Source organism: Brevibacterium antiquum CNRZ 918 (assembly GCF_900169145.1).
GTDB classification, from domain to species: domain Bacteria; phylum Actinomycetota; class Actinomycetes; order Actinomycetales; family Brevibacteriaceae; genus Brevibacterium; species Brevibacterium koreense.
The window spans coordinates 230686-345060 of record NZ_FXZD01000002.1; the positions used below are offsets into that span (position 1 = coordinate 230686).

Consider the following 114375-nt stretch of genomic DNA (forward strand, 5'->3'; position numbering starts at 1 on the left):
CGACTCAAGGCGTCGGTAACCCCCGTGAGAAGTCCACCCGGCTGGGCCCGGTCGTGTCGAACAGACAGCGTGACGACGTCCTCGATGCCATCGACACGATCACCTCGGCGGGGGCCCACGTCCTCACCGGTGGTCGCGAAGCCTCTGATGAGCTGGCGAAGGACCTCGGCGGGGCCTATGTCGCTGCAACGGTGCTCCAGGCTGACGATCCCTGGGTCGACGCCGTCCACGACATCGAGGCCTTCGGGCCTGTGGCCTCGCTGATCACCTATTCCTCCACCGCCGAGGCGGTCGCCCTGGCCGCTCGCGGGCGCGGTTCCCTGGTCGGCTCGGTCGTCACCCACGACCGCGAATTCGCCACCGAATTCGTGTGCCAGGTCGCGCCCTGGCACGGACGCATCCTCGTCCTCGACCGCGACGACGCCGAGGAATCGACCGGGCACGGTTCACCGCTGCCCACCCTCATTCACGGCGGCCCGGGACGTGCCGGCGGCGGCGAGGAGCTGGGCGGACTGCGCGGCGTCGAGCACTTCATGCAGCGCACCGCGATCCAGGCCTCCCCGGACATGCTCACCGCCATCGGCGGGGAGTGGGTCGCTGGAGCCGAGCGCCACGTGGGACAGCATCCGTTCACGAAGTCGCTGGCAGATCTGCGCCTCGGCGATGCCCTCGAATCCGAGTGGCGCACCGTCAGCCTCGAGGACATCTCGCACTTCGCGGAATTCACGGGAGATACCTTCTATGCCCACACCGACGAGGAGGCGGCGGCCGCGAACCCGTTCTTCCCGGGACGCGTGGCACATGGCTACCTCATCGTGTCCTTCGCCGCAGGGCTCTTCGTCCAGCCGGACCCCGGCCCGGTGCTCGCGAACTACGGGCTCGAGGGACTGACCTTCATCACACCTGTCTCACCAGGGGATTCGCTCAAGGTGACCCTGACCGCGAAGCGCATCACACCGCGTGAGACCGACGAGTACGGCGAGGTTCGCTGGGACGCGGCAGTCGTTAACCAGAACGACGAGCCCGTCGCGAACTACGACGTGCTCACACTTGTCGCCAAGGAGTAGGCGCACCTCCGCAGTCCTTCGCACAGGCGTGGACGCTCAGGCCTCCGCGACTGCGGTCAGAATCACCAACGGTTGGTAAGTTCTCTTCGGCCCAAGAGCGGATTTCGATGAGAACTTACCAACCGTTTGAGCTATGTCGGGATGCGGGTTGGCGCAGGTGCGCCCGGCGGGACGAGCGGTGCGGGGCTTCAGACCTCGAGGCCGGTGAAGGCCATGGAGGTCACTGCGTCGGCGATGGTTTCGGGATCGACGGGGTAGCTCGGGCGATACCACTCGGTGATGGAGTTGACCATGCCGAAGAGAAGGCGTGTGATCAGGCCCGGTGTGAAGTCCGAGCGCAGACCACCCTCGTCGATCGCCTCGGCGACCAGGGTTCTGATCTTGTCGTCGATCTTCCGGCGCTGGTCAAGAGCTTCGCGTTCGACGTCTGAGTTTCCCCGCACTCGCAGCAGCAGCGTCACGGAGTGGTGGTATTCGATGAGGATGACAACACTGGCATGCACGGCTGCCCGCAGGCGCTCGAGCGCGGTGAGGCCGGTGCGCTGGCGTTCGTCCTCGACCGCTGAGTCCAGAGCGCTGATGCCGCGGTTGATCGCTAAGTGCAGCAGCTCTTCCTTCGACTTCACGTGATGGTAGATCGCGGACTTCGTGATTCCGAGCTCGCGCGCCACAGTGTCCATGGACGTGCCGTCATAGCCGCGCGAGACGAAGACCTCGGTGGCCTTGTTGATCAGTGTCTCGCGGTCGTAGCCGGGCCGTCCGCGACGGGTGCGCTTGGGCTGTGCCGGTGCGCCCGCCTCGGCGCCCGCGTCCGGTTCGGACCCAACGCCCGCCTCGGCGCCCACGGCAGCATCGACACCTGACTCGAGGTCAGGTGTGGGCTCAAGTGAAGACGTTTTCGGCATGCGCACCAGTCTAACCAGCCCGCGGTACGCGCGCCGCGATCCCCGTCACAGCAGCGATCCGCTTCGCAGGTTCGCTCACCTGAGGCCCTCGCGGCGGTCGATGATGCGCTTGAGCTTGCCGACCGAGCGGGGCAGCTCACCGGGCTGGAGTACCGACACGGTCGACGAGACGCCCAGGCGCTGCTTGATCCGAGCCGTGACCAAGCCCTCCAAACCGTCGAGTTCGACAGCGCCCACGCCTTCGCGGCACTCGACCTCGACGGTGACCTCGTCCATGCGGCCCGGGCGAGTGAGCACGAGCTGGAAGTGGGGGCTTAAGTGTTCGAACTCGAAGAGCACGGACTCGACGTTGGCCGGGTAGACGTTGACGCCGCGGATGATCATGAGGTCGTCGGACCGGCCGGTGATGCGCGAGATGCGGCGGAAGTTTGGGCTCGCAGTGCCGGGCAGAAGGCTCGCCAGATCATGTGTGCGGTAGCGGATGATCGGCAGCGCCTCCTTCGTCAGCGAAGTGAAGACGAGTTCGCCCTCCTCGCCGTCGGGCAGGGCCTCGCCGGTGTAGGGGTCGACGATCTCCGGGTAGAAGTGATCCTCCCAGATGGTCGGGCCGTCCTTGGTCTCTGCGGATTCGCAGGCCACACCAGGGCCCATGACTTCGGACAGGCCGTAGATGTCGACGGCATTGATGCTGAAGGACTTCTCGATCTCCTTGCGCATCTCGTCCGTCCACGGCTCGGCGCCGCAGATCGCGGTCTTCAGACTCGTCGTCGTGGGGTCGACGCCCTGCCTGCGGAACTCGTCGAGGATGGTCAGCAGATAGGTCGGCGTGGCCGTGATGATGTCGGGCTTGAAGTCCTGGATCAGCTGCACCTGCCGCTGAGTCTGCCCACCGGAGACCGGGATGACTGTGAACCCGTGCCGCTCCGCACCGTGGACGCCCAGACCGCCGGTGAACAGCCCGTAGCCGTAGGCGTTGTGCATCATCTGACCACGTTTTCCGCCTGCGCCGAGGATTGAGCGTGCGATGAGGCTGCCCCACTTGTCGAGGTCGCCCAGCGTATAGCCCACGACGGTCGGCAGTCCGGTCGTGCCCGAGGACGCGTGGACACGAGCGACCTCTTCACGCGGAACGGCGAACATCCCGAACGGATAGTTGTCGCGCAGGTCCTGTTTGTTCGTAAATGGCAGCTTCGCGATGTCGTCAAGGCTGGTGATGTCGGCAGGGGTCACGCCGAGCTCGTCGAACGCCTGCCGATAGAACGGCACCTTCTCATAGACCTTCGTGACCGTGGACTGGAGGTTGGCGAGCTGGTCGGCACGCAGCTCATCGAGGCTCATGCGCTGGCCGGCGTCGAGATCATTGGCAGTCATCGTTGTCTCCTTGGTCAATCCTGGTGTGCTTCGCAGTTCGTGAGGCGCCGAGGCGGGGCGTCGTGTCAGGGGCCACCGGGTGGGGTATCCCTGAGTTCAGGTCAGGGTGAGGTCGTCGTCGGCTTCGGCGGTGGCAGGGTGCGGGAGCGGCCGCGATAGACCGCGATGATCTCGTCACCGCGTCTGACTTCGACGTCGTAGACGCCGGAACGGCCCTGCTTGACGACTTCGCGACCGTGAGCGATAAGGTGATCGCCCATGAAGGTGGGCTTGAGGAAGTCGATGTCTCCGCCGGAGGCGACTGTGATCGAACCCGGATAGTTGCAGGCCATCGCGAAGGTAGTGTCGGCGAAGAGGAAGACATAGCCGCCGTGGGTGATGTCGTGGCCGTTGGTCATTATCTCGGTGATCGTCATCGAACACTGCGCCCAGCCGGGGCCGTGATCGTCGACGGTGATGCCCAGATGCTGGGAGGCGCGATCGTTGGCGAACATCGCCGCGGCGCCGGCCGGTTCCTCGCCTTCGTCGCCGTGGACTGTCGCTGTCGCCTCGTGGCTGGGTTCTCCCATGTCAGGCTCCTCCTCGAGTCGCTGGTTGATGGCACTCTCAGCCGCTGAGACTGCACGTGAATGATGGAGATCGATTCCTCGCGGAACCCAGCAGGAGTGCCCTGGAGCGACGTCGGAGAATAAACGACCATCTGGTCAATAAATATCGTTGTGATCGGCGTCTCTGTCAAGTCGGACGAGCTAAAAGGCTGAAACATGCAAGCTTGAACCTCGCGGCAACGGTCCCACGCCGAGGCTTCTGTGCGTGCACCGCCGGCTCGGAGCTCCACCGTTGTGTCGAGGGAAGCGCCGACGCGGCGCCCTTGTTTCGAGGGAATTGCGCGCGCGCCGCCACTGCGGCCGCGGCGTTGCACCGCGGCGTGCGGTGTGCCACACTGATAGTGATCAATACAGAACAAATGGTCAGTAAATGGTTGTCCCGGGCTGGCGGTCATACGGTGCTCGAACAGGCGGTCCTACGATGGTCGAACAGGCGGTCCTACGATGGTCGAACCGAACGATCAGTGCAGAACGCACGGTCCGCAGAAGGGCACATCCAAGGGTGGAGTGGTCATGACGACGCAAGTCAACGAAACAGAACTCGAGGCGCAGTTCGCCGACACGATCAGCCGTAAGGACCGGATCGAGCCGCGTGACTGGATGCCGGAGAAATACCGCAAGACTCTCGTGAGGCAGGTGGCCCAGCACGCCCACTCGGAGATCATCGGCATGCAGCCCGAGGGCAACTGGATCTCCCGTGCACCCTCGCTGCGTCGCAAAGCGATCCTGCTGGCCAAGGTCCAGGACGAGGCCGGTCATGGTCTCTACCTCTACTCGGCGGCCGAGACCCTGGGAGCCACGCGCGATGAGCTGACTGAGAAGCTCATCGCCGGTAAACAGAAGTACTCCTCGATCTTCAACTATCCGACGCTGTCCTACACCGATGTCGGCACGATCGGCTGGCTCGTCGACGGCGCCGCGATCTGCAATCAGGTGCCCCTGTGCCGGACCTCCTTCGGCCCCTACGGTCGCGCGATGATCCGCATCTGCAAGGAAGAGTCCTTCCACCAGCGTCAGGGCTACGAACTGCTGATGACGATGATGCGCGGGACCGAGGAGCAGCGGGCCTCGGTGCAGGAGTCGGTCAACCGCTTCTGGTGGCCATCGCTGATGATGTTCGGCCCGCCGGATGACGACTCGCCGAACACCGAGCAGTCGATGGAGTGGGGCATCAAGACCCACACGAATGACGAGCTACGTCAGAAGTTCGTCGACATGTCCGTCCCGCAGGCCGAGGCCCTGGGCGTGACCTTCCCCGACGAGGGGCTGAAATGGAACGAGGAGCGCGGTCACTACGACTTCTCAACCCCGGATTGGGATGAATTCTGGGCCGTGGTCAAGGGCAACGGGCCCTGCAACGAACAGCGTGTTGCCCACCGCAAACGCGCATGGGACGAAGGAGCCTGGGTGCGCGAAGCAGCGCTCGCCTTCGCCGAGAACTCCGCCGCCGACACCGAGAACACCGCCGCCGAGGAGGCCGCGAAATGAGTGCAGAGACACAGACACCAGCGACTCGTGGCGAATGGCCCCTCTACGAAGTATTCGTACGCGGCAAGCGCGGACTCAACCACGTTCACGTCGGATCCCTGCACGCCGCCGATGACCAGATGGCGATCCACCATGCCCGCGACGTCTACACCCGCCGCAATGAGGGCGTGAGCCTGTGGGTCGTCCGCTCCTCGTCGATCACGGCCTCGAGTCCCGACGAGAAGGACCCCATGTTCGCCCCGGCAGGCGACAAGGTCTACCGCCATCCCACCTTCTATGACATCCCCGACGATGTCCCCCACATGTGAGGAGACGGCGACGATGACCAACGAACCTTCCATCAACGTCGATCACGACGAGGCCGGAGCCAACATCGAGCACGGTGACCACGACAACGCCTACTCGGGTCTGCTCGTCAACGACGCACACTGGGCCTTCGGCACCGACTTCGAAGACCCCCTCGCCGGCGTCGACACCACCGTCCCCTCGGGCGTCGACTCACATGAGCTCGCGGTCTACTGCCAGATGCTCGGTGACGACGCGCTGATCTTCTCCCAGCGCATCTCCGAATGGTGCTCCAAAGCGCCCGACCTCGAAGATGACATCGCGCTGGCCAACATCGCTCTGGACCTGCTGGGCCAGTCCCGGCTCCTGCTCGCCCGGACGGCGGCCGCCGACCCGAGCCTCGTGCCGCAGCTGCCCGAGGGCTCGCCGGTGCCCGACGAAGATCGTCTCGCGTTCTTCCGTGAGGACCTGGCGTTCCGCAATGTCCGCCTCGCCGAGGTGCCCAACGGTGACTTCGCCGAGGCGGTCGCGAAGATCCTCATCTACTCCACCTGGCGTCTGGCGATCTTCGAGCGCCTGCAGTCGAGCAGGGACACCGTCCTTTCGGCCATCGCAGTCAAGGGCGTCAAGGAGATGTCCTACCACCGCGACTTCGCCGGCCGCTGGGTCCTCACCCTGGCTCGCGGCACCGAGGAATCCAAGACTCGCCTGCTCACAGCGCTCGACGGACTCTGGCCCCTGTGGGACGAACTCTTCGAGACCCACCCAGTCGAAGCCTCGGTGGCGGCCGCTGGGATCGGTGTCGATCCCGCCGAGGTGGCCGATGAGGCCGGGGTCATCCTCGACCAGGTCTTCGCCGCAGCCGGCATCGATCGCCCCGAACGGGGCGCGCTGGCCGGAGTGCGAGGACAGAAAGGTCGCGACGGACTGCACACCGAAGCACTGTCGAAGATGCTCGCCGACATGCAGGTCGTCGCCCGCCAGTACCCGGAAGGACAATGGTGACCGCAGTACTTCAGACCCGCATGTCCGGCACCCCCGCCGAGGCGCTCGATCGTGCCCGCGTCGCCGCAGCTCGCGTGAGAGACCCGGAGATGCCGATGCTCACGCTCGTCGATCTCGGCGTGCTTCGTGATGTCGCGATCGAAGACGGACGCGTCGTCACGACCATCACCCCCACCTACTCGGGATGCCCGGCGATGGCGACGATGCGTGATGACCTGCAGCGCGAACTCCAGGACGCGGGATTCGAAGGCGCCGAGGTGCGGGTGTCCCTGACACCGGCCTGGACGAGTGACTGGATCACCGAGGAAGGGCGGGCGGCGCTGAAAGGTGCTGGAATCTCCCCACCCGGGCAGGCACCGAAGCATCAGGGGCCCGTGGCTCTGACCCTGATGCCCACGAAACGGGCGCTGACCTGCACCCTGTGCGGTTCTGCCGATGTGAAGCTGTCCTCGGAATTCGGGCCGACGGCATGCAAGGCGATGTACCAATGCCTCGACTGCCTCGAACCGTTCCAACATGTGAAGGAGATCTGAGATGACCGAAACGATCAATCAGAGCACCGAGGCGACTGCCGCGACCGAGCCCGACGATGCGATCGAGCCGACCGGCAGCTCCACCCGGTCGAGCTTCTACCCGCTGACCGTGAAGTCGGTCGACCACCTGACCGAGGACTCGGCAGCGGTGACCTTCGACGTCCCGGACGAATACGCCGAGATCTTCGACTTCGCTGCGGGGCAGTCCCTGACCCTGCGCCGGATGATCGACGGCGGAGAACACCGCCGCTCCTACTCCATCTGCGCCCCGGCCGGCACCAATCCGCGCATCGGTGTCCGCGAGATTCCCGACGGGCTCTTCTCCCAGTGGCTCGTCAACGATGTCCGCCCCGGTGAGACGATCGAGGTCCAGCCGCCCAGCGGCAGCTTCCAGGCCGATCCTGACCTGGGCGGACGGCACCTGTGCATCGCAGCGGGCTCCGGCATCACCCCGATGCTCTCGATCGCCAGCACCGTGCTGTCCAACCCCGACGCCTCTCTCACTTTGCTCTACGGCAACCGCACCACGAACACCGTGATGTTCGCCGAGGAGCTCGCCGACCTCAAGGACTCCCGCAACCAGCAGCTCGACCTCATCCATGTCCTCTCCCGCGAACCCCGGGAGGTCGATCTCTTCTCCGGTCGCCTCGACGAGGAGAAGCTGCGCGCGCTGCTGACCAACCTCGTGCCCATCGGCGACATGGATCACGTGTGGCTCTGCGGTCCCTTCGGCATGCTCAGCGACGCCCGCGCGGTGCTCGCCGAATTCGGTGTGCCCAAGGACAAGATCCACTTCGAGCTCTTCTACGTGGACGAACCGCCACCAGAAGTCATCCACGCGGACAAGGTCGTCGAGGGCGCCACCAGCGACGTCACGATCGTCCTCGACGGACGACGGACCACCTCGGCGATGTCACAGGGCAAGACGATCCTCGATTCGGCGCAGGAGTCACGCTCGGACCTGCCGTTCGCCTGCAAGGGCGGAGTCTGCGGCACCTGCCGTGCCAAGGTCTGCGGCGGCGAGGTCGACATGGTGCGCAACTACGCCCTCGAAGACGCCGAGGTTCAGGAGAACTTCGTCCTCACCTGTCAGACATTCCCCGCCAGCGACGAGGTCACGGTCGACTACGACTCGTGATCGCGTCGATTCAGACTCGTGAGATCCTGGAGACACCACTACTGAGGAGACCTATGCCTGAGGCTTTCGTCCTGGATGGACTGCGCACACCCATCGGCCGCTACGGCGGAGTCCTTGCTGATCAGCGACCCGATGATCTGGTCGCGACCACGCTCAAGGCCGTCGTGGACCGGTCGGGAATCGATCCGGCGGACATCGACGAGGTGATCCTCGGCTCGGCGAACCAGGCCGGTGAGGACAACCGCAACGTCGCCCGCATGGCCGTACTGCTGGCCGGTCTGCCCGAGTCCGTTCCCGGCTTCACCGTCAACCGCCTGTGTGCCTCAGGGCTGACCGCGATCACGACTGCACGGCAGATGATCGCCGCCGGTGACGCCGATGTGGTTGTGGCCGGTGGCGTCGAATCGATGACGCGCGCACCATGGGTGACTGAGAAGCCCTCACGCGCCTGGGCGAAGCCGGGCAAGTCCTGGGACACCTCCATCGGCTGGCGCTTCACCAACCCCGCCTTCGGCGAGGACACGACCCTGTCGATGCCCCAGACCGCCGAACGTGTGGCCGAGAAATGGAAGCTCAGCCGTGAGCAGCTCGACGAATTCGCGTACAACTCGCATCGGTTGGCACTGGCCGCACAGGACGCGGGAAGATTCGATCCCGAGATCCTGTCCATCGGCGAAGCCAGCGCCGACGAAGGACCGCGTGCGGACACCACTGTGGAGAAGCTCGCCAAGCTGCGCGCCATCCACGGCCCAGGAGGGGTCATCACCGCGGGAAACTCCTCCTCCCTCAACGACGGTGCCGCCGTCGTCATCCTCGTCAGCGAGTCCTACGCGCAGAAGCATGACCTGAGCCCCAGGGCGCGCGTCGTCACCGGTGCCAGCGCCGGTGTATCCCCGGAGATCATGGGCATCGGACCTGTGCCCGCCACCCGCAAGGTCCTCGACCGTGTCGGCTGGAGCGTCGACGATCTCGAAGCCGTGGAGCTCAACGAGGCCTTCGCCTCGCAGTCCCTGGCTTGCATCGGCGATCTGGGTCTGGACCCGGAGACCGTGAATGCCTTCGGTGGTGCGATCGCGCTGGGACACCCGCTGGGCTGTTCGGGAGCACGCATCACCCTGACCCTGCTCAACCGCCTCGAACAGGCGGATGCCAAGCGTGGTCTGGCGACGATGTGCGTCGGCGTCGGCCAGGGTTCGGCACTGCTGTTGGAGCGGGTATGAGCGCCGACGGCGGGAACTCTCCGCTCATCATCGAACGCCGCGAGGATCGCGTCATCATTCGGCTCAACCGTCCCGAGGTGCGCAACGCCATCGACCAGTCCATGGTCGATGCCCTCCACGAGGTGTGTGCCGAACTCGAGGCCGATCCAAAGGTCGCCATCCTCACCGGCTCGAAGGGCGTCTTCGCCGCGGGCGCCGATATCGGGCAGCTGCTGGGTCGCGGCCGCGAGGACGCCCTGGCCGGCATCAATTCGAAGGTCTTCACCCGGATTCAGGAACTGCCGATGCCCGTCATCGCTCTCGTCGAGGGCTTTGCCCTGGGCGGCGGAGCCGAACTCGCCTTCGCCTGCGACTTCCGGATCGGGACACCTGCGACGAAGATCGGCAACCCGGAGACCGGCCTCGGCATCCTCGCGGCGGCCGGTGCTGCCTGGCGTCTGCGTGAACTTGTGGGCGAGCCCCGTGCGAAGGAGATCCTGCTGGCCGGTCGCACACTGCAGGCCGAGGAAGCGAAATCGATCGGACTGCTCAACGACGTCGTCGACCCCGAGGACCTCGAAGTCGCGGGTCAGGCTCTTGCCGACCGGATTGCGAGCTTCGCACCTCTGGCCGTGAGGCTGAGCAAATCCGCCTTCCACGCCCCGCGCGAGGCCCACCCGCTCATCGACAATCTGGCCCAGGCCGTGCTGTTCGAAACCGAAGAGAAGCACACTCGCATGGAAGCTTTCCTCGCCAAACGCGAAGCGAAGAAGCGGAAGAAGGCTGAACAGAAGGGCGCCCCCGAATGAGCGAGCAGACCGCACACGAACCTGACGCCGTGCACACGGCGAACTCAAGCAGAGGTGCCCAGGTCCCGGAGACCGTCGGAGTATACGGCGGCGGACGGATGGGCGCCGGCATCGCGCACGCCTTCGCCAGCGCCGGAGCCCGCGTCATCATCATCGAGAGCACCGAAGAGACCGTGGCCGCGGCCACGGAGCGCGTCAACTCCTCGATCGAGAAATCGAAGTCCAAGGGCCTCACGGTCACCGGGACGGTGGAGGTCACACGGGATCCGACCCTGCTCGACCAGGCACTCCTCGTCGTCGAGGCCGTCCCGGAGATCGTCGAACTCAAACAGCAGATCCTCGCCGCCATCGCGAAGCACGCCCCGGCCGCCAGCATCGCCACGAACACGAGCGCACTGTCCATCGATGAGCTCGCCGCAGCACTGCCCCGACCGCAGGCGCTGATCGGACTCCACTTCTTCAATCCCGTGCCCGTCAGCGACCTCGTCGAGGTCGTCGTCGGCACCCATACCCAGCCCGAACTCGTCGACGTGGCGAAGTCCTGGGTGGCGGGGCTGGGCAAGACCGCGATCACGGTCAGGGACTCACCGGGATTCGCCTCCAGCCGCCTCGGCGTGGCCCTGGCTCTGGAAGCGATGCGGATGGTCGAGGACGAGGTCGCCAGCGTCGAGGACATCGACACCGCGATGACCCTCGGCTACCGGCATCCGGCCGGGCCGCTGCAGACCACGGACATCGTCGGACTCGACGTCCGACTCGGCATCGCCGAACATCTGGAAGCGGAGCTGGGTCCCAGGTTCGCGCCTCCGCAGCTGCTCAAGGACAAGGTCGCCGCAGGTCAGCTGGGCCGCAAGTCCGGGCAAGGATTCTATACTTGGTGACCAGGCAGGCAGTGAACCCACTTGCCGCACCGTCATCTGCAAAGGAGCACATATGACCGAGATCCGACTGTCCAACCAGGGGAACATCGCAGAGATCGTCCTCGACGGCCCGGAGTCCCGCAATGCCCTGGACGCCGACAACCTCCGTGACCTCGCCGCAGCGGTGGCCAAGGTCGCCGAGGCGATCCCGAGCGTGCGCGCGGTCCTGATCAGAGGAGAGGGCAAGGTCTTCAGCTCCGGTCGCGACATCTCAGCCGTCGGCGTCGAGACCGATGATGCGCACGCGTTCCTCGCCGAGGTCTTCACCCCGGTGTTCCAGGCCATCCGCGCCCTGCCGATCCCCGTGATCTCGCAGGTCCAAGGTGCCGCCCTGGGGTTGGGCTTCGGGGTCGCGGCGGCCGCTGACATCATCATTGCCGCCGACACCGCGAAGTTCGGCTCGCCCTTCGCAGCGATCGGCGCGATGCTCGACTCGGGTGCCCACCATGTGTTCCTCGACCGGGTCGGCTACCACCGGACCATGGACCTCATCATCACCGGTGACTTCATGACCGGCGCCGAGGCGGCAGCCGCCGGCGTCGTCTCCCGCGCGGTCCCCGTCGAGGAGCTGTCCGACTTCGTCGCGTCGAAGCTCGCGACGATCGTGACCGGGCCGGCCGAGGCCTTCGCGATGGAGAAGGGCTTCGTGCAGAAGCTCGCCGACGACCGTCCGACCCTGGCACAGGTGCTGGCCGAGGAGGCCAACCTGCAGGAGACCGCTCGCCAGACTCCGGACTATGCCGAGGGGTTCAGGGCCTTCCAAGAGCGCCGGGCACCGAACTTCGGCTGAGGGCTCGTTGACGCCGCATCACGGGTGGAGGGTGGGGCGGTATGTCAGCTCTTGGATGTTGCCATCGAGGGTATGGCACTCGAGGAGATCGAGATCGAAGTCGGCTGCCTCGGCGAATATCGGGTCGGCACCGCTGTGACCGCTGATCACGGGGAAGATCGTCACCTGGATGCGGTCGACGAGGCCTGCGGCCAAGAGGCTCCGGTTGAGGGTCGGGCTTCCGTGTGAGCGCAGTGGAATGTCGGATTCGGCTTTGAGACGGTTGACGATGTCGACGCCATCACCGCGGGCGATGCTCGCATCGGGCCAGTCGAGCGGGTCGTCCAGCGAGTTGGAGATGACGGTGGTCGGCAGAAATTTCATCCTGGTGTTGATCGGATCGTCTGCTTCCGACTCCAAGGTGAGCCCGGCGTGGAAATTCTGGAGCAGGCGGAACGTGGTGGCCCCGAGAACCAGCCTTTGGCGCTCGCCGTACTGACAGGCTCGCCGATCGAGGAACTCGGGTCCCTGTTTGCCCCAGAACCCGCCCCAATCACCGTGTTCGTTGTAGGATCCGAAGCCGTCGAGGGTGGAGAAGACATCCCAGGTGTAGGCAGCGGTCATGGTGGTGCTCCTTTCTTGATCAGTCCTCGTCCTCCGGCTGCGTCGAACCGTTCTGCTCTTCGGACCCGGCCTGTTCCAGCGATTCATCCGGTGGAATGGGTGCTTTCTGGGTCGACTTCCAGCGGCGGAAGGTGAGGATGGTCAGGACGATGACCAAGGCCCAGGAGATGGCGACCGCGATGCCGTTGACGATGCCGGGCTGTCCGATGAAGGCTCCGACGGCCACGAGGGAGAGCTGTCCGGGCAGAGCGGAGACGACGGTGGCGATGAGGAAGGTGCGGCTCCTGATCCCCAGCGCCCCGCTGCCGTAGTTCACCGGCCAGTAGGGGAAGCCGGGCATGAGACGCAGTGTGCACACCGCGTAGAATCCGCCGTTGGTCAGCCGAGATTCGATCGCCTCAGCGTGGCTGCCCAGCAGTCTCATCACGGTCTCGCGACCCAGGGCCCGCGAGATCCAGTAGCCGCCGAAGCAGCCGGCCAGCACGCCGACCATCGACAGGATCGTGCCGAACACCAGGCCGAACGCCAGCCCACCGGCAACGGCCATGATGGTGACGGGGATCGGAGTGGCCGCGACAAAAGCGTAGAGGAGGATGAAGATGCCGAAGCCCCAGAAGCCCGCATCCGCGATCTCTTCCTGGAGACCGTCGAGTGAGGGCAGGCGAACGTTGAGGATCAGCCACAGCCCGGCGAGCACCGCCAGGGCCAATGTCACGTTGCGCAGGATCGAACCCCAGGGCACCTTGTTTGAACTGTGAGAGCCGGAGTCCAGCGCGGGGTTCTCATCTTTCGGCATGACTTGATCCTACGTGCCAGGGCGGCAGGGCATCACATCGGTGCTGAGAGCGAAACGGCCGGCGACCTCGGCGCAGGTACAGGAGCCGAATGATGCTCCGCCCTGTCCTGTCATCGCGCCCGTTCAGTTGGTGAAGATCGCGACGGCCTTGATCACGGTCAGGGTCAGACCCCAGACGAGGCCGCCGACTACGACGACCGTCAAGGTCGATCCGACAGCCTTATAGGTGCCGCCGACGGGTGACTGCGGGGAGCCCTCGGCCGGGACAGGTGCTGCGGGAATGGAATCGCTCATGGTGTCCGTCCCTTCCTTTCAGTTGTTGTCTTCGATCACGGTGGACTGTTTGACCCTGACTGTCTCTTCGCGTTCGAAGTGCCTTTGGCTGACCGGCCGGATGAGGGCGTTGGCGATGAAGCCGATAGCCAGTGCCCCGACCATGATGTACATGCCCGGGGTGTAGAGCTCCGGGCCGGTCTTGCCGGCCTTCTCGCCGGCCTCGACAACGGAGTTGACGATGAGTGGTCCAGCAACACCGGCCGCCGACCATGCGGTGAGCAGTGCGCCGTGGATCGCGCCGACCTGGTAGACGCCGAAGAGATCCTTGAGGTAGGCCGGAACGGTGGAGAAGCCACCGCCATAGAACGAGATGATGACGAGGGTGGCGAGAATGAAGAGCACGATGGAGCTGCCGCCGAAGAGCGCGACGACCAGGTAGAGCAGGAGCCCACCGCCGAGGTAGAGCATGTAGTTGTTTTTGCGACCGAGGTAATCCGAGGTCGTCGACCAGATGAAACGACCGCCCATGTTGCCGATTGACAGAAGACCGACGAAGCCGGCTGCTGCTGCGGCAGTGATGCCGAAATAGGCCTGGACCATCGGAGCGGCATTTTCGAGGATGCCGATGCCAGCGGTGACGTTGAGGAAGAGGGCGACCCACAGCAACCAGAACTGAGGGGTGCGAATCGCACTGCGGACAGAGACGTTGCCCGTGGTCTGCATGGGCTTGGTCGTCGCCTTGGCAGGATCGAAGCCCTTCGGCGACCACTCGGGGTGAGGGACTCGAATGACGAAGGCACCGGCGGTGATGACGACGGCATAGACGATGCCGAGGGTGATGAAGGTCGGAGTCAGGCCCGCGACGAGGTTCTCCGGTTCTGACCCGCCGCCGTACATGCTCATCAGCTGGTTCGACATCGGGCTGGCGATGAGGGCGCCGCCGCCGAAGCCCATGATGGCCAGGCCTGTGGCCAGTCCTGGACGGTCCGGGAACCACTTCATCAGCGTCGAGACCGGGGAGATGTAGCCGATGCCCAGGCCGATGCCGCCGATGACACCGTAGCCCAGGTAGACGAGCCACAGCTGTCCGGTCGTGATTCCCAATGACGCGATGAAGAAGCCGACCACCCAGCAGGTACCTGCTGCGACCATGGACGCTCGCGGTCCGTTCTTCTCCACCCAGGGACCGAAGACGGCCGAGGAGATGCCGAGCATGAGGATCGCGATCGAGAAGATCCAGCCGATCGAGACTTCACCGGCGTCGAAGTGTGACATGAAGGGGATCTTGAACACGCTGAACGCGTAGACCTGCCCGATGCACAGATGGATTGCCAGGGCCGCCGGCGGGATCAGCCACCGGTTGAAGTTCTTCGGGGCGACGATCGCTGATCGCGTGAGGACGGAAGCCATGGAAGGATCCTTAGATTGGTGTGCTCTGCGTGCGGCATTCATTGGTCGCACGTGCTGTGAGGCCGAGCGTGTCATTGCGACACGTTTCTGGACCCACTACACATTAGAGCGCACTCAAGGATTTGGCGAAAAACACTCAGAAATTCCCCAAGAATGAGACTCGGGCTAGGGGCTGTCCGGTCAGAGGTTGATCGTGACGTCGCCCTTGTCGCGCAGCTTCTTGGCGTACTTCTGGGTCGCCTCGGTCGACTTCTGGCTCTTCACCTGCTTCTCGAGCTGCGGACGCATTTCCTCAAGTGGCGGGACTTCCTGGGCCTGCTGGCCGCTCTGCTGCGCCATCTGCTCCTGCTGGGTCTTCGCCTGCTGGTAGGCCTGGCCGATCTCTTCGCCGCTGACCTTGAACTCGCCGTATTCGTCCTTGATGAGATCTTCGATCGCCAACTGGGTCTTCAGCTCGGAATGGACCTTCTTCTCGTCCATGCCCTGCTTCTTCATGGCGGCAAGAAAGTCCTTCTTGCTCATCTGACTCGCTTTGGCAGACTCCTCGAGAGCCTTGTCGATGTCCTTACCGGAGATCTTGATGTCACGCTTCTGGGCTTCCTGGCTGAGCAGCTTGGTGCTGACCAGGTTTTCGGCCGTCTGCGTCTTGAGCTGCTTCTCATCGACCTGCTGGCCCGACTGCTGTGACTGCATCTGCATCTGCTGGTACTGGGTCTCGTAAAGGGGGACGAAGTCATCCTTCGTGATCTTCTCACCGTTGACCTCGGCAACGACATCAGGAATGCCATCAGTGTTCGGCTTGCCGTCTTGGCCCTGGGCTTGGTCTTGCCCCTGGCCCTGGCCCTGACTCTGCCCAGCAGCGGCGGAGGTCTGCTCGTCCGCTGGTTTGTCCTCGGCTGAACCGCAAGCGGCGAAGGACACCACGGATACGGACAAGACGAGGCCCAGCAGCCACTTGCTCTTCTGCACATTCACTCCTGATATTGGGGTCAGCCTGTCAGGCTAACAGTCGCGATTCATTGAAGTATGTGTGGAGGATGAAAGTCGCTTGGCAGGACGAGTTCAGGCCCTTCGGCCACGAGGCGGCCATAGAGGGTGCTCAATGCTTCGGGCCTTCTTCGCGAGACCCCTATGTCGAGTCAGCGACTGCGGATAGACTCGTGATGAATCGGGTGTGTGGTCGGTCCCCACCGGAGACCGGTTTGCGGGCGGAGGTGTCCACAGATGCAATCGAAATTTCGCGGCGTGTTCCTGACCTGCGATGACGCCGGGGCGACGGCTGACTTCTACCGGGACGTCGCAGGCCTCGGGTTGGAAGCCGTCAGCAGCGACGAGTACACCTACTGGATGCTGGACATCGACGGTGTCCAGATCGCTCTCCATGACGCAAAATCCTTCGCAGACTACAGTTATCCGCCCGACCCGGCGTCCAATCTCACTCATCTCTACTTTCGGGTTCCTGATCTCGTGGAGTTCCTCGACCACGTGCAGAGTGTGGGTGCACCACTTGTCGAGGTCGATGATGTGGTCGTCACGCTCGAAGATCCCGACGGCCGGAAGGTGATGTTCGGGACGGCGTGATTCCTCGCAGGCTCTCTGCACACTCGCCGACCACCTGCCAGGCGCGCAGATGCTTTCAAGACTCAGTGAATCACTTGATGCCTGTGGGCTCGTAGGCCGCGTACACGACGCCGCTGGCGAAGGACTTCGAATCGAGCAGTCGCAGTCGAGGCGGCCCGGCGTCGTCGGGAAAGAACCCACGTCCGCGTCCCTGCCACGCCGGATAGGTGAACATGCGGTACTCATCGACGAGATCGGCTGCGATAAGCGCATGTGCCAGGGTGATGCTGCCGGTGAGGATCACGTCTCGGCCCCGTTCATCGCGTAGGGCAACGACAGCCCGCAGCGGATCTTCGCGGATGACGGTTGTGTTCTGCCAGTCCGGTTCGGTCAGCGTCGTTGACACCACCCGCTTGTCGATCTGGTTGAGGTGGGCTGCGACCCCGGTTGTGTCATCGGTTTGCAGCGGCCAGTAGCCACGGAAGTCCTCGAAGGTCTGCCGACCAAGCAGCAGCACTTCCTCATTGGCCGCCTGCCGCATGAGTTCAGCGGACAGCTCCTCGTCCTGGGCCTGCGGATCGAACCAGTCGTCGAGCATTTCGACCCGGCCGTCGAGGGTCATGTTCTGGGTGATGATGATTCGCATGGCTGGCTCCTCCGTCAGTGGCGGCGTGAGTGACAACGCTACGCACACCGAAGCCCGAGGTCCATGGTCTCGGACGGCTCATGGAACTCGGGCGCTGAAGATCGTGTCAGTCAGGCGATGGACTCGGCGTGCTCCGAGGTCTCGACGACATGCGTCTCCGGCTTGCCGCGTTTGATCAGGAGCACGACGAGGGCTCCGGCCAGTGCCGCTGCGGCTCCGATGATGAAGCAGGTGCGGAAGGCGGCCTCGTCGGGGATCGAGATCCCATTGTTAGACACGGTCTGACTTGTCAGGACGATCGCCATCACGGCACCTGCCGTGGTTGTTCCCATCGAGCGCATGAGCGCATTGACGCCGACACCGGAACCCGCCTCGGCGGCGGGGGAGTTCTCGAGGATGAGTGTCGGCATGGCGGCGTAGCCGATTCCCACTCCGGCGCAGGCGATGCAGGTCGCGATCATGAGCATCCATGGCGCTCCGGCAAGGAACACCGCGAAGACGTACCCGGCGGCGATGACCAGGGCGCCGAGTACGAGAGTCGAACGTCCGCCCAGAGTTGAGAGCAGACGACTCGAGATCGGGGTGAAGGCGAGCATCATGAGGCCGCCCGGGGCCATCCACAGTCCGGCCTGGAGCATCGTCTGTCCGAGCCCGTATCCGGTGGACTCGGGCATCTGCAGAAGCTGGGGGACGACGATGGACTGCGCCATCATGCCGAAGCCGATGAGCAGGGCCGCAATGTTCGTCAGCAGGATCGGTCGTCTGATCGTGGTGCGCAGATCGACGAGAGGATGAGTGTGATGGGCCTCGAAGAATCCCCAGCCGATGAGGACGACGAGTCCGCCGATGATCGATATGAGCGTCGAGGGCGCCGTCCACCCCCAGTCGTTGCCCTTGGAGACTCCCGTGAGCACACCGACGATTCCCACGGCGAGACCGACCGCGCCGAGGAAGTCGAAGCGTCCCCGGTCGATCGGGGAGATCTGGGGGAGGAAGAGGAACGAGAGCACAGTCATCGCAGCCGCGAGAACCGCCGAGAGCCAGAACAGCATGTGCCAGTCGAAGGCCTGAGCGATCCAGGCGGCGATCGGAAGTCCCAGTGCCCCGCCGACTCCGAGGGTGGCGCTGATGCCGGCCACGGCGGAATTGCGCATCGCCGGCGGTGTCACCTCACGCACGAAGCTGATCGCCACCGGAATGTAGCCCATGGCGAAGCCCTGGAGGATTCGACCGATGAGCACCGGGCCGATGGTCGAGTACAGGGCACAGATGATGGATCCGGCCAGCATGATGACCGCGGAGGCGACAAGGATCGGTTTGCGCCCGTAGATATCAGCAAGTCGCCCGGCTACGGGCATGGCGACACCGCCGGCGAGGAGTGTGGCCGTCACGACCCACGCCGCATTGCTTGCTGGGGTGTCCAGCAGTTGGGGGAGCTCGGGCTGGAGGGGGATCACCAGTGACTGCATGAGCGCTGCGCACAGGCTGGAGAAGCCGAGCACCATAGCGATGAGGACCGGTCGAGGAGCCGCAGGTCCGCCCTCCTGTTCGGGAGTATCAGCGGTCGTACGTGGGGAGTTCAAAGATCTGGCCTCTTCCTGTCGGAGCCGGGGAGTCGGTGAGTCCGGCGGTCATATATGTAATTTACATATTTACGACTTATGTAGAATACATTTCTATGGACGAGCAATCAAATGCGGGACGCCGAACAGAGCGGAATCCGGGCCGATGTCGAGGAGATCACAACGGTGCGTCGGTTTCCGGGGACCGCCGGGTGGCCGATCTGATCACGCGACTCGACGCCGCCAGACGGGCCCATGGGCACCAGATGGACCTCGGCACGGCTGACCTGCGGATTCTGTGGATGTTCTCCGACGATCGGGCTCGCACACTCAAAGAGATCGCAGAGGAGCTGCGGCTCGAGCAGTCCACGGTCAATCGCCAGATCAATGCCGCGCTCAACGCGGGTCTTCTGCGCCGTGATCGTCGCGCGGGCAGCGCGGCGCACGAATTCTCTGCCTCGGCCGAGGGGGAGCGGGCCTTCGAGGCCGATGTCGAGAAGTCCATGGCTGCCTACCACTTGGGCCTCGAGGCGCTGGGTACGGACATCGATGAATTTCTCGCTGGATTCAGTCGATTCGTCGAGGCGTATGGGCAAGCGGTTCGTCCGGTTCCCAGCGGCGAGACCGAAGAGCCGGACGCGGACCGGACTCAGTAGAGTCGAGTCCACCACCCACATCGCCTCGGACCGCCCACATCGCCTCGATGGGCAGGCGAGGCACCAAGCCAGCCATCACTCGAAGAGGAGAATCATGTCCATTCCCGATTTTCGCACTGAAGCTCAGGGCCTGTTGAGCAACCTCAGGGACTTGCGCCGGACTCTGCACGCCAATCCGGAGCTCGGTTTCGATCTGCCATTCACGCAAAAGACCGTCCTGGACGAACTCGCAGGGCTGGGGCTCGAGATCACGACGGGGGAGTCGCTGACGTCGATCGTGGCCGTGCTCAAGGGCGGACGCCCCGGGCCCGCAGTTCTCCTGCGCGGGGACATGGATGCCCTGCCCCTGGTCGAGGACACGGGCCTGGACTTCGCGTCGGCGAATGGCAATATGCACGCCTGCGGCCACGATATGCACACCGCGGGCCTCGTCGGTGCGGCCCGCCTGCTCGCTGCGCACAGGGATGAGCTGCCAGGTTCGATCGTGTTCATGTTCCAACCCGCCGAAGAGGTCGAGGGCGGTGCCGAGCCGATGATCGCCGAGGGCGTTCTCGAGGCCGCGGGTACTCCTCTCGTCGCCGCCTACGGAATTCACGTCGAGGCGGCCGAACGCGGGCTATTCACGACCAGAGGCGGTCCGCTCATGGCCGGATTCGCCGATCTCAATCTCACGATCCACGGTGCCGGTGGCCATAGCTCGCAGCCGCAGTCCACCCGTGATCCGGTGCCCGCGGTCGCTGAGATCGCGCTCGCCTTGAACACGATGACGACCCGGTCTTTCGACATCTTCGACCCCGTCGTCGTCTCCGTGACTCAGCTCGAGGGCTCACAGGCCAGCAACATCATCCCGGACACCGCGAAGCTGACTGCTTCGGTGCGCTTCCTCTCTGCCGACTCCATCGCCCTGCTCCAGGAGCGTGTGCCCGAAATCGCGGAGAACATCGCCCGCGCACACCGATGCACCGCCGAGGTGGACTTCCAGGTCGGATTTCCTGTGACCGTGAACAACCCCGCCGAGACCCGCGTGGCCATCGACCGCCTCGGCGAGGTCTTCGGGGCCGACCGCGTTACGGAGATGGGTTCCCCGCGGATGGGGTCCGAGGACTTCTCCTACGTGCTGGAGAAGGTGCCCGGCACGTTCGTGTTCCTCGGAGCCACCCCCGAAGGGGTCGACCCGAATGCGGAGACCAACCATTCGCCCAGGGTGGTCTTCGACGACGGGCTCCTCGGCGACCAGGCAGCGGCTCTGGCCCACCTGGCCTTTGCGCGTCTGGCGGACGAGCAGGACTGAGGGTTCGCTGGGCCATCCGGTCAATGCCTTGAAGCCTGAAACCCGGGCGCGGCAGCGAAACATAGGCGTGCTCGCTGCCGCGCGGCGAGGGCGCGCCGCGAGCCTCAGGCCTTGATCATGCCATGGGGGTCGAGGACGAACTTCTTGGCGACACCCGAGTCGAAGTCGGCGTAGCCCTGCGGGGCGTCGTCGAGGGCGATCGGAGTAGCGTTGACGTTCTTCGCGATCGAGACCTTGTCGTTCAGGATCGCGTGCATGAGACCGCGGTTGTACTTCATGACCGGACACTGGCCGGTGACGAAGACGTGGGACTTCGCGAAGCCGAGTCCGAAGCGCATCGACAGTGAGCCCTGCTGGGCTGCTTCGTCGGCCGCCCCCGGATCGCCGGTGACGTAGAGCCCCGGAATGCCCAGGGCGCCGCCGGCGCGGGTGATGTCCATGAGTGAGTTGAGCACGGTGGCCGGAGCCTCCGTGGCTGCATCTTTGCCATGGCCCCGAGCTTCGAAGCCGACGGCATCGATGCCGCAGTCGACCTCGGGAGTGCTGAGGATCTGCTCGATCTGATCCTTCGGGTCGCCCTTGGACACGTCGACGGTCTCACAGCCGAAGGCGCGTGCCTGCGCCAGGCGGTCCTCGTTGAGGTCGCCGACGATGACGACCGATGCACCGAGGAGCTGCGCCGAGGTGGCCGCAGCGATCCCGACCGGACCTGCACCCGCGACGTAGACCGTCGACCCTATCGTGACGCCTGCGCCGACCGCACCGTGGAAGCCGGTGGGGAAGATGTCGGAGAGCATGGCCAGGTCGAGGATCTTCTCCATCGCCTGCTCCTTGTCCGGGAACTTCAGGACGTTCCAGTCGGCGTAGGGGACGAGGACGTATTCGGCCTGCCCGCCGACCCATCCGCCCATGTCGACATAGCCGTAGGCAGAGCCCGGGCGGTCGGGGTTGACGTTGAGGCAGATGCCGGTCTGGCGTTCGATGCAGTTCCGGCAGCGACCGCAGGAGATGTTGAACGGCACGGAGACGAGGTCGCCGACCTTGACGAATTCGACGTCACGGCCGACTTCGACCACCTCGCCGGTGATCTCGTGGCCGAGGACGAGCCCTTCGGGTGCAGTGGTGCGACCGCGAACCATGTGCTGGTCGGAGCCGCAGATGTTCGTGGCCACGGTCTTGAGGATCACGCCGTGATCGACCTTGCGGCCGACATTGGCGGGATGGACACCGGGCCCGTCCTTGAGGACGAAGTCGGGATAGGCGGTGTCGACGACTTCGACCTTGCCGGGACCTGCGTAGCTGATTGCCTTGTTGCTCATCGTTGAGTCTCCAATCAAATGAATGTGGAAGTGGCGAACCTCAGGAGAACCGATCAATCACCTGAAATATCAGTCTTGCATCAGACGTGACTGCAGTCTCGCCGTTGGCTCAGGCGTCTGTCAATAGCCGTCTGGGACGCCGACGGCTGCCGTCTCGAAACTTGGGGGAGCTGGTCGGTACGGGTGCCTGGAGGCCCAAGTGCACAGCTTGGAATCCCGCCGCGAACTGCCTATTCGCCGAGGCGGGTCGCCAGAATGTGCTGCGAGGTGGACTTCAGATGCCGCAGAGATTCTCTGATCAGTGGGGAGCTGCGGCTGCCCGCCCGTACCGCAGCGATGATCTTGCGGCTGAGTCGACCGGTCCCGCTCAGGCGCACTCGGGTGACGTTGTCCTCTCCGGCGAGACTGACCAGCCGCGGCAGGAGACTCACGCCGACTCCGACGCCGACCAGGGCGGCCGAGGTCTCCCATTCCACGGATTCGTGGGAGATCGTCGGGGTCACGCCGGCGGCGGTGAAGGCGGCGATGAACATTGCGTGGTAGGGCGATCCGGGCACGGCGGCGATCCAATCCTCGCCGGCCAGATCCGCCAGCGACACGGATTCGAGTTCCGCCACCGGATGATCGGAGGGCACCATGACGTCGAGTGGATCGTCGAGGAGATCGATCTTCTCAAACCGGGGATCGTCTTCGACCTGGACATCGCCTTGCATCGATACGACGACAGCGAGATCGATTCGTTCGGCGACGAGGAGTTCGAAGCATCGTGTCGGACTGGCTTCGATCACGTGGACCGCGGTTTCCGGGTGTGCGCTGCCCAGGTGGGCGGCAAGCGGTGCGAGCAGATTCGATGACGCCGTTGAGAAGCCGCCGATGCCGAAGTGCGACGGAGACTGGTCACCGGCGCTCAGGGACGAGGCGCGAATCTCCTCCCATTCGGCGATGAGCCTGTCGGAGCGGCGGACGAGATGCCGGCCCGTCGCGGTCAAGCGCAGTCCTCGCCCATCCTTGACCAGCAGCGTCATCCCCAACGAATGTTGGAGCTCGCGCAGCTGACCAGAGACTGCTGAAGGCGAGTACCCGGTGAGCTCGGCAGTGGCGGCGACGGTGCCGCAGGCGGCGAACGTGCGAAGCGTGATGAGACGCGGATCGATCATGCCACCATTGTGCCTTGGATCATACGAAGAATCCGCACATAATCCGCCAGAATATCGCGCTTTTCCTGCAGTGTTCGGATCGCTAATGTCGACTGTGACAGCAGCAGACATCAAGGGAGATGGAATTGACCGCAGTGAATCTGGCGCCGACGAAGAAGGGTTTCCCTGCCGGTTTCAGCGAAGAGAGACTCGATGAGATCCGTCGACTGCTCGAGACGCGACGCACCGGATTCTCTCTCGAGGCTCCGTTCTACACTGATGACCATCTCTTCACCCTCGATATGCAGGCCGTGTTCGCACGGAACTGGGTCTTCGCCTGCAGCGTCGCGGAGATTCCAGAGCCCGGGGACTACGTCACCCTCGACTATGGGCCCTACTCCCTGCTCGTCCTCCGCACCGACGACGGCGGCGTCAACGTCCTCCACAATGTCTGCCGCCACCGCGGCGCCCGCGTCCTCACCGAGGCCAGCGGCACCACGGGCAACCTGGTCTGCGGATACCACTCGTGGACGTATTCACCCGATGGACAGCTCATCCACGCCTCGGCGCCGGGGGAGATGGAATTCGACAAGGCCTGCTACTCGCTCAAGCGTGCGCACGGGAAGATCGTCGCGGGCCTCGTCTTCCTGTGCCTGGCCGATGAGTCCCCTGCCGACTTCGACGACACCGCGGCGATCTTCGCCCCCTACGTCGCACCGCACGAGCTCGCGAAGACGAAGGTGGCCTATCAGCAGAACATCATCGAAGACGCCAACTGGAAACTCGTGATGGAGAACAACCGCGAGTGCTACCACTGCGATGGCCACCCGGAGCTCGCCTGCGCCCTGTTCCCGACCTGGGGCCTGAGTGATGAGACGATCCCACCGCACCTTGAGGAGGTCTGGGACCGCAATCAGCAGGCACAGGCCTCGCTGGAATACCGGTGCCGACGCTACGGACTGCCCTACGAAGTCATCGAGGAACTCGACACGCGCCTGGCCGGGATCCGCATCTCACGTGAATCCCTTGACGGACAGGGGGAGTCATTCTCAGCAGATGGCAGACGCCTGTCGAAGAAGCTCCTCGGCGATCTCCCCGATTTTCGCCTTGGACGCTGCTCGATGCACCTGCAGCCCAACAGCTGGTTCCACCTCCTCGGCGATCATGTCGTGACGTTCACGGTGCTCCCGATCAATGCTCACCAGACGCAGGTGCGCACTACCTGGCTCGTCGCCGACGATGCCGTCGAAGGTGTCGACTACGACCTTGAGTCGCTGACGCACACGTGGAAGCAGACGAACCTGCAGGATAAGAACTTCGTCGAACTGTGCCAGCAGGGTGCAAGGAGTCCGTTCTACGAGCAGGGCCCCTACATGAAGAGCGAATATCAGGTCGAGGCCTTCATCAACTGGTACGTGCAGCGGATGCGGGAGCACGTGGGATGAAGCGCGTCGATGACCCGATGATTCCGCTGGCACAGCGGATCCGGGGCCTCGAAATGCCATGGAATCGGGTGCTCTCAAGCACGATGGGACCGGCCGGAGCCGCCACGGCGCTGGGGCCCTGGCACCCACAGGAATTCTGGGCGGAATGCGTGGAGACCATCCCCGAGGCGGGCGACATGATGGTCTTCGTGTTCCGCCGGATGGATGGCGCCCCGCTGGCATTCCGGTCCGGTCAGTACATCAACATCGACTTCCCCGTGCGCGGGGAGGGTGCCGAACCCGTGTCGAGGAGCTACTCGATCTCGAGCGCGCCGACAGAACCGTGGACGTTCTCCATCACGATCAAACGCGACCCGAAGGGGCTCGTCTCACCCTGGGCACACGAATCCATCAGACCTGGCACGGTGCTCGAGATGCTCGGTCCGGTGGGAGCGTTCCACCTCGCCGACTACGACCGGCGAGCCCGTTATCTTCTGCTCGGCGCGGGCGCGGGCATCACCCCGCTCATGTCGATGGTGCGCACGATCCATTCCCTGCCCGGTCAGGCCGATGTCGTTCTCCTCTATCACGGCTCCGCACCGGATCGCTTCGCATTCTCCGAAGAGCTCGACTTCCTGGCCCGCGCCGACTTCCGCATCAAGGTCATCTACGCCCTGGGTGACCAGGCGTTGGGGGATCGGGCACATGGGGACCTGGCGCAGGGGGATCGGAAGCAGGGGGACGAGTCGGTAGGCGCTGCCAGCGCTTGGGCGGGAAAGACCGGTCGTCTCTCGACCGCTCTTCTCGAGGAGGTCGTGCCCGATGCCAACGGGCGGCAGGTGTTCGCATGTGGCCCCGAGGGCTACCTCAACACCGCGACGGACTGTCTGCGCGAGGTCGGCGTGGACGACACCTCGGTGTTCATGGAGTTCTTCTCCGGTGACCGTGCGACCAGACTCGAATACGCCGAGGAGGTCGCCCTGGCCGGGGAGATCGCCGAGGAGATCGCGTCCTCGACCGAGGAATACTACGAACAGCAGCCGGCGGCCCTGGAGATGTACGAACCGGAGTACACCGCCGACGGACCCGTCGAAGTCACCGGCGCTCCGGTGGAGGCCGTCGACGCCCTGGCAGAGGTTCCCGTCGAACCGGAGATCGACCTGATCGTGCCGGACGCCGAGGTGGATGCTGCGGTCGAGACTGAACCGACAACGGACCCGACAACAGCCTCGGCGGGTGACGTCACGGTGGCCGATGTCGGCCCAGGTGACGAAACCACGGCCGTTGACCCGTCGACCTTCGCTACGGTGGGCGAGGGCGAGCACACGATGTCCTTCGTGCGTTCCAAGCTCAACGTCCGAGTCGCCTCGGACGAATTCGTCCTCGATGCGGCCCGGCGAGCGGGAGTGAAGATCGGGGCGAACTGCCAGGAGGGCATGTGCGGTTCCTGCAAGGTCGTCAAGCTCGACGGGGAGGTTGATATGAACCACCAGGGCGGCATCCGCGCACGTGAGATCGACGCCGGGAAGTTCCTGCCCTGCTGTTCGACCGCGTTGAGCGACCTGGTCATCGACGCCTGAGACGACGGGCCGGGCGGACTGCCCACTCCGATTGCACCATCGCCACCAGCGCCACTTTCGCACCCACATAGCTTTCGCACCCACCCGACTTTCGCACCCACCCCAGATTTCAGCTGCACCACAAAGGAGTACACAGTGCCGAATTCCTCACCCCGAGTCGTCATCATCGGAGCCGGCATCGTCGGAGCCAACCTCGCAGACGAACTCGCCCGGCTGGGCTGGACCAACACGCTTGTGCTCGAACAGGGTCCGCTGACCATCCCCGGGGGATCGACCTCGCATGCACCCGGTCTCGTCTTCTCCTCGAACGGGTCGAAGTCGATGACCGAGTTTGCCCAGTACACGATCGAGAAGCTGACCTCGTTGACCGGACCTGACGGTCGGGGATCATTTCTGCCCGTCGGTGGCCTGGAGATCGCCACCCAGCCCGATCGGCTCCAGGACCTGCATCGTCGTGCCGGCTGGAACCGTTCCTGGGGTGTCGACGCCGAGATGGTCGACGCGCAGGAGTGCCTGCGGCTGTTCCCGATGCTGAATCCCGACAAGGTGCTCGGCGGTCTGCTCACCCCCGGCGACGGACTTGCCCTGGCCGCACGTGGCACCCAGCTGGTCATGGACCGGGCCCGGGCCGCGGGGGTCGAATTCCGCGACCGCACCACCGTCACCGGCATCGAGCAGTCCGCCGGCAAGGTCACCGCTGTGCTTGCCGGAGACGACCGGTTCCCGGCAGACATCGTGGTCTCCTGCGCCGGCTTCTGGGGACCGAACATCGGTGAGATGGTCGGCACGAGGATCCCGCTGCTGCCGCTGGGCCACCAGTTCGCGTGGACGACCGAGGTGCCCAGCCTGGCCGGCAAGAACGAGCAGCCCGCAGGTGCCTCGGCGCCCATCCTGCGCTACCAGGACAAGGACCTCTACTACCGTGAACGGGGCGATCGAATCGGCATCGGCTCCTACGCTCACCGGCCGATGCCCGTCGACCTCGATACTCTGCGCAGCTACTCGCCCGATGAGATCACCGAGGAGGTCATGCCCTCCAGCCTGGACTTCACCCCCGAAGACTTCGCTCGCGAGTGGGAGGCCACCCAGGAACTGCTGCCCGAGCTGCGCCAGACGCAGGTCCAGAGTGGCTTCAACGGCATCTTCTCCTTCACCCCGGACGGCGGGTCACTCGTGGGCCAGTCTCGAGAGGTCGACGGGTTCTTCGTCGCCGAGGCGGTCTGGGTCACCCACGGTGCCGGCATCGCGAAGGCGGTCGCCGAACTCATCTCCCTCGGGCGCTCGAACACCGACCTGTCCGGCATCGACCTCAACCGGTTCGAGGACGCACTCACGACCCCCGAATACGTCAGCGAGACCTCGCAGCAGAATTTTGTCGAGATCTACGATGTCATCCACCCTCTGCAGCCACGTGTGTCACCTCGGGATCTGAGGCTGAGCCCATTCAACGACCGGCAGAAGGCCCTCGGCGCATTCTTCCTCGAGACCAACGGGTGGGAGCGCCCCCACTGGTACGAAGCCAATGCTGCTCTACTGGGTGAGGTGCCCGAAGAGTGGAAGGCGCCTGCACGTGAAGGGTGGGCTGACATGTTCCATTCGCCGATCGCGGCGGTCGAAGCATGGAAGACCCGGACGAATGTCGCCATGTACGACATGACTGCGCTCAAACGCTTCGAGGTCAAGGGCCCAGGAGCCGGCGAGCTGCTGCACGGGCTGACCACCTCGTCGATGCGGCGGTTGCCCGGCGCGGTCAGCTACACCCTGATGCTTGACGAGGAAGGCGGCATCACCAGTGACATCACCGTCGCGATCCTTGACGAGGAGACCTACCAGGTCGGGGCGAACTCCAACATCGACTTCGCCACCATCACCCGTGCGGCCAAACATCAGAGTGAAGCGGACCCGAGCAAGTGGGCCACCGTGCGGGAGACGACCTCGGGGACCTGCTGCATCGGACTCTGGGGGCCGCTCGCACGTGAGGTGATGTCGCAGGTCAGCGACGATGACCTCAGCAATGACGGGCTCAAGTACTTCCGCACCAAGCCGATCACCATCGGCGGCATCCCCGTCACAGCGATGCGCCTGTCCTACGTCGGTGAACTGGGTTGGGAGCTCTACACCTCGGCGGACCTGGGGCACCGACTCTGGGATGTGCTGTGGGAGGCCGGACAGGAATTCGGGCTCATCGCAGCCGGGCGGGAGGCCTTCAACTCGCTGCGCCTGGAGAAGGGGTTCCGTTCCTTCGGTTCCGATATGACCAGCGAGCACGAACCAGTGCAGGCGGGACTCGGCTTCGCGGTCAAGGCCTCGAAGACCGATGACTTCCGCGGAAAAGCTGCGCTTGAGGCTCGGGCCGCTGCGGCGACAACGAAGTTGACGTGTCTGACGCTCGACTGTCGGGAAGACGTGGTGTTGGGCAGTGAGCCGGTGTACCTGACCGGTGGGGCTGTGAACGGGTCCGGGAAGGCCGACGGCTATGTCACCTCGGCGGCCTATGGCTACTCGATCGGGCAGACCATCGCCTACGCCTGGTTGCCGAACTCACTGTCTGTCGGTGACGGCGTCGAGATCGAATACCTGGGGCGCAGACTCCCGGCGACGGTAACCGCCGAACCGATCTTCGACCCGGAGATGACGCGGCTGAAAGGGTGAGCGACGCAGCGACAAGGCACCAGGCCCAGCGCCAGTTTCTGGATTGGGTGCGTGCACCGTGACCCGCTGTTGAGACAATCAAGACATGAAGCCGGATCCCACCGACCTGACACTGCCAGAGCGTGACCGACAGGAATTGATCACATGGTCGGTGGCATGTGCTGAGCGGCTGCTGCCTGTGTTCTCTGCTGATCGTCCGGACGATCGGCGACCGAGGGAGGCTCTCGACGGAGCACTGCAGTTCGCGGAGGGACAAATGACTGTGGGGCAAATTCGAAAGCTCGCCTTCGGCTGCCATCCGGCCGCACGAGAGGCCTCGGAATATGCGAGTACAGCAGTTGCGCGTGCCTGCGGTCAGGCGGTGGCGGTGGCACATATGGCAGGTCATAGCCGGGAGTTGGTGCGCTATACGAAGAAGGCGCTCGCAGGTAGCGAACTGGCACGCGAACTCGAATGGCAGAAGGCCCATGTACCTGGTCGATTCCGCGAATACGTGTACCCCGACGCTGACGGCTGACGGCTGACGGCTGACGGCTGACGGCTGACGGCTGAGGGTATCGTCCACTCCTCGTTCCATATGGTGGATTCGTGTTGACCAGTTACTGGGACTGACGAAAGTATGACAGCAAGAGTTACTGTCGACTTCCCCACCTCGGTGGCGGACCCGAAGGAGTGTCCATGCCCAAGCCCGCGATCATCGGTTGGTCCCATGGAAAGTTCGGGCGCTCCGAGTCGCCGCTTCCTGAGATGATGGCCGACGTTGCCAGGGCCGCCATCGCCGATGCAGGTCTCGAACCTGCCGACATCGACGTCATCCATGTCGGCGTCTACAACAACGGCCTGTCCAGGCAGGGATTCGAGGCAGCACTGCCCGGCGTTGTGTTCCCCGAGCTGGCTCTCACCCCGGCGCATCGGCATGAGAACGCCTGTGCCACAGGCTCTACCGCGGTTTTTGCCGCCCACGATTCCATCGCCGCTGTCTTCGGCGAGATCGCCCGTCAGTACTTCGACCGCTACGGCGACCGCTCACAGACCCTCGCGAAGCTGGCCGCGAAGAATCACGCCAACGGTTCCCACAACCCGTTGGCCCACATGCAGAAGGACCTCGGATTCGACTTCTGTAACACGGTCTCGGAAGAGAACCCCTATGTCGCCGAACCGCTGCGCCGCACCGACTGCTCGATGGTCTCCAACGGAGCCGTCGCTCTTGTCATGGCCGCCGAAGATGTCGCCGCATCGGCTCCCCGGGCAGTGACCTGGCGCGGCATGGGCAACGCCAACGACTTTATGCCTTTGTCGAAGCGCGATCCGCTGTCGTTCGGTGGCCCCGGGGCCCGTCGAATCCGCGTTGACCGCAGGTCAGGACTACGACACCTCGAACCAGGCCATCGATCGTTTGGGTGTTCCGGCTGAGATCGCCGAGGCGGTCGCCTACCTCGCCAGCGATGGTGCCGCCTTCACAACGGGCCAGATCCTGCGCATCGACGGTGGAGCCGTGATGTCGTGAGGCGCCGACTCGGAACCGGAAGGCCACAGGAGAATGGGTAGTCTGGGCGCATGGAGGATCGAGATTCTGCGCGCGCCGCCAAGCATTCATCGTCGCTGACCGAAGCACTCGACGTCCGCTCCGTCGGCTTCACACCTATCAAGGGGGCACGGCATCTGTCGCAGTCGGATGCCGACTTCGACGAGCGCGGACCAGTGGGGGACCGCCGGTACTGCCTCGTCGACGTGGAGAAGCGACAGGTGCTGCGAACCGTGCAGAATCCCTCACTTGTCGCAGTCTTCGCCCGGCTCCACGATGACCATTTGGAGACGAGGCTGCCAGATGGCCGATCGGTCAGTGCAGTGCCGGAGGTCTCCGGCGAGACGCTGACCTGCGACTACTGGGGTCGACCTGTCGAGGCTGAGCTCACAGACGGGCCACACGACGGGCTGCTGTCAGCCTGGCTCGGCAAATCCGTGCGCCTGGCGAGAGTCCCGCGAGGAGACGTCGTCTACGGTGATCCGGTGTCCATCGTCGCCACAGCCTCCATCCGCGATCTGGGCCGCAAGGTCGACCACCCCGACCTGCTCGCCGAGGCGGCACGGTTCCGGGCGACCTTCCTTATCGACACCGAGGAACCGTTCGTCGAGGAGACCTGGGCCGGGCGCGAGGTGTCGTTGGGTGGTGTCCGTGTCCGGATCGGGGAGACGATTCCTCGATGTGCGGTCATGGATCTGGACCCGGTGACCGGTGCGCGCGGGCCACGCCTGTTGAAGTCCCTTGCCGCGTACCGTGGTAGTAACGCCAACGGCGAGCCGTTCTTCGGGACCTACGCCCAGGTCGTGGGCGAGTCGTAGCGAACCGGTAGGTCTGCGAACGATATTTCGCGACAAGTGATCCTCAGAATCGATGATGAGTTTATACGTCCACCCATATGTACAAATACTCATTTGTGCTAGATTGTGTGTGTTCGAGCAGAGGGGCAAGACGATGAGCAATGAGGCCGCAGTCAGTCTTGATCTGGCGCTGCGTGCGCTTGCAGATGAAAACCGAAGGGTGATCCTGTCCTCGATCCGGTCGGCACCGCAACCCGTGGGTTCCATCGCAGAGACGACCGGCCTGTCACAACAGACGACTTCCCACCATCTCGGTGTGCTGCAGAAGGCACGACTCGCGATCGGCACTCGGGACGGCACGCGACACCTGTTCACCGTGGACACCGACGGAATCGCGGCGGTGCGTTCGTACCTGGATGACTTCTGGCCGATCAAGCTGTCGGCACTGAAATCCGTCATCGAAGCCTCGGAGCGTAAAGCACATGGCTGAGTCCCGGGACTCCATCGACATCGCCGCACCTCCCGAAGTGGTGTTCGACTACCTGACGACGAATGCCGGAATGGTGGCGTGGATGGGGCAGTACGCCGACCTGGAGCCGAAAACCGGAGGCCGGTTCGCCGTTGATATCGCCGGGCACCCGGTGCGCGGCGAATACCTGTGCGTCGAGTACCTGAGCCGCGTCGTGGTCTCATGGGGATTCCTCGGCAGCGATGACCTCCCCTCCGGTGCGTCGACGGTCGAATTCCGACTGACGCCGGTCACTGCCGGCACTCATCTCGAACTCCGTCATTCTGACCTGCCCGAGACAGAAGTCCGTGGCCACGCCCACGGGTGGTCGAACTTCCTGCCGCGTCTGTCCACTGCGGGCGCGGGCGAGAACCCCGGTACTGACCATTGGGTCCCGTTGCCTGACTGAAAGCCACTGCGTCATCATCGTAGGAAGGAAGAGGAAAGCCCCATGACCCGCAACTTCGCCTACGACCTCGTCAAGAAGTACCACCACGCCTGGACCAGTGGCGATATCGAGACCGCAATGCAATACGTCGCCGATGATGTGACCTGCCGCGCCCCTGGCGTGGACCTCGACGGTAGAGACGCCTACCGGGACTTCATCGGTGGGTTTGCCCCGATGCTCACCGGAATCGGCGACATTGCCGAATTCGCCGATGGCGATCGCGTCGCCCTGTTCTACTATCCGCAGACCTCCACAACCTCGACAGCACCTGCGGCCGAGTTCTTCACGGTCGATGACGACAAGATCAGCCAAAGCGTGCTGATCTTCGACCGTCTCTCATACGGCCCGCCCGACGAAGGGTAAGGACAATGCCGATGACGCCAGAGCAGAGCTCTCTCGTCGTACGTCTACGAGCACTGGTGGCAGAAGAGCCAGTCGTGCGGGAGGTGTCGATGTTCGGTGGACGCTCCCTGATGGTCAACGAGAAGATGCTGGTCAGCGCACAGAAAGACGGTGGCCTCCTGGTGCGGGTCGAAGCCGACAGGCACGAGGAGCTGCTGGACCTGCCCGGCGCATCTCAGGCAGAAATGGGGCCCGGACGTGACATGGGACCAGGCTGGATCGAAGTGTCTGCAGAAGCCATCAGGAACGACGAGCGCCTGACTTCGTGGGTCACAGCGGCGATGGAGCACAACCGGGCAGTGGCCGGAGCAAATCAGCTACGGCGGATGAAGAGCTCGAAGGTCACGGCCACGAGGTTCGCACCCGCGGCCAGTACACCGGAGTGAACATCACCAGCGACGTCGACGACCTCGCCCTCGAGGTGCACGCGGGGGTTCTCGCCCGATGCTGACGACACGGACCCTCTCAGGTGGGTGAACTCAACGGCGGGCCAAGGCGCGGTCCCCCGGGTGAACACGGCTCCGGTGGTGCTGCCGAGACTGGCGGACACCTCGGCGGAGTCGAACCCGGCCTCTCGGCAGACGCGCACGATGGCTCCAGCCACGGACCGTTCGAGCAGTGTCGCTCCGGTCAGTGCGCTGAGGCTGCGGCCAGCCCTCCCCATCGAAAAACCGGGTGCCCCGTCGAACTTCGGCGGGGCACAGCCGTATCTCGGCGCGCGGGCCGTGCGCCGGCGGTGGGCGGCGTAGCTGTCCGGTGTTTTCACTCGCCGAGGTGGGTGTGGGCTGCGCTTGTAGGCGGCATTTCCGTGGGCGAATCGCGCGCGGGGGAGACCTCCGCCTCGGCGAGGGACCGCTTCCGGGCGCCTCGGTGGCCGATGATGGCCACGACGGCAATGGCCACGGCGACGACGGCGATGCCGATCCACTGATTGATCATCAGCGTCGCGGCACCGGCGATGGCACCGATCAGGATGAGAAGGACGGCCAGCGCACGCCGGACCCAGCGGGCGCTGTCGCCCCCGGCCAGCCGTGAGTCGGAGGCGAGACCGACGATCGTCGAGGTCACGACCACTGTGGTGACATCGGCGATCTTCATCCGCCGGGCCGCAGCCGCCTGCGCTCCCATGAGGGCCGACAGTGCCGAGGTGAAGATCGTGCCGGCCAGTCCCACCTCGGGGTCGGGCACGAGTGCGACATAGACGGCCAGGCCGGCACACCCGAGAGCCACGCCGGAGAAGATCGCCGTAGTGCGATGGTGCCAGTCCTCGCCGATCCGCCCCAAGATGCGCCCGCCCAGGGCCGCGCCCAGCATGAAGAACACGAGCGCCAGTGCCGGGCGAAGTACCGGGGTGTCCTCGGCCCCGGCTAGGCCCATGCCGAGGATGACGACGTTGCCCGTCATGTTTCCGGTGAAGACCTTGTCGAAGCCCAGGTAGCCGATGGCATCGACCATTCCGGTCGAGAATGTCAGCACGAGCAGCATGGCCAGATCGAGTCGACGTGTCATCGCGGTCCTTTCGTGGGGCTCTCCAATGAGCTCGGGGGATCCCGAATTTCACAAAATGAGGATCGTTCGTATGCAAAACGATAAAGAGAGATTAGATTGTATGCAAACGAGTTTGTGTGGCAGAGAAGAATCGCGCCATCTGATCCGTACACTCGACCTCAGTTCGACGAAGGAATACCGATATGCCGTTCACCCCACCCGCTGCCTTCACCACTCGGCCGACATTGGAGGGGCATTTCGGGATGGCCGCCTCCACCCACTGGTTGGCCACCGCAGCTTCGCAGGCCGTGCTCGAACGCGGTGGCAACGCCTTTGATGCTGCCGTGGCAGGAGCCTTCCTTCTCCACGTTGTCGAACCCCACCTCAACGGTCCCGGCGGTGACATGACAGGAGTCTTCGCTACCGCCGAGGACCCGGCGAACCCGCAGGTCATGATGGGGCAGGGCCCGGCACCAGCAGCTGCAACCATTGAGCACTATCGCAGCGAGGGGCTCGACATGGTCCCCGGTGCCGGAGCGCTCGCCTCCGCGGTGCCCGGCGCCGTCGACTCCTGGCTCAACCTGCTTGAACACCACGGCACCTGGGAGCTTGCCGACGTTCTCGATTTCGCCGTCGACTACGCCGAGCACGGGCACCCGGTCCTCGCCCGAGTCGTGGGCACCATCGAGCGTGTCCAGGAGCTCTTCACCGAACACTGGCCCACCTCCGCAGCGCAGTGGATACCAGAGGGTCAGGTCCCGAAGTCCGGTGATCTCATCTATAACCGTCCCTATGCTGAGGTCCTGCGGAAGCTCATTGCCGCAGGTGAGGGTGCTGAAGGGCGTGCTGCCAGAGTCGCCGCGGCACGTCAGGAATGGAAGTCCGGCTTCGTCGCCGAGGCGGTCGCGAAGTTCATCTCCACCCCGCACCGGCACTCGACCGGGGGTGATCACACCGGTGTGATGACGACCGCTGATTTCGCCGGATTCGACGCGCACTTCGAGGCGCCGGTGACGATCGACTTCCGTGGTTACTCGATTGCGAAGATCGGCGCGTGGGGGCAGGGCCCGGTCCTGTTGCAGACACTGAAGATCCTCGACGGCTTCGACGACGACCGGCTCGATCCCTCGACCGAGATCGGTGCGCACACGATTCTCGAGGCACTCAAACTCGCGATGGCCGACCGCGACACCTATTACGGGGACGGTGATGTCGATCTCGACTGGCTGCTCAGCGACGACTACGCAGCCAGCAGGCGTGATCTCATCACCGATGATGCCTCACTCGAATTTCGTCCCGGTGCGAACCGTGCAGGAACTGTCTCGACCTTCGCCCCACCACTCGTGCTCGAAGGCGCGGACGAGGAGGCCATGGCGAAGGCGGGCGTCGGCGAGCCCACCGTGGCGAAGAACGGCGTCAACAACGGCGACACCTGCCACATCGACGTCGTCGACCGCTGGGGCAATATCATCTCCGCCACACCCTCCGGCGGTTGGCTGCAGTCCTCACCGATCATTCCGGAGCTCGGTTTCTGCCTGGGCACCCGCCTGCAGATGATGTGGCTCGACGAAACAGCGCCCTCGGCTCTGACTCCCGGAAAACGCCCACGCACCACGCTGACTCCGACCCTGATCTCGAAGGACGACCAGCCGGTCATCGCCCTCGGCTCTCCCGGCGGTGACCAGCAGGAGCAGTGGCAGCTGCTGATGATCCTGCGCATGCTCGTCGGTGGGTACGAACCACAGCAGGCGATCGACGCACCGGCCCTGCACACCACGGCCCTGGCCGGGTCCTTCTGGCCCCGCACCTGGGTCCCGGGCGGGGCGATCGTCGAGGATCGCCTCGGCGATGACGTCATCAACGGACTCATCAGCCGCGGTCACGTCGTGACCAGGGCCGGCGACTGGGAACTCGGTCGGCTCTCCTGCGTGACTCGTGATCCGGCCACGGGACGAGTCACCGCTGGGGCGAACCCGCGCGGTGCCCAGGGTTACGCGGCGGGCAGATGATGACTGCAAAAGTTGAGTCCAGCAGCGTGAGCGTCGGCGCACAGATTCGCCAGGACATCATCCATGGTGTGCACCCGCCGGGCGGCAAACTGCGGGAAGCGGCCCTGGCGAAACAATACGAGGTCTCGCGGATCCCGATCCGGGAAGCGCTGCGGGCGCTTGAGGCCGAGGGGCTCGTCGAGTCCCGGGCCTACAGCGGCAGCATGGTCGCGCCCTCACCGACCGAGGATGCCGAGGATCTGTTCGAGATCCGCATCGTCTTAGAATCCGCGACCGCCAAACGGGCGGCGAAGCGCGCTGCGCAGCAGAGCAGCGGTGAGGCACCGGACGATCGGTGGCGGGCGATCCGCAAGGAGATCAACGAGATCCTCGACGCCGGCGACATCGTCATCGACCAGGAGCACTACGAGGACCTGGCAGTGCTCAATATGCGTTTCCACTTCGCCATCGCAGAACTCAGCGGCAGCCTGTCCTTCGTCAGTCTCCTGCGTCAGATCTCAGGCAAGATCGAGTGGCTGTACTCGCTGAACGTGACCCGCCGCGGACCGCAGGCCTGGCCCGAGCACCGCGACATCATCGCAGCCATCGACGCCGGACAGCAGTCGAAGGCCGCCGAGGTGATGGCCCGCCACGTTCGCCGCAGTCGCGACTCCTACTTCGCCATGATGGCGGCCCAGCCCGAACAGTCCAGCTGATTTCGCTTCGCCGGAGATAACCAGTCTCGGTCAGTCCAGGTGGCCGGTGGCCATGAATTCGTCGAGGCGGGCACGGTAGCCGGTGGTGTCGAGTCCGGCTTCTGCCAGCCAGTCCTGCGAATAGTACTTGTCGAGGTAGCGCTCGCCAGGATCACAGATCAGGGACACCAGACTGCCTGACTGTCCGGCAGCCTTCATCTGCGACACGATGCGGAAGGCGGCCCACAGGCCGGTGCCCGTCGAGGCTCCGGCACGGCGCCCGATGAGTTTTTCGAGCAGTTGAATCGACGCGATCGAGGCCGCATCGGGGACATGCATCATCCGGTCGATGCTCGAGGGGATGAAGCTCGCCTCGACCCGCTGGCGTCCGATGCCCTCGATCCGGGAGCCGGTGTCGGTCGCCGCGGCCGGATTGTGGTCGCGCCATCCGGCGAAGAATGCTGAATTGTCCGGATCGGCCACGCAGATGCCTGTGGCGCGACCGGTGTAGCGAACATACCTGGCCAGGGTCGCCGAGGTGCCGCCCGTTCCGGCGGTGGCGACGATCCAGGCCGGTTCGGGGTGCTGTTCGTTCGACATCTGGTCAAAGATCGACTCGGCGATGTTGTTGTTGCCGCGCCAATCCGTGGCCCGTTCGGCATACGTGAACTGGTCCATGTAGTGACCGCCGGACTCCGCAGCTAGCTGTGCAGCGACCTCGTAGACCTCATTGGCGTTGTCAACGAAATGGCAGGTGCCTCCATAGAACTCGATGAGGGAGATCTTCTGGGCACTCGTGGAGCGAGCCATGACTGCGATGAACGGGACGCCGATGAGCTGAGCGAAATACGCCTCGGAGACCGCGGTCGATCCGCTGGAGGCCTCCACGACCGGGCGACCGGGACGAATCCACCCATTGCACAGCGCATGGAGGAACAGTGACCGAGCCAGCCGGTGTTTGAGTGACCCGGTGGGATGGCTGGATTCGTCCTTGAGGTAGAGGTCGATCCCCCACTCGGCCGGCAGCGGAACATGGAGCAGATGCGTATCCGACGATCTCTTGGCATCCGACTGCACGGCTCTGATCGCGCCCGACAGCCAGCGGCGAGCCTCCGGGTCGTAGCGGTCGATGTCCTCTTCGGCAGCAGCGGGTGAGCGATCCTGTGTGTCCGTCATGCCCACGAGCTTATGGGACAAGCCCGCTGCTGGCGATCACCGTCCTTCCGCAAGCAGCCTGTCGAGCTTGTCATAGCCTTCGACGATGCCCTGCTCCATACCCGAGGCGACCATGCCGTCGCGGGACTGAAGCGAGTCGAAGATCGATGTCGAGCTCAGTCGGGTCCGCCCATCGCCGAGGTCGCTCAGCGTGAGGATTTCCAGGCTCACCGCATCCGGGAAGCCCTCGAAGGTGAACGTCTGGACGATGCGTTCGTTCGTCCGAATTTCGTGGAATGAACCGAAGAAGCCGTATTCGCCGGAGTCATCGGTTGATACGTAGCTCCAGCGTCCACCTGTCTGTGCGTCCCATTCGCGGATCGTGCTCGTGATCGTGTCCGGTCCGCACCATTTGACGAAGAGCTCCGGATCCGTGTGGGCACGGAACACCTTGTCCGGAGTGGCGGCGAAGTCGCGGGTGATCGAGACGGTCTGAGCCCCTTCCGGGACGTCGAGGTGCAGGGTCGAATAGTCGGTGTCGTCTGTGGTGGTCATGTCATGCTCCTGTGCGTGAGTTTTCTGGGGAATCTGTTGCAGGGGCGGCTGAAGAGTCGGTGTCCATGGTGTCCAGGACTGCGTCGAGGCGTTGATAGCGCTCTTCGGCCTGCTGCCTGTATCTCTCGATCCATTTGGTCATCAGATCGAACACGTTGTCTTCGAGGTGGACCGGTCTGCGCTGAGCCTCCCGGGTGCGAGTGACCAGTCCCGAATCTTCGAGCACCTTGAGGTGCTTCGACACGGCCTGAACGCTGACCTCATAGGGTGCGGCGAGTTCATTGACCGTGGCGTCGGCGACGGACAGTCGGGCCACCATGTCTCTGCGTGTGGGGTCGGCCAGGGCGGCGAACACCTTTGTCAGCTGGTCTGTCACTGGACCTCCGATCCGTATTCAACTCATTGGTTGGATACCACTGTAGAATGATGTGAGTATGTAATCAACCATTTCATTGAATAAGTTTTTCGCAGGCCTCAAGCACGCCACCTGGCCAGTGCTGATGTCTCCCGTTTGGGATGTGGACAGTGTGGGACAACCGATTTCGCAGTCGCGAATTCCGCCGAGCACCGCCTCGGCGAGGTGAGACTGTCGTATGGTCGCTGTAGCGACAGTGTGGGGTCAGGGCTCACTGCCATGGTCGATGATTGACGGTGTCGGCACCCATACGCAGGAAAGACGACGATGTCTGGGGAATGATGATGGCAACTTTGCGACAGCAGCTGTTCCGAGTGAAACCAGTCCCGCAGCAGGGCGAGGAAACGGGCAGCGATCTCAAACGCACTATCGGCCTGTTCTCACTGACCATGATCGGCGTCGGCTCGACCATCGGCACCGGCATCTTCTTCATCCTCTCCGAATCCGTGCCCGTCGCAGGGCCTGCGGTCATCTGGTCCTTCGTCATCGCCGGTCTCGTCGCGGGCCTCGCGGTCATCTGCTATGCGGAACTGGCCGGCAGCGTGCCCGTCTCCGGCTCCTCCTACTCCTATGCCTATGCGACGCTCGGGGAGCTGCCGGCGATGGGGGTCGCGGCCTGCCTTCTCCTCGAATACGGCGTTGCAGGAGCCGCGGTCGCCGTGGGCTGGTCGCAGTATGTCAACCAGCTGCTGTTCAACCTCTTCGGGTTCGAGATCCCGCACGCCTTGGCCTATGCCCCGGAGGAGGGCGGGATCGTCAACCTGCCAGCGATCGTGCTGCTGGCCATGTGCTGCTTCCTGCTGGTCCGCGGCACGGGCGAATCGGTCGTCATCAACACCGTCATGGTGTGCACGAAGATCGGCGTTCTCCTCTTCTTCGTACTTGTCGGAGTCACCGGCTGGAACGTCGACAACTTCGCCGACTTCGCGCCCTTCGGCTTCTCCGGGGTGGTGGCAGGCTCGGGCCTGATCTTCTTCAGCTACGTCGGCATGGACGCTGTGGCCACCGCCGGTGATGAGACGAAGAACCCGAAGAAGACCATGCCCCGGGCACTCATCTCAGCTCTCATCATCGTCACCACTGTCTACGTTCTCGTGGCGATCGCGGCGCTGTCGGCTCAGCCGTGGCAGGAGTTCGACGGGCAGACGGCCGGCCTGTCGGCGATCCTCGAGAACATCGTCGGCGCCCAATGGCCGGGCACCATCGTCGCCGCCGGCGCCGTGATCTCGATCTTCTCCGTCACTCTCGTCTCGATCTACGGTCAGACCCGGATCCTGTTCACCATGTCACGCGACGGAATGATGCCCAAGCTCTTCGGCGAGGTCAATCCGCGCACGCTGACCCCGGTCAAGGGCACGATCATCGTGACCGTGGTCATCGCCATTCTGGCAGGGTTCATCCCGTTGAATTTTCTCGCCGAGATGACGAGCATCGGCACCCTCGTCGCCTTCATCGTCGTGTCCCTGGCCGTCATCATCCTGCGTGTGCGCGAACCCGACCTCGAACGCGGCTTCAAGGTGCCCTTCTATCCGGTCCTGCCGGTGCTCGCGATCATCGGCTGCCTCTGGATCATCAGCAACCTGCAGATCATCACCATCGTCGTCTTCCTCATCTGGACGGCGGTCGTCCTCGGCCTGTACCTCATCTTCGGCCGCAGATCCTCGGTGCTGGGCAAGCAGCGGGCAGCACATGACAACATCGACGGATCCGATTCAACGGGAGGCAGACAATGAGCATCGTCGTCGGCATCGCACCAGGTCAGGACAATCGGCCAGCAGTTGAGTTGGGGATCGTGCTCGCACGGTCCTACGGGCACCGGCTCGTCGCGGCGGCCATCGATTCCGCCGCCTGGCCGATGAGTCCCGCGCTCTTCGACAGTGAGTACCAGAAGAAGCTTCGCAGTGTCGCCGAGGCTGCCCTGGACGAGGTCCGGGCGCTCCTTCCCGATGACATCGAGTCCCAATGCCTCGTCCACAGTGCCCGCTCATCGCGACGTGGACTGCTCGAGGTGTGCCGAGAGGAAAGTGCCTTCCGCCTCGTCGTGGGCCCCGCGGCTGATGGAAAGCCGGGCCGGATCGCACTGGGCTCCGTCTCCACCGGACTGCTGCACAGCGCCAGCCTGCCGGTGGCGCTGGCGCCGGTCGGATACCGGGCTGCACCGGGGGCTCGGCTGCGGCGGATCACTGCCGCGTACAGCGGTTCGTCCACCTCGGCGGACCTCATCCTCGGGGCAGCGGTGGTCTCTGCAGAGTCCGGCGTGGACTTCCGCATCGCCTCGTTCGCACCCCGGTCGCGGGTGATTTCGGCGGCAGGCGTGGGACTCGATGTCGAATCCAGCGTCATCGACGAATGGGTCAAAGTGATCCGGCGAGAAACTGACGAGATCCTATGCTCGATCGATCAGCTGCAGATCAAGCCGGGCGAGACCGATGTGGCCATCGGCACGGGGCCCAGCTGGGCCGGTGCGCTGACCGATGTGGACTGGGAAGATCCCGAAGTCATGATGCTCGGCTCATCCGGTCTCGGGGCGTTCAAGCGGGTGTCCCTGGGCAGTCACGCCATGCGGATTCTGCAGCACTCGCCGGTTCCGATCGTCGTCGTCCCCAGGCGGGCGAGATCCGATTACACGGCCTCTGCCGTCGACGGTGCGGGGGAGTAGGAGGCCAGGCCGGCGTGTTCGCGCGCCCGCACTGTGTGGGTCACACAAAACAAGTGTCCAATACTTGAACTATTCAAACTTAGAATGTGAGACGCCGCTACCGTGGTTCCACAGGCTAGCATAGCGCGTCCGGCCAACGACGGCCGGATGCCAGAGCCTGGTGAACACGAGAGGAACCGTATGGAATTGCTGCGCTTGGGCCCCATCGGCCACGAGATCCCGGTAGTGCATGACGACGACGTCCACTACGATCTGCGCCCCCTGACCACCGACATCGACGGCGAGTTCTTCGCCGACGACGGCATCACACGAGTCCGCGCCGCACTGGACGAAGGTGGCCTCGAGCCACTCGACTCAGCGCAGACGCTGCGCATCGGCGCCCCGATCGCACGGCCCTCGGCCGTGGTGTGCGTGGGCATGAACTACGCGGCGCATGCCAAGGAGGCCGGAGGCGAGCCACCCGAGCGCCCCGTCGTCTTCTTCAAGATGCCCTCGACGATTGCTGGCCCCTATGACCGACTCGAGTTGCCGCCCTATGCCACGAAGGCCGACTGGGAGGTCGAGCTGGGACTGGTCATCGGCACACGAGCCTTCCGAGTCGCCTCGGCGAAGGAGGCGTATTCGCATGTGGCCGGCTATGTGCTGGCCAACGACCTGTCCGAACGCAGGTTCCAGATCGAGGAATCCGGCGGTCAGTGGTCGAAGGGGAAGAACCTTCCCGGTTTCACTCCACTGGGTCCGTGGATCAGGCCCGCAGCTGAGGTGGACCCCGGGTCCCTGCGGCTGCGCAGCTGGGTCAATGGCCAGGTGCGCCAGGATTCGTCGACGAGCGACCTGATCTTCGACGTCGGGCAGATCATCCATCAGCTCAGCCAGACGATGCCCTTCGAACCCGGCGACGTGATCCTGACCGGCACGCCCCAGGGTGTGGCGTTGTCCGGGAAGTTCCCGTTCTTGGCCGATGACGACCTCGTGGAGGTGGAGATCGACGGCCTCGGGCGGCACCGGCAGGTCGTGACCGTCACTCAGTGACGTGGGTGTGGAGACATGGCAGAGGGGCGCTGCTCCGGACTCCCCGCGTAATGAAATGTCGCCGTTGATCGTGCTGGCCTGGCACTATTGCAGACAGGCATGACTCGGTGCAGGCCGCACGGCACAGAGCGCCCGGGGCCCATCGGGGCGCGGGCAGGCGAGCAGATCCGAGACCGATCGACGAACAGGAGCATCGACATGAGCGCACGTCGTCTTCCACTGACCGGTGTGCGAGTCCTCGAACTCGGCAACTACATCGCGGCACCCACAGCCGGGCGCATGCTTGCCGACTTCGGCGCGGAGGTCATCAAGATCGAGCGCCCCGACACGGGTGACGAGCTTCGCAACTGGCGTCTCAAACAGGGCACCACCTCGATGCTCTATCGGACCATCAACCGCAACAAGAAGTCCGTCGTGCTCGATCTGCGCTCGGAGGAGGGCCGGGCCTCAGCCCTCGAACTCGTGCGCCGGTCCGACATCGTGCTCGAGAACTTCCGTCCCGGGACCATCGAGAAGTGGGGGCTGGGACCCGAGGTGCTCGAAGAGACCAATCCCGACATCATCCTCGTCCGGATCTCCGCCTTCGGCCAGACCGGGCCCATGTCCGAACGTCCGGGTTTCGCCGCCGTTGCCGAAGGCTACTCCGGGTTCCGCGAACTCGTCGGTGACCCCGATCGGCCGCCGGTGCGAGTGGGTGTCTCGATCGGCGACTCCATCGCCGGGATGCAGGCCGCGTTCGGTGCGGTGATGATGCTCTTCGATCGTCAGCGGCAGAAGATCACCGGTGCTGCTGAGGCGGTTGTCGGCTCTGATCACAGCTTCGAAGGCGGAGGCCCGCTGGCCGATCGCACGGTCGACGTGGCACTCAACGAAGCCATGTTCTCCGTCATGGAGTCACTCGTCCCCGACTACTCCGCGTTCGGTGAGATGCGCACACGAACCGGCGGCCGGATGGAGGGCATCGCGCCGTCGAACGGCTACCTCTGCGCCGGGGGCAAGTCCGTGGTCATCGCCGGCAACGGAGACGGAATCTACAGACGCCTCATGGACGCCGTCGACCGTCCGGACCTGGGCGAAGACCCCGACCTGCAGACCAATGCCGGACGGTGGGAGCGACGAGAGGAACTCGACGAGGTCATCGGTGCCTGGTGTGCGAAGCGCGATGTCGCCGAGGTGGTCGAGACTTTGGAGGCCGCGGGCGTTCCAGCCGGGCCGATCTACACCGCCGAAGACCTCGTGGCCGATGAGCAGCTCGCAGCGCGCGGCATGATCCAGCACCTCGATGTCTCGACCGGCGAAGAGATGCTCAGCGATGTCGCCTTCCCGGGAATCACCCCGGTCATCGGCGGCTCATCGATCCCGATCGACCACCTCGGCCCGGATCTGGGCGAACACACCGACGAAGTGCTCGAGCAGCTCGGCGGGAAGCTGCCCGAACACGACTGAATAATCACGACAGTCTTGGGCGATCACGACAGTCTTAGACGACGCCTCTAGCCAGGGCCGAACACGAGCCTCCGAGCTGTCGAGACCAGGAGTCCCATTAAACGGGAGTGACCGTCTTCACTTCACGTCCGCTTCTCACATAGCGAGCAATTCGTGTCCGCGCTCACCACGGGGGACCCGCGAACGGCTATGTTGATGGCAGACGGCAACACGCAAGGGAGCGTGAGGCCGATCTCTTCCCGCTGTCCGGGAAAGAAGCAGGTCAACGAAGGAGCTCCCACCATGGTTCGGCCCACATCGGTCACGATTCTCGACACAACGCTGCGCGACGGTCTCCAGATCGAAGACGCCATCGTTCCCACCGACGCCAAGGTCGCACTCGGCGAGCAGCTCATCGCCGCAGGTCTCAAGGAGATCGAGGTCGGATCGTTCGTCAATCCGAAGAAGGTCCCACAGATGGCCGATACAGGAGAGGTCCTGCAGCGCCTCCAGTCCCACGAGGCCGAAGGCGTCGACTTCTTCACCCTCGTCTTCAACCTCAAGGGTGCTCAGCGTGCCGTCGACGCAGGGGCGAAGAACATCAAGCTCGTCCTCTCCGCCTCCGAAGGTCACTCGCAGGCGAACTCCGACGCCCCTATCGCCCAGGCCACGCACCGACTCCTCGAAGCCGCGACCTTCGCCAAAGACAACGGGGTGCGCTTCGACATCGCCACCGCAGTCAGCTTCATCTGCCCCTTCGACGGAATCACCGATGCCGACCACCTCGTCGAGGTCCTGCGTCCCTTCGTCGATGCCGGGGCACACGGGGTCGGGGTCGCCGACACCATCGGAAACGCCAACCCATCGCTGGTGGCCAGGAACACCTCGGCGGTCATCGAAGCCTTCCCGGGCAATCCGGTCAACCTGCACCTGCACGACACCTACAACTTCGGAATGGCCAACGTCATCGCCGCACTCGACCTCGGAATCTCGAACTTCGACGCGGCCATGGGCGGCCTCGGCGGCTGCCCCTTCGCCCCGGGCGCGGCAGGCAACATCGGCACCGATGACCTCGTCCACCTCCTGCACCGCGAAGGCGTGAACACCGGCGTCGACGTCGAGGCACTCTCGACAATCCGGGAACCGCTGACGGCAGCCGTCGGCCACGAGCTGACGTCGAGCCTGTCCGCGATCCCCGCCGTCCCGGCGGCCTACCATGCTTGAGCAGGGCGAATCCTCGACCGTCGGCGCGGAGGAACTGCCGCTGGCGGGCATCCGCGTCATCGAGTTCTCCCACATGGTCATGGGGCCCAGCTGCGGGATGATCCTCGCCGACTTGGGCGCCGAGGTGATCAAGGTCGAACCGCGCGGAGCCGGTGACAAGACCCGCTATCTGCCCGGCTCAGGATCCGGGCTCTTCCCCGCCTTCAACCGCAACAAACAGTCCGTGCAGCTCGACATCGCCGAGGCGGCCGACCGTGACGTCGCCCTGTCCCTCATCGATTCCGCCGATGTTCTCCTCGAGAACTTCCGCGTCGGGAAGATGGAGTCCATGGGTTACGGCTACGAGGAGCTCGCGCAGCGCAATCCGCGCCTCATCTACTGCTCCCTCAAGGGATTCCTGTCCGGACCCTACGGCCAGCGCACCGCCCTCGACGAGGTCGTGCAGATGCTCGGCGGCCTCGCCTATATGACCGGCCCACCCGGACAGCCGCTGCGTGCCGGAGCCAGCGTCAACGACATCATGGGCGGCATGTTCGGCGTCATCGGCGTGCTCTCTGCACTGCGAGTGCGTGAACGCACCGGTGAGGGGCAGGTCATCAACTCCGCCCTGTTCGAGAACAACGCCTTCCTCGTCGGCACGCACATGGCGCAGGCTCAGATCAGCGGGGAACCGCTGCGTCCGATGCCCACTCGCCGGGCCACCTGGGCCGTCTACGACATCTTCCGCGACAAGCACGGCGCCAGCTGGGGGCTCGAAGAGAGGTGAGTCGGGTGCGGTCTGAGGTTTCGTGTCAGCTTGGCGTGAGAAACTGAGGCAATGGATCGAGCGATGACAGTTGTGCCGACCGACGAGATCATCGACCTCGGTGGACCAGGTGCTTTCTCACGCGGGACTGCCTACGCCAACCAGGGGCGGGTGCTGCGGGCGGTCTGGTACGGGAACGAACAGCAGCTGGTCGGCGACGTCGTCGGCTCGAGCGGTCTCTACCGGACCATGATTGAATTCGAGGACTTCGAAGACGGGGAACCAGGTGAGATCGTCTCCACTGATTGCTCATGCCCGGTCGGCGGCGACTGCAAACACTGTGTGGCACTGCTGCTGTTCAACAACACGCGCACTCCCGAACAGGACGATTCGGGCGGGCACCGGCTTCCGGGCAGGCAGGCTCCGGACCCTGTATGGAAACAGCAGTTGGACCGTGTCGTCGAGGCGTCGAACCGGACATCGAGCGTGCCCGATACTCCTCTGGCCCTCGGGTTCGAACTGCATCGGCCGCCGAACCGACGCTACTTCCAGCCCCAGACACCCGCCCGACTCAAGGTCGCCGAGATCCCCGACGAGCCGGAACCGCAGGTGCACATCAGACCGCTCGTCCCCGGGTCGAAGTCCAACTGGATCAAGGGACAGGCGGGCTGGCACTGGTTCACCACTCGCATGAACTCTGCCCGGTTCGACTCCGAACAGTTCGAATGGTTCTTCCGCCTCGCCACTCTTGACGACTCGCTCGGGTATCGAGGGTATTCGAGTTCTTCGACGACGATCACCCTCGACGACTTCGCCTCGACCTTCCTGTGGGACCTCCTCGCCCAAACCGCCGACCTCGACATTCCCCTGGTGAGCACGGACAGACAGATCACGATCCGCCTCGGCGAGAGAGCCCAGTTCCACATCGACATCACGAGCAGGTCCGAGGACCTCGTGGTCTCTCCCGAGGTCTCGATCGACGACCGACCGGTTCCACTCGAAACCGTGCGCCCCATCGGCAACGCCGGCGTCCACTCCCTGGCCCTGACCGGAAAGTCACGAGCCATTCTCACGCTCGCACCCCTGAGCACGCGCCTGAGCCCGGGGCAGCAGGCGATGCTGTCCAACACCTCGGCGACGGAGATACCAGCCTCGGCACATGAAGATTTCTTTGACCGGGTCCTCCCGCTGCTGCGCCCGCCCAGGGGTCAAGGCCAAGACTCGATCATCAGCAGCGACGATTCGGTCGAGGTGCCCGTCGAACGGCAACCACATCTGAATCTGCAGGTCAGCTACGACACGACCACTGGCCGGGGGAGCGCGGCGACCGGCAGAGGAGGCAGTGCGAAGGAGACGCCGAAGACGAGCGCACGGCTCGAGTGGTCGTGGACCTACTACTCGCCGAAGCGGATGTATCCTCTCGTGGCCGTTCAGTCGGAGTTCGCCGACCCGCAGCACAGTCGCGATTCGAAGTTCGAACAAGCGGTGCTGCAGAAGGTGCGAGGAATTCAACCTGATGCGGCGCGGACCGAATCGGCGACGCTGACCGGGATCGAAGTCGCGAAATTCACCACCCGCATCCTGCCGCAGCTCTATGACCTCGACGACGTCGAAGTCACGATCACCGGCCAGGACGGCCCACCGGAGTTCCGCGAACTCGAGGCCGCGCCCTCGATCACAGTCCGGACCTCGGCGAACGATGACTCCGACTGGTTCGACCTCGGCATCGACGTGACGATCGAGGGCCACGAGATCCCGTTCGTCACTCTGTTCAAGGCGCTCGCCACCGACGAAACTCACCTGATGCTCGACGACGGCTCATACTTCTCCCTCGACAATTCTGCCTTCGACAAACTGCGTGAACTCCTCGCCGAGGCGGCATCCCTCGACGGTTTCAAGCCCGAGAATCCGCAGCTGAGCCGGTATCAGGCCGGACTGTACGAGGATCTCGAGGAACTGGCCGATGATGTCGCCGAGGATCCTCGGTGGTCCGGGCTCATGGACGGTCTGCGGCAGATCGATTCCATCGCCGAGGTGGCCGTGCCGGACACGGTGAACGCGCAGCTACGCCAGTACCAGGTCGAGGGATTCCGGTGGTTGGCGTTCCTGCACGAGCACAACCTCGGCGGGATCCTCGCTGATGATATGGGCTTGGGCAAGACTCTGCAGACCCTGGCGCTCGTCGACCACGATCGGGGCCAGCGGGAGGAGCCCGGGCCCGCGTTCCTCGTCGTCGCGCCCACCTCGGTGGTGGCGAACTGGGTGCTCGAGGCGCGGAAGTTCACCCCGCATCTGAACGTCACCGCGGTTGCGGAAACGGCGAAGAAGCGGAAGAGTCCGGTCGCCGAGGTGGCCGCGGGTGCCGATATCGTCGTCACCTCGTACGCGGTGATGCGTCTGGATATCGACGAATTCGCGGGCCACGAATGGGCGGGGGTCATCTTCGACGAGGCGCAGTTCATGAAGAACAACCAGGCCAAGACGCACCGCGCGGCGCGGAGGATCGCGGCACCCTTCCGGTTGGCGATCACGGGTACGCCGATGGAGAACTCGCTCACGGATGTGTGGTCGCTGGCGGCCATCACGGCACCGGGATTGTTCCCGGCAGCGAAGCAATTCAAGGAGGACTACGTCAAGCCGATCGAATCGGGAGATGACCCGGATCGGATGACTCGGCTGAGGTCGCGGCTGCGGCCGTTCATGCTGCGACGGACGAAGGACCTCGTCGCCGCGGACCTGCCGGCCAAGCAGGAGCAGGTGCTCACTGTCGAACTCGAACCACAGCACCGCAGGCTCTACGACACAGTCCTCCAACACGAGCGCAAGCAGGTGCTCGGCCTCCTCGGCGATTTCGAGAAGAACCGGTTCGCAATCTTCCGGTCGCTGACGCTGCTGCGGATGCTCGCGCTCGACCCGGGCATCGTTGCCGACCACGCCGATTCCGGAATCGGATCGAGCAAGCTGACCGTGCTCATGGAATATCTCAACGAGATCACCGCTGAGGGCCATCGGGCGCTCGTCTTCAGCCAGTTCACGAGCTATCTGCGCAGGGTCGCAGCCGAACTCGAAGCAGGTGGGATCGACTTCGTCTACCTCGATGGGTCGACCACGGACCGGACGAAGGTCATCGAAGCCTTTCGTCAGGGAAGCGCCCCGGTGTTCCTCATCAGCCTCAAGGCCGGTGGGATCGGGCTCACGCTGACCGAGGCTGACTATGTGTTCCTGCTCGACCCGTGGTGGAACCCCGCCGCCGAGTCCCAGGCGATCGACCGCACGCATCGCATCGGTCAGACTCGCAATGTCATGGTCTATCGATTGGTTGCAGAGCACACGATCGAAGAGAAGGTGCTCGCGCTGCAGGCGAAGAAAGCCGAGCTGTTCACGGCCCTCATGGACAATGGAAGTGCGTTCAACGAGGTGATCTCGGCCGCAGACATCAAGGGACTGCTGGAAGCATAGGTCCCGGTTCCATAGTGCGCGGGCCGGGGTACGTCTGCGAGAGCTGCTGAACCAGCTGGCGGGTTTCGAAGAGACCGTGCTGCTTGACCACGACGGGAACAAGGCCGACCCCGAGCCCGGCGAATGCTCACCGATGCCTCCACCAGTGCACAACGCCTCGGCGAACTCGTCGGCATCGGCTGCTACGCGCCCCGCCGATAACTCCCACTGTCAGCCCCGTTCGGGTCATACACTGAAAAGCAGACTGAATCCGTTCTGACCAGGACAAACACTCACCCCACACGACACAGATCGGAAACTCCGCTAGCGGTCGCACCCGAAGAGCTGGGACTGGGTCGGGTACTGATGACGGTCTCCGCCGGGATCATCACCGACAGCAGGAACGAGTGGGAGCAGGCTCGGTGGACCTGTTCCCACTCGTCGACAGCGATGCAGGTCAGTCGACCTGGAGTTCTCCCATCGCGTCCCAGCCGTCGCCGTCGATCTGGCGAGAGATGATCTTCGGCGTCGATGCGAGGGCGCATGGTTACGCCGCGGGTGAGGCAGTGCCGAGGGTGAGGCGGTAGACAAAGCGGTCGGAGCGCAGACCTCGCATCGTACTCCGCCCTACCCGTCGACCCACAACCTCGGCACCGCGAGGATGAGCGAGAGGCCCGAGGACGGTGTCGTCGACAGGTGGGGTCGTTCCCACGATGTGAAGAACCTCTTCATCTCCGATGGTTCGGTCTTCACCACAAGTGCAGCGGCGAACCCGACTCTGACCATCGTCGCACTCGCTATTCGGCAGGCGGAATACATTGCGGAGGCGCTGCGCACCCAGGAACTCTAGGAAAAGCCGCTGAGGCTCATCCGGATAACGAACAAGCCTGGCACCGGCAGGGCGCATGTGATTCGATGCACATATGACTGAAGCATTGGAAAAGCATCGCGCGAGCCTTGCCGCGGGAGAGATCTACAACGGACTGTGGATGATGTCGACGAGCCAGGAGCTCGCGAAGATCGGATCAGCCGCAGGCTACGACTACGTGTGCCTCGATATGCAGCACGGCTTCGCCCGACCCTCGGACATCCTGCGCCTCACCGACGCCGTCCGAGCCAGCGGTCCAGCGCTGGTCACCGCCCGGGTCGCGGCAAACCGATTCGCCGAGATCGGGATGCTCGCCGATGCAGGTGTCGAGGCCGTCATCGTCCCTCTCGTCTCCTCTGTTGCCGATGCTGAGGCGGCGGCTTCCGCACTCGACTACCCGAGCCGCGGCGGCGACCGTTCATGGGGCCCGACCGCGGACCTCATGCACAATGCGGTGCAGGACACCCGCGACGAGCGCCCCCTGCTCTTCGTCATGATCGAGAACGAGGAGGGCCTGGCGAACGTCGAGAAGATCTGCGCAGTTCCCGGTATCGACGGCGTCTACATCGGCCCCGCAGATCTCGCCTTCGCTGTCGACGCTCTCCCCGGTCAGCCCAATGACGCCCACGCCGAGGCGGTGGCGCGGATCCGCACGGCCGCCGACGTTGCCGGGATCATCCCCGGCATTCACTGCGGCAACGGTGCGGAAGCCAAGGTGCGCAAGGCACAGGGCTTCCGCTTCATCACCTCGGCGGGGGACATCGGGGCCGCCGGCCGTGCATTCCGGGAGGACCTGGCGACAGCACGGGGATGAGGCAACACGTGGTTGGTCACCGGTCGATATCCACCACGGTCCGCAGCCCCGGACTCGGCTCGGCGAACTCAGCCGCCAAGTCTGATAGACCGATGGGGCCGCCGAGGATGTGCTCCCACGGCATGCCCCCGCCGTCCGCAGCAAGGAAGTCGACTGCCTGCTGCAGGTGGTGGGGTTCGAAATTGTGCACACCGGTGATCGTGCGCCAGCCCCGGACGAGCTGCTCGGGACTGATCTCGACGCTCGGTCCCGGGCTGACACTGCCGGCGAGCACCGCGGTGCCGCCGACGCCGAGGCCGGCCAAGCAGGTCTGCACGCCAGAGGTGGTGCCGGAGAGCTCGAGTGCGACGTCGACATCCGGAGGCACCTCCTCTTCCATGATCGTGCTCGCCCCGGCGTACAGGGCCACGTCCTGGCGCTGCGGCGTCGGATCGAAGGCAATCACCTCGGCGGCTCCCAGAGATCGGGCGGCGGCCACCGCCGTGAGCCCCAGCATTCCCAGGCCATTGACGAAGACTCGACGTCCCCGCAGGCCACCGGCGGCCTCCACCATGGCCATGACGGTGGCCACGGCACAGCCGGCGGTCGCAGCCACCGCGTCGGGCACCGATTCCGGTACCGGGACGACGGCCACACCGGCGGGCAGGTGGATGTGTGAGGCGTAGGTGCCCGACAGCGTCCAGCCGCTGTCGGTGGCTTCGTGGCCGACCTTGACCACCGACGTGCATTTCGCGCTGAGCCCGCGCCTGCAGTTCCGACACTGCCCACACACCGAGGTGACCGAGAAGACCACGCGCTGCCCGGGTGTGAGATCCGCCCGAGAATCCTCGACCACGCCGACGCCTTCGTGGCCGAGCACCGAGGGGCACGCTCCGGGGCGGCGTCCGCGAACGGTGTGCCGATCCGAGCCGCAGACGGTGGCTGTGGTCAGTCGGATGAGACTCTCACCCTCGGCAAGTTTCGGGAAAGCGAAGGACTGAGTCTCGAAGTGGCCCCCTCCGGTCCAGACCACGGCTTGGACCCGAGTCTGTGCTGGGCGCTGACGGGCAGAAGCTGAGCGAACGCAATCCTGCTTCTGGGCTGAAGTCGTCACTGCGTCACCGTATCCGCACGCTCGGTGACGGCAACTGAGAACTCAGCCATCACTGCGGGAAGCTCAGCCACGGACTCGAGGACGATGTGCGCACCTTCGGACTCGAAATCCTCACGTGTGAGATGCCCAGTGAGGACGCCGATGGCGGTCACCTCGGCGCGCAGAGCCGACTGCACGTCTGCTGAGGTGTCGCCGGTGCTGATGACCGCGTTCCGGTCCTCGACTCCGAGACTCTCCATCACAGAGAAGATCATGTCTGGTGCTGGTCGTCCATGGGGCACCTCGTCCCCCGTGGTCGAAGCGTCGAAGATTCGGCCCTGAGTCCACCCCATTGTGTCGAGGATGAGGTCGGCGATTTCGCGCGAGAATCCCGTGGTCAAGCCCACTTGGACACCGCGTTCGCGCAAGGTCGCCAGCGCCTCCTCGACGCCGGGCAGGGGAGTCGGTGGATTCTCGGTATAGGTGCGGTGCAGTTCGGCACGGAACCATTGCCAGGCTCGCTCGTGGTTCTCCTCGGTCACATCGACCCCGCCGAGGCGAAGCAGATTCTTGATTGCCCACCTCTTCTCCGTGCCCATCCACTTCTGGAATACTGCATCGGAGTACTGTGCGCCTTCGCGTTCCGTCGCCTGTCGCAGGACGCGATAGACCTCGTCTCGTTCGTCGATGGTGGTGCTCGCCATGTCGAAGACTGCGAGTTCAATCATTTTCTCTCTCCATTTCTCTGCAGGGTGCAGATGGGTTCCATCTGCCTGGGGCCGGGATGGTTGCCTGGTGGGTGGCTGACGGGGTCGGCGGCGTTCCGCAGAAGCCATTGCGCGTCAGCGCACGGCCTTGCGCAGCCACATCGACAGCGCTTCGACGGCCAGGACGACGGCAACCATGAGGATGAGGACCATGGTGACCACATCGAACTGGTTGACGCGCGAGGCATTGAGCAGCAGGAAGCCGATGCCGCCTGCACCGACGACTCCGAGGAGCGTGGCCGAGCGGATGTTGTTGTCGAGTAGGTACATCGTGTGGGCGACGAAGGCCGGTGCCGCCTGGCGCAGTGTGGCCGAGAAGAACACCTGTGCCTCGCTGGCACCAGTGGCCCGCATCGCCTCCTGCACCTGAGTGTCCGTCTCCTCAAGCGAATCGGCGATGAGCTTCGAGAGCAGGCCGATCGCCCCGATGGACAGAGCCAGCGTGCCGGCGACCTCGCCCAGACCGGAGATGACGACGAAGATGATGGCGAGGATGAGTTCGGGAATGCCGCGTACGATCACGATGATCACGCGGAACGTCTGATGCACAGAGGCATTCGCCACGGCGTTGCGGGCGGCGAGGATGCCGATCGGAATCGCGAGAACGGCACCGATGAGAGTGGCCGCGAGTGAGATCTGCACGGTCACCAACAGCTGTTCGAAGAGGCTGGACATGGACCCGCCGGCCGATGGTGGGAAGAACAGTGCCAGGGTCTGCGGCAGCTCGAGGATCCCCTGCAGGAGTGCCGACCAGGACACGTCCACGCGCCACAGGGCCGCAACGGTGAAGACGACGATCAGTGCAACCGAGAGGAATCGCTTGAAACGAGCCGCGCTCCAGGGTGGCGTCAGGTGAAGATCGTTGACGCCGGACTCGCGGCCGGCGTTGAACAGACGATCGACCCAAGTGCCGCCGGTGATCGTCTGCCCGGCCGACCTCATCAGTCCAGCGCGGATGGTGCCGGAGACGAGTTCGATGCCGATGCACAGGAGCAGGACGAGCACCGCGAGGGCCATGCCCCGCTGATAGTCCAGCGTCCGCAGGGAATCAGCGATCGCCAGGCCGATGCCGCCCACACCGACGTAACCCAGCAGCACCGAAGTGCGCAGATTGATGTCGAAGCGGTGCAGCGCCGTCGCAATGAGCTGAGGCATCAGCGTCTGCGGGAGGGCCGCCATGATCTGCTGTGCGCGACTGCCGCCGAGGGACTCCACGGACTCGCGTGGGCCGTCGTCGAGTTCCTCGATCGCGTCGGCGTAGAGTTTGGCGATCATGCCGACCGAATGGATGCCCATGGCGATGATGCCGGCCGTGGCTCCGAGCCCGAACATGCGCAGGAAGATGATCGCGAGAACCAGGTCCGGGACTGCACGAGCCAGCACCGTCAGCCCGCGAGCCACCCACTGCGAGGTGACTCCCCATCGTGTGGGTCGGGCGGCGGCCAGAGCCACCGGAATGGACACGGCGACCGAGAGGAGGGTTGCGAGGAAGACGATGGCCAAGGTCTCGAACACCAGGGAGAGGGTCTCTGCCACAGGTGGGAAGTCGAGGGGGACCATGCGGGCGAAGAAGTTCACCGCATTGTCGAAGGAATCGACGATCGTCGCGACATCGATGCCGAGCGAACCCACGGACCACACACCCCCGGCGACCAAGGCGATCATGACGATCGTGGCCGCGATGCTGGACCCGGCCGGTCGCGGACGTGCTGGAACCTCGAGATTCTCGGGTGAGGCCTGGGTGAGCGTGGACATCAGCGGGTGAGGCCACTCGACAGCGGGGTGCGGACGGAACCGGCAGCGGGCTGGTCCTTGCCCGCGGCACTGGGCCCAGCCTCGGCGAGGTCCATGCCGGAGACACTCGAATAGATCGTCGAGGCCTCTTCGGCACTCAGGCCGGCAGTCGAACGATCGAGGACCGCCTGGCCGCCGCGCAGGCCGATGATCCGATCGGCGAACTCGATGGCGAGCTGAACCTGATGGAGCGAGGCGATGACCGTGAGATTGTCCTCCTCGGCGATCTGGCGCAGCAGGTTGATCACGTCGAGCGCCGACACAGGATCCAGCGAGGCCACCGGTTCATCGGCCAGGAGCACGGTGGGGCGCTGCATGAGTGCCCGAGCGATGGCCACTCGCTGCTGCTGACCGCCGGAGAGCGTGTCCGCGCGCTGATAGGCGCGATCGGCCAGGCCGACGCGGTCGAGCTTCTCGATGGCTTCGCGGCGCACGGACTTCGGGTACATCATCAGCGAGATGCGCGGTCCCTTCAGCGAGCCGAGCTGCCCGGCGCAGACATTCTCCAACACGGACATCGGACCGACGAGGTTGAAGGACTGGAAGATCACGCCGATGTTCCGGCGCAGCTCCCGCAGCCCTCGTTTCCCCACCGAATTCACGTCCTGGCCCAGGACACGCACCGTGCCCGAGGTAGGGGCGTGCAGTCCATTGATGTGGCGCAGCAGCGTCGACTTGCCCGATCCCGACAGGCCGAGCAGAACAGTGACCCTGCCGGTGCGGAAGCCGAGGTTGACGTCGTCGAGTCCGAGGACTCCGCCGCCGAAGTCCTTGGTCACATGGTCGAGCTGGACTGCGTAGATATCGTCGATCTCTCGCTGGAGTTCAGTGGTCATGAGTGCGTCTCCTAGCCGACGTTCTTGCAGGCATCTGCCTGGGTGGCATCGCAGATGTCGCGGATGGAATCGAAGTCTGAGTCCTCGACGGGCTTGTAGCCGTATTCGATCTCCTCAGGTAGGACGCAGTCGTCCTCGGAGGAGCAGATGCCGGCGTCGACCATGGCCGGAACGTTGGCCTTCTCACGCAGGATGGTCGTGATCTGCTTGGCCAGCTCAGGGTCCATAGACTCGTTGTTGACAGCGATCGGGTCCTCGGTGATGGGCTCGGACTCCCATGCGGGCTCCAGGCTGCCGGGCTTGACCTGGTCGGATTCCTCGAGCGTCTTGAGCATGGTGTCGTGGGCGAAGGCCGCATCGCATTCGCCGGAGTCCAGGGACAGCAGCGAGGCGTCATGACCGCCGGTCAGGACCTGTTCCATGTCCTTCTCCATGTCGAGACCTTCATCCATGATCCCCTTCATCGGCACGAGGTAGCCCGAGGTGGAGGCCTTGTCGACGAAGCAGACCTTCTTGCCCTTGAGATCGCTCAGGCCCTTGATGTCCGAGCCCTTCTTGACGTAGGCAAGCGAGGTGTAGGCCGGATCCTTCTTCGGATCGCTCGTCGGAGCAGCCGCGGGCTCCATGTCGATGCCGGAGTCCTTGGCGATGACATAGGCGAACGGACCGAACGAGGCGGCATCGATCTGGCCGGCCCGCATTCCTTCGATCACCGCTGCATAATCGGAGGCATTCTGGAACTCGACCGTCTTGCCGGTCTCCTCCTCGAGCAGTGCGGTGACGTTTTCGAAGGTCGATTCCAACGTGGACGATGACTCGGCGGGGACTGCGGCAAAGGTGATGGTGTCGCCGTCGTCGCCGGAGGAACCGCAAGCGGCGAGCAGCGGGAGTGCGAGCGCTGCGGCCGTGAGTGAGCGGACGGTGCGGGAGCGGAAGCGTGGGAACAGGGCCATGGGCGGCCTGCCTTTCGAGTGGTCGGGGTGATCGCTTGGCTTCATTCTTCGACACCTCGAATCAACATGTCTATACAATTCGACCCTGTTCACCGATCGGACATGACAACTTCATCGGCGGTTGGGGCGAGGGGCTTCGAATGTGGTGCCGGTCTCAGGTGGAGGGCCGTGCGTCTGTCTCGGCCGGGTAGCCGCCGAGGATGCGGTCCGCGATCCCAAACGACAGAGTCATCCCGATCCCCGAGGTGACCACGGCGACCGTCGTTCGCGCGTCAGGGCGCTCGAGGATCAGATTCGTCTCGGTGCTGTCGGCATACTGGCCCAGCCACCGCTGGCGAACCACGGGTTCATCGATGCCGAGGATGCTGGTGGCGCGATCAAGCAGCAGATCCCCGACGCGTGCGTCGATGAAGGGCTCGGGGCTGAGATCATAGGCGTGGGAGTCGCCGATGAGCAGTCCGCCGGGGATATCGGTGACCATGAGGTTGGCGATGACATCGACGAGCTCCGGCTCCCGCTGCGTCAGATCCTCACGCAGTGCCGATGCTCCCGGCATGGCGGCGAACCCGTCGTAACGGGCCAATGAGGTGCCCGTGAGCATGGCGAACCCGCTCGGGATCCGTTGCGGTCGCTCGATTAGGGACATTGCCAGCGTGCAGATGCGCACCCCGTGCGCCTCGGCGATCTCCGGGAACAGGGAGGTGAGCTGATAGCCGGGGCAGACGACGACCTGCTCACCGTGGACATCGCCACGGTTGGTGGACACGGTGCCGTCGCCCACCTCGGTGACGGTAGTGTTCCACGTGAATTCGACACCCTCTCCAGCCAGCCACTCGGCAAGGGCGGGGGCTGCCTCACGTGGGTCGACGCGCATATCCAGGGGCAGGTGAGCCCCACCGATGGCGCCCAGGCTCGGGTTCCCGATGGCCGCCGCCACCTCCTCGGCGCTGAGCATCGTCGCCTGATCCGGACCCCGGTGATCGGCGAACTCCTGGAGGACGCGCAGTTCCGGTTCGGTCATGGCAGGGATGAAGGACCCGGTCTCTGCCGCCCAGATCCCGGTGGCTGCCGCGGCCTCCAGCCAGCCGGCTCGAGACGCCATCGCCAGATCCTGAGCGTCATCGGCCTGCCCAGTGAAGCAGGCGTGCCCGAAGTTCTGGATCGATGAGCCCACAGGGCGGGCGGAACGGTCGATGACACGGACGCTGCGGCCCTGACGGTGTGCGCGGAATGCGGTGGCCAGGCCCAGAATTCCGGAACCTACGATGATGAGATCAGTTTTCGACATTCCCCCATCTTGGTCGCTTGTTGTCGTACGATGAACACATGTATGTACAAGTTTGGCGATTGTTCACCTGAACGTGACGTTGCGCTTCTCGGCCGGCACTCCCGGTTCATTCGCCCCGAATAGGAAGGAAGAGACGCCGCCGATCGGAGAACACGACGACCTCGAGCAGCGCAGCGCACGGCAAGCACAGCACCACGGCAGCACAGTTGGAAGCACGTGTCCCCATCCCCGACCCCGACGAGGCCAGCACACATGACTCAGCAGCGCACACGACAGCAGTACGACGAAATCGCCCACTATCTGCGAACTGCGATTCGCGAGGGGTATTTCCAGCCCGGCGACGAACTGCCCTCGGAAGCGGAACTGACCCGGAAGTTCACCAGCTCCCGCGGCCCGGTTCGACAGGCGATGTCGACACTGCGGACCGAGGGCCTGATCTCTTCGGGACGCGGGCGCCGGACGGTCGTATTGGACAATGTGCCCACACAGTCCTTCGACGACATCATCTCCTTCTCCCGGTGGTGCCACAATGCCGACATCGTCCCAGGCCAGCGCACCCAATGGGTGACCCGCAGGCCCGCCGAGAAGTCGCTGGCCGCAAGTCTGCGGATCCCAGACGGTGACCCGGTCGTCTCCGTCTTCCGGCTCCGCCTCATGGACGATGTGCCCACCATGGTCGAGCGCCTGAACTACCCCCTGGAGTTCGGGCGCCACGTTCTCGCCTTCGACACCGACTCCGGGTCGATCTACCAGGAACTCATCGACCAGGGCGTCGACATCAGCCGAACCTCGCGAACCATCGATGCGATCGGTGCCAACGAGGACGACGCCACACTGCTCGAAGTTCCCGTCGGCACACCCCTGCTGCGAGTCCGACGCCGCGCATTCACCGGCGCGGGCGCGCTGATCGAGTCCTCTGACGACCGCTACCTTCCGTGGAAGGCCAGCTTTACGATGAACTCCACCCGGGGAAACCCCAGCTCGATGGCATTGACGTCGACCAACCTCGGCGACATCTGAGGTTCACCGCTCCGGAGTAGGCTCACAACCAACGCATCGTCAACCAACGCATCGTCTGCTGGTAGGCTCACAACCAACGCATCGTCAACCAACGCATCGTCTGCTGGAAGGAACCGATCATGGCCGAGAACAACCACGACGCCGATTCGCACGAGCACGTGGACCTCCTCGTCATCGGGTGGGGCAAGGGCGGAAAGACCCTGGCCGGGACCATGGCCAGAGCCGGCAAGCGCGTCGCCGTCGTCGAGCAGTCGGATGCCATGATCGGCGGATCCTGCATCAACATCGCCTGCATCCCCACGAAGATCTTGGTCCACGACGCGGAGAACAAACGCGATGACGACGACACTGACGAGTACTTCGCGAAGGCCGTGAAGCGCCGCGACACGTTGACCGGGGCGATGCGGAAGAAGAACTTCTCCATGCTCGACGACCTCGACTCGGTTCTCCTGGTCTCCGGTCGCGCCGAGTTCACCGGCGAACGCGAAGTCCTCGTCACCGGCGGTGACGACACCATGCAGATCACCGCGGACACCGTCGTCGTCAACACCGGCTCGCTCGCGAACATCCCACCGATCGACGGAGCGACGCTCGGCGGTCGCATCTACGACTCGGAGGCCCTGCAGCACGTCTCCCCGTTCCCCAAACGCCTGGTCGTCGTCGGCGGTGGATACATCGGACTCGAGTTCGCATCGATGTTCACTCACTTCGGCTCCCAGGTCACCGTCCTCGACCGCGGCGAGCGTCCGCTGGCCAATGAGGATGCCGACGTCGCCGAGGTGGTCGCTCAGGCTCTGGCCGATGACGGAGTCACGATCATCAACGAAGCATCCGTGACCGCTGTTGCCGATGGAACCGATCAGGCCACCGTGACCTACGAGGTTGGTGGCGAAGAGAAGCAGGTCGACGCCGAGGCTGTCCTCCTGGCCGTTGGCCGTGCGCCAACAACCGAGGGCCTGGGCCTGGGCAAGGCCGGGATCGAGACCGACAAGCGCGGCTTCATCACGGTCGACGAGCACCTGCGCACCTCGGCCGAGGGCGTCTTTGCCGTCGGCGACGTCAATGGCGGACCGATGTTCACCTACATCTCTCTCGACGACAATCGGATTCTTGCTGATCAGCTGCTCGGAGAGGGTGAGCGGAGTACCGCAGACCGGAGTGCTGTGCCCTACACGATGTTCCTGACCCCGCCTGTGGCCCGCGTCGGGCTGAGCGAGGACGCCGCTCGCGAACAGGGGTATGACGTCAAGGTCGGGGCGAAGGCGATGGCCGACATCGCCGCAGCGCCCCGGGCGAAGATCGAGGGTGACCCGCGCGGCATCGTCAAGTTCGTCGTCGACGGAGCCACCGACCACATCCTCGGCGCCGCACTCGTCCACGTGCACTCGCAGGAGGTCATCAACACCGTGGCCCTGGCGATGCGTCACGATGTCACCGCCACCGAGCTGCGCGACACGATCTACACCCACCCCTCCGCGACGGAAGCGCTGAACGAGGTGCTTGGGGCGGTGCAGTAGGGGAGGCACGCGGCGCGTCGACACCACGGTGGAGTGCCGAGCCCACTGTGCGCACAGAGTGGTCTCGAACCTCCGCAACTGTCTCGATGTCGCACGGCTGGATGTCGCGCGGCTGGGCGGTCGCGTGATCCCACGGCCGCGTGACCTCTGGCCCGAACCGCCTCGGCGGTCATAGGGTTGGGGCATGTCCTCATCAGTGCACGGCTCAGCGATTCCCACCCTTGACCTCAACGACGGCACGTCGATCCCGCAGATCGGCCTCGGCACCTACGCGATGAAGGGCGATGAGGGCGTCGACGCGATCGTGGCCGGCATCGGCAATGGCTATCGTCTTCTCGACACCGCGGTCAACTACGAGAATGAGCGCGAGGTCGGCCAGGCCATCGCGAACAGTCCTGCCGGCCGGGACGAGCTCTTCATCACGAGCAAGATCCCGGGCCGCCATCACGGCTACGAGGAGGCCATCGCCAGCACAGAGGAGTCGCTGGCCAGGATCGGCCTGGAACGACTCGACCTCCACCTCATCCACTGGCCCAACCCGAGCGTGGGCAAGTACGTCGACACTTGGCGCGGCCTCATCGAGCTGCGCGAGCGTGGACTGGTGACCTCGATCGGCGTCTCGAACTTCACCGAGGCGATGCTCGAACAGCTCATTGCCGAGACCGGTGTGACGCCTGCCGTCAATCAGGTCGAACTCCACCCCTATTTTCCGCAGACCGAGCTCATCGAATTCCACAAATCCATCGGCGTTCAGACCGAATCCTGGTCACCGCTGTACCGCGACCAAGGGCTGTTCAATGAGGCCCCCATCGCCGAGGCGGCCAGTGCCCATGGCGTCGAACCGGCCCAGGTCGTGCTGCGCTGGCACCTCGAGGTCGGCAGTCTTCCGATTCCGAAGTCGGCCAACCCTGCCCGCCAGGGGCTCAACGCTGACATCTTCGACTTCAATCTCACCCCCGCCGAGGTGGACGCGATCACCGCTCTCGAGCGCGGTCGGATGAAGGATCGTGACCCGCTGACCCACGAAGAGATGTGAGAACGCAGGAACCGGGCCTGCAGGCAATCACTGCCACTGGGTGAAAGGTAAGGAAACTCACAGCACCTGGTAGGGTTGGAGTGTAGATTACTTTGAATTCTTGGCGGCGGCGCAGTGATGCGCGGCGAAAGGGAGGCGCCCCATGGGTCCCTGATCATCATGCTCATCGGCCTGGCGATGTTCGTCGGCGGCTATCTCCTGTATTCGAAGTATCTCGGTCGTAAGGTCTTCCAGCTCTCCGACGGATTCACGACCCCCGCGCATGAGATGCGTGATGGAGTCGACTACGTTCCCACGAACAAGTACATCCTCTGGGGCCACCACTTCACCTCGGTCGCCGGCGCGGCACCGATCGTGGGCCCGGCGATCGCGATCATCTGGGGCTGGCTCCCGGCCCTGCTGTGGGTGACGATCGGCACCATCTTCTTCGCCGGTATGCATGACCTGGGAACACTGTGGGCCTCGGTGCGGAACAAGGGACGTTCGATCGGGGCTCTGTCCTCCCGCTACATCGGCAAGCGCGGGGCCAACCTCTTCCTCATCGTCATCTTCCTCCTCCTGCTCATGGTCATCGCGGCCTTCGCCGTGGTCATCAAGAACCTGCTCATCAGCACCCCCACGGCGGTCATCCCGACTTGGGGCGCCATCGTCGTCGCTCTGCTCGTGGGTCTGTGTGTCTACCGCCTGCGGATTCCGCTGATCCCGGTCACCGTCATCGGTGTCGTGGCCCTCTACTCCCTCATCGTCCTCGGCAACGCTGTGCCTGTGGTCCTGCCCGAATCAATCCTCGGGATGAGCCCGGCCACGTTCTGGATCGTCGCCCTCTTCGTCTATGGTGCAATCGCCTCGCTGCTGCCGGTGTGGGTGCTGCTGCAGCCACGTGACTACATCAACGGCGTCCAGCTGTTCATCGGCCTCATCCTGCTCTTCGGCTCGGTGCTCACCGCCACACTGTTCTCCGCGGTCAAACCGGAGATCGTCGCCCCAGCCGTCAACATGAACGTCCCCGACGGCACACCGAGCATGGTTCCCCTGCTCTTCGTCACCATCGCCTGCGGTGCCATCTCCGGCTTCCACGGCATGGTTGCCTCCGGAACGAGCTCGAAGCAGCTGGACAAGGAGACCGATGCACGATTCGTCGGCTACTTCGGCGCAGTCGGCGAGGGCTGCTGTCCCTGGGCACCATTCTGGCCATCATCGGCGGCATCAAGTCGACGGCCGCTTGGCGCGAGATCTACTCGGCCTTCGGTGAAGGCGGCGTCGACGCCTTCGTCCAGGGCGGCGGCGCCCTGATGGAGAACGGACTCGGGCTGCCCGCATCCCTCTCGGCGACCGTCCTGGCCACCATGGCGGTCCTGTTCGCGGCGACGACGATGGACACCGGCATGCGTCTGCTGCGGTTTGTCATCCAGGAGATCGGCGAGACCGTCAAGCTGCGCATCAGCAACGTTCCGGCCACCCTTCTCGTCGTCGTCATCGGACTCGGGCTGACGTTCTCGCAGGGTCTCGGCGGTGAAGGCGGTCTGCGGATATGGCCGCTGTTCGGTACGACCAATCAGCTCATGGCCTCTCTGTCACTGTCCATCATCGCGGTGATCCTCATCCGCAAGCAGAGGAGCCCGTTGCCGGCGTTGATCCCCCTGGTCATCGTCTTCGTCATGTCGTTCTGGGCTGCCATCGACCAGTTGGTCAGCTTCGCCACCCCCGGATCTGCGGACTGGCTGCTCTTCGCCCTCGATGTGATCATCATCATCGCCAGCATCTGGGTCGCCATCGAAGCGATCCTGGCGATGCGTCGGGCTTACAAGGAGCCGCCGGAGACACCGGATGCGGACGAGAAGATCGTGGCCTCCCGAGAGAGCATCTGACCTGTGATGTCGCCGATCAGTCGCGGTTCCATCCTCCACGGCCTGAGGGCTCTGCCGGAGAAGTGGACGGCCTTTCGCTCCGGTCTGCTCGAGTTCTACATCGGACCGTATCGGCAGACGCTGAAGCGTGAGCAGCAGGCCGAAGACGACTTCTTCTCAATCGTCGTCCTCGGCGAGTCGCTGGGCGTTCCCGACCCGGCAGCCTATTACACGGCCGAACTCATGCCCGCCGTGTGGGGAGACTTCCACGCCTGGCACCGGCGGATGGGCCTGCCGCGCTCTCCTCTGGATCACATCGCATGCTGTTAGACGTCGCTCGCTCCCGCAGACTCCTCTTCGTCGGCGGCAAAGGCGGAACGGGCAAGACCTCGGTCTCGTCCGGGCTTGCGCTGGCACGGGCACTCGACGGCGGTCGGGTTCTGCTGGTGTCGACGGATCCGGCCCACAACCTCGGCGATATCTGGCAGCACAAGCTCTCCGACGCTCCTTCGCGCGTGTTAAGGGCCGAGGCGGGGTATGTCGATGCTATCGAGGTTGATCCGCAGGCGACGATCGAGGCGCACTTCGCAAGCGTCGAGTCGATGATGGTGCGCATGCTGCCCGAACGCACGCACACCGCGGTGCGCGATCATCTCAAGACAGCAAAGACCGCTCCCGGCAGCCATGAGTCGGCCGTGCTCGAACGGATCGCGACGATCACCGAGGACTCGGTCGGGGCCTACGACCTCGTCATCTTCGACACGGCGCCGACCGGCCACACCGTGCACCTGCTGTCGCTGCCCGAGCGGCTGACCGGCTGGGCCGAGACCCTGGTGTCCAACCGCGACCGCTCCGAACGCTTCGCCGCCGCGGCGCGCTCACTCGTCAGCCCCAAGGAGGAGACGCCGGGCCCCGATGCGCAGATGCGACGAACCCTGCTGGCCCGTCGGGACCGCTTCGCTCTGCTGCGACGGACCATCGCCGACTCACAGCAGACGGGTTTCCTCATCACCACGCTGGCCGAACGGCTGCCCGTGGCCGAGACCCTCGAACTGGTTCGACAGCTGCGCGACCTGCACGTCGACCTCGCCGGGGTCGTCGTCAATCGCCGCTCGCCCGCGAACGCGGGAGACCTCCTCGCCGCCCGCCGTGACCTCGAGGACCGCCAGCTGGCGGAACTGACCAGGGGCGTCGCGCCGGTGCCGGTGAGTGAGGTGCCGCTCCTGGCAGGCGAGCTCACCGGGCCCGAGGCCGTGCGCCAGCTCGCCGATCTCCTTGTCTGAACGCGGACCGACCGGAGGGCCGGTGTGAGCCTGCAGGCTCGGACGAACTGCCAACGACGGACTCGGCAGCGCTTGGGGAGCGCCTCATGCCTCTGGGGCGGACGCAGGAGGAAAGACCTCGTGCAGTCCCATGCGACTCGGCCGGGGCAACGGTCTGGCAGTCGTTGAACCGTTCGCCTCGAAGCTCTGCAGCAGATAGGCCATGAGCCGGCGGGAGAGGTCATGGGCATGCTCGGGCGGGGCCTCGCCCAGGCCGCCGTTGGCGAGGAAGATCAGCAGCAGGTCGCTCGGGTCGAAGTCCGACCGCAGTCTGCCTGCCTTCTGGGCACGGTCGACGAGGTTCGCGAAGGTCGATTCCGCGCGAATGCGCTTCTCGTCGACTCCCGAGTCCTCAGCGAACGTCGAGAGGAAGGCTTCGGTGAATCCGCGGTCCTCGATCTGCATCCGCCCGAGGTCTGCGATGAAAGTGCAGAACCCGTGCCACGGATCAGGGTCTGCCGCTGCCTCGTCGAGGACTGATTCGCAATGCCCGATCTGCGTGGCAAACACCTCGGCGATCAGGGACCGGCGGTCGGGGAAACGTCGGAACAGGGTCGCAGCACCCACCCCTGCTCGTCGGGCGATCGCCGTCATGGGCACATCGATGCCGCGTTCGGCGAAGAGCTCGCGCGCGGCCGTGAGAATGCGAGCCCGGTTGTGAGCAGCGTCGGCGCGCAGCTTGGAGTCGGCCGAATTGGGGCTGCCCGAATACACGCTGTCCGAATCCGGGCTGTCCGAATCGGCGGGGGAGCGCTGAGTGTCGATCTGAGTCGGCTCGGTCATTTCTTCTCTCACTTCCGCAAAATCGGAATGCATCGTTGGTTTCTCCGCTTAGTCTAGACGTAAGTGGAAGCCAGGTTCCACATATTGTGGGGCAATGAGAAGCGTCGAACGGCGCAGAGGAGTGCAAGACCTATGAAGATTCTGATGTTCGGTCGCGGAGTCATTACGACACTGTACGGATGGGCGCTGGAGAAGGCCGGAAACGATGTCGACTTCTATGTTCGCCCTGGCCGGACCGCCGACTTCGGTCCCTCGGTCGACCTGGACATCAGGGATGGCCGGGCTTTGCGAAAGGGGAAGCCCGTCAAAGGGCCGTGGCCGGTGACCCTGCGCGAAGACCTCGAAGCCGATCATGATTACGATCTCATCATCGTCAGCGTCAACCACGATCAGCTGGACACCGCGGTCGACATCCTCAGCACCCGGGTCGGTGGGGCCACGGTTCTCATCTTCAACAACGTCTGGGCCGATCCCGCCGCCGCCGTGGCACGGCTGCCCCGCAAGCAGGTCGTGTGGGGATTTCCCGGAGGCGGAGGCGGCTATTCCGACAACACTCTGCATGGCGGCTTCGTCAAAAGCGTCTTCCTGGGCGACGTCGATGGGTCGAGCCGCACTGACAGACACCGGGCGGTCCGTGAGCTCTTCACGACGGCAGGATTCTCAATCTCAGATGTCGCAGACTTCCGCAGCTGGCTGTGGTTCCACGTCATCCTCGACGCGGGAATCATGGTCGGATGGCTGCGGATGGGAAGCTTCGACGCACTCGTCCGATCGCGTCGTGCCCTGGGAGAAGTCGTGCGTCTCGTGCGAGAGATGATCCCGGTGCTCAAGGCGAAAGGCGGGACCTCTAGGCTCGGCGGCGCAGCGGCAACGTACATTCCTTCCGGCCTCATCGGCTTCGCCATGCATAAGCTGCTGACAGGCGACAACCTCTACACCTTCATCATGGACCAGGCGCAGGCCACCGGACACATCGACTACGAGGCGAAGGCCATCTACCCCCGCGATGTCCTCGCCGACGCCCGTCGACTGGGAGTCTCGGTTCCCCGGCTGGAAGGAAACGAACCCGCGTTCAGATAGGTCTCGAATCGTCGACATCGCCGAGGTGGGACCGTAAGTCCATGTGAGAATGTTCCCTGTGAGATCGGAGCTGAGGAGCCAAGGTGCCGCACGGGACCAGCGTGCACCGCGTGATCGGCGTGCCCTGCGCGGGGCTGCGGCCGCGGGCTGTCTTTGTCGCGGCTGACCTTGTCGGTGCTGGCCAGCCAGTCACTGTCCCATCTCCTCTTCTCCGTCTTCACCCCGATGGCGGGGACCCAAGGCCCGTCCAACGCGGTTGAGCGGCACGCGATGCACCACTCCGGATCCGCAGGGTATGGGCCGCGATTGGGATGCTGGGTGTGGCCCAGGACGTCAACGTCAACACCGGACTCGTCGAGATCCTGCCACCGGCCGATGACGACTCGGCGTGGGCGGTCCAAGAGATCCAGCGCAGCTTCCCAACCGCGGTCGATGCCGCTGCGATCGACGTCGACACCATGGAAATCACGGACCGCGTCGACTTCTCCGACTACGGGGGAGGCGGCGTTTGAAGGGCTAGTTGGCACCCCCGTCGGGAGCACTCCGCGGCAAGTCAACGATGTTGTCCGCGATCCCAGCAAGATACCGAGTCCCGAGCGGCGTGAGCGAAAGGTCCTTCCGTTTCGCTCCTGTCCTCGGGGCGCTGGTATCGGTGCTGGCCAGGAGTCCGGAGTCCTGCAGGCGTTTGAGCGTGCGATACAGGCCGCGCTCGGTCACGTGCCAGCCTGTGGTGGCGGTGACCTTCTCGGCAACGGCGGCGACCCCGATCGGCTGATGCTCGGCGACGATGGTCAGCGTGACCGGCGTGAGCATGGACTTCTTGTAGGTCTCGACCCAGGCGTCGACCTTGTGCGTCAGCCACTCGTCGTTCTCATCGAGACGACCACTGTCTTCCCGAGGATGCTGGGCCACCTTAGTCCTCCCAGCCGCGTCCGAGCACCGAGCCGAGGAGATGAATGAGCAGTCCGAGGCCCCAGAATGCGCTCATCACCAAGGTTGCTCCGAACCACGACGAGCCCAGGAGAGTGTGCGCCACGGACTGAACCTCGGCGTCTCCGCCGGCGATCATCGCACGAATGACGGCGTGGAGATTGAACGATGTCGTCACCGCGACATAGGCGATGACATGGGCGATGACGAGGCCGAAACGCACATGCAGCAGTCTCCGACGGTTGATCACGACCCATGCCGCGATTCCGATGGCGACGATCGCGGTGAGGATTCCAGCGAGGATCGTCACTTCACCGCCGGTCAGTGCGATGACGAACTGGATGATGAGCATGGCGCCGATGAGCGTCAGGGCATAGGGGAAGAGGAGGGAACGGGCATTGGCTGTCTGCGCTGCCTGTGCTGTTGTGTCCATACTGGTACTGTACCAATGGTTCACTACTAGCGGGGAGAGGTGCGGAAGAATTTTCCGATGCCGACCGCGTAGTCTGAGAACATGCCCCGCCACCTGCTCACCAGCACCCCTCCGGAGCCGACCAAGCTCGATTCTTCAGGCCTCGATGAATCCCCTGAGTCTCCGAAGTCGCGCAAGCCCATCCCCGCCCGCCGCTCCCTCATCGCACTCTTTGCAGTGCTTCTCGTCGCGTGGGTGGGCATCGCCGGGGTCGGTGGCCCCTACTTCGGCAAGATCTCCGAAGTGTCAACGAACGACAGGTCGACATTCCTGCCCGAATCGGCCGAGTCCACCAAGGCCCAGGAGCTCATCGACCAGTTCAGCGACCTCGACTATGTTCCCGCCATTGTCGTACTCGAAGACAAGGACGGGGTGAGCGAGGAGAGCACGAACGACCTCAAGGACCTGGCCAACACGCTCGACGACGAGGGACTGCTCGCCGCCGACGCGTCGCCTGTCATTCCTTCCGAGGACGGCGATGCCCTCGAGCTCATCCTCCCGGTCTCCACCGACACCACCGCCGATGATGTGGAGCAGATTCGCTCCATCATCGCTGGGGAGTTCCCGACTGCGACCGCCGACAACGCGACCGCCACCGGCGATGGCAACTCCATGCCCACCTCGGCGGACGTGTATGTCACCGGCCCCGGCGGATTCTCCGCGGATCTGACCTCGGCGTTCGCGGGCATCGACGGCATCCTCCTGCTCGTGGCCCTCATTGCCGTCTTCGTCATCCTCATCATCGTCTACCGCTCGCCGCTGCTTCCCGTCATCGTCCTCTTCACCTCGGTGGCGGCGCTGTCGGCCTCGATCTTCATCGTCTGGCACCTCGCCGATGCTGGCGTCCTCCTCATCAACGGCCAGGTCCAAGGCATCCTCTTCATCCTCGTCGTGGGCGCGACCACGGACTACTCCCTCCTGGTCGTCGCCCGCTTCCGCGACGCCCTCCTGAGGGAACGCGACCGAGTCAGAGCCGGGTTGGCAGCCGTCAAGGGAGTCCTCGAGCCGATCGCGGCTTCGGGTGGCACCGTCATCGCCAGCCTCCTCGTTCTGCTTCTGACCGACCTCGCCTCGACTCGAGCGCTCGGCCCGGTCGCAGCGATCGGCATCGTCATGGCCATGCTCGCGGCCCTGACCTTCCTGCCCGCCGCCCTGATGATCATCGGCCGCGCCGTGTTCTGGCCCTTCCGCCCGCAGGTGCGCACAAGCGGGTCGCCAGCGCCGAAGAAGGGGCTGTGGGGCCGCATCGCCGAGGTGGTCGCTCGGCGGCCGCGCGTCATCTGGATCGGTCTCGTCGTCCTCCTCGCCCTGCCCCTGATCGCATTCCCCCAGTTCAAGGCCTCCGGAGTCGCACAGAGCGATTTCGTCCTCGGCGAGTCCGAGGCCCGCGATGGCCAGGACGTCCTGACCGAGCATTTCCCCGGCGGATCAGGTTCGCCCACCCAGATCGTCGTGGACAAGGACCAGCTCAAGGCGACAGCGCAAGCCCTCGGCGACCTCGGCGGAGTCGAATCGATGTCGGTCGTCGCCAACGACTCCCCGAGCGGAACTGTTGCCCTCGACGATGACGGAGCGCTCCAAGCGCCGCAGGGCCAAGCGCCGCAGGGCCAGGGCGGACCCGACTCGCAGTCGACGGCATCGCTGGAGCCCACCGAGATCGATGGTCAGGTGCTGCTCGAGGCAACACTGTCCGACGCTGCCGATTCCCTGGCCGCCGAGGACACGGTCACCTCCATCCGCGACGCCGTCCACGAGGTCGACTCCCAGGCCCTCGTCGGCGGGGAGACCGCGGTCGACCTCGATACGAACACCACCGCCGAGGCGGATCGAGCATTGGCGATCCCGCTCATCCTCGTCGTCATCACTATCGTGCTCATCCTGCTGCTGCGCTCGCTCGTCGCACCGCTGCTGCTCGTGGCGCTGACGGTGCTGTCCTTCGGCACTGCACTCGGTGTCTCCGCGCTGGTGTTCAACCACCTCATCGGATTCTCCGGAGCCGATCCTTCGGTGCCGCTGTACGCGTTCGTGTTCCTCGTCGCGCTGGGCATCGACTACAACATCTTCCTCATGTCGCGTGTGCGGGAGGAATCCTTGCGCCTCGGCACCCGCAAGGGCGTGCTGGAAGGGCTGGTGGCCACGGGCGGGGTCATCACCTCGGCGGGGATCGTGCTTGCGACGACCTTCGCCGCACTTGCCGTCATTCCGGTCATGTTCCTGTTCCAGCTGGCCTTCATCGTCACCTTCGGCGTCCTCCTCGACGCCATCCTGGTGCGCTCACTCGTCGTCCCGGCACTCGTCCACGACATCGGCCGCAGCGTCTGGTGGCCGTGGCGGAAGCGGATTCCGGTCGATGGTCGAACACCAGGGGATGTGCAGACCGCCTCCAGACGTGCACAATGGAAGTGATGCCGTTCGAGGAGGCTGGAACATGTCTGAAACAGTGCAGGATTCCACCGGTGCCAGGGTGAGCGTGGAACACGATGAGCAGAACTCGGCGTTCGTAGTCAGAGTCGACTCAGGAGAGGTGGCCGGGCGGGCCCACTACCTCGCCGGTCCCGGGTCGGGTGCCGAATCCGGGGCGGGCTCCGAGCGGATCATGTATCACACGGAAGTCGGCGAGGAATTCTCGGGACGCGGCCTGGCGAAGATCCTCGTCTCCCACGCGCTCAAAACCAGCAGCGACACAATGGTCACGGTGGTGCCGGTCTGTCCGCTGTTCGCCGAGCGGCTGAAAGAGCATGGCAACGACTTCCTCGCCATCGGAGGCCGGTACCGCTGGGCCACCGAGGCTGACGTCGAGTTCGTGAAGCAGAACATCTGACACATCGTTGACGCTGCTGGCGGCCCTGGCAACAGAGGAACTCAGCTGATCGGCAAAGGTGCAGATCCAGTGACAGGAAACGGAATGATCACATTCGGTCTTGTCGCCTGATGCAGTGATGGCGACGATGGTGTTTATCGTCTAGTGTACGGAAAGTAGCTTTCTCTCAAGCAACTGTCATATTGCACTCAGGTTTCGAAGGAGAACACCATGAAGCGCCCTCTTCGCCGTTCAAAGATCTTCACGTCAGCGGCGGGCCTTGCCGCCGTGGCTCTCATGGCCACCGGATGCGGTGGAGGAGGAGGCGGTGGCGGTGAGGAAGGCGAAGCGAGCGCTGACTTCATCACAGTTGCAACGGGTGGATCTTCCGGCGTGTATTACCAGGTCGGAGCCACCATGTCCGAGATTCTGGCCGACGAGCTCGGTGCCGACACCTCCGTCCAGTCGACCGGTGCCTCGGTCGAGAACCTCACCCTGATCCAGGACGGCGGGGCGGAACTGGCCTTCACCCAGGGAGATGCCGTGGACCAGGCGTTGGCGGGCGAAGGCGCCTTCGAAGGCAAGAAGATCGACTCCCTGCCGGTCGTCGCCAACCTCTACAACCAGTACGTGCAGCTCGTGACCATCGAGGGGTCGGGCATCGAGACCATTGACGATCTCAAGGGCAAAGCGGTCTCCGTCGGCGATCAGAACTCCGGCGTCGAACTCAACGCGCGCACGGTCGTTGACGCCTACGGGCTCAGCTACGAGGACTTCAATGCCGACTACCTGCCCTACAGCGAAGCCATCGACCAGATGCGCAACGGCCAGCTCGAAGCAGCCTTCGTCACCAGCGGACTGCCGAACTCGGCCGTCACCGACCTGGCCACCAGCGACGACGTGAAAGTCATTCCCTTCACGGGAGACGGACGTGAGAAGCTCCTGTCGGAGCATTCGTACTTCGGCGAGGGAGAAGTGCCAGCCGGAACCTATGGTGACAACGAGGCTGCGGATACGCTGACCATCCCTAACCTGCTCGTGGCGAGCCCGTCGCTGAGCGACGACGCCGTCCACGACATCACCAAGACGCTGTTTGACAATCTCGATCAGATCCAGGCCTCGCACAACGCGGCCAAGGACATCACAGTCGACGGAGCTCAGGACGTGTCCGTCAGTGAGCTCGCTCCCGGGGCACAGAAGTACTTCGACGAACAAGGCTGACCCATCAGGAGCCTGACACGGAGGGCGGCTCTGACCTTCGCGACGGCGGTGGGGATGGGCGCCGTCGTTTCGGCGACCGTGTCCGGGCCGACGCCGAAGCGGTTGATCATTCGCGAGCAGCCGCCGGGACATCAGGTCTTTCGGTCCGTACCCGTCAACGACAACGACATGGTCGCGATGACCTGGATGCATTCAGTGGACAAGACTCCGTGGTGGGAGTTCTACGACGTCGTCGGTGACGAACTCGTCCTCGACTGCACCGAGCTGGCCCTCATGGGCGCCGGCACACCGTTCAATGCGCCGGAGACCGAGCTCGACGGCGACATGGTCCGGCTGTGCGGACTCGATGAGCATTTCCCCGCCATTCGCTGGATCCATTCCCACCGCGTCCACCACCGGATCTACCTCGACGATGAGCTGCTGCTGCCCACGCAGGCCATCGACCATCACGTACGTGCCGAAATGATTGTGATCGGAGACTGAAGAACCATGACGAACGAGCATCGTCCCGAAGCGGGCCCCCAGGAGGCCTCGAGTTCGTCTCTGACGCCGGACATATCAACAGAGGGCTCGGTGCAGGCCGAAGCGCGCATCGCGCCGGAGCAGGCTTCATCGACCGACGCCGTCGAGAAGTACGATCGCGAATCGCGCACCCGTGACGTCTGGTCGACGAAGCTGGCGCTGCCGCTGACGATCTTCGCTGTTGGGCTCTCGCTCTATCAGATCTACTACGCCCTCTTCGGAGGTCCTCCGACGCTCGTCCACCGTGCCATCCACGTGGGAGCGATCCTCGTGCTCTGCTTCGCTGTGCAGCGCTTCCGCCTCGGCGAGAAGCGCAGAACCCCGCCTTGGTACGACTGGCTGTTCATCGCCGGCTCGATCGCCATCGTGGTCTATCTCGCTGTCGTATTCGAGAAGCTGACCGTCAGCGGCGGACGCTTCGACCCCATCGATGTCGTGTTCTCCTCGCTGTGCCTGCTCCTCGTGCTCGAGGCAGCACGCCGGGTCACCGGGCCGGTGCTGCCGATCCTCGCCGTGCTCTTCATCGTCTACGACTACTACGGGCGATCGATGCCCGGACTCTTCCGGCACCGCGGCTATGACCTCGACCAGATCGTCACGTTCATGTACGAGTCGACTGAGGGAATCTTCTCAACGGCGATCGGAGTGTCCTCGACCTACATCTTCCTCTTCATCCTGTTCGGTGCCATCCTGCAGAAATCGGGAATGGGCCAGTTCTTCAACGACATCGCGATGGCCCTGGCCGGGCAGGCGCGTGGAGGTCCCGCGAAGGTCGCGGTCCTCGCATCGGGCTTCCTCGGCTCGATCAACGGTTCGGCGATCGCCAACGTCGTCACCACCGGCGCATTCACCATTCCGATGATGAAGCGGGTGGGGTATCACCGCAACTTCGCCGGGGCAGTGGAATCGGCCGCCTCGGTGGGTGGTCAGATCATGCCGCCGATCATGGGTGCGGCGGCCTTCATCATGTCCGAGACACTCGGCATCCCCTACACTCAGATCGTCCTCGTCGCCATCATTCCCGCCGTGCTCTACTACTTGGCGATCCTCATCCAGGTCCACCTGCGTGCGACCAGCCAGGGCCTCAGCGGCATCAGCCGCGAGAACCTGCCGGCGGTGATGGAGGTGATGAAGGCACGCGGGCATCTGCTGCTGCCGCTGCTGTTCCTGCTCTACATGCTCTTCTTCTCCGGAACGACGATCCTCTTCGCCGCGGTGACCACGATCTTCGTGACGGTGGCCGCAGCGATGGTGCGCAAGACGACCCGGATGTCGATGCTGGACATCGTCCACGCCCTGCGAGACGGCGCGCTCACCGCAGTCTCCGTGGCGGTGGCCTGTGCCTGTGTGGGCATCATCGTCGGTGTGGCCACCCAGACCGGCTTCGGCGTGAAACTGGCCGGGACGATCGTGACCATCGGCGGCGGCTTCCTGCTGCCGACGCTGCTGATGACGGCGGTCGCCTGCATCATCCTGGGCATGGGGCTGCCGAGCATCCCCGCATACATCATCGTGTCCACGATGGCGGCTCCGGCTCTGGTCCAGCTCGAGGTTCCTGCCCTGGCTGCACACCTGTTCGTGTTCTACTTCGGGCTCTTCGCCAACATCACGCCGCCCGTTGCGCTCGCGGCCTTCGCCGCGGCCGGACTCTCCGGCGGCAGCCCGATGCGCACAGGATTCCTGGCGATGCGTCTGGCCCTCGGCGGACTGATCGTGCCCTTCGTCTTTGTCTATCAGCCCGAACTGCTCATGCTCGACGGCACACTGTGGGACACGGCCCGAGCCACGGTCATCCTGCTCATCGGTGTCTGCCTCATCGCCGTAGCTGCGGAAGGGCAGCTCTTCGTTCCGCTGCCGCCCTGGCTGCGGGGTCTCCTCGTCATCGGCGCGATCGGCCTCGTCACCCCGAGCTACATCTTCGACCTCATCGGCGCCGTCGTGGCGGTCGCTGCCTTGGCCATCACGATGGTGATGGCCAAGCGGCAGGACAGACTTGCGTGGAGAGAGATCTGAGAGGCTGCGACCCCGAGATCGTCCAGCGCGGCCTACACTGGCTTTGAGGTCGCAGTGTGAAGGGACGGCAGACATGAGCAATGTGGAGACGAAACCGACGGAGGTCGTCTGCAAACCCGGAGGCCTGCCGGGACCCGAATGCGCACAACAGGGCAGGGCGCCGGTCGAGATCCTCACTGCCCGCGACGTTCCCCTGGGCGGACCGCGTGCCATGAGCGTGCGCCGCACCCTGCCGCAGCGACAGCGTTCCCTCATCGGCCCCTGGTGCTTCGTCGACCACTACGGGCCCGATGATGTCTCGACCTCGGGCGGCATGGACGTCGCCCCGCACCCGCACACAGGTCTGCAGACGGTCAGCTGGCTCTTCGCGGGCGCCGTCGAGCACGTCGACTCCGGTGGAAACACCGGTCTGGTCCTGCCCGGGGAGGTCAACCTCATGACCTCGGGTCGCGGCATCTGCCATTCCGAGGTCTCGACGGAGGACACGACGGCGCTGCACGGAGTCCAACTGTGGTTGGCGCTGCCCGATTCCGTGCGACATCGAGAGTCCCGAGACTTCGAGCACTTCGCCCCAGAGGTCGCTTCCTTCGACGGTGGCGAGATGCTCGTCTTCCTCGGCGAGCTGTGGGGAACGCGCTCACCCGTGAACACATATTCCCCGCTCATGGGCGCCGAGGTGCGCCTGCGTCCGGGAGCCGCCGTCGACCTGCCCGTCAATGCGGGCTTCGAACACGGAGTCCTCGTCGATTCCGGCGACATCACCGTCGAAGACGTTCCCCTGCCCGCGAATGCCCTCGGCTACACCGGCGTGGGCCTGTCCGAGATGCGCATCACCAACCGCGCCGAGACCGACGCCCGCATCGTCCTCATCGGAGGCGAACCCTTCGACGAGGAGATCCTCATGTGGTGGAACTTCATCGGTCGCACCCATGAGGAGATCGCCGCCTACCGTGAGGAATGGCAGGCAGAAGGCGAGCGTTTCGGGGTCGTCGACGGGTACGTCGGCAAGGGCGGTCCCGGGCAGAACGCCGACGGGCTGTCCAGGCTTCCCGCGCCGAGGTTGCCCGACGTCCGCATCAAAGCGCGGAGGAATCCGCCGCCCCACGTTCACGCCGACCCTGAGGCCACCTCGAAGACTGAGAGCCCGCAGAACAAGGAGACTCAACAATGAGCGAAGCACTGACCGACAAGACCGGCGAGGCCGTCACCGTCGACCTCGACGAAGCCCGCGGCGCCTACGTCATCATGGACGCCTCAGGCACTGACGCCGGCCGTGCCTTCTACATCACCGGGCCTGATGGAGCGCGGATCTTCCATCACACCGAGGTTGATGATGCATTCGGCGGTCGTGGACTCTCGAAGGTGCTGATCGCTCAATCGTTGGAAGGCAGTCGTGAGCAGGGGGTGACAGTGGTGCCCGTGTGCCCGCTGTTCGTGAAGAAGCTCGCCGATACCGGTGATGACTACCTGGCCCAAGGCGGACGATTCCGCAAGGCCACCGGTGCCGACATCGATCTCGTCAAACGGGAGGCCTGAAGAGTGTCACGCGCCAACGTCAATCGCCCCTACATCGACAAGGTCCACCCCGAGGTCTACAAGCCCATGATCCAGGCCGCAGCAGCTTCGCGGAAGGCCGGGGTCGAGGAACTCAAGCTCGACCTCCTGCCCACCTGGCGTGAGGCCGAGATCTTCGACGATCAGGAACGTTCGGCTCTGCTGCTGGCGGAGACGCTGACCGTCATCGACAAGGCCGCCGACCGGGATGCGATCGCCGCCGAAGCCGGCGAATACCTCAGCGCCGACCAGATCTCGGCAGTCGAATGGACCGTGACGCTGATCAACGCGTTCAACCGCATCTCGATCGCCAGCAACCACCCTGTCGCCCGCCCACGGACCGCAGAGAGCTGAGAACGCGGCCGAGCCAGGCCGAGTGCACAACCCTGATCGAAAGGACCACCTGTTGACTGCGCGAATCGATTTCCGCTCCGACACCGTCACCACACCCAGCGAGGGAATGCGCAGGGCCATGGCCGACGCCGAGGTGGGCGATGCCGTCTACGACGAAGACCCGACGACCAACCGGCTCGAGTCGATGACCGCCGAACTCCTCGGCCAAGAGGCGGGACTGTTCTTCCCCTCCGCCACGCAGGCCAACCTCGCCGGCATCATGGCCCACTGCGGCCGCGGAGACGAATACATCGTCGGCCAGACCGCACACGCCTACCGCGACGAGGGCGGGGGAGCCGCGGTGCTGGGATCGATCCAACCGCAGCCATTGCCCAACGAACCCGATGGCATCATCGACCTCGAGGCGATCACCTCGGCGATCAAACCCGATGACTTCCACAACCCGATCACCAGGCTGCTGACGGTGGAGAACACGTACAACGGTCGTCCCCTGCCCGAGGACTATGTGCGGGATGCGACCGAACTGGCTCACAGCCGTGGTCTGGCGACCCACCTCGACGGGGCGCGGATCATGAACGCGGCCGTGGCAGTCGGGGCTGAACCGTCGTCGATCACGGGCAGGTTCGACTCAGTGTCACTGTGCCTGTCGAAGAGCCTGGGCGCTCCGGTCGGCGCGCTGCTCGCCGGTTCGAAGGAGCTCGTCGCACGTGCCAAGCGCATCCGCAAGACTCTCGGCGGTGGAATGCGCCAGACCGGAGTGCTCGCCGCTGCAGGCATCTACGCTCTCGAGCACAATGTGAGCCGGCTGCGTGAGGACCATGATCGGGCGACCCGGCTGTCTGAGGTCTTCCGAGAGTTTCCCGAGCTCGGGGCCGGCCAGGCGCGGACGAACATGGTCTTCCTGTCTCCGGACGACGTCGATATGAAGGCCTTCACCTCGTTCCTCGCCGAGCGCGGCATCATCACCGGTGGCGGGCACGGGGGCCAGCGCTGGGTCACGCACCTCGACATCGACGACGAGGCGATTGAGAACGTCCGTCGGGCGTGCAAGGAGTTCTTCGGACGGTAGGTTCGCAGGCCTCAGCTCTTGTGCGGGCCCGCGTAGATGCGGCGGCTGACGACGATGGCGACGGCGCATGTGATCGCGAACAGCAGCGTCCACTGATTCTTGTCGCCGAGTCCACCGCCGAGCGCGGCGCCGGCTGCGCTGCCAGCGAAGAGGGTGCCGGCGAAGAACGAGACGACCGTTCCGCGAGCCTGCGGCAGAACACCGGTCGCCCCACGTCTGCAGGGAGGAGTGTTGGAAGGACCAAGTCGTGCCGAGCAGGAGTGCGGCGATGATGACCGTGGTGATCGACAGGTGCACGGCGAGGAGTCCGAAGGCGAGCACCGTCGCGCTGCCGCCGATTGCGATGAGTCGCGGCATTGACAGGCGAGAGCTGAGGGCCTTGACCATGCGGCTGGTGATGATGACGCCGACACCGTATGCGGCGGTGGCCAGGCCGGCGATCGCAGCGCCAGTGCCTTGGGACTGCAGGGCCGGGGCGAGCAGGGTGAGGACCCCGAGGACCACGGCGCCTTCGATGTAAGCCAAGCCGATGACGATGAGCACCCACCGGTGGGTGATTGCGGCACGGATAGTGGCAACGACGCTGCCTGGCTGCTCCCTGGACGGTTCAGACAGCCGGCGCAGACCGAAGGCGCATCCGACGGCGAGGACGGCCGGGATGGCGAAGACCACTCGCCAGTCGATGAAGTGGGCGAGGACGCCGGCCGGTGCTGTGGCACTGGCGGTTCTGACGGCGATGGCGGCCATGAGATCGGTGAGTGCGGGCTGACGATTCGCCTCGTCGACGGTGTCGCCGACATAGGTCATCGAGGTCGGGACGATGGCTCCGTAGAACGCACCGGACAGGGCGCGAGTGATGACGAGGATGCTCAGTGTCGGGGCGAAGGTCGCCGCCACGCCTGTGAGGGTTGCGCCGAGGTCGTGGGCCACGAGAACGATGAGCGGACTGATCGCGAAACGGTCGAAGCTGGAGACGAACGCGGCCAGCGAAATCGACAGCGGGGGACGCGTTGGCGCGGGAGGGACTTCGTCGGGGCCCACGCTCGACTACTGCACTCCGAGCCGAGAACCACCTCGGCGGTCGACGGCATCTGAGCAGGTCAGAATGCTCAGTTGATGATCTTCGCTGTGGGGTCGGCGTGGAGTTTCGCCAGTTTGTCCCGCCAGTCCTGAAGCTCCTCGGGAGTCAGGCGTTTGAAGTCGGTGACCTCACGGACGACTCGTAAAGGGGCGGTGCTGCGATAGGACCGGGTGGGATTTCCCGGGAACTTCTTGTCGGTGACGTTTGGGTCATTCTCAAAGTCACCGGTCGGCTCGACCTCATAGACATGAGGCTCCCCGTCCAGCGCGGTGATCTCCGCGGCGAGGCCCGCACCATCGGTGAGTGCGGTGAAATAGATGTGGTTCATGACAACCTCTGGCCGGTAGTTCGAATTGAACCCTGCTCTCAGCAGGTCACCGACCTCCAGTTGAGCCTTGGTGCCATGGAAGAACGGACCTTCTTCGAGTGCATCAGTCATGGCGTCGAATATACGCCCGGAGCCTGGAAACGACCCCCAGCTGTGGAGGATAAAATGGAACCCAGCAGCCCTATTCTTCGGCTTTGAGCCAGGGCTCCTTCCCGGGTTCTGAGACTTAAATCCCGACATGTGACGGTCTCGTCCATACTCATCTGAGCGAACGACACCACCGTGCACGGCATCCGTGCGAATGAAGCTCATTCAGACGCCGCCAGAGCCGTCGCCGACGAACCCCATGAAGGAGCCACACCCCTCCCATGCCCTCCGAGACGACGACACAGACGAAGGGCGCCACCACCTCGGCGCCCGCATCATTGACCGGGCGGCTGCGACTGATCGGACCGGGCATCGTCCTCGCCCTGGCCAGCGTCGGTGCCTCGGACATGATCACGACAATGAACTCCGGTGCCGAGTACGGATTGGCGCTCGTCTGGGTCTTCACCGTCGGCATCATTTTGAAGTTCGTCCTCTCCGAGGCTGTCTCGCGACTGCAGATGAGTGGGGATCGATCCCTGCTGTCTCACCTGACGACCTTCGGTGGACGGCTGTTCCCAGCCCTGTTCCTCATCGCCGAACTCCTCGTCGGCCTCTTCTTCGGCGCCGGCGTCATCGCCGTGACGACGAACATCCTGCAGGCACTCTTCCCCGTGCTGTCGTTCTGGCCGACCGCGGTCGTCGTTCTGCTCTCCGCCGCGATCCTCGTCGGCATCGGGCGCTACAGCGTGGTGGAGAAGGCGATGATCGGCTTCGGGATCATCATGTTCTTCGGCATCCTTGCGCTGGCGATCTCCGTGCTCCAAGGGCAGGGCGCCCAGGAAGTGGCCGTCGAGACCATCGCTCCGACCTTCCCGAACGGGTCGAGTATCACCGTCATGTCACTCATCGGCGGGGTCGGCGGAGCCACCGGAATCCTCGCCTATTCGTTCTGGATCCGGGAGAAGTCCTGGCGTGATGCCGCGTGGAAGCCAGTCGTGCGCATCGACCTGTTCATCAGCTACGGGCTGGTCTTCGTCTTCGCCGTGGCCATGAGCGCGGTGGGCGCCTTCATCCTCTACGGACAGGGCTTCACGATCGCCGACAACGGCTCGCTCTTCGCCATCGCCGACAACCTGGTCTCTCGCATCGGCGAACCTGGCCGCATCGTCTTCCTCATCAGCTTCCTTGCCGTCGTCTACACCAGTGTGCTCGGCGGTTTCTCCGGCATCGCCTATGTCACCGCCGACTGCATCCGCGTCCTCAGGCGGTATCCCCACCAGGACAAGCCCGAGTTCGAGATGTCGGCGAAGTCAGTCGAGTTCCGTGGAGTGCTCGTCTACCTCAGCATCGCAGCGTTGGTGATCATGAGCTTGGGCAAGCCGGTGACCCTGGTTCTCATCTACGCCGCAATCAGCGCCTTCATCCTGCCGGTGCTCGCGTTTGCGCTCCTCGTCATCCTCAACCGTTCATCGGTGCCAGCCGCACTGAGGAACAAGGGGTTGTCGAATGTGCTGCTCACCGTGTGTTTCCTGCTGTTCGGATTCCTTGCCGTGCTGCAGGTGCGGGAGTCGTTGATGGGGCTGCTGGGGTAATTTTCTCAAGGACCAAGCAGGGCTAGCGGCACGACAGCGATTCCGTCTTTGCGGCGGTAGGCCGTTGTGCCCGTGGTGACAACAACCAAGTCGGCGACGCGATCAGGGATCTGCTCTCGGAGCCAATGCAGATGCTTCACATCTGAATCGGAGACATCGGCAGCCAGCTTGACCTCGATACCGACGATCGCGCCGTCCACGCCTTCGACGATGAGGTCGACTTCTCTGGCGCCCCCATGCAACCGGAGGTGGCTGACCGAGGCTTCGGCCGCTTGAGCCATGACACGAACGCCCAATGTCACAAGTGACTCGAACAGAGGTCCGGCAAGATGCGCTCCTCTGGGGGACAATAGTGATTCTGCGGTCTGGTTGAGAAGGTTGGCGGCGAGAGCGGGATCGGCCAAATGATGTTTTGGGGCCTGTTGCAGGCGTCGGTTCGGATTATTGTTCGGCACCCAGCCTGGGACTGGGTCGAGGAGCCACAGTTGGCTGAGGTGGTCTCTGTAGGCGATAGTCGTGGTCTTCGCTGGTTGCGTTCCATCACCACCTGTTGTCGTGTCGAGAAGGCGCGAATATGCCGTTGTCGTTGATGAAGCTGCGGCATAAGCGGCCAGCCACCGTCTGAGTGTTTCTGGACGCCTGACAGTGAATCCTAGGTCAGGCAGGTCTCTGTCGATGATTCTCTGAAGGTAGGCATCAATCATGCGGCGTTGGACTCGGGGCGCGGTATTCATGATGCCAGGGAATCCGCTGGAAGCGATGGCTCCGGCGTAGTCGGTCAGCAGAAACGCGGATGTCCCGGCGATTGGCGAGCGCTGTCCTGACAAGAGCCGAGTCAATGAGACCGTCGGCGTGACAAGTCCGCGTTCGTGCACACCCATTGGACGCATACGGAGGGACAAGATGCGTCCCGCTCCGCTATGTGTTCCAGAGGTATTGACCGGTGATGCGGATCCGGTGAGAATAAATCGTCCGTACGGCGCACCCGTGTCCACCACTCGTCGAACTGAATCCCAGACCTGCGGCAGTTGCTGCCACTCGTCGAGGAGCACCGTGCCCTCTGGGATTGACTTCAGTGAGAAGTCAGAACGAAGGACGTCACGTTGAGCTGGGTCATCCAGATACCAGGCCTGATCCGACCTGCGCAATGCCGTATCGGTCTTTCCGATGCCTTTGGGGCCGTCGATCGCTATTGCCGCGGTTTCGTCAAGCAGCTCGTCTAGCTCGAGATCAATGGTGCGCGTTAGGTATTTCATGGAGTATGTCCTTTGGGCCGCTACCCGCGATACCGAATCAGTGATTCGCGGGGATCTGGCTTCCTACACTACTATTTCGCAAGTCTATACGCTACCTTTTATCGGCTTCACACGCTACTATTTCTCACGCCCATACGCTACCTTTTCGCGCCACTTTACTCCCGACCGGAGCTGATCCACGTCGGGTTGTCGACGATATTGCGGGTGCCCTCCACCAGCGCGCGGATGGAGTCGAGTTCCCTCATGTCGTCGGCATCAAGCCGCAGGTCAGCGGCCCCGAGGTTCTCAAGCGCACGTTCGGGCTTGCGTGATCCTGGGATCGGCACAGCGTTAACACCCATCTGCGCGGCACGGTGGAAGAGCCAAGCCAGCGCCACCTGAGCGTTGGTGGCATCGTGACGGCGGGCCACCTCGGCGACGATATCGACGATCTTCTGGTTGGCGTCCCAAGCCTCACCCATGCGCTTGGTGCCGCCGCGGAAGTCATCGGCGACCTGCTCCTTGGTCAGGGTGCCGGTGAGGAAACCGCGCCCCAGGGGACTGTACGGCACGAACCCCACCCCGAGCTCGGCGCAGGCGGGCACCACATGGTCTTCGACATCGCGTGACCACAGGCTCCACTCGGACTGGAGTGCGGCGATCGGATGGGTAGCGTGAGCTCGCCGCAGCTCTTCGGATGTGACCTCCGAGAGCCCGAGGTGGCGGATCTTGCCGGCTTCGACAAGTTCGGACATGGCGCCGACGGTCTCTTCGATCGGCACATCAGGATCCGGGCGGTGGTGGTAATAGAGGTCGATCGTGTCCACGCCGAGGCGGCGCAGCGAAGCATCGCACGCTGAGCGAGCGTATTCCGGGCGTCCATCGGTGCGTTTGGCCGAGGCATCCGTCCCATCCCTGGGAGCGGTGATACCGAACTTCGTGGCCAACTGCACCTCGTCGCGTCGGCCCTTGAGGAACGGGGCGAGCATCTCCTCGTTGGTTCCAGCTGGTCCGGTGGCGCCTTCGCGGGGTTTGCCGTAGACGTCGGATGTGTCGAAGAAGGTGATGCCTGCGTCGACGGCTGCGCTCAAGGTGGCTCGGGCCGCGTCATCGGTGGTGCCGCCGTAGACGTGGGACAGGGCCATGCAGCCGAAGCCGATGGGGGAGACGGCGAGGTCGCCGAGGTGGGTGGTGGTCATGATGGATCTCCTTCAGTGTGGTGGGAGCTTGGTGAGGTGTTTTCCGGTGTGCGGTTGTCATTGGGTGCCCCGCCGTATTTGACGATTTTGTAGTCGGTGGTGACGAGGGCCAGCTCCAGTTCGTGAAGCTGGGAGACGATGCGCTCACGTTGGTCGAGCATGATCTGCAGTCGTTGCTCGGTGGTCGCTTCACCAGCACGGACAAGGTCGACATAGCGACGGAGTTCGCTGATGCCCATACCGGACGTGCGCATGCGAACAAGGAAGTCGAGGCGTTCAACGGTCGACTGATCATAGGTTCTGTGGCCCGACTGGCTTCGCGGCACTTCGATGAGTCCGGCGCGTTCGTAGTAGCGGGCGGTGTGTGCGGTGATGCCGAGGTGCTCGCAGACTTCGGAGATGGACAGTTCGCTGCCGTACTCGGTCGACAGTGCTCTGCGGATTCTCGGGTCTCTGATCGGCAGTGGCGGGGCAGGGGTGGTGACTGGTGTCGCTGGGCTGGCTGGTTGGTGTGCCATGGAATTAAACCTACGGCTTTGAGCGCACTCTAAGTCAAGGGTTGGGGTGAAGAAATTCGCGGGTTGGAGTGACGGTCAAATGCGTGTATCGCACTTTGCAGACGAGTAGCCAGTCTGCAAACTGGCTTCTCGTCTGCAACCTGAGGCAAGAGTGTATGTAAACAGAAGGGCGGCGCATACGATTACTCGCATACGCCGCCCCACCTCGGCTCGGGTGCGCTAGGGTCCGTTAAACGTCGGCTGGCCCTACGACCCCACGAACGCCGTCGCGAAGAACGGCACGAAGGTCACCAGCGCCAGGGCTGTCAGCAGCACCAGCGCACTCGGGATGGCGGCCTTGGCCACGCGCATGACGCTCATACCCGACATGCCGGAGGCGACGAACAGGTTGAGCCCCAGTGGCGGCGTGATCATGCCGATCTCCAGGTTCATCACGACGATGATGCCGAAGTGGATCGGGTCGATGCCCAACTCCATGGCGATCGGCAGCAGGATCGGTGCCAGGATGAGGATCGCCGAGGACGTCTCCATCACACAGCCCACGAACAGCAGCAGGATGTTGACGAGGATGAGGAACTGCCAGGGCTGCAGGTCCCAAGCTGTGATCGTCTCCGAGATCGACCCTGGGATCCGCTCACTGGCGAGGACGAAGGTGAAGAGGATGCCGTTGGCGATGATGAACATGACCATGGCCGAGGTCTTCACCGAAGACAGCGTGACTTCCCACAGCTGCGAGATCTTGATCTCGCGGTAGATGACCAGGGACACCACCAGGGAGTAGGCGACTGCGACGGCCGCCGCCTCGGTGGGGGTGAACCAGCCTGAGTAGATTCCGCCCAGAACCAGGAACGGCAGCGCCAGGGCCAGGATCGCGTCACGGAATGCCTTGAGCTTGTCCACATTCGACATCCGGAAGCATTCCCCGGCGTTGCCGTAACCGTTCTTCCAGGCCACGAACACGGCCATGCCCAGCAGCATGACTCCGGCGAGGATTCCCGGCAGAATGCCGGCGAGGAACAGGTCACCGATGTTCTGCTCGGTGGCGATGCCGAAGACGATGAGCGGGATCGACGGTGGAATGAGGATGCCCAAGGACCCCGAGGTGGCCACGAGTCCGGTGGAGAACTCCTTCGGGTATCCGTTCTTGATCATGGCCGGGATCATCAGCGCCCCGACGGCCACGACCGTGGCAGGTGATGAACCGGAGACCGCTGCGAAGAACATACAGGCAAGCACCGTGGTGATCGCCATGCCCCCGCGCAGGTGCCCGACCATCGCGGCACCGAAGTCGGTCAGGCGCCGCGAGATTCCACCGCGGGACATGATGTTGGCCGCGAGGATGAAGAACGGGATCGCCATCAGCGGGAACGAGTTCAGCGCGTTGAAGAGCCGTTCCGAGACCTGGGTCATCGGGATGAGCGTGAAGTAGTAGAAGTAGACGAGGCTGGTCAGGCCCAGGGCCACCGCAATGGGCGCCGAGGTGACGAGCAGCAGAATGAGGACTGCAATGAGAACGAATGTTGCTTCGAGCATCAGCGATCCCCTTCCTTCGAATCGTCGTCGTCATCGATGGCGACATCCTTCACGTCGATGCCGACTGCCGCGGCCTCTTCGGCGAACACGTCCTTGTCGAGTGCCTCCGGTGGTGTCTTCACCGCACGGATGAGCATTTCGGCGGCGCGGATGAAGAACAGCGTCATGCCGATCGCCAGTGAGAGTTCGACGACCCACAGCGGCAGCTTGAGCGCCGGGGTGATCGTCGTGCGCGAGAAGGGTTCGCTGATCAGTGCCCAGGACAGGTAGGCGATGAAGCCCGCATAGATGAGAGTCATCAGGCCGCCGAGGACGACGAAGAACTTCTTCTTCTTGCCCTTGAGCAGCGTCGGCATGATGTCCACGGCCACGTGCTCGTTGTGGCGCAGGGTCACGACCGCACCGAAGAAGGTCGAGCAGATGATGAGATAGATGATGGCCTCTTCGGACCAGAAGAGCACGTCTCCGGTGATATTGCGCAGGAGCACTGCGAAGACCGCGAGTGCTGTGGCGCCGATGAGACTGGCGCCGGCCAGGAAGTTCTCGACCCGGCTCAGATACTTGTCGAAGGTCTTCATCGTCACTCACGTTCCTTGTCGCGCTGCAGGAGCTCGTCGACGACCTCAGGTCCGATGACATCGCTGTACTTCTCGTACTCGGATGGCACGACCATGTCCTTGAACGACTGACGTTCTTCCTTCGTGGGCACCACGATCTTCGTGCCCCCGGACTCCTCGATGAGCCGCTTGGATTCCGCGTTGACCTTCTGTGCTTCCTTGCGGTTGAACTCGGAGGCTTCATCGGCAGATTCGTCGACGACGGCCTGCAGGTCATCGGGCAGTTCGTCATACCAGCGCTTGTTCACGGTGAGGATGTAGCCGATGTAACCGTGATTGAGTTCGGTGACGTACTTCTGGACGGTGTGCATCTTCTGCGACTCGATGTTCGAGTATGTGTTCTCACCACCGTCGATGAGTCCCTGCTGAAGTCCGTTGTAGACCTCCGCGAAGGCCAGGGGCGACGGGATTCCGCCCCAGGTCTCGAACTGAGTGCGCAGCACGTCCGAAGGTTGGATGCGATACTTCTTGCCCTTCATGTCATCCGGGGACAGCGTCGCATTGTTCGAATGGATCTGCTTCATTCCCGAATCCCACAGGCCCAGAACCTTCAGTCCATTGGCCTCGAGGTCGGGGTTAGCGTAGATGGCCTTGCCGATCTCGGTGTCGGGACTGACGATCTCCGGGATCTCATCCGGGTGATCGAAAATGAACGGCAAGTCGAGAACCTGCAGGCTCGGCGCGATCGTCGTGAACTTCGCGCTCGCCGGGGCGAGCATCTGCACGGCGTTGGACTGCAGCGCCTGCATCTCGTCCTTGTCGCCGTAGAGTTCCGAGTTCGGGAACACCTCGACCTGGATGCGGCCATCGGACTTCTCTTCGATCTGCTTGGCGAAGAAGTCAGCGGCGAGTCCCTTCGGCGTGCTCGTCGAAGTCACATGGGCGAAGCGCAGTTCGAACTTCTCCTGCTTGCCGCTGCGCGCGGGATTGCACCCGCTCAGGGCCAGCAGGCAGATCGACAGGCAGGCAACCAGCGGTTTCCACCTGGGTCGTCGTATCGACGTCATCGTCAGCTCCAGTAATCGAGACCAGTGTCATGTCAGTCTCCGAGGTGACCAGTGCAGACATCGCAGTCTGCTGCACAATGCACGGCAACGTGCCTTGGCGGTGCGCTGAGTCACACAAGGAGTCAAACGATTTGAGCTTAGACGAGAATCAGTCGATTTCCAATATTATCTACCAAAGAATGCATTATTTCTTGAGTGTGGGAATCCAAGGGCGATGGATACAGAGAACGGGGGAGTGGGGCTGCTCAGTCCGCGTCGAAATCGAAGGGGTCGGAGATCGGCTCACCGGCCGTGGACTCGGCCAGGCGCAGGAATCCATTGGTGATGTGATCGCCGAGGTGCTTCGCCGCAGCGTCCGGATCGATGCGTTTCACAGCATCGACGATGGCCTGGTGCTCACTGTGGACCTGATTGAATCGGTCCGAACTGTCGAGGGTGAGATCCCAGGGAAAGGCCCGCCACCGGGTGGCGATGTCATCGCGCAGGGCCGGGAGTCCGCACCGATCGTAGAAGAAGAAGTGGAACTCCTCGTTGCGGGTGTTGCGGCCCATGGCATCGCCCTCTTCGCTGGCGGAGTCCAGTGCCTCGAGGAGCTTCTCGGCCTGGCGCAGCTCGTGACGGGAGATCCGGGTCGTGGCGCGGGCGATGGCGAAGGTCTCGGTCAGTTTGCGTGTGACGAAGAGAGATTTGAGGCGGTCGACGTCGACGCCGGCCACGCGCACGCCGCGATGGGCCTCGGAGGATACGAGGCCTTCGGATTCGAGGATGCGCAAGGCTTCGCGGACAGGAGTGATCGAGGCCTTGAACCATTCGGCGACCTCGTCCTGACGCAGTCGTTCACCGCGTTCGAGCTCGCGGCCGAGGATCTTCCGACGCAGGCCCAGGACGATCTTGTCCCGCTTCGTCGATGCTGATTCCTGCTCCACTCCACAGCCTTCCGTCGCCGCTCGTCGTGCCTCGCCAATTGCCTTCGCTTCGTGAAGTGTATCCCGCTGCAAGGTTTCAGCGTGAATAATGCATGATCCAGAGAATGATGTATTCTGTCGTGGAAAGCTTATGAAATCTCGTTGTGGAGGCCCCGTGCACGCCGAACTTCCGTTGTCCGGTATCACCGTCATCAGCTGCGAGCAGGCCGTGGCGGCACCGTTCGCCTCCAGGCAGCTCGCCGATCTGGGTGCGCGCGTGATCAAGATCGAGCGCCCCGGAACCGGAGACTTCGCCCGCGGCTACGACACCACCGTCAACGGCATGGCAAGCCACTTCGTATGGCTCAACCGCAACAAGGAGAGCCTGAGCCTCGACCTCAAGCACCCGCAGGGCAAAGCGATTCTCAAGAGCCTCGTCGCCGAGGCCGACGTGTTCATCCAGAACTTCGCCCCCGGAGCCGCCGAACGCTTGGGCTTCGGCGCCGATGACCTGCGCGGGACCAATGACCGACTCATCTACGCCTCGATCTCCGGATACGGACCAGACGGGCCGTACAAGAACGCCAAGGCATACGATGCACTTGTGCAGGCCGAAGCAGGATTGGTCTCCGTGACAGGGACCGAGGATCACCCCGCGAAGACGGGGATCTCAACGGCGGACATCTCCGCCGGCATGTACACCTATTCCGGCATCCTCACCGCCCTGTTCAACCGTGAGAAGACAGGCGAAGGCGCCACCCTCCAAATCAGCCTCTTCGACTCCCTCGTCGAATGGATGGGCTACCCCCTCTACTTCACCCACGGCAGCGGCACCCGCCCCACCCGGGCAGGGACCTCCCATGCGGCCATCGCCCCCTATGGTGCGTTCACCTGCGGTGACGGCACCCAGATTATGCTCGCGATTCAGAATGAACGCGAATGGAAGAGCTTCGCCACCCAGGTCCTGGGCCGTGACGACATGGTCACCGACGAACGCTTCGATCGGGCAGCCCACCGCTACGCCCACCGCGATGAGCTGCAAACCATCATCGAAGCAGTCTTCGCCGACTTCACCGGCGCGCAATGCGACGAGCTCCTCGAAACCGCCAAGGTCGCACACTCGCGGCAGCGGGACATGACTGAGATCGCCGATCACCCCCAGCTGGTCGAGCGTGACCGCTGGCAGGACGTCGGCTCCCCGGTCGGGCCGATTTCGATGCTCGTGCCTCCGGTCGAGATGTCCGGGGTCGAACCTCGGATGGATCCGATTCCCGATGTTGGAGACCATACGGAGTCCATCCTCGGCGATCTCGGAATCAGCACGGAGAAGGTTGCCGAACTCCATCGTGAAGGAGCCATCTGAACGCCATGGCCGATCAATCCGCACCCGCAGCTTCCACCGTCGCCTACACTCCGCTGCTGCCCACTCACGGTGACGGCCCGGCCATGCGGCGCCTCGACATCGACGGAGTCGAAACGGTCCACGCCGATGTGGCCGGCCAGTCCAGGTCCTTCCTGCAGGTGGCACCGTCGACGCTGACCGACCTCGCCGAGGTCGCGTTCAAAGAGGTCTCCCACTACCTGCGCACCGACCACCTGGCCAGCCTGCGCGCGATCATCGACGATCCGGAAGCCAGCGCCAACGACGTCTTCGTCGCACTGGACCTGCTGCAGAACGCCTCGGTCTCCGCCGGCGAAATCCTGCCCATGTGCCAGGACACCGGCACCGCGATCGTCTCCGCCAAACGCGGACCCAATGTGCTCACCGACGGTGACGACGCCAAACATCTCTCGGCCGGCATCCACCGGGCCTATGAGGAACTCAACCTCCGCTACTCCCAGCTCGCCCCGGTCAGCCTCTTCGAAGAGAAGAACACGGGCACCAACCTGCCCGCGCAGATCGAAGTGGGGTTGAGCCCAGCCGATGACTACGAGCTGCTGTTCATGGCCAAGGGCGGGGGAAGTGCGAACAAGTCCTTCCTCTACCAAGAGACGAAGGCCGTGCTCAACGAAGACTCGATGCTCGAATTCCTCGCCGAGAAGATCTCCACCCTGGGCACCGCGGCCTGCCCGCCCTACCACCTCGCAGTCGTCATCGGCGGACCCTCGGCGGAGTTCACGCTCAAGACCGCGAAGCTCGCCAGCGCCCACTACCTCGACGACCTGCCCACCACCGGTAACGCAACACTGGGTCACGGCTTCCGCGACACGGACTTCGAAGACACCGTGTTCAAGCTGACCCAGACGCTCGGCTTCGGCGCGCAGTTCGGTGGCAAGTACTTCTGCCACGATGTGCGCGTCGTGAGGCTGCCCCGCCACAACGGGTCACTGCCGATCGCGATCGCCGTGAGCTGTTCGGCCGATCGGCAGATCATCGCCCGCATCAACTCAGACGGCGTCTTCATCGAAGAGCTCGAACACGATCCCGCCCGGTTCCTGCCCTCGATGGGCCGCGTCGAGGAGATCGAATCGGGCAACGTCACCGAGGTGGACCTCGACCGGCCCATGCCTGAACTCCAGGCGAAGCTGAGCGAATTGACCGTCGGCGATCGGCTTTCACTGTCGGGCACGATGATCGTGGCCAGGGACATCGTCCACGCGAACCTGCGGCAGCGCCTTAGCGACGGCGGAGAACTCCCCGACTACTTCAAGGACCATCCGATCTACTACGCGGGACCGGCGAAGAACCCGGAAGGCATGCCCTCGGGATCGTTCGGCCCGACCACCGCCTCGCGGATGGACACCTATGTCCACCAATTCCAGGAAGCCGGCGGATCGATGATCATGCTCGCCAAGGGCAACCGCTCGGCGCAGGTGAAGAACTCCTGCGCCGAATTCGGTGGCTTCTACTTAGGCTCCATCGGCGGACCCGCGGCACGTTTGGCCCAGGACTGCATCACCGAAGTCGAGGTCCTCGACATGGAAGACCTCGGCATGGAAGCGGTCTGGCGAATCAAGGTGGAGGACTTCCCCGCCTTCATCATCACCGACGACAAAGGCCACGACTTCTTCGACACCACCGGACCCGACACCACCATCAGTCTCGGACGAACCAGAACGGCCAAGGACGGCGCCCAACTGGACTGAACCGGCCACAAACCACCGTTGATACGGTCACGCCGGGCCACCTCGGCGAGGCATACACACAGATTTTCAGCAGCAGAGGAAGAGGAATTCGCAATGGCAGTCAGCAGCGAAGAGCAGATGATGATCGACACGGTCGCTGAGTTCATCGACCACGACGTCAAACCCCACGTCAACCGGGTCGAGCACGCCGACGAATACCCGGAGAAGTGGATCCAGACCATGAAGGACATGGGCATCTACGGTCTCGCGATCGACGAACCCTGGGGGATGGGCAAGGTCTCGACCGAGGCCTACGCCCTGATCACGCAGGAACTGGCCCGCGGATGGATGTCCCTGGCCGGGGCCATGGGCGGGCACACCGTCGTGGCCAAGCTCATCGCCGAGTACGGCACCAGTGAGCAGAAGGATCAGTACCTGCCGCGCATGGCCACCGGTGAACTCCGCGCGACCATGGCCCTGACAGAACCCGGCGGCGGCTCCGACCTGCAGGCCATGCGCACCTCGGCGACCAAGGATGGCGAGGACTACGTCATCAACGGCTCGAAGACCTGGATCACCAACGCCCGCAAGTCCGACCTCATCGCCCTGCTGTGCAAGACCGACCCGTCCGCCGAACCGCGTCACAATGGGATCTCGATCATCCTCGTCGAAAAGGGCGAGGGCTTCACTGTGTCGAAGAACCTTTCGAAGCTCGGCTACAAGGGTGTTGAGACCTGTGAGCTCGTGTTCGAGAACCTGCGCCAGCCACAGTCCCAGCTGCTCGGTGAGAAAGAGGGTGTGGGCTTCAAGCAGATGATGAAGGGCCTGGAGATCGGCCGCATTCAGGTCGCCTCCCGCTCGCTCGGCGTGGCTCAGGCTGCGCTGAATGACGCGGTGAAGTATTCACAGGAGCGCGAGTCCATGGGCAAGCCGATTTGGCGTCACCAGGCCGTGGGCAATCAGCTGGCGAGGATGGCCACGAAGCTCGAAGCCGCCCGGCAGCTCGTCCTCCACACCGCCCGCACCTATGACTCCGGTGATCGCGTGGACATGGAAGCCGGCATGGCCAAGTACTACGCCTCGGAAATGGCCGCCGAGGTGGCACTTGACGCTATCCGTGTCCATGGTGGTTACGGATATTCCACCGAGTACGACGTCGAACGCTACTACCGTGACGCTCCGCTGATGATCGTCGGCGAGGGCACCAACGAAATCCAGCTGGGCGTCATCGCCAAGCAGCTCATCGGCCGCAATAAGGCCTGAAGGAGGACTGACCATGACGCATAAGCCCAGGCCACGACCGAACACCCCGCACTTCATGACCGAGGACAGACTGGAGATCCAGGCGCTCGCCCGTGAGTTCGCCCGCGACGTCGTCCTCCCGCTGGCGAATGAACTCGACCCCGTTGAGGGTCAATTTCCTGACTGGTTCATCAAGCAGATGGCGGACATGGGATTCTTCGGCATCCTCATCCCCGAAGAATACGGGGGCCTCGGGCTCGGTGTCTTCGAGTACTGCCTTGTTGCCGAGGAACTCTCCAGAGCCTGGATGTCCGTCGGCGGCCTGTTGGCTCGTGGCAACGGGATGGGTGGTGGGTTCTCACCCGAGCAGGAAGAACGGCTGTTGCCGAAGGTCGCCACCGGCGAGTACCTCGGCGCCTACTCCCTATCTGAGGCCGAAGCCGGGTCCGATGTCGCCAACATCCGCTGCAAGGCCACCCGTGCCGATGACGGTGGGTGGATCATCAACGGCACGAAGATGTGGTGCACGTTTGCCGATCAGGCCGACTACATCATCCTCTTCGCTCGGACGTCGACTGATGAGGCCAAGCGTCACCGTGGGATCTCGGCGTTTCTGGTGGAGAAGGAACGTGGTTCCTTCCCCGAGGGGATGAGCGGGACTGCGGTGAAGAAGATCGGGTACTTCGGATGGAAGACCTGGGACCTCAACTTCGACGACTTCCACCTCCCAGCGGAGGCACTCCTGGGCGAGGAAGATCGTGGCTTCTACCAGGCCGTGTCGGGGCTTGAAGTTGGACGAGCGCATACTGCTGCCCGGTCGATCGGGCTGGCGCAGGCAGCGCTGGAGGATTCGATCGCGTACCTCAAACAACGCGTCCAGTTCGGGCATCCTCTCGCGGACTTCCAGCATCTGCGGTTCAAGGTTGCTGACATGGCGGCTCAGATCGAGGCGTGCCGGGCGTTGATGTATCACGTGTGCACGGAGATCGACTCGGGTCGCCGGTGCGACAAGGAAGCCGCAATGGTGAAGTACCTGGCTGCGGAGATGGCGGAGAAGGTCACCTCGGAGGGTGTCCAGATTCATGGTGGTGCCGGGTACACGAAGGACTTCGCTGTTGAACGCCATTGGCGTGATGCCCGGTTGACGAAGATCTTCGAAGGCTCCTCGGAGATCCAGATGCGCATCATCTCCGATGAATTGTTAGGACGTTGAAATGACTGAGATCAATCTGCAGGACTGGGTCGACCGCTCCAGCACCGAGGAAGACATCGCCTCCGGCATCAACGTGGCACGCTTGGCCACGCTGCTCGAGCAGGGCGTTCCGGAAGGCTCAGGCCCGCGGGAGCTGTTCCCTGTTGGGCACTGGCTGCACTTCGCCGAGGACGACGTTCCGATGAGCGAACTGGGAACAGATGGCCACGTGAAGCTCGGCGGATTCATGCCACCGGTCGGACTGCCTCGGCGCATGTGGGCCGGCAGCAAGCTGCAGTTCCATGCACCGATTCTCGCCGGGCAGAAGCTGTCACGGACGACGACCATCGAATCGATTACGGAGAAGACAGGCGGCAGCGGATCCCTCTGCTTCGTCGTGCTGCGCCACGAGGTCTCCGCCGATGGAAACCTCGCGACAACGGATCGACACACGATCGTCTACCGGGAAGCCACCTCGGCGCCGAACGGATCCACTGCAGCTCCAGCACGGGCAGATTCACCTGCACCCGAAGGATGGGACTGGGTGCGCTCGGTCCGTCCCAACGAGGTCATGCTCTTCCGCTACTCAGCGCTGACGTTCAACTCCCACCGCATCCACTATGACCACCCCTACGTGACGGGCGTCGAAGGCTACCCGGGACTCGTCACCCACGGCCCGCTGACCGCAACGCTCCTCCTGGACGCGTTCATGAAGAACCATCCAGAGGCGACTGTTGCTACGTACGACTTCCGCGCGAAGTCACCCCTGTTCGCGAACGAGCAGATCCACCTCGTCGGGCGGTCCACCGGTGGCAACACCCACGAACTCGAGGCCATCGGACCTGATGGCAAGGCCGCGATCGCGGCAACAGTGACGACCACGGAAAGCTGAGGAGCACCTATGTCAGAGACACGCCCCGCCCCACTGGCCGGACTCAGAGTCGTCGAGATCTCCGCCTTCGTCGCAGCACCTCTGGGTGCGATGACCTTGGCGCAGCTGGGTGCCGATGTCATCCGTATCGACCCCATCGGCGGCAACATCGATGCCAACCGGTGGCCGATCAGCGACGACGGCACCAGCATCTACTGGGCAAGCCTCAACAAGGGCAAACGCTCGGTCACCCTCGATCTCAAGTCCGAAGAGGGGCAGAAGATCGCGACCGACCTCATCGCCGAGGCGGGTACCCTGGTCACGAACCTGCCCGCTCGCGGCTGGCTTTCGTACGAGAATCTTGTGCAGCATCGTGAGGACCTCGTCATGCTGCGGCTCAATGGTTCCCATGATGGGAAACCGGCCGTGGACTATACGATCAACGCCGCTAGCGGATTCCCTATCATCACCGGTGACGACGAGCGTCCCGTCAACAATGCGCTGCCGGCGTGGGATGTCGCGGCAGGGCTCTACATCTCCAACGGGATCATTGCCGCCGAACTTGATCGGCGGTCCTCAGGCAAGGGCCAGGAGATCACCTTGGCATTGTCCGATGTCATGCTCGCGACCGTGGGCAACCTCGGCTATATCGCCGAGGTCCAGTCGACCGGTAAGACGCGGGGACCGCTGGGCAATGGGCTCTATGGCGCATACGGTCAGTCGTTTAAAACCTCGGATGGTCGCGAGATCATGGTTGCCGTCATCTCGAACAAACACTGGCGCGGGCTGGGTACAGCGACAGGGCTGTCCGAGAAGCTGGAGATGATCGGGCCGCTGTTGGATGTCGATCTGTCCACGGAAGGCGGGCGCTTCGAAGCTCGCGAAGCCATCGACGCAGTGGTGCGTCCATGGTTCGCTGCGCACACTGCCGCCGAGGCTGCGGAGGCGTTGAGCGGCGCCGGTGTCCTACAGGGGGAGTTCCAGACATTTGAGGAGCTTGTCAACAACGATCCGTGGTGCTCGTTGGAGAACCCGTTGTTCAGTGAGATCGATCAGCCGGGAGTCGGGACTGTGCTGGCGCCGCGGGTGCCGCTGTCGTTTGCCGGGTCGCCGGTTGCTGATGCTGTTCCGGCTCCGCAGGTGGGTGGGGATACTGAACGTGTGTTGGCGAATAAGTTGGGACTAAATGTGGAAGAGGTCGCCAAATTGGCTATGGGTAGCAAATGGCGCTGAAATGGCGGCTATGCTCAGTGAGCTATATTCCAGAATTAATCAAAGTGCACGTGCTGGCAGAACCATGTTAAGGCTAGAGATCCGATATTGGTTTATTGCTGCAGAAAAGGGAAAATGCGAGAAATGATTAAAAGCCTTTGATCGGCGGGGTTTTCTGCGGTACGGCAGACCTGTCCCACGGTAGAAAGTGAGTGCGGTCATTTTCGAACGCTGGGAGTTTGAGACCAAGAAAGTCAGTAGGCGTCTCTGCAGAGGGGAACCCGAGCCAAGATCGGAGTGCTGCAGCAACATGATAGGCCAAAATAGGAGGTACAGCGTTTCCGATTTGTCGATACTTGGAACTTTGTGGACCGCGCCATTCCATACGAGTGGGAAATGTTTGAATGGATGCCGCCTCTTCAACCGTAATTCTCCGCATTCGCTCGGGAACCGAAGTCGCAACTGGGCCACCGTCCCACAGCTGCCGATGGTAACTGGACACCCAGCTCTCAGCGCCGGTGCTCAGTTGCTGTTGGTCAATAATAGGTGTCCGATTACCACCCATTGACGCGGGAAGAGTAGGTGCAGGCCTTTCTAGATCCATCGGCCGACCTTGACCGTTGAACAACATGCCCGCGAATGGCGAGCGTCTGAGCACTGGCGACTTTGCGGGCGTCACGCGAGCCGTACATAGAGTGTCGTTGCCCGGCTGCCCCCAAGCGGGCAACTGCTGGAGGGCCGTTCTAAGCGTCGGTTGGGAATCGGCTGTAGTCGGCCTAGGAGAAGGCATTGCTGGAAGTGGCTTTCGCACCCCAATCAGGAACATACGCAATCGAGCCTGAGGCGCACCAAAGTGGCTGGCGTTAAGAACATGGAGGGAAGTGGAGTATCCAAGACCTTCGGACTCGCGTAGGAGTTCTTCGCGTAGACCTGCCCAACGTCGATTGGTGGCGAGGGCTTGCACATTCTCCATCACAAAAGCAATTGGCTTAATCCGATTGACGACCGCCAAAAAGTTCCAGACCTGTCTAGAACGAGGATCGTTCGGATTCATCTTTCCTGCTACTGAAAATCCTTGACAAGGTGGACCCCCAATAACGATTTCTGCATCGCCGGCCTCGGGGAGATCAGGGACAGACTTAATGTCACCATCCACGATGCGATGTTCAGCGTGCGCTAGATGTGGCAACCGACTCCGTGCCTGCTCCATCCAGGCCGTGTAACTGTCAAGAGCCACCGCATCAATATCATTCGCAAAAACTGGGGTGAACCCCGCAAGAGCGAACCCGAGATCCATTCCGCCAGCTCCGCTAAATAGGGAAACTACTCGAGGCGCGTCCACCATTACCCTCCATGGCCTGAAAAAGAGCTCTTGCACCAGCTGCAAGAGCTCACTAAATATGCTACCAGAAATCAGCGGCGAGAGGCTGTAGCATCGCCTGCATGTACCCTGTTCAGAAACATGGATCCCGATCACGCCGGAAGAGGGTGCGGCTTGCAGATTGAATCAACTATAGGAGCCTACCTTCAGGCGGTCAGGGAGGCACAACACTTGTCTCAACGGGACATAGCAGAGCAAATGAATTTGGACCCATCCACTCTGTCTCGAATGGAAGCCGGCCGGAACCGCTGGAGCGTGGAAGCGTTCGTGCAATGCTGCCAGGTGTTGAATGTTTCACCAAGCGAAGTACTGGCGGGGGTTGTAAAAAGCATAAGTACTGCAACCAACAACACTTTGTGGGAGGAATAATGGTCGGAGTTCGGAGTGTCACATACGCGCTCAGTCAGCTGCTGCTCCCAATAGCCCAGCACAATTTTCATGCGGCCTGGGAGCGCGCTCAGCATAAACTGGAGCCACTAAACCTAGTAACCGAAGAAGAGCGCGCAGACTATTTATCGTTTGAAATAGACAGGTGGCGGGAGCAACGAAAACCAACGGCCTTTCTGAAAAGATTGGTCAGCGAGTGTCTTAGCGTAGAAGAGAGTCTTGGGGAACTCTTTCCCAGTAAGTATTTCGACGCACACAAGAAGCTCACTGGACAGGGAAATCTATCATTCGAAAATGCGTCAGCATTGCTTAGTCATTCAAATTTAATCGCGAGGCTACTTAATGACGAACACCTCTCCTGCGCTCAGATAGCAGGCGTCCTTAGCGCTCGCAGAGGAGGATTCGAATACAACTGGCACCAACTCAAACTAGTCGCCCGCGCGTTAGGTGGAGCGCCGGAACTGGACGAAGAAGAAATACTTAAGCTATCCGACGAGGACGTTGCCGGAGCTCCGGAGAAGTTTGGGGACGCTTCGCCTAAGGAATGTATCGAATTGATCGGCGACATTGGTACGAGACTGGGCTATCCGAGCGATTTAGCCGATGCTTTATATCGCTTCTTCCCGGATGCAAAAAGCTTCGTTCCAGCATATTCGGTAATCTTAAACACAAATTTGCTAGTAGTGGATAGCTATGATCACCCAGCATCCGCCGCGTATGAGTTCCAGCCTCGCGGTCTACTATCTCACGTCCTACAGAGAGACAAGCATCCTTCATATCATCCGAGCGAAAGCGCCTACTTGAACAATTCAAAGGGAGCTTTTGCCTTCGACCGAAATTGGGCTTGGTCGCGCAAAGGATCGGGGCGCGTTCAAGCTCTCGCTCTTGCAGATCTATTGGACGGACTCAGCCAGATGGCGTATCCGGCCCGACGTGAGTTGGCATCCTGGATCAGGTCATGGCTTATGAGGATAGAGGAAGACTTCGTCGTCCACCGTGTTGAGGTTGAACCGCCCTCATGGACCGGAATCGAGAATTTCTTCGACAGAATATCAGCTGAGAATACACGCACCTTCGGCATTCTGGAGCAGCGAGCGGTTGACTTCTTGGCAACTGCTTGGTTCGACACCGTGGAAACGGAGTACGACGTGCGTGGGCGGGGAGACTCGGTCTCTGCATCTAATACTGCAAAAGCGAAACTTGGCGATGTTGAGTTTAAATCGAAGTCTCTTCGACAAGTCCGGGCATTCGAAGCGCATGGTGGAAAGCTTTCGAAGTTTTATGTTGACATACATGGTGCATCCTTTTCGAAAATACTCCCTAAGAGGCAAACTGAATTTGACCAACTTGGAATTCCGGAGAGCTGGGATATCGAGGTCATATTTATAGCTCACGAAATTGAAGCGAAATTGAAAAACCAATGGACCGAGGAAGTGTGTAAATACAATGTACGTTGGACCTGTAAAACTTACTCTGAAACTTGGGTCGAGGTTCTGGAATCCGTCGACCGTGACCTCTTGACCAAGTTGTTTCACGTGTATGTTACCGAACCCATTTCCGGTCGCTGGGTGTCGGACGGGGTTAAGTCGAAATTTAACAAAATCGTGTCCGAATAGGCGCGATGATGTGGCGACCAGGGTCTGTGGGACAACAATTGTCGAAATCGATATCAACCTGGCAAATTCGTGTAATCGTTTCCGCGTAGCTATCAGGTTCCCATATGCTTACCTACGTAGTCTGAAATTTGCACACATCTAAGTGCAGGAGTTGATATTTCCAAGGGCCGATTCAAGCCGAATCGTTCCTGGATCAGCCTGCGCGTAGCCTTCAATGTCTTTTTACCGTGCCGATATCGCTCCGGGTTCTTATCAAATTGTGTATGTGATTCGCTCGCAACCGTACCAGCAGACGGCGTGTTCTTTACTCCTGCGCTTTTTTGACGTTTCGAAAATTCTACTCGTTCGTTGATTAACATTTTTACTGATAGGTCACGTGTTTCCAAAGTCGCTTGCGCCAAAATGGAATCAAGATCGGAGATGTCGATTTCAGGGAAGACCTCTCGAAGGTGGTGAATATTCAAATAATGTGATTCTATGTCGGTTCCATCGGTAATAAAAGGCAACGCGCCAGTTGCTCGCATTTCAGTGACGAAATCAGTGAGTTCAATTTCGTCAACATAGTCACGGTCTCTGTGGATTATGACCCGTGTGCCGGGCGCTTTGTCGTGAATAAACTTCGCAATTGCTACCGCTGACTTGAGATTAGTACAACCTTTATATGACCAGATGTCGTATTTCAGAGTCGTCAGACCAGAGGAATCCAGCAGAGTGCGTAAAGCTTTATGATTTTCATCTTCGGTGATGACCACAAATGGCACCTTGCCATGGTTGAGTCGATCTGCAGCGTCGAGTGCCCCGAGTTCCAACAATGCGTCGATTCTATCAAATTCGCTATCTTGTATCTGACCAGAAGCTAGCCAGGTTATGTCGGCGTCGTTTTCATGGAGGGCGTCAATAAAGGACCGAGAGTGTGTCGATAATAGAATTTGGAAATCTAGTTCAGTTGCAAGTTTCACTAGGAGAGTGGCAAGTTTACGCTGATTGTTTGGATGCAAATGAGAGTCTGGTTCGTCAAGTATTAGCAAGGAAGGCCTGTAGACGCCGACGTAAGCAAGTACCTGGATTGCTTGCAGGATGCCGGTCCCACTTGAGTCAATCGGTAAATTGCTTCCTTCTCTTTTGACGTAAGCTGATATCGTCTCGTCCGCCTCTTGGTTGAAGTATACTGAGATATCCACGTCAGGGAAAATCTCATGTAGCTGGTCCTGAAAAATGCTCCATGAGGTTTGATCTTGGCTCAAGTCCAATAGGACGTTTCTGAAGACGCTGTTCGCATCGCCGCGAGCTGCGGCGCGTCTGACCAGACCCGCCGATTTATACTCTTCGAACGCAGGTATACCGGCTAACCCCGGTGCCACGATACTGTAGGGTTGTTCGTAATTTTCGAGTTTTTTACCTAAGGCTTCGCCCGACATCTTTATGCTGATGTTCTTGTTTTTACCTTTGGCTACCGTCAGATTAATTTGTCCTTCGTCGTCTTTAAATTCGGCGTGTATTGCCTTCGAATGATCTTGAGTCAACTTTCCATGCGGCGCTAATGCTTGAACATCACGTAATGGCGTGTATATTAACTGCTCGGTTGATAGGGTTCCCGAGATGGCATCGTTTCTCCACTTGGATACTCCATCTAGTTTCAGACTTTGCGCAACTGACACCGCGAATTGTATCCCCTGTAGTAGTGAACTTTTACCCGCATTGTTTGGTCCCACAAGTACTGTTACTTTTCCTAGTTGAAGTGTAGTGTTGCTAAGTGATTTAAAATTCCGGAGGGTGACACTTTTTAGCAATTGAGGGCCTTTTTCGTTAAGTTGTGTTCAGTTGGCGTAAGTGCGATGTAGTTGTTTTTATGAACTGGTCTATATATAAATACTATAGCTGAACGTAGGCCTTTGGGACTGTAGGTTAGTGGCGCCACTCCTGCCCTTGCCCAACTGCTTTGCGGGTAAATGTCGTGGCCCAAGTGTGCGGGCATGTACTCATCGGGCACAGCGGTCTCGAACCCGGTAGCCAGCAGGCCACCGGTCGTGATGAGGAATCTCCTGACTCTGTCGGTGAGGTCCAGTTTGCCCGAGCGTTCGGCGATCGGAAGCAGGCGCGTGTCCAAGCGCATGGTGAGGCGGCGACAGACCCGGTTCATAGGTATGGCTATGGTAGTTGTCGGCGGGATCTAGGATTCTGACCGGCGTGATCACAGGGATTCCGGTGTCTGCTCCGAGAAGACGGCCGGCACACATCGCACGAGTTCGTCGTTGGCCATGAGGTCTCCCTCGTATCGGGCGGGGGAGTGAAAGTCCTGACCGCTGCATTCCTACTAGAGGTTCCGAACGAGATCTTACGTAAAGCTGCGGCGGGCGGTGCTGGTGATCGCCTCGACGGCGTCCTGGCTACCGAAGTCTCGCCCTCCGAGCAGAATGCGCCGTAGACCGAAAGCGGTGGTCGTGTGCAATCCGTGATGGACCGGTTCAGGCATCCTTGCCGCCGGGCCACTGTCGTGTCGAAGATGCTGTCGGTAATTACCTTCGCGCCGGGAGTCATTTTGCGTAACCGTTTTTCGGTTCTGGTTTTCAGGACATCGACGAGTTCGACTGCCCACGCCTTGCCATTGGTTCGCTCCGAAAGCGGATTCTCGCGGAGAACTGTGGCCTCGGCGGCGAGGGTGTCCGCACACAGGTGCGCGGTGAGTACGTCGTCAGCTGTGGATGCCACTGGCGCCGCTGAAAATCCCGGCAACCCTCAGTCGCCGGGTCCAAAAGTCGAGCGGCCGGCCCAGGGCACACCGACCAGAAGATAAGCAGCTAACTTGCAGCCGAACGTGCGGCTCTCCTTCGCGTGCTGGGCCCTTCCAGACTCGAGTTCACCTGGGATACTTAAATTGGCCCAACTATTGATGAATCACGAACGATAGCGGACAACGAAAGCGTGATTGACCATAAACGATGTCGGGATGAGGCCGCTGTTCGGCTTGGCGACGAGATCGCCGCGTGTTCAGGTACTACCGAGACGCAGTGGCGAACTACCGCGGCGGGCAACAATGCCTCCCCACAACGAAAGGCACCAGCGGTGACCGACAGCGCTTCCGCCCCAACCCGCACCGAGACCGATTCGATCGGCAGTCTCGAGATCCCCGCTGCAGCGTATTGGGGTGTGCACACGGCTCGCGCGATGGAGAACTTCCCGATCGCGCGCCGCCCAGTCTCCGTCTACCCCGACTTCGTCCGTGCCTTCGCCTGTGTGAAACAGGCCGCGGCGCGGGCGAACCTGGAGATCGGTGCCCTTGATGAGCAGCGAGCCAACCTCATCGACGCCGCCTGCGAGGAGATCAAGGGCGGGCGGCTCCACGACGAGTTCACCGTCGGCGTGATCCAGGGTGGGGCGGGCACCTCGACGAACATGAACGCCAACGAGGTGATCACGAACCGCGCACTTGAGATCGGCGGTCACGCGAAGGGCGACTACTCGTTCATCAACCCCAATGACCATACGAACCACAGCCAGTCGACGAACGACACCTACCCGACGGCGATCAAGATCGCGCTGGCCTTCTCACTGCAGAACCTCCTCGGCGAACTCACGCTTTTGGCGGATGCCTTTGCCGCGAAGGGTCGCGAGTTCTCCGATATCATCAAGGTCGGTCGCACCCAGCTCCAGGACGCGGTGCCGATGACCCTGGGTCAGGAATTCAACGCCTTCGCCACCACTCTGCGTGAGGACGTCCAGCGTCTCGAAGATGCGGTCGCACTCCTCGGCGAGGTCAACATGGGCGCCACTGCGATCGGAACGGCGATCAACGCACCCGTCGGGTACAAGGAAGCGGTGATCAAGCACCTGCGCACCATCACCGGACTCGAACTCGTCACCGCCGGCGACCTCGTCGAATCCACCTCGGACACCGGAGTCTTCATCACCTTCTCCGGGGCGCTCAAGCGCAGCGCTCTGAAGATGTCGTAGATCGCCAACGACCTGCGTCTGCTGTCCTCGGGACCACAGGCCGGCTTCGGTGAGATCAACCTGCCTGCCCGCCAAGCGGGCTCATCGATCATGCCCGGCAAGGTCAACCCCGTCATCCCCGAGGCTGTCTCCCAGGTCGCCTACTCGGTCGCCGGTGCCGACGTCACCGTGTCCATGGCCGTCGAGGCCGGCCAGCTCCAGCTCAACGCCTTCGAGCCGGTCATCGCCCATTCCCTGTTCCAGTCGATCACCTGGCTCGAGCGTGCCTGCCAGACCTTCCGCGTCAACTGCGTCAACGGCATCACCGCCAACGAGGCGGCGCTCGAGGACACCGTGGCCAGGTCTGTCACCGTCATCACCGCACTCGCTCCGGTCATCGGCTATGTACCGGCCGCGCAGCTGGCCAAGCAGGCGCTGGCGACCAATGAACCGATTTCCGACCTGGTTATTGCGCAGGGTCTGCTCGACCGTGCCCAACTCGAGGAGATCCTCAAGCCCGAACGCCTGACCGGCCTGCCCGCCGACCATGGTGTCGAGAACACGACCGAGGGCGCCGAGGCGGTTCCTCGTGACGAGATGACCTCGGAGATCCCTGTGATGGCGTCTGCTGAGTGAACCAGTTTCGCCAGTCCGCGCATTGGTTGCGTACGGCAGGCGACAGCTCAGTGATTCCGCAGCCCCAAGGCCTCCCAGGCGAATGTTGCGACCCAGTGTGAGGCCATGTACTCGTCCGAGACAGAAGCTTCGAGCCCGGGAGCCATGAGTGTCTCGACTCTGGTGAGGATCCCTTTGGCACGGACGGCGAGCTCGTGGTCACTCGAGCCTTCAGCGATGTCCAGCAGTCGTGGCGCCAGACGCATCAGCGATGCGGCGACCGACAGCCCCAGGCCGTAGAGATGACTCTGATATCCGTCTGTGGGATCGAGCACTTGGACCGGCTTGAGCGCAGGCGACTCCGGAGTCAGTTCCGACAAGAAGTCCGGCAACCAGACGGCGAGCTCATCCTCGGTCAGTACCTCTGCCATGAGATCGGCTTCGCAAAGCCCAGGGGAGAGAAAGTCCTGACCGCTGCGCTCCTGATGGAAGTTCCAGGCATGGTCATCGGTAAAGCAGCGCCTGGCGGATGCGGCGATGGCATCGTCGACGTCGTGGCGTCCCAGTTCCCGAGCGCCGAGGAGGATCCGACGCAGGCCGAACGCCGTATTCGAGTGCAGTCCGTGACGAACGGGTGCTGCCATCTTCGGCAGCCATGCCGCGGTCAGGTCGAAGACCGTCTCAGCAAGCACCTCGGCGTCGGTGGCCAGATCCCGCAGCCGCGGTTCCGAACTGGCATGCAAAGCCCGGACGAGTTCGACGGCCCATGCCCACCCATAGGGACGTTCCCACGTCGGATTCTCACGCAGGAAAGCCGCCTCGGCGGTGAGCTTCTCAGAGCTGAGATGAGCAGCCAGTGTCTCGAGGGCCTCGTCGCGCCACGGTGCGGCCTGGGCGGTTTCGGTGCTCAGCAGCGACACGAGGAGGAAGTGCATGTGGACGCTTGAATGCCAGTCGAAGGAGTTCGCGAACGCCGGGTTCTTCTTCCGCGGCTCGACGATGTCATCGGCCGAACGCGCGACGTGATGCGCAGCGTACGGATAGTCACGGGTGATGTTGGACAGCGCGACCTGGGCGAACGGGGTGACGAAATCTTCGGGGGATGTCATGTCGGTTCCTTCGTCGAGGGCCTGCGGTGGGTGTGCCGACAGGGCACCCGGCGGCGGGTGCGCAGAGTCGATTCTGTCACCTCGGCGGTGGTTGCGTGTGCGCAGCTCACCGTCGTCTGTTGTTCGACTCGGTCAGCTCGACATATGCCAGGTGGCGATCCGCGGTGAAGCAGACGATCTTGCCCTTGTGATTCGTCGTGCGTCTGAGTATTCCTGCCCCGGTGAGCTCGACCAGAGCCCGGTATGCGGCGGCCCGAGAAACCCCATGTTCTGTGGCAACTGAGTCGATCGTGAGCACGGGTTCGCGAGCTAGACCGTCCAGGATCTTCAATATCGTCGAATTGGCGCGTGGACGTGCTGGAGACTTTCCCTGCTCTTGACGATGGCGAACGAGGTCGTCGACGACGGTGTGATCCAGGGCGATGATGTCCTCGGAGAGCAGGATCGCATTGTCCGCGGCATGTTCGACTGCGGCAGCGAACGAGAGAACCCAACCATCCAGGTCGGCAGGATCGCGCCGAAACGAGGTCAGTCCGCCGATGTAGGCGTCGGTGTCAGAGGCGAATACTGTGCTGATAGGCACCAGCACATTGCGGATCGCGTCTGATCTCTTCAGGACCGTGTGGATGAGTGCTCGACCGGTTCTGCCGTTGCCGTCAGCGAACGGGTGGATGGTCTCGAACTGAGCATGCGCCAGAGCAGCACGCACGACCGCATTGCCAGAAGTGTTCGTGAGAAATTCTGCGAGATCAGCAGTCAGTCGCGGGACTTCTGTCTCGGGAGGCGGAATGAACTCTGCACGCAGCGGACTGTTGCCCGGACCGCCGACCCAGTTCTGCTCCTGTCGCAGACCGAAATTCAGGCGCGGCTCGATGGAGTGCTGCAGCTCTTCGATATCGGAGATCGTGATTGCGCGATTCGGATCTGCGAGCTCAGCGATCGCTGCTTCGGTTGCGCGGACGTTGGCGATGACGTCGAGTGCCACTCGACTGCCATGCTGAAGCCGTTCGGCGATGGCGAGCTTCTTCAGGCTGAGCCGGTTCCCCTCGATCCACGATGATGAAATGCTCTCCGACCGAATGAGCAGGTGGTTGAGGTAGCGAGCTCCCAATTCGCCGATGCGCTCATCGAGGCGTGCGAGCACGGCGACTGCAGCCTCTGCCGCCCGTTGGGCTTCGCGACCGAGCTCGGGAAGTTCTGCAGGCAGCTCGTCGGGAATGTACGCCCGGTAGGTGCCTGACGCACGATCCTTTCTGCTCAGACCCGCAGGGTTGGGTGAAGCCCAGTAGCGCTCGATGCTGTCCGGCATGGGTGTCCTTCCGGGCGTCGGCTAAACTCACAGATGATCTCTGAATATTTACTTTAGTGTATCTAAAGTAAATATTCGAGAGTTTTGCTGACGCGTATCTACCGGGTGCAGCAGTTCTGGGATGCTGCGACTGTGCGCGTGCGCTTGCCCGAGGTCGTCGAACGGATGCTTGGACCGCTGACCGTGCTGCGTTTCCAGCGTTCTTCCGCATTCACCTTTGATCGCTCAGCGTGCAATCGCGAACCCTTGCTCCTCGAGGGCCCACTGACGTTTGAGGGACATTCGATCCACGGCCGGAAGGGAGAAGCCTTCGGGCGAAAACGGGCACCGACTAGGCTGGAGCCGCACAATGACCAATGCAGCGGAAGGAGGGTGTGTAGTGGCGCAAGCGCCCCGCGTTTACGGCAAGACGGTCGATGAACACACTCGGTGCGAACACTATTCGACCGAGCTGGATATCATCGCCATTCGCTTCGCATGCTGTAACCGGTACTATCCGTGCCATCTTTGTCACAGCCAGTCCGTCGACCACCTCGCGCGGCAGTGGCCCCGTGAGAAATGGGATCAAAGGGCCGTCCTCTGCGGAAGCTGTTGGACGGAGCTGACGATCGAGGCGTATAGACGCGCACCTGCTTGTCCCGAGTGCGCGGCGCCGTTCAACCCGCGGTGCGAAGCGCATTCAGACTATTATTTCGACGGGTGACCTGGAGGCCGCTCCGGCGGTGGAGGCAATGGAGTTCGCGCGGCCACTGACGCCCCAGTGGGACAAATAATCGGTGGTCAAGTATCTGCGACTGCTGTCGTCGGGACCACAGGCCGGCCTTGGCGAGCTCACTCGAGGCATGAGGCTCGGATCGAACCTCACGCCTCGAGAGGTGAGTGTGCGCTCAGTCCTGAGACACCGAGGCGGCCAGGTTGGCCAACGAGGATTCGAGTCCGTCCTGATCGACGACGGGGAAGCTGATCTGTGCCAGCACGTCCTTGTCCGTGACTGAACTCCAGTCATAGGTGATGGAGGCCTCGGTCGAGTGGCGGCCCAGAGGAGTGAGCTCCCAGACCCACTCCCATCCCGCGGGCTCCTGACCGCTCGGCGCGGTGGTCCAGGCCAGGAGTTTGTTCTCCTCGTAGCCGACGACGTGGTTATCGGTCTTGTAGTCGCCGCCCATCTTGTCCCAATGCATGTTCATCGTGAACACCTGACCGACGGCGGTGATGCGATCGGTCTTGTCGTCGGAGACCACCATGCCCGAACCGTCGATCTCTGAGTGTCGCTCGGGGTTGGAGAGTACTGCGAAGATGTCCTCCGGTGCAGCATCGATCGTTCTGGAAGCGCTGACTTTCGTCTCTGTCATGGTCTTCGCCTTTCGTTGCTTTTACTCCGGCTGTTCGAGACCCGGTCGACTGACCTGATCCTGGTGGCCAGGCTATACCCGGAGCGGCGACGCGTCACTCTGCTGAGGCAGGATCGATGTTGCCGAACAGCTCGAGGGTCCACGCCACCCAATGCGACACAATGTATTCGTCCGAGACGGCGGCTTGTCTCAGATGCGTTCGCCACCGCGTCTCAGCAGCCGAAGAGGCGAGCGAAGAAGCCGCCGCTCTTGTTCGCGCGGGCCGCCGCGACCTCGGTGTCGGTGTGTTTGCCGTTGCACCACTGTCCGGCGGGCACGGTCTGCTTGACTGATTGGATGTGGTTGCCGCAACCGGCCCAGGTTGTCTTCTCGCAGACTTTGCATGTCACTGCTCTGCACGCGGTGGCCTCTTTCATCGCTGTCGTCGGAGAGTGCCCGGGACGCCCGTTCGGATACCCCGGTAGGTATAACTTCAATATACCTATGGGGGTATAGTGATTGTCAATCCGAATACCGAAAGACCACGATGGGGGAACGCTCATGACCGACCAGACGCTGTCCACAGAACATGCGGGAACCATCGCTGCGAAGAGCGAGGCCGACATGGCTGTACCCGATGCCGGCGCGACCGAAGCGGAGCTGGGGTCCGAGGTCGTTCTCGCCGATCCGGCGGCGCAGAAGAAGATTCTCAACCGATTGCGTCGTGCGCAGGGACAGCTCGGAGCCGTCATCAGCGCCGTCGAAGACGGGTCCCACTGCCGCGATGTCATCCACCAGCTGTCAGCTGTGACGAAGGCGCTCGACCGCGCGGGATTCCTTGTGATCTCGACCGCGCTGCGCGAATGCCTTGACGGCGAAACTGAGGACGGCGCGCAGGTCGACGAGCTGGAGAAGCTCTTCCTGACCCTGGCCTAGGAGACTCCCACCCCCGCCGCCGATGCAGCCGTGTTCAGCCCGAGCCGGAGTCGGTCTCTTCGCTTTTGCCGGCGCAGCTTCTGCCGCTGCTTTCTCCATCGCCTTCGTCGCTGGTGTCGTCGTCGGTTTCCTCATCCCGGCTGCTCCTATCGAAGAGGACGATGAATGTGGCCCCGGCCAGCACCAGCCCGGAGATGACGATTGCGATGGGCCCGAACTGGAAGGGCAGGACATTGCGGAGCAGCCCGCGCACCGTCGAACTCGGATCTGCGAGTGTGGCGGCGACGAAGATTGCGACCAGGATCGAGACCCCCAGTGCGGCGAATCGGTTCCAGGCTCCATCAATGTGCCCAGACAGCAGCCGTCCGGCCTTGATGATCCGTCCCGTGCGCAGAATTCGCAGTGCACCGATGAGTCTGATCAGTCGAAACAGCTGCACCGGACCGAGGGCGAAGACGACGCCGAGGACGATGAGGATGGTGAGCACCACCAGCCACAGATGCCGTTTGAACCAGGCGATCTTGTCAGGGGCGATGACGAGGAGGATGAGGGTCTCGCCGACGAGGACCAGTCCGGAGAGGAAATTGATGACCCTTCCGGCATCGGCCCACGGTCCGGAGAGGAAGCTGAGGAACACCGCTGGAATCGACACGAGCGCAGCGATGAGGACCGGCATCGCCAGTCGCTCTTGCCAGCGCTGCTCTCGGCTCGTTGCGTTCGGGTGCTCATTCATCGTCCCCCACAGGATAAACGGTCATCGCACTCCGGCAAGACCGCTGTAGTGTCGGACCAGCCTCGCGCACGCATCTATCCCTCCAACAGCCCCCTGATGTCATCGGCGGTCACCGTCTGGCTGAAGGCCTGACCGCTGGGTCCACGTCCTCCGAACGCTCCGCCGTCGCTCATGAGCGAGTCGAAGAGCTCGGCCTTCCTCTTCTGCAGGGCCAGGACCTTCTCCTCGATCGTGCCCTCGGCGACGTAGCGGTAGACCATGACGCTCTTCGTCTGCCCGATCCGGTGGGCCCGGTCGATGGCCTGATTCTCTGTGGCCGGATTCCACCACGGGTCCATGAGGAAGACATAGTCCGCCTCGGTGAGGTTGAGGCCGAACCCGCCGGCCTTGAGGCTGATGAGGAACACCGGAGCCGCCCCGGTGCGGAACTCATCGATGATCGTCTCCCGTTTGCGCGTCGAGCCATCGAGGACGACGTAGGGGACACCTCGGCGATCGAGGTCCTCGGCGACCTTGTCGAGGAACGAGGTGAACTGGCTGAACACGATCGACCGGTGCCCCTCGGCGACGACATCCTCGAGACGCTCCATGAGAGCCGCGAGCTTGCTCGAGGCTACGCCCTCATGCTCGACGTCGACGATGCGCGGGTCCAGGGCGAGCATCCGCAGCAGGGTCAGCGACCGGAAGACGATGAACCGCTGCTTGTCGTACTCGCTGTCGATGAAGCCGAGGATCTTCTTCCTCTCCTTCTGCAGCACCCGGTCATAGAGCTTCCTGTGCTCGGAGTTGAGCTCGACATTAATCACCTGCTCCTGCTTCTGAGGCAGATCGGCGGCCACAAGATCCTTCGATCGGCGCAGCATGAACGGCCTGATCCGGCGCTGCAGTCGCGTCATCCGCCCCGGATTCTCACCACCTTCGATGGGCCGCACATACTCTTCTTCGAAGCGGTGTGCGCTGGGGAAGAGGCCCGGCGCGGTGATCGAAAACAGCGACCACAGGTCCCGCAGCGAATTCTCCAGTGGCGTGCCAGTCAACGCCAGCCGGAAGGGGGCGTTGACCGACGTCGCGGCCTGGTGGACCTGGGACGAGCTGTTCTTGACGAACTGCGCCTCATCGAGGACGAATCCCGACCAGGTCAGGTCTGAGATCGGGTCTTCGTCGAGGCGGAGCATGGCATAGGACATGACGATGACATCGGCACCGTCGACTACCTCGGCGAGGTGCTTCTTCCTCTTCTTCGTCGACTCGGCAACCACGCGAACGTCGAGGTCGGGGGTGAACTTCGCGGCTTCCTTCGCCCAGTTGCCCACCACCGAGGTGGGGGCGACGACGAGGAACGGCGGGTGCGGTTCCACATCCCCGGAGTTCGCGTGCGCAGTCTTCGCGTGCTCGGCCTTCGCATGGGCGATGAGTGCCAGGGTCTGCAGGGTCTTGCCCAGCCCCATGTCATCGGCGAGGATCCCACCGAGGCGGCACCGATGCAGCAGCGCCAACCACCGGAAGCCCTGCACCTGGTAGGGCCGCATGGTCACACCGCCCAGCGGCGGCACCTCAACAGCGGGCAGATGATCGAGATCGGCCAGCGCCAGGGCCGACTCCCTCCAGGACTGGGCGGGCTCGGACTCATCGGCTAGGTCCTCGAATTCGGACCACAGACCCACCTGCAAGCGGCTGATCTTCGGTGACTCGGGTTCCCATTCGGGGACGAGATCCGCCTCGGCCAGTAGGGCCTTGATCTTGTCGAAGACCGGTTTGTTCAGCGACAGGAAGGTGTCGTCGGAGAGTTTGATCTTCTTCGTGCCCGCCGCCAGGGCCTTGAAGAGTTTGACGAAGGGCACCGGGTGGCCATCGACGGTGATCTGGAAGCCGAGGTCGAACCAGTCGTTCTTCTCCGACTCCACCGAGGTGATCTTGACGTTAGGTTCGCCGCCGAGCTCCCGATACGGCTGCTTCTTCCCGCGGGTGATGACCTTGACGTGCTCGATGTCCTCGAGTCCGGGCAGGACGTTGACGACGAAGTCCGCGGTGTCGGCGTCGGTGAGCTCCATATCGCGGATGCCGCTGGGAAATGAGGCATCGGCCAGGTGGGCTTCGACGTCGCGGGTGACGCCTGCTTCATGCTCGAGATCGCGGTTCTCACGTGCAGCGTGGCCACTGCTCGTCGCTGCCAGCGCCACCGGCAACGTCCGTCGCGGCCCCGAATACTCCCAATACCACTCCAGGCTCACCTGGTCTGAAACTCCGAACTTGAGGAACAGCACCAGTCGCGGCTGGCTGAACTGGGGAAACTTCACCGACTCATCGGTGCTGACCACCTCGGTGCTGTTGCGCAGCTGCGGGTAGTACTCCTCGAAGAACTCCTCGGCCTCGTCATTGGGGATGGTGATCGGCCCGGGTGCGTTGAAGACAGAGAGTGCTGACTCCCTCGTTGATGCGGTGGTCGGTGCCAGGGTCACGGTGAAGCCCGAGCGCAGGTCGACGCCGAAGAACCCGTGCGTCCAGATCGGCTTGATGAGGCCGGGGGCGAACTCGCGCTCATCGATGGTGGCCCGCGGTTGCACCCGCAGCTGCCCTTGGACGCGGTTGACGTCGACGACGGCCTTGGCATGCCGCCCGATGTGGATGTTCATGCCCTGATTGACCCCGACGAGCTCGATGCCGAGCGCCGTCCCCTGATCGAACATCTCCCACAGCAGGGGAGTGCGAAAGTCGCCGAGGCTGTAGGGCGCACCGTCGGGTGTGAAGTCCGTCTTGTCTCGGGTTCGTAGGCCCGCGAGCTGGGAGAACCATTCCTGGTGGCGTGGATCGACGTCGAACTGCCTGGCCATTCGGTCGATATTGCGCCAGGTCAGCGACTTCTTCACCCAGTTGCCGGACTCGCTGAGGAGGAGTGGGCGGATGGCCAAGCTCGGGTTGGCTCCCGGAGTGACCTCGTTCTTGGCAAGCAGGGTCGAATGCTTCGGTTCGAACCAGGTGCGAGCCACAACCTCGACGAGCTCGAATCCCAAGGCCACGGGCGTGTACTCCTTGGGAGCCGCCTCGGCGAGGGAGGCGAAGGCATCACGCCAGCTGGTGGTGGTGTGATGGGACGAGGCATGGTCATTGTCGGGCACTGTGCCATCCTCTCACCACCGGCGAACCGACCGTGTCAGGGCTGCGCGCTATCCTCGAGGGTATGGATGAGAACAACGACGTTCACACAGAGTTCTTCGGCACCTATACCCGAGCCTTGATCGACCGTGACGCCGCAGCGATCGCCGACCACTATGCAGTCCCGGCACAGATCGAGTTCCCCGGGCAGCGGATAGCGGTCACCGATACGAGTCAGACAAAGGTCTTCTTCGCCGGAGCGTTTGGCCAGTACGAGGGGGTGACGGACATTGATGCCGCCGTCGAGGTGGTTGCCTCGACCGGGCACAGCATTTGGGCTGATGTCACCTGGCGATATCACGGAGGTGCTCCGGATGAACGGAACATGTACCAACTCGTCCGCACCAAAGGCGGCTGGAAGGTCGCCGTCCTCACGCCCATGACGCTCGGGTGAAGGGGTTAGGGGCAATGATGGCTGACTATCCAAAGCTGCTGCAGACTGTCATCGATACGACCGCGCCGCGGGCGCTCGCCGAGTTCTATCGGAAACTACTCGGCTACGTCTACCGCCCCGGTGACGAACCAGAATACAACGGGGAGGCCGATGATTCCGACTGGTTGGTGCTCACCGACTCGAGCGGCATCCGGAAGCTGGCGTTTCAACAGGTTGAGCACCTCGAACCCACTACCTGGCCCAGTGCCACGGTCCCCATGCAGATGCATCTCGATCTCATCGTGACGGCTAGAGCCGAGCTCGAATGCCAACGCGAACGAGCCGAGGAGCTTGGTGCTCAGGTGCTGGTTGACCACACCGAGGACCCCGACGAACCGCTCTACGTATTCACAGACCCTGCCGGGCACCCGTTCTGCATCTTCGTCGCGTGATGGGGGCGCCTTACACCGACGATGACAAGTGGTTGCTCATCAAGGGCCGTCGTTGGCGCAGAACCGATCCAGAGCTGAGTCCGGACGTGGTCGAAGAACTCAAACACCACCTCGGCGCAGCTCGAAACGGTCTGCGCGCCGCGAAGAAGTCAGGCTCGGACGACGACCTCAAGAATGCCCGGGGACGCGTGAACAGCGCCAAGCACGGACTGGGGGAGCGCGGTGACTACTGGTGGGAGATGACGGTCGTTGAGAGGCGCGAGCGCGCCGAGTCAGCGCTTGATGACCTGCGATGACTTCGCAGCCCTCACTCCACTCGGCGGAGGTGAGGGGTGCCGGCTTCGTCATTGCGGAAAACCTCCGCGGCGGCACGATGAGCGATTCCCTCGATGGTCCGCTTCGCTGTCAGTTCGAGCTCTCGCCATCCGCTGCGAGCCGGCCTCGCAGCAGTGAGAAGAAGGTCTCAGGATCTCCTCGGCAGCCTGCCAGGTCCGTCTCGTCGAGCAAGATCCTCGCCCGCCGGTCCTCGAGCAGTACGACGACGGGTGAGCGACCGGCGGCTGTGCGAGCGGTGTCGGCGTCCATCTCATTGAGGTGGACAACGGTCAGGGGGACGCTGAGTTCGTTGAGGCCACGGGTCCATGCCGGTCTGGCCTTCAGCGACCTACCGTGAGAGATGTCGCAGAGGCTGCAGGATCTGGTGCCACGGATCTTGCCGAGGATATAGCCCAGCTCTCCGAAGAGACCGCCGTCGGCAGCATAGACGCCGACGAGTCGCCGGCTCCCAGCGCGTTGTGTTGGCATGGTGTCCTTGCCTTCAATGTCGTGGGCACTGGTGACACAGTGCCCGAGATGGCGGCTCTCAGTTGTCGTCGACGAGGTGGCCGGTGACGACGATGTTGTCTTCATAGTGACCGGTCTGCTCGTTGAACTCACCGCCGCAGGTGATGAGTCGGATCTCCGGTTCCTTCGTATTGCCATAGACCTTGTAGTCGGGGAAGGAGTCTTTGCCGTAGTCGGTGACATCATCGATGCTGAATGTGGCCTTCGAACCGTCGTCGCGAGTCACGGTGAGAGTGTCTTTGGGTTTCAGGGCGCCGAGGTCGAAGAACACCGCTGGGCCTTCTTTTGCGGAGTCCACGTGCCCGACGATGAGTGAGGGGCCGACTTCACCGGGTGTGGGCGAACGTTTGTACCAGCCTGCGGGCGCGTCCTTGCCCAACGGGGGGACTTCGAGCACGTCTTCGTCTGTCAGGCCGAGCTCCATGATGCTGGTGTCGACATCGATGGCTGGAATCGTCAGTTTCGTCGGGGTGGAGGCATCCATCGCGTTGTCGGGCTTTGCCTCTGGCGTGGGGTCGGCTTCAGTGTTTGTGGGTGCCTCAGGTGCTGCGGGGGTCGGTGATTCTGTGCCGTCGGCGCCACCACTGGTTTGCGCTGCGACAGAGTCGCTGCTGGAGGCTGCATCCGGCTGTGGTGGTGATTGTCCGCGCACGAGGCCGACGGTGATGAGTAGTGCCGCGACGACGAGCAGGGCAAGGCCCGTCACGGCCCATACGTTGATGCCGCGGCGAGTCCTTGCCTGCTTGTCAGTCATGACTGGTGTCATCCTTTCTATTGCCGATCAGTTAGATCGGCTGGGTCTCAGTGAGCTCGGCTGGGTCTCAGTGAGCGCTGTTCGCCTTCTTCTTCCGCGAGATCGCGAACGCGGCTCCGGCTGCGACGAGTGCTCCGCCGCCGGCGGCCAGCATCACTGTGTCATCGGTGCCGGCTGTGCTGCCGCCGCCGGTGTCAGGTCCGCCCTTTGGTGGCTGTCCCATCTGGCTGTCCGCGAGCGTTCCGCACAGAGCCGGGGCGGTGGCGGCCTGTGGCAGGCTGTCATCGAGGGGGCTCTTGGCGTCCTGA

Annotated in this window: 109 protein-coding genes and 5 pseudogenes (2 of these 114 cut by a window edge); 67 read left to right on the forward strand and 47 right to left on the reverse strand. The window is 63.2% G+C overall.

Annotated elements, in window-relative coordinates; translation table 11 throughout:
• On the forward strand, window positions 1-1067 hold the 3' portion of the coding sequence (gene paaZ / locus BANT918_RS03690; RefSeq protein WP_101619001.1) for a phenylacetic acid degradation bifunctional protein PaaZ. Its footprint begins 970 nt before the window's first position; the window shows 1067 of its 2037 coding nt (coding positions 971-2037); its start codon lies beyond the left edge, outside the window; the stop codon is at window positions 1065-1067.
• A gap of 188 nt (window positions 1068-1255) precedes the next feature.
• Here paaZ and BANT918_RS03695 read toward each other — a convergent pair whose 3' ends face one another.
• The 3 genes from BANT918_RS03695 to paaI all read right to left on the reverse strand — a co-directional run bounded on the left by BANT918_RS03695 (window position 1256) and on the right by paaI (window position 3912).
• The gene (locus tag BANT918_RS03695) at window positions 1256-1972 is read right to left on the reverse strand and encodes a TetR/AcrR family transcriptional regulator (protein WP_180957399.1); all 717 of its coding nucleotides are present in this window, start codon (window positions 1970-1972) and stop codon (window positions 1256-1258) included.
• A gap of 75 nt (window positions 1973-2047) precedes the next feature.
• A complete protein-coding gene (paaK, locus tag BANT918_RS03700; protein WP_101619002.1) occupies window positions 2048-3343 on the reverse strand; it encodes a phenylacetate--CoA ligase PaaK in 1296 nt (431 codons plus the stop codon).
• A gap of 101 nt (window positions 3344-3444) precedes the next feature.
• The gene (gene paaI / locus BANT918_RS03705) at window positions 3445-3912 is read right to left on the reverse strand and encodes a hydroxyphenylacetyl-CoA thioesterase PaaI (protein ID WP_101619003.1); all 468 of its coding nucleotides are present in this window, start codon (window positions 3910-3912) and stop codon (window positions 3445-3447) included.
• Window positions 3913-4464: 552 nt separating this feature from the next.
• Here paaI and paaA point away from each other — a divergent pair.
• From paaA to BANT918_RS03750, 9 genes are read left to right on the forward strand one after another with little or no spacing between them, the layout of a single operon-like run.
• Entirely contained in the window at window positions 4465-5439 is a 975-nt protein-coding gene (paaA, locus tag BANT918_RS03710) for a 1,2-phenylacetyl-CoA epoxidase subunit PaaA (protein ID WP_101619226.1), read from the forward strand.
• The gene (paaB, locus tag BANT918_RS03715) at window positions 5436-5747 is read left to right on the forward strand and encodes a 1,2-phenylacetyl-CoA epoxidase subunit PaaB (RefSeq protein WP_101619004.1); all 312 of its coding nucleotides are present in this window, start codon (window positions 5436-5438) and stop codon (window positions 5745-5747) included. The genes paaA and paaB overlap by 4 nt, the downstream gene beginning before the upstream one ends.
• Before the next feature lie 13 nt (window positions 5748-5760).
• Window positions 5761-6729 (forward strand): 1,2-phenylacetyl-CoA epoxidase subunit PaaC, encoded by a 969-nt coding sequence (gene paaC, locus BANT918_RS03720; RefSeq protein WP_101619005.1) that lies wholly within the window; start codon window positions 5761-5763, stop codon window positions 6727-6729.
• Entirely contained in the window at window positions 6723-7262 is a 540-nt protein-coding gene (paaD, locus tag BANT918_RS03725; protein WP_101619006.1) for a 1,2-phenylacetyl-CoA epoxidase subunit PaaD, read from the forward strand. Before paaC ends, paaD begins: the two co-directional genes overlap by 7 nt.
• Window position 7263: 1 nt before the next feature.
• Window positions 7264-8400 carry a 1,2-phenylacetyl-CoA epoxidase subunit PaaE gene (gene paaE / locus BANT918_RS03730; RefSeq protein WP_101619007.1) on the forward strand — a complete coding sequence of 379 codons (1137 nt, stop codon included), beginning with the start codon at window positions 7264-7266 and terminating at the stop codon, window positions 8398-8400.
• A 53-nt stretch (window positions 8401-8453) separates the two neighbouring features.
• Window positions 8454-9620 (forward strand): thiolase family protein, encoded by a 1167-nt coding sequence (locus BANT918_RS03735; protein ID WP_101619008.1) that lies wholly within the window; start codon window positions 8454-8456, stop codon window positions 9618-9620.
• Window positions 9617-10408, forward strand: a complete 792-nt coding sequence (locus tag BANT918_RS03740) for an enoyl-CoA hydratase/isomerase family protein (RefSeq protein ID WP_101619009.1) — start codon at window positions 9617-9619, stop codon at window positions 10406-10408. The genes BANT918_RS03735 and BANT918_RS03740 overlap by 4 nt, the downstream gene beginning before the upstream one ends.
• Window positions 10405-11289, forward strand: coding sequence for a 3-hydroxyacyl-CoA dehydrogenase family protein (locus BANT918_RS03745; protein WP_101619010.1), 885 nt, complete (start codon window positions 10405-10407; stop codon window positions 11287-11289). The genes BANT918_RS03740 and BANT918_RS03745 overlap by 4 nt, the downstream gene beginning before the upstream one ends.
• Window positions 11290-11341: 52 nt before the next feature.
• A complete protein-coding gene (locus BANT918_RS03750; protein ID WP_101619011.1) occupies window positions 11342-12118 on the forward strand; it encodes an enoyl-CoA hydratase/isomerase family protein in 777 nt (258 codons plus the stop codon).
• Between the two features lie 18 nt (window positions 12119-12136).
• Here the strand turns inward: BANT918_RS03750 and BANT918_RS03755 are convergent, their stop codons facing one another.
• The 5 genes from BANT918_RS03755 to BANT918_RS03770 form a co-directional block, all read right to left on the reverse strand.
• Window positions 12137-12721 carry a dihydrofolate reductase family protein gene (locus BANT918_RS03755; RefSeq protein WP_101619012.1) on the reverse strand — a complete coding sequence of 195 codons (585 nt, stop codon included), beginning with the start codon at window positions 12719-12721 and terminating at the stop codon, window positions 12137-12139.
• A 19-nt stretch (window positions 12722-12740) separates the two neighbouring features.
• Window positions 12741-13517, reverse strand: coding sequence for a TVP38/TMEM64 family protein (locus BANT918_RS03760; protein ID WP_101619013.1), 777 nt, complete (start codon window positions 13515-13517; stop codon window positions 12741-12743).
• Window positions 13518-13640: 123 nt separating this feature from the next.
• Window positions 13641-13811 carry a hypothetical protein gene (locus tag BANT918_RS17320; protein WP_167389370.1) on the reverse strand — a complete coding sequence of 57 codons (171 nt, stop codon included), beginning with the start codon at window positions 13809-13811 and terminating at the stop codon, window positions 13641-13643.
• An 18-nt stretch (window positions 13812-13829) separates the two neighbouring features.
• Complete coding sequence (locus BANT918_RS03765) at window positions 13830-15203, reverse strand: OFA family MFS transporter (RefSeq protein ID WP_101619014.1); 1374 nt, start codon at window positions 15201-15203, stop codon at window positions 13830-13832.
• Between the two features lie 180 nt (window positions 15204-15383).
• A complete protein-coding gene (locus tag BANT918_RS03770) occupies window positions 15384-16172 on the reverse strand; it encodes a SurA N-terminal domain-containing protein (RefSeq protein WP_233430341.1) in 789 nt (262 codons plus the stop codon).
• A gap of 255 nt (window positions 16173-16427) precedes the next feature.
• Between BANT918_RS03770 and BANT918_RS03775 the strand changes: the two genes are divergently transcribed.
• The gene (locus tag BANT918_RS03775; RefSeq protein WP_101619015.1) at window positions 16428-16784 is read left to right on the forward strand and encodes a VOC family protein; all 357 of its coding nucleotides are present in this window, start codon (window positions 16428-16430) and stop codon (window positions 16782-16784) included.
• A 70-nt stretch (window positions 16785-16854) separates the two neighbouring features.
• Here BANT918_RS03775 and BANT918_RS03780 read toward each other — a convergent pair whose 3' ends face one another.
• Window positions 16855-17409: a dihydrofolate reductase family protein gene (locus tag BANT918_RS03780; RefSeq protein ID WP_101619016.1), complete on the reverse strand. Its 555-nt coding sequence runs from the start codon at window positions 17407-17409 to the stop codon at window positions 16855-16857.
• Window positions 17410-17519: 110 nt separating this feature from the next.
• Window positions 17520-18992 carry an MFS transporter gene (locus tag BANT918_RS03785; protein ID WP_208617996.1) on the reverse strand — a complete coding sequence of 491 codons (1473 nt, stop codon included), beginning with the start codon at window positions 18990-18992 and terminating at the stop codon, window positions 17520-17522.
• Between the two features lie 191 nt (window positions 18993-19183).
• Between BANT918_RS03785 and BANT918_RS03790 the strand changes: the two genes are divergently transcribed.
• Together BANT918_RS03790 and BANT918_RS03795 are read left to right on the forward strand one after the other, a co-directional pair.
• Complete coding sequence (locus tag BANT918_RS03790; protein ID WP_208617997.1) at window positions 19184-19627, forward strand: MarR family transcriptional regulator; 444 nt, start codon at window positions 19184-19186, stop codon at window positions 19625-19627.
• Window positions 19628-19721: 94 nt separating this feature from the next.
• On the forward strand, window positions 19722-20918 hold the full coding sequence (locus BANT918_RS03795; protein ID WP_101619018.1) for a M20 metallopeptidase family protein: 1197 nt from the start codon (window positions 19722-19724) through the stop codon (window positions 20916-20918).
• Window positions 20919-21022: 104 nt separating this feature from the next.
• On the opposite strand, the gene fdhA is transcribed toward BANT918_RS03795, so the two are convergent.
• Both fdhA and BANT918_RS03805 read right to left on the reverse strand, forming a co-directional pair.
• A complete protein-coding gene (gene fdhA / locus BANT918_RS03800) occupies window positions 21023-22237 on the reverse strand; it encodes a formaldehyde dehydrogenase, glutathione-independent (RefSeq protein WP_101619019.1) in 1215 nt (404 codons plus the stop codon).
• 230 nt (window positions 22238-22467) lie between these two features.
• A complete protein-coding gene (locus BANT918_RS03805) occupies window positions 22468-23394 on the reverse strand; it encodes a LysR family transcriptional regulator (RefSeq protein ID WP_101619020.1) in 927 nt (308 codons plus the stop codon).
• A 125-nt stretch (window positions 23395-23519) separates the two neighbouring features.
• Between BANT918_RS03805 and BANT918_RS03810 the strand changes: the two genes are divergently transcribed.
• The 11 genes from BANT918_RS03810 to BANT918_RS03860 all read left to right on the forward strand — a co-directional run bounded on the left by BANT918_RS03810 (window position 23520) and on the right by BANT918_RS03860 (window position 33095).
• On the forward strand, window positions 23520-24818 hold the full coding sequence (locus BANT918_RS03810) for an aromatic ring-hydroxylating oxygenase subunit alpha (protein ID WP_418904353.1): 1299 nt from the start codon (window positions 23520-23522) through the stop codon (window positions 24816-24818).
• Window positions 24815-26377, forward strand: a complete 1563-nt coding sequence (locus BANT918_RS03815; RefSeq protein ID WP_101619022.1) for a flavin reductase family protein — start codon at window positions 24815-24817, stop codon at window positions 26375-26377. The genes BANT918_RS03810 and BANT918_RS03815 overlap by 4 nt, the downstream gene beginning before the upstream one ends.
• Window positions 26378-26512: 135 nt before the next feature.
• Window positions 26513-29029, forward strand: coding sequence for a GcvT family protein (locus BANT918_RS03820; protein WP_101619023.1), 2517 nt, complete (start codon window positions 26513-26515; stop codon window positions 29027-29029).
• Between the two features lie 85 nt (window positions 29030-29114).
• A complete protein-coding gene (locus BANT918_RS03825; RefSeq protein WP_101619024.1) occupies window positions 29115-29546 on the forward strand; it encodes a putative immunity protein in 432 nt (143 codons plus the stop codon).
• 161 nt (window positions 29547-29707) lie between these two features.
• Window positions 29708-30442, forward strand: coding sequence for a hypothetical protein (locus tag BANT918_RS17650; protein ID WP_233429446.1), 735 nt, complete (start codon window positions 29708-29710; stop codon window positions 30440-30442).
• Window positions 30378-30536 carry an SDR family oxidoreductase gene (locus BANT918_RS03835; protein WP_233429445.1) on the forward strand — a complete coding sequence of 53 codons (159 nt, stop codon included), beginning with the start codon at window positions 30378-30380 and terminating at the stop codon, window positions 30534-30536. Before BANT918_RS17650 ends, BANT918_RS03835 begins: the two co-directional genes overlap by 65 nt.
• 50 nt (window positions 30537-30586) lie before the next feature.
• On the forward strand, window positions 30587-31372 hold the full coding sequence (locus tag BANT918_RS03840; RefSeq protein WP_101619025.1) for an MOSC domain-containing protein: 786 nt from the start codon (window positions 30587-30589) through the stop codon (window positions 31370-31372).
• A 133-nt stretch (window positions 31373-31505) separates the two neighbouring features.
• Complete coding sequence (locus BANT918_RS03845) at window positions 31506-31841, forward strand: ArsR/SmtB family transcription factor (protein WP_101619229.1); 336 nt, start codon at window positions 31506-31508, stop codon at window positions 31839-31841.
• Entirely contained in the window at window positions 31834-32268 is a 435-nt protein-coding gene (locus BANT918_RS03850) for an SRPBCC family protein (protein WP_101619026.1), read from the forward strand. The genes BANT918_RS03845 and BANT918_RS03850 overlap by 8 nt, the downstream gene beginning before the upstream one ends.
• 42 nt (window positions 32269-32310) lie before the next feature.
• Window positions 32311-32670, forward strand: coding sequence for a nuclear transport factor 2 family protein (locus BANT918_RS03855; protein WP_101619027.1), 360 nt, complete (start codon window positions 32311-32313; stop codon window positions 32668-32670).
• An 11-nt stretch (window positions 32671-32681) separates the two neighbouring features.
• A complete protein-coding gene (locus BANT918_RS03860) occupies window positions 32682-33095 on the forward strand; it encodes a TfoX/Sxy family protein (RefSeq protein ID WP_101619028.1) in 414 nt (137 codons plus the stop codon).
• Here BANT918_RS03860 and BANT918_RS17155 read toward each other — a convergent pair.
• Both BANT918_RS17155 and BANT918_RS03865 read right to left on the reverse strand, forming a co-directional pair.
• Window positions 33023-33475 carry a PCC domain-containing protein gene (locus BANT918_RS17155; protein WP_145996927.1) on the reverse strand — a complete coding sequence of 151 codons (453 nt, stop codon included), beginning with the start codon at window positions 33473-33475 and terminating at the stop codon, window positions 33023-33025. The two genes, BANT918_RS03860 and BANT918_RS17155, sit on opposite strands and share 73 nt — an antisense overlap.
• Window positions 33472-34218 (reverse strand): YoaK family protein, encoded by a 747-nt coding sequence (locus tag BANT918_RS03865; protein ID WP_101619029.1) that lies wholly within the window; start codon window positions 34216-34218, stop codon window positions 33472-33474. The genes BANT918_RS17155 and BANT918_RS03865 overlap by 4 nt, the downstream gene beginning before the upstream one ends.
• A 182-nt stretch (window positions 34219-34400) precedes the next feature.
• Between BANT918_RS03865 and BANT918_RS03870 the strand changes: the two genes are divergently transcribed.
• The gene (locus tag BANT918_RS03870; RefSeq protein WP_101619030.1) at window positions 34401-36206 is read left to right on the forward strand and encodes a gamma-glutamyltransferase family protein; all 1806 of its coding nucleotides are present in this window, start codon (window positions 34401-34403) and stop codon (window positions 36204-36206) included.
• Window positions 36203-36901, forward strand: coding sequence for a GntR family transcriptional regulator (locus BANT918_RS03875; protein ID WP_233429444.1), 699 nt, complete (start codon window positions 36203-36205; stop codon window positions 36899-36901). Before BANT918_RS03870 ends, BANT918_RS03875 begins: the two co-directional genes overlap by 4 nt.
• A 30-nt stretch (window positions 36902-36931) precedes the next feature.
• Here BANT918_RS03875 and BANT918_RS03880 read toward each other — a convergent pair whose 3' ends face one another.
• From BANT918_RS03880 to BANT918_RS03890, 3 genes are read right to left on the reverse strand one after another with little or no spacing between them, the layout of a single operon-like run.
• On the reverse strand, window positions 36932-38056 hold the full coding sequence (locus tag BANT918_RS03880) for a PLP-dependent cysteine synthase family protein (protein ID WP_101619231.1): 1125 nt from the start codon (window positions 38054-38056) through the stop codon (window positions 36932-36934).
• 36 nt (window positions 38057-38092) lie between these two features.
• Window positions 38093-38590 (reverse strand): SRPBCC family protein, encoded by a 498-nt coding sequence (locus BANT918_RS03885; RefSeq protein WP_101619031.1) that lies wholly within the window; start codon window positions 38588-38590, stop codon window positions 38093-38095.
• Between the two features lies 1 nt (window position 38591).
• A complete protein-coding gene (locus BANT918_RS03890) occupies window positions 38592-38966 on the reverse strand; it encodes an ArsR/SmtB family transcription factor (protein WP_101619032.1) in 375 nt (124 codons plus the stop codon).
• 323 nt (window positions 38967-39289) lie between these two features.
• Here BANT918_RS03890 and BANT918_RS03895 point away from each other — a divergent pair, with 323 nt between their 5' ends.
• The 7 genes from BANT918_RS03895 (at window position 39290) to BANT918_RS03925 (ending at window position 49549) form a co-directional block, all read left to right on the forward strand.
• The gene (locus BANT918_RS03895) at window positions 39290-40738 is read left to right on the forward strand and encodes an APC family permease (protein ID WP_101619232.1); all 1449 of its coding nucleotides are present in this window, start codon (window positions 39290-39292) and stop codon (window positions 40736-40738) included.
• The gene (locus BANT918_RS03900; protein WP_101619033.1) at window positions 40735-41664 is read left to right on the forward strand and encodes a universal stress protein; all 930 of its coding nucleotides are present in this window, start codon (window positions 40735-40737) and stop codon (window positions 41662-41664) included. The genes BANT918_RS03895 and BANT918_RS03900 overlap by 4 nt, the downstream gene beginning before the upstream one ends.
• A 180-nt stretch (window positions 41665-41844) precedes the next feature.
• A complete protein-coding gene (locus BANT918_RS03905; protein WP_101619034.1) occupies window positions 41845-42696 on the forward strand; it encodes a fumarylacetoacetate hydrolase family protein in 852 nt (283 codons plus the stop codon).
• Window positions 42697-42894: 198 nt separating this feature from the next.
• On the forward strand, window positions 42895-44142 hold the full coding sequence (locus BANT918_RS03910; protein ID WP_101619035.1) for a CaiB/BaiF CoA transferase family protein: 1248 nt from the start codon (window positions 42895-42897) through the stop codon (window positions 44140-44142).
• Between the two features lie 282 nt (window positions 44143-44424).
• A complete protein-coding gene (locus BANT918_RS03915) occupies window positions 44425-45345 on the forward strand; it encodes a hydroxymethylglutaryl-CoA lyase (RefSeq protein ID WP_101619036.1) in 921 nt (306 codons plus the stop codon).
• Window positions 45338-46111, forward strand: coding sequence for a CaiB/BaiF CoA transferase family protein (locus BANT918_RS03920; RefSeq protein WP_226829551.1), 774 nt, complete (start codon window positions 45338-45340; stop codon window positions 46109-46111). Before BANT918_RS03915 ends, BANT918_RS03920 begins: the two co-directional genes overlap by 8 nt.
• Before the next feature lie 63 nt (window positions 46112-46174).
• Window positions 46175-49549: a DEAD/DEAH box helicase gene (locus BANT918_RS03925; RefSeq protein ID WP_167389371.1), complete on the forward strand. Its 3375-nt coding sequence runs from the start codon at window positions 46175-46177 to the stop codon at window positions 49547-49549.
• A 436-nt stretch (window positions 49550-49985) separates the two neighbouring features.
• On the opposite strand, the pseudogene BANT918_RS17655 reads toward BANT918_RS03925, so the two are convergent.
• Window positions 49986-50069, reverse strand: a pseudogene (locus BANT918_RS17655) (antibiotic biosynthesis monooxygenase); the annotation flags it as partial.
• A 36-nt stretch (window positions 50070-50105) separates the two neighbouring features.
• Between BANT918_RS17655 and BANT918_RS03935 the strand changes: the two are divergent.
• Together BANT918_RS03935 and BANT918_RS03940 are read left to right on the forward strand one after the other, a co-directional pair.
• Window positions 50106-50378: pseudogene (locus BANT918_RS03935) on the forward strand (GMC oxidoreductase); the annotation flags it as partial.
• Between the two features lie 73 nt (window positions 50379-50451).
• Complete coding sequence (locus tag BANT918_RS03940) at window positions 50452-51210, forward strand: HpcH/HpaI aldolase family protein (RefSeq protein ID WP_167389372.1); 759 nt, start codon at window positions 50452-50454, stop codon at window positions 51208-51210.
• A gap of 16 nt (window positions 51211-51226) precedes the next feature.
• Here the strand turns inward: BANT918_RS03940 and BANT918_RS03945 are convergent, their stop codons facing one another.
• The 6 genes from BANT918_RS03945 to BANT918_RS03970 all read right to left on the reverse strand — a co-directional run bounded on the left by BANT918_RS03945 (window position 51227) and on the right by BANT918_RS03970 (window position 57920).
• On the reverse strand, window positions 51227-52222 hold the full coding sequence (locus BANT918_RS03945) for an alcohol dehydrogenase catalytic domain-containing protein (RefSeq protein WP_101619038.1): 996 nt from the start codon (window positions 52220-52222) through the stop codon (window positions 51227-51229).
• A 77-nt stretch (window positions 52223-52299) separates the two neighbouring features.
• Complete coding sequence (locus BANT918_RS03950; RefSeq protein ID WP_096157976.1) at window positions 52300-53010, reverse strand: phosphonatase-like hydrolase; 711 nt, start codon at window positions 53008-53010, stop codon at window positions 52300-52302.
• Window positions 53011-53124: 114 nt separating this feature from the next.
• On the reverse strand, window positions 53125-54804 hold the full coding sequence (gene phnE / locus BANT918_RS03955) for a phosphonate ABC transporter, permease protein PhnE (RefSeq protein WP_101619039.1): 1680 nt from the start codon (window positions 54802-54804) through the stop codon (window positions 53125-53127).
• Window positions 54804-55679 carry a phosphonate ABC transporter ATP-binding protein gene (gene phnC, locus BANT918_RS03960; RefSeq protein ID WP_101619040.1) on the reverse strand — a complete coding sequence of 292 codons (876 nt, stop codon included), beginning with the start codon at window positions 55677-55679 and terminating at the stop codon, window positions 54804-54806. Before phnC ends, phnE begins: the two co-directional genes overlap by 1 nt.
• Window positions 55680-55690: 11 nt before the next feature.
• Complete coding sequence (locus BANT918_RS03965) at window positions 55691-56677, reverse strand: phosphate/phosphite/phosphonate ABC transporter substrate-binding protein (RefSeq protein WP_197679688.1); 987 nt, start codon at window positions 56675-56677, stop codon at window positions 55691-55693.
• 109 nt (window positions 56678-56786) lie between these two features.
• Entirely contained in the window at window positions 56787-57920 is a 1134-nt protein-coding gene (locus BANT918_RS03970) for a TIGR03364 family FAD-dependent oxidoreductase (protein WP_069599244.1), read from the reverse strand.
• A gap of 252 nt (window positions 57921-58172) precedes the next feature.
• On the opposite strand from BANT918_RS03970, the gene BANT918_RS03975 reads away from it, so the two are divergent.
• The 6 genes and pseudogenes from BANT918_RS03975 (at window position 58173) to BANT918_RS04000 (ending at window position 64623) form a co-directional block, all read left to right on the forward strand.
• The gene (locus tag BANT918_RS03975; RefSeq protein WP_101619041.1) at window positions 58173-58940 is read left to right on the forward strand and encodes a GntR family transcriptional regulator; all 768 of its coding nucleotides are present in this window, start codon (window positions 58173-58175) and stop codon (window positions 58938-58940) included.
• Between the two features lie 119 nt (window positions 58941-59059).
• On the forward strand, window positions 59060-60457 hold the full coding sequence (locus BANT918_RS03980; RefSeq protein WP_101619042.1) for an FAD-dependent oxidoreductase: 1398 nt from the start codon (window positions 59060-59062) through the stop codon (window positions 60455-60457).
• A gap of 184 nt (window positions 60458-60641) precedes the next feature.
• On the forward strand, window positions 60642-61493 hold the full coding sequence (locus BANT918_RS03985; protein ID WP_101619043.1) for an aldo/keto reductase: 852 nt from the start codon (window positions 60642-60644) through the stop codon (window positions 61491-61493).
• Window positions 61494-61652: 159 nt separating this feature from the next.
• Window positions 61653-63361 (forward strand): annotated as a pseudogene (locus tag BANT918_RS03990) (carbon starvation protein A).
• Between the two features lie 6 nt (window positions 63362-63367).
• Window positions 63368-63670 carry a cory-CC-star protein gene (locus BANT918_RS03995; RefSeq protein WP_208618001.1) on the forward strand — a complete coding sequence of 101 codons (303 nt, stop codon included), beginning with the start codon at window positions 63368-63370 and terminating at the stop codon, window positions 63668-63670.
• Window positions 63661-64623 (forward strand): ArsA family ATPase, encoded by a 963-nt coding sequence (locus BANT918_RS04000; RefSeq protein ID WP_101619044.1) that lies wholly within the window; start codon window positions 63661-63663, stop codon window positions 64621-64623. The genes BANT918_RS03995 and BANT918_RS04000 overlap by 10 nt, the downstream gene beginning before the upstream one ends.
• An 84-nt stretch (window positions 64624-64707) precedes the next feature.
• Here the strand turns inward: BANT918_RS04000 and BANT918_RS04005 are convergent, their stop codons facing one another.
• Complete coding sequence (locus BANT918_RS04005; RefSeq protein ID WP_101619045.1) at window positions 64708-65445, reverse strand: TetR/AcrR family transcriptional regulator; 738 nt, start codon at window positions 65443-65445, stop codon at window positions 64708-64710.
• 132 nt (window positions 65446-65577) lie between these two features.
• Here BANT918_RS04005 and BANT918_RS04010 point away from each other — a divergent pair, with 132 nt between their 5' ends.
• A complete protein-coding gene (locus BANT918_RS04010; protein WP_101619046.1) occupies window positions 65578-66525 on the forward strand; it encodes a ketopantoate reductase family protein in 948 nt (315 codons plus the stop codon).
• Window positions 66526-66845: 320 nt separating this feature from the next.
• A complete protein-coding gene (locus tag BANT918_RS04015; protein WP_208618003.1) occupies window positions 66846-67037 on the forward strand; it encodes a hypothetical protein in 192 nt (63 codons plus the stop codon).
• 4 nt (window positions 67038-67041) lie between these two features.
• Here BANT918_RS04015 and BANT918_RS04020 read toward each other — a convergent pair whose 3' ends face one another.
• Together BANT918_RS04020 and BANT918_RS04025 are read right to left on the reverse strand one after the other, a co-directional pair.
• Complete coding sequence (locus BANT918_RS04020; RefSeq protein WP_233430342.1) at window positions 67042-67437, reverse strand: helix-turn-helix transcriptional regulator; 396 nt, start codon at window positions 67435-67437, stop codon at window positions 67042-67044.
• A 1-nt stretch (window position 67438) separates the two neighbouring features.
• Entirely contained in the window at window positions 67439-67888 is a 450-nt protein-coding gene (locus BANT918_RS04025) for a hypothetical protein (protein ID WP_101619047.1), read from the reverse strand.
• Between the two features lie 81 nt (window positions 67889-67969).
• Between BANT918_RS04025 and BANT918_RS04030 the strand changes: the two genes are divergently transcribed.
• The 9 genes from BANT918_RS04030 to ltaE all read left to right on the forward strand — a co-directional run bounded on the left by BANT918_RS04030 (window position 67970) and on the right by ltaE (window position 77460).
• Window positions 67970-70333 carry an MMPL family transporter gene (locus BANT918_RS04030; RefSeq protein ID WP_101619048.1) on the forward strand — a complete coding sequence of 788 codons (2364 nt, stop codon included), beginning with the start codon at window positions 67970-67972 and terminating at the stop codon, window positions 70331-70333.
• A gap of 22 nt (window positions 70334-70355) precedes the next feature.
• The gene (locus tag BANT918_RS04035; protein WP_101619049.1) at window positions 70356-70748 is read left to right on the forward strand and encodes a GNAT family N-acetyltransferase; all 393 of its coding nucleotides are present in this window, start codon (window positions 70356-70358) and stop codon (window positions 70746-70748) included.
• Window positions 70749-70958: 210 nt separating this feature from the next.
• Window positions 70959-71948 (forward strand): TAXI family TRAP transporter solute-binding subunit, encoded by a 990-nt coding sequence (locus BANT918_RS04040; protein WP_101619050.1) that lies wholly within the window; start codon window positions 70959-70961, stop codon window positions 71946-71948.
• 54 nt (window positions 71949-72002) lie between these two features.
• On the forward strand, window positions 72003-72431 hold the full coding sequence (locus BANT918_RS04045) for a DUF1850 domain-containing protein (RefSeq protein ID WP_101619051.1): 429 nt from the start codon (window positions 72003-72005) through the stop codon (window positions 72429-72431).
• Window positions 72432-72437: 6 nt separating this feature from the next.
• A complete protein-coding gene (locus tag BANT918_RS04050) occupies window positions 72438-74483 on the forward strand; it encodes a TRAP transporter permease (RefSeq protein ID WP_101619052.1) in 2046 nt (681 codons plus the stop codon).
• A gap of 73 nt (window positions 74484-74556) precedes the next feature.
• A complete protein-coding gene (locus BANT918_RS04055) occupies window positions 74557-75654 on the forward strand; it encodes a pirin family protein (protein ID WP_101619053.1) in 1098 nt (365 codons plus the stop codon).
• The gene (locus BANT918_RS04060) at window positions 75651-76019 is read left to right on the forward strand and encodes a GNAT family N-acetyltransferase (RefSeq protein ID WP_101619054.1); all 369 of its coding nucleotides are present in this window, start codon (window positions 75651-75653) and stop codon (window positions 76017-76019) included. Before BANT918_RS04055 ends, BANT918_RS04060 begins: the two co-directional genes overlap by 4 nt.
• A 3-nt stretch (window positions 76020-76022) precedes the next feature.
• On the forward strand, window positions 76023-76391 hold the full coding sequence (locus tag BANT918_RS04065) for a carboxymuconolactone decarboxylase family protein (protein ID WP_101619055.1): 369 nt from the start codon (window positions 76023-76025) through the stop codon (window positions 76389-76391).
• A 52-nt stretch (window positions 76392-76443) separates the two neighbouring features.
• Complete coding sequence (gene ltaE / locus BANT918_RS04070) at window positions 76444-77460, forward strand: low-specificity L-threonine aldolase (RefSeq protein WP_101619056.1); 1017 nt, start codon at window positions 76444-76446, stop codon at window positions 77458-77460.
• A 261-nt stretch (window positions 77461-77721) separates the two neighbouring features.
• Here the strand turns inward: ltaE and BANT918_RS17660 are convergent.
• Together BANT918_RS17660 and arr are read right to left on the reverse strand one after the other, a co-directional pair.
• Window positions 77722-78501, reverse strand: a pseudogene (locus BANT918_RS17660) (MFS transporter); the annotation flags it as partial.
• Window positions 78502-78569: 68 nt separating this feature from the next.
• On the reverse strand, window positions 78570-78980 hold the full coding sequence (gene arr / locus BANT918_RS04080; RefSeq protein WP_101619057.1) for an NAD(+)--rifampin ADP-ribosyltransferase: 411 nt from the start codon (window positions 78978-78980) through the stop codon (window positions 78570-78572).
• A 257-nt stretch (window positions 78981-79237) separates the two neighbouring features.
• On the opposite strand from arr, the gene BANT918_RS04085 reads away from it, so the two are divergent.
• Complete coding sequence (locus BANT918_RS04085) at window positions 79238-80548, forward strand: Nramp family divalent metal transporter (protein WP_101619058.1); 1311 nt, start codon at window positions 79238-79240, stop codon at window positions 80546-80548.
• Between the two features lie 5 nt (window positions 80549-80553).
• Here the strand turns inward: BANT918_RS04085 and BANT918_RS04090 are convergent, their stop codons facing one another.
• From BANT918_RS04090 to BANT918_RS17160, 7 genes are all read right to left on the reverse strand, one after another.
• Window positions 80554-81804 carry an ATP-binding protein gene (locus tag BANT918_RS04090; protein ID WP_101619059.1) on the reverse strand — a complete coding sequence of 417 codons (1251 nt, stop codon included), beginning with the start codon at window positions 81802-81804 and terminating at the stop codon, window positions 80554-80556.
• A gap of 155 nt (window positions 81805-81959) precedes the next feature.
• Window positions 81960-82982: an aldo/keto reductase gene (locus tag BANT918_RS04095; RefSeq protein ID WP_101619060.1), complete on the reverse strand. Its 1023-nt coding sequence runs from the start codon at window positions 82980-82982 to the stop codon at window positions 81960-81962.
• Entirely contained in the window at window positions 82979-83500 is a 522-nt protein-coding gene (locus BANT918_RS04100) for a MerR family transcriptional regulator (RefSeq protein ID WP_101619061.1), read from the reverse strand. The genes BANT918_RS04095 and BANT918_RS04100 overlap by 4 nt, the downstream gene beginning before the upstream one ends.
• 246 nt (window positions 83501-83746) lie before the next feature.
• Window positions 83747-85033, reverse strand: a complete 1287-nt coding sequence (locus tag BANT918_RS04105) for a TRAP transporter large permease (protein ID WP_101619062.1) — start codon at window positions 85031-85033, stop codon at window positions 83747-83749.
• Window positions 85033-85611 (reverse strand): TRAP transporter small permease, encoded by a 579-nt coding sequence (locus tag BANT918_RS04110; RefSeq protein ID WP_096160025.1) that lies wholly within the window; start codon window positions 85609-85611, stop codon window positions 85033-85035. Before BANT918_RS04110 ends, BANT918_RS04105 begins: the two co-directional genes overlap by 1 nt.
• A 2-nt stretch (window positions 85612-85613) precedes the next feature.
• Complete coding sequence (locus BANT918_RS04115) at window positions 85614-86657, reverse strand: TRAP transporter substrate-binding protein (protein ID WP_096160024.1); 1044 nt, start codon at window positions 86655-86657, stop codon at window positions 85614-85616.
• A 245-nt stretch (window positions 86658-86902) separates the two neighbouring features.
• The gene (locus BANT918_RS17160) at window positions 86903-87583 is read right to left on the reverse strand and encodes a GntR family transcriptional regulator (protein ID WP_167389373.1); all 681 of its coding nucleotides are present in this window, start codon (window positions 87581-87583) and stop codon (window positions 86903-86905) included.
• A gap of 154 nt (window positions 87584-87737) precedes the next feature.
• Between BANT918_RS17160 and BANT918_RS04125 the strand changes: the two genes are divergently transcribed.
• The 6 genes from BANT918_RS04125 to BANT918_RS04150 all read left to right on the forward strand — a co-directional run bounded on the left by BANT918_RS04125 (window position 87738) and on the right by BANT918_RS04150 (window position 95166).
• Window positions 87738-88925: a CaiB/BaiF CoA transferase family protein gene (locus tag BANT918_RS04125; RefSeq protein WP_208618005.1), complete on the forward strand. Its 1188-nt coding sequence runs from the start codon at window positions 87738-87740 to the stop codon at window positions 88923-88925.
• Between the two features lie 5 nt (window positions 88926-88930).
• Window positions 88931-90649 carry a FumA C-terminus/TtdB family hydratase beta subunit gene (locus BANT918_RS04130; protein ID WP_101619064.1) on the forward strand — a complete coding sequence of 573 codons (1719 nt, stop codon included), beginning with the start codon at window positions 88931-88933 and terminating at the stop codon, window positions 90647-90649.
• A gap of 93 nt (window positions 90650-90742) precedes the next feature.
• Window positions 90743-91891 (forward strand): acyl-CoA dehydrogenase family protein, encoded by a 1149-nt coding sequence (locus BANT918_RS04135; protein WP_101619065.1) that lies wholly within the window; start codon window positions 90743-90745, stop codon window positions 91889-91891.
• A 13-nt stretch (window positions 91892-91904) separates the two neighbouring features.
• Window positions 91905-93083, forward strand: coding sequence for an acyl-CoA dehydrogenase family protein (locus BANT918_RS04140; RefSeq protein ID WP_101619066.1), 1179 nt, complete (start codon window positions 91905-91907; stop codon window positions 93081-93083).
• Between the two features lies 1 nt (window position 93084).
• Window positions 93085-93954, forward strand: a complete 870-nt coding sequence (locus BANT918_RS04145; RefSeq protein WP_101619067.1) for an FAS1-like dehydratase domain-containing protein — start codon at window positions 93085-93087, stop codon at window positions 93952-93954.
• Window positions 93955-93963: 9 nt separating this feature from the next.
• Window positions 93964-95166 (forward strand): CoA transferase, encoded by a 1203-nt coding sequence (locus BANT918_RS04150; RefSeq protein WP_101619068.1) that lies wholly within the window; start codon window positions 93964-93966, stop codon window positions 95164-95166.
• A gap of 127 nt (window positions 95167-95293) precedes the next feature.
• Here BANT918_RS04150 and BANT918_RS18045 read toward each other — a convergent pair whose 3' ends face one another.
• Window positions 95294-96490, reverse strand: coding sequence for a DNA cytosine methyltransferase (locus tag BANT918_RS18045; protein WP_101619069.1), 1197 nt, complete (start codon window positions 96488-96490; stop codon window positions 95294-95296).
• Between the two features lie 117 nt (window positions 96491-96607).
• Between BANT918_RS18045 and BANT918_RS18050 the strand changes: the two genes are divergently transcribed.
• Together BANT918_RS18050 and BANT918_RS04165 are read left to right on the forward strand one after the other, a co-directional pair.
• Entirely contained in the window at window positions 96608-96895 is a 288-nt protein-coding gene (locus BANT918_RS18050) for a helix-turn-helix domain-containing protein (protein ID WP_101619070.1), read from the forward strand.
• Window positions 96799-98529, forward strand: a complete 1731-nt coding sequence (locus BANT918_RS04165) for a hypothetical protein (RefSeq protein WP_167389366.1) — start codon at window positions 96799-96801, stop codon at window positions 98527-98529. Before BANT918_RS18050 ends, BANT918_RS04165 begins: the two co-directional genes overlap by 97 nt.
• A 92-nt stretch (window positions 98530-98621) precedes the next feature.
• Here BANT918_RS04165 and BANT918_RS04170 read toward each other — a convergent pair whose 3' ends face one another.
• Window positions 98622-100319 carry an AAA family ATPase gene (locus BANT918_RS04170; RefSeq protein WP_101619072.1) on the reverse strand — a complete coding sequence of 566 codons (1698 nt, stop codon included), beginning with the start codon at window positions 100317-100319 and terminating at the stop codon, window positions 98622-98624.
• A 1273-nt stretch (window positions 100320-101592) separates the two neighbouring features.
• Between BANT918_RS04170 and BANT918_RS04180 the strand changes: the two are divergent.
• Window positions 101593-103095 (forward strand): annotated as a pseudogene (locus BANT918_RS04180) (aspartate ammonia-lyase).
• Window positions 103096-103142: 47 nt separating this feature from the next.
• Here BANT918_RS04180 and BANT918_RS04185 read toward each other — a convergent pair.
• Window positions 103143-104183: a DUF2891 family protein gene (locus BANT918_RS04185; protein ID WP_101619074.1), complete on the reverse strand. Its 1041-nt coding sequence runs from the start codon at window positions 104181-104183 to the stop codon at window positions 103143-103145.
• A 106-nt stretch (window positions 104184-104289) separates the two neighbouring features.
• Window positions 104290-105492, reverse strand: coding sequence for a Fic family protein (locus BANT918_RS04190; protein ID WP_101619075.1), 1203 nt, complete (start codon window positions 105490-105492; stop codon window positions 104290-104292).
• Between the two features lie 349 nt (window positions 105493-105841).
• Here BANT918_RS04190 and BANT918_RS04195 point away from each other — a divergent pair, with 349 nt between their 5' ends.
• The gene (locus tag BANT918_RS04195; RefSeq protein WP_101619076.1) at window positions 105842-106195 is read left to right on the forward strand and encodes a CHY zinc finger protein; all 354 of its coding nucleotides are present in this window, start codon (window positions 105842-105844) and stop codon (window positions 106193-106195) included.
• A 184-nt stretch (window positions 106196-106379) separates the two neighbouring features.
• On the opposite strand, the gene BANT918_RS04200 is transcribed toward BANT918_RS04195, so the two are convergent.
• Together BANT918_RS04200 and BANT918_RS04205 are read right to left on the reverse strand one after the other, a co-directional pair.
• Complete coding sequence (locus tag BANT918_RS04200; protein WP_101619077.1) at window positions 106380-106844, reverse strand: SRPBCC family protein; 465 nt, start codon at window positions 106842-106844, stop codon at window positions 106380-106382.
• Between the two features lie 212 nt (window positions 106845-107056).
• The gene (locus BANT918_RS04205; RefSeq protein ID WP_418904409.1) at window positions 107057-107233 is read right to left on the reverse strand and encodes a hypothetical protein; all 177 of its coding nucleotides are present in this window, start codon (window positions 107231-107233) and stop codon (window positions 107057-107059) included.
• 214 nt (window positions 107234-107447) lie between these two features.
• Between BANT918_RS04205 and BANT918_RS04210 the strand changes: the two genes are divergently transcribed.
• A complete protein-coding gene (locus BANT918_RS04210; protein WP_101619237.1) occupies window positions 107448-107759 on the forward strand; it encodes a metal-sensitive transcriptional regulator in 312 nt (103 codons plus the stop codon).
• A gap of 34 nt (window positions 107760-107793) precedes the next feature.
• On the opposite strand, the gene BANT918_RS04215 is transcribed toward BANT918_RS04210, so the two are convergent.
• Window positions 107794-108492, reverse strand: coding sequence for a hypothetical protein (locus BANT918_RS04215; protein WP_101619079.1), 699 nt, complete (start codon window positions 108490-108492; stop codon window positions 107794-107796).
• A gap of 74 nt (window positions 108493-108566) precedes the next feature.
• A complete protein-coding gene (locus BANT918_RS04220; RefSeq protein WP_101619080.1) occupies window positions 108567-111608 on the reverse strand; it encodes a DEAD/DEAH box helicase in 3042 nt (1013 codons plus the stop codon).
• Window positions 111609-111670: 62 nt separating this feature from the next.
• Here BANT918_RS04220 and BANT918_RS04225 point away from each other — a divergent pair, with 62 nt between their 5' ends.
• From BANT918_RS04225 to BANT918_RS04235, 3 genes are read left to right on the forward strand one after another with little or no spacing between them, the layout of a single operon-like run.
• Complete coding sequence (locus BANT918_RS04225; RefSeq protein ID WP_101619081.1) at window positions 111671-112039, forward strand: hypothetical protein; 369 nt, start codon at window positions 111671-111673, stop codon at window positions 112037-112039.
• A 17-nt stretch (window positions 112040-112056) separates the two neighbouring features.
• Window positions 112057-112470, forward strand: a complete 414-nt coding sequence (locus BANT918_RS04230) for a VOC family protein (RefSeq protein WP_101619238.1) — start codon at window positions 112057-112059, stop codon at window positions 112468-112470.
• Window positions 112470-112766, forward strand: coding sequence for a biopolymer transporter Tol (locus BANT918_RS04235; RefSeq protein ID WP_101619082.1), 297 nt, complete (start codon window positions 112470-112472; stop codon window positions 112764-112766). The genes BANT918_RS04230 and BANT918_RS04235 overlap by 1 nt, the downstream gene beginning before the upstream one ends.
• A gap of 109 nt (window positions 112767-112875) precedes the next feature.
• Here BANT918_RS04235 and BANT918_RS04240 read toward each other — a convergent pair whose 3' ends face one another.
• The 3 genes from BANT918_RS04240 to BANT918_RS04250 all read right to left on the reverse strand — a co-directional run.
• Entirely contained in the window at window positions 112876-113274 is a 399-nt protein-coding gene (locus BANT918_RS04240; RefSeq protein ID WP_101619083.1) for a hypothetical protein, read from the reverse strand.
• Between the two features lie 58 nt (window positions 113275-113332).
• On the reverse strand, window positions 113333-114067 hold the full coding sequence (locus BANT918_RS17665; protein WP_167389375.1) for a class F sortase: 735 nt from the start codon (window positions 114065-114067) through the stop codon (window positions 113333-113335).
• 67 nt (window positions 114068-114134) lie between these two features.
• A protein-coding gene (locus tag BANT918_RS04250) for a hypothetical protein (RefSeq protein WP_233430343.1) crosses the window boundary here: on the reverse strand, window positions 114135-114375 show its 3' end. It continues 587 nt past the right edge of the window; only the last 241 of its 828 coding nucleotides appear in the window; its start codon lies off the right edge, out of view — the gene reads right to left on this strand; its stop codon occupies window positions 114135-114137.

Bases quoted from the DNA above. Each gene is read 5' to 3' on its own strand.
- BANT918_RS03750 (WP_101619011.1), top strand. From the start codon at position 11,342: ATGACCGAGATCCGACTGTCCAACCAGGGGAACATCGCAGAGATCGTC.
- BANT918_RS04195 (WP_101619076.1), top strand. From the start codon at position 105,842: ATGACCAATGCAGCGGAAGGAGGGTGTGTAGTGGCGCAAGCGCCCCGC.
- BANT918_RS04165 (WP_167389366.1), top strand. From the start codon at position 96,799: ATGCTGCCAGGTGTTGAATGTTTCACCAAGCGAAGTACTGGCGGGGGT.
- BANT918_RS04215 (WP_101619079.1), bottom strand. From the start codon at position 108,492: ATGAATGAGCACCCGAACGCAACGAGCCGAGAGCAGCGCTGGCAAGAG.
- BANT918_RS03755 (WP_101619012.1), bottom strand. From the start codon at position 12,721: ATGACCGCTGCCTACACCTGGGATGTCTTCTCCACCCTCGACGGCTTC.
- BANT918_RS03950 (WP_096157976.1), bottom strand. From the start codon at position 53,010: ATGATTGAACTCGCAGTCTTCGACATGGCGAGCACCACCATCGACGAA.
- BANT918_RS03900 (WP_101619033.1), top strand. From the start codon at position 40,735: ATGAGCATCGTCGTCGGCATCGCACCAGGTCAGGACAATCGGCCAGCA.
- BANT918_RS03840 (WP_101619025.1), top strand. From the start codon at position 30,587: ATGGAGGATCGAGATTCTGCGCGCGCCGCCAAGCATTCATCGTCGCTG.
- paaE (WP_101619007.1), top strand. From the start codon at position 7,264: ATGACCGAAACGATCAATCAGAGCACCGAGGCGACTGCCGCGACCGAG.
- paaB (WP_101619004.1), top strand. From the start codon at position 5,436: ATGAGTGCAGAGACACAGACACCAGCGACTCGTGGCGAATGGCCCCTC.
- BANT918_RS03970 (WP_069599244.1), bottom strand. From the start codon at position 57,920: ATGTCGAAAACTGATCTCATCATCGTAGGTTCCGGAATTCTGGGCCTG.
- BANT918_RS03745 (WP_101619010.1), top strand. From the start codon at position 10,405: ATGAGCGAGCAGACCGCACACGAACCTGACGCCGTGCACACGGCGAAC.
- phnC (WP_101619040.1), bottom strand. From the start codon at position 55,679: ATGACCACTGAACTCCAGCGAGAGATCGACGATATCTACGCAGTCCAG.
- BANT918_RS03795 (WP_101619018.1), top strand. From the start codon at position 19,722: ATGTCCATTCCCGATTTTCGCACTGAAGCTCAGGGCCTGTTGAGCAAC.
- BANT918_RS04005 (WP_101619045.1), bottom strand. From the start codon at position 65,445: ATGACCGAGCCGACTCAGATCGACACTCAGCGCTCCCCCGCCGATTCG.
- paaD (WP_101619006.1), top strand. From the start codon at position 6,723: ATGGTGACCGCAGTACTTCAGACCCGCATGTCCGGCACCCCCGCCGAG.
- BANT918_RS03825 (WP_101619024.1), top strand. From the start codon at position 29,115: ATGAAGCCGGATCCCACCGACCTGACACTGCCAGAGCGTGACCGACAG.
- BANT918_RS03735 (WP_101619008.1), top strand. From the start codon at position 8,454: ATGCCTGAGGCTTTCGTCCTGGATGGACTGCGCACACCCATCGGCCGC.
- BANT918_RS03975 (WP_101619041.1), top strand. From the start codon at position 58,173: ATGACTCAGCAGCGCACACGACAGCAGTACGACGAAATCGCCCACTAT.
- BANT918_RS03740 (WP_101619009.1), top strand. From the start codon at position 9,617: ATGAGCGCCGACGGCGGGAACTCTCCGCTCATCATCGAACGCCGCGAG.
- BANT918_RS04050 (WP_101619052.1), top strand. From the start codon at position 72,438: ATGACGAACGAGCATCGTCCCGAAGCGGGCCCCCAGGAGGCCTCGAGT.
- BANT918_RS04190 (WP_101619075.1), bottom strand. From the start codon at position 105,492: ATGCCGGACAGCATCGAGCGCTACTGGGCTTCACCCAACCCTGCGGGT.
- BANT918_RS03780 (WP_101619016.1), bottom strand. From the start codon at position 17,409: ATGCGAATCATCATCACCCAGAACATGACCCTCGACGGCCGGGTCGAA.
- BANT918_RS03845 (WP_101619229.1), top strand. From the start codon at position 31,506: ATGAGCAATGAGGCCGCAGTCAGTCTTGATCTGGCGCTGCGTGCGCTT.
- BANT918_RS03910 (WP_101619035.1), top strand. From the start codon at position 42,895: ATGAGCGCACGTCGTCTTCCACTGACCGGTGTGCGAGTCCTCGAACTC.
- BANT918_RS04225 (WP_101619081.1), top strand. From the start codon at position 111,671: ATGGATGAGAACAACGACGTTCACACAGAGTTCTTCGGCACCTATACC.
- BANT918_RS04000 (WP_101619044.1), top strand. From the start codon at position 63,661: ATGCTGTTAGACGTCGCTCGCTCCCGCAGACTCCTCTTCGTCGGCGGC.
- BANT918_RS03860 (WP_101619028.1), top strand. From the start codon at position 32,682: ATGACGCCAGAGCAGAGCTCTCTCGTCGTACGTCTACGAGCACTGGTG.
- fdhA (WP_101619019.1), bottom strand. From the start codon at position 22,237: ATGAGCAACAAGGCAATCAGCTACGCAGGTCCCGGCAAGGTCGAAGTC.
- BANT918_RS03815 (WP_101619022.1), top strand. From the start codon at position 24,815: ATGAAGCGCGTCGATGACCCGATGATTCCGCTGGCACAGCGGATCCGG.
- BANT918_RS04135 (WP_101619065.1), top strand. From the start codon at position 90,743: ATGGCAGTCAGCAGCGAAGAGCAGATGATGATCGACACGGTCGCTGAG.
- paaI (WP_101619003.1), bottom strand. From the start codon at position 3,912: ATGGGAGAACCCAGCCACGAGGCGACAGCGACAGTCCACGGCGACGAA.
- BANT918_RS04025 (WP_101619047.1), bottom strand. From the start codon at position 67,888: ATGGACACAACAGCACAGGCAGCGCAGACAGCCAATGCCCGTTCCCTC.
- BANT918_RS04210 (WP_101619237.1), top strand. From the start codon at position 107,448: ATGGCTGTACCCGATGCCGGCGCGACCGAAGCGGAGCTGGGGTCCGAG.
- BANT918_RS03940 (WP_167389372.1), top strand. From the start codon at position 50,452: ATGACTGAAGCATTGGAAAAGCATCGCGCGAGCCTTGCCGCGGGAGAG.
- arr (WP_101619057.1), bottom strand. From the start codon at position 78,980: ATGACTGATGCACTCGAAGAAGGTCCGTTCTTCCATGGCACCAAGGCT.
- BANT918_RS04230 (WP_101619238.1), top strand. From the start codon at position 112,057: ATGGCTGACTATCCAAAGCTGCTGCAGACTGTCATCGATACGACCGCG.
- BANT918_RS04105 (WP_101619062.1), bottom strand. From the start codon at position 85,033: ATGCTCGAAGCAACATTCGTTCTCATTGCAGTCCTCATTCTGCTGCTC.
- BANT918_RS04055 (WP_101619053.1), top strand. From the start codon at position 74,557: ATGAGCAATGTGGAGACGAAACCGACGGAGGTCGTCTGCAAACCCGGA.
- phnE (WP_101619039.1), bottom strand. From the start codon at position 54,804: ATGTCCACGCTCACCCAGGCCTCACCCGAGAATCTCGAGGTTCCAGCA.
- BANT918_RS04085 (WP_101619058.1), top strand. From the start codon at position 79,238: ATGCCCTCCGAGACGACGACACAGACGAAGGGCGCCACCACCTCGGCG.
- BANT918_RS04100 (WP_101619061.1), bottom strand. From the start codon at position 83,500: ATGGCACACCAACCAGCCAGCCCAGCGACACCAGTCACCACCCCTGCC.
- BANT918_RS04010 (WP_101619046.1), top strand. From the start codon at position 65,578: ATGAAGATTCTGATGTTCGGTCGCGGAGTCATTACGACACTGTACGGA.
- BANT918_RS03880 (WP_101619231.1), bottom strand. From the start codon at position 38,056: ATGACGGACACACAGGATCGCTCACCCGCTGCTGCCGAAGAGGACATC.
- BANT918_RS04200 (WP_101619077.1), bottom strand. From the start codon at position 106,844: ATGACAGAGACGAAAGTCAGCGCTTCCAGAACGATCGATGCTGCACCG.
- BANT918_RS03905 (WP_101619034.1), top strand. From the start codon at position 41,845: ATGGAATTGCTGCGCTTGGGCCCCATCGGCCACGAGATCCCGGTAGTG.
- BANT918_RS04240 (WP_101619083.1), bottom strand. From the start codon at position 113,274: ATGCCAACACAACGCGCTGGGAGCCGGCGACTCGTCGGCGTCTATGCT.
- BANT918_RS17650 (WP_233429446.1), top strand. From the start codon at position 29,708: ATGCCCAAGCCCGCGATCATCGGTTGGTCCCATGGAAAGTTCGGGCGC.
- BANT918_RS03855 (WP_101619027.1), top strand. From the start codon at position 32,311: ATGACCCGCAACTTCGCCTACGACCTCGTCAAGAAGTACCACCACGCC.
- BANT918_RS03885 (WP_101619031.1), bottom strand. From the start codon at position 38,590: ATGACCACCACAGACGACACCGACTATTCGACCCTGCACCTCGACGTC.
- BANT918_RS04060 (WP_101619054.1), top strand. From the start codon at position 75,651: ATGAGCGAAGCACTGACCGACAAGACCGGCGAGGCCGTCACCGTCGAC.
- BANT918_RS04090 (WP_101619059.1), bottom strand. From the start codon at position 81,804: ATGAAATACCTAACGCGCACCATTGATCTCGAGCTAGACGAGCTGCTT.
- BANT918_RS03775 (WP_101619015.1), top strand. From the start codon at position 16,428: ATGCAATCGAAATTTCGCGGCGTGTTCCTGACCTGCGATGACGCCGGG.
- BANT918_RS03870 (WP_101619030.1), top strand. From the start codon at position 34,401: ATGCCGTTCACCCCACCCGCTGCCTTCACCACTCGGCCGACATTGGAG.
- BANT918_RS03895 (WP_101619232.1), top strand. From the start codon at position 39,290: ATGGCAACTTTGCGACAGCAGCTGTTCCGAGTGAAACCAGTCCCGCAG.
- BANT918_RS03805 (WP_101619020.1), bottom strand. From the start codon at position 23,394: ATGATCGATCCGCGTCTCATCACGCTTCGCACGTTCGCCGCCTGCGGC.
- BANT918_RS03995 (WP_208618001.1), top strand. From the start codon at position 63,368: ATGTCGCCGATCAGTCGCGGTTCCATCCTCCACGGCCTGAGGGCTCTG.
- BANT918_RS04115 (WP_096160024.1), bottom strand. From the start codon at position 86,657: ATGACGTCGATACGACGACCCAGGTGGAAACCGCTGGTTGCCTGCCTG.
- BANT918_RS04035 (WP_101619049.1), top strand. From the start codon at position 70,356: ATGTCTGAAACAGTGCAGGATTCCACCGGTGCCAGGGTGAGCGTGGAA.
- BANT918_RS04110 (WP_096160025.1), bottom strand. From the start codon at position 85,611: ATGAAGACCTTCGACAAGTATCTGAGCCGGGTCGAGAACTTCCTGGCC.
- BANT918_RS04140 (WP_101619066.1), top strand. From the start codon at position 91,905: ATGACGCATAAGCCCAGGCCACGACCGAACACCCCGCACTTCATGACC.
- paaC (WP_101619005.1), top strand. From the start codon at position 5,761: ATGACCAACGAACCTTCCATCAACGTCGATCACGACGAGGCCGGAGCC.
- BANT918_RS18050 (WP_101619070.1), top strand. From the start codon at position 96,608: ATGGATCCCGATCACGCCGGAAGAGGGTGCGGCTTGCAGATTGAATCA.
- BANT918_RS17320 (WP_167389370.1), bottom strand. From the start codon at position 13,811: ATGAGCGATTCCATTCCCGCAGCACCTGTCCCGGCCGAGGGCTCCCCG.
- BANT918_RS04030 (WP_101619048.1), top strand. From the start codon at position 67,970: ATGCCCCGCCACCTGCTCACCAGCACCCCTCCGGAGCCGACCAAGCTC.
- BANT918_RS03980 (WP_101619042.1), top strand. From the start codon at position 59,060: ATGGCCGAGAACAACCACGACGCCGATTCGCACGAGCACGTGGACCTC.
- BANT918_RS04145 (WP_101619067.1), top strand. From the start codon at position 93,085: ATGACTGAGATCAATCTGCAGGACTGGGTCGACCGCTCCAGCACCGAG.
- BANT918_RS03865 (WP_101619029.1), bottom strand. From the start codon at position 34,218: ATGACACGTCGACTCGATCTGGCCATGCTGCTCGTGCTGACATTCTCG.
- BANT918_RS03920 (WP_226829551.1), top strand. From the start codon at position 45,338: ATGCTTGAGCAGGGCGAATCCTCGACCGTCGGCGCGGAGGAACTGCCG.
- BANT918_RS04150 (WP_101619068.1), top strand. From the start codon at position 93,964: ATGTCAGAGACACGCCCCGCCCCACTGGCCGGACTCAGAGTCGTCGAG.
- BANT918_RS04040 (WP_101619050.1), top strand. From the start codon at position 70,959: ATGAAGCGCCCTCTTCGCCGTTCAAAGATCTTCACGTCAGCGGCGGGC.
- BANT918_RS03850 (WP_101619026.1), top strand. From the start codon at position 31,834: ATGGCTGAGTCCCGGGACTCCATCGACATCGCCGCACCTCCCGAAGTG.
- BANT918_RS03925 (WP_167389371.1), top strand. From the start codon at position 46,175: ATGACAGTTGTGCCGACCGACGAGATCATCGACCTCGGTGGACCAGGT.
- BANT918_RS03965 (WP_197679688.1), bottom strand. From the start codon at position 56,677: ATGAAGCCAAGCGATCACCCCGACCACTCGAAAGGCAGGCCGCCCATG.
- BANT918_RS03760 (WP_101619013.1), bottom strand. From the start codon at position 13,517: ATGCCGAAAGATGAGAACCCCGCGCTGGACTCCGGCTCTCACAGTTCA.
- BANT918_RS04095 (WP_101619060.1), bottom strand. From the start codon at position 82,982: ATGACCACCACCCACCTCGGCGACCTCGCCGTCTCCCCCATCGGCTTC.
- BANT918_RS03695 (WP_180957399.1), bottom strand. From the start codon at position 1,972: ATGCCGAAAACGTCTTCACTTGAGCCCACACCTGACCTCGAGTCAGGT.
- BANT918_RS03985 (WP_101619043.1), top strand. From the start codon at position 60,642: ATGTCCTCATCAGTGCACGGCTCAGCGATTCCCACCCTTGACCTCAAC.
- BANT918_RS04045 (WP_101619051.1), top strand. From the start codon at position 72,003: ATGGGCGCCGTCGTTTCGGCGACCGTGTCCGGGCCGACGCCGAAGCGG.
- BANT918_RS03875 (WP_233429444.1), top strand. From the start codon at position 36,203: ATGATGACTGCAAAAGTTGAGTCCAGCAGCGTGAGCGTCGGCGCACAG.
- BANT918_RS03915 (WP_101619036.1), top strand. From the start codon at position 44,425: ATGGTTCGGCCCACATCGGTCACGATTCTCGACACAACGCTGCGCGAC.
- BANT918_RS17665 (WP_167389375.1), bottom strand. From the start codon at position 114,067: ATGACTGACAAGCAGGCAAGGACTCGCCGCGGCATCAACGTATGGGCC.
- paaK (WP_101619002.1), bottom strand. From the start codon at position 3,343: ATGACTGCCAATGATCTCGACGCCGGCCAGCGCATGAGCCTCGATGAG.
- BANT918_RS18045 (WP_101619069.1), bottom strand. From the start codon at position 96,490: ATGGTGGACGCGCCTCGAGTAGTTTCCCTATTTAGCGGAGCTGGCGGA.
- BANT918_RS03765 (WP_101619014.1), bottom strand. From the start codon at position 15,203: ATGGCTTCCGTCCTCACGCGATCAGCGATCGTCGCCCCGAAGAACTTC.
- BANT918_RS04130 (WP_101619064.1), top strand. From the start codon at position 88,931: ATGGCCGATCAATCCGCACCCGCAGCTTCCACCGTCGCCTACACTCCG.
- BANT918_RS04185 (WP_101619074.1), bottom strand. From the start codon at position 104,183: ATGACATCCCCCGAAGATTTCGTCACCCCGTTCGCCCAGGTCGCGCTG.
- paaA (WP_101619226.1), top strand. From the start codon at position 4,465: ATGACGACGCAAGTCAACGAAACAGAACTCGAGGCGCAGTTCGCCGAC.
- BANT918_RS04235 (WP_101619082.1), top strand. From the start codon at position 112,470: ATGGGGGCGCCTTACACCGACGATGACAAGTGGTTGCTCATCAAGGGC.